Here is a 111,776-nt window from a genome sequence, read left to right on the forward strand (position 1 = left end):
GGGCGTGGAAGACGGCGGAGCGGTCCCAAGCTCATCCGCGGCCGGCCAGGGCCAAGGGGTTCGCGGGTGCCCCACCCCCCAGGGCTTCTCTTCTAGCAAAACTCAAAGACACAAGGGGGCGGCTGGCCAGAGGCCTGGGAAATTCAGTTTGCTCCCCTCACCCCAACCCCTCTCCCGCGAGGGGAGAGGGGCTTTGCTCAACGCCAGACTGCATGCATTGCTGCAAGCGCGAGATCTGTGCATCCCGTAGCGCCGTCGCGGGGATGACGCAGAGTTCCTTTTATTCCAGAGGCTTGATATCGCTCTGAGTTGCGTACATCCCCTAGCACCGGGCGGGGGAGGGCACAATTCCGGCCTTTACGCCATGCGTCCGTGGCAGTGCTTGAACTTCTTGCCGGAGCCGCAGGGGCAGAGCGCGTTGCGTGGGGTGTTTTCCATCACGTCTGCCGGCAGCGGCTGGTCTTCCGGCGTGCCGGCGAGCGACGAGGTGCGGACCATGCCGTCGGGCAGGGCTTCGCCGCCGTCTGTCTCCATGCCGGCACCCATAGCCGCCATCGCCAGCGCCGGGTCCATGCGGCCCTCGTGCATCTCCTGCATCTGGCGGGCGAACAGCTCCTCCTGCGACGGGGCCATGCGGATTTCGACATGCATCAGGATGGTGGTGACCTGTTCGCGCAGCGCCATCAGCATGGTGTCGAACAGCTCGAAGGCCTCACGCTTGTACTCGTTCAGCGGATCCTTCTGGGCATAGGCGCGCAGGTTGATGCCTTGGCGCAGATGGTCGAGCTGGAGGAGGTGGTCCTTCCATTCCTGGTCCAGGATCTGGAGCAGGATGCTCTTCTCGACATGCCGCATCGTCTCGGCGCCGTAGGCCTCCTCCTTGTCCGCATATTTGCGGTCGGCGGCCTCGCGCACGCGCTCCTCGATCTCCGGCTCGGCGATGCCCTCTTCCTTGGCCCACTCCTGCACCGGCAGGTCCATGCCCAGCACGCGGTTGACCGCCTCGTGCAGGCCGTCGATGTCCCACTGCTCGGAGTAGCTGTTGGCGGGGATTGCGGCCGACACCATGTTGGCGATGATCTGGTGGCGCATCTCGCGGATTTCCTCCGCGATGTCCTCGCTCTCCATCACCTCGTGGCGCTGCTCGTAGACGACCTTGCGCTGGTCGTTCATGACGTTGTCGAACTTCAGCAGGTTCTTGCGGACCTCGAAGTGATGCGCCTCGACCTTCTGCTGCGCCTTTTCCAGCGCCTTGTTGATCCAGGGATGGATGATCGCCTCGCCCTCCTTCAGGCCGAGGCGCTGGAGCATGCTGTCCATCCGCTCCGACCCGAAGATGCGCATCAGGTCGTCTTCCAGCGACAGGAAGAACTTCGACGTGCCGGGGTCGCCCTGGCGGCCGGAACGGCCGCGCAGCTGGTTGTCGATGCGGCGGCTCTCGTGACGCTCGGTGCCGATGACGTAGAGGCCGCCGGCCTGCTTGACCTTCTCGCGCGCCTCGGCGATCTCGGCCTCGATCTGCGCGATGCGGGCCTCGCGCTCCGGACCTTCCGGAACGTCGGCCAACTCGACCTCGATCCGCATCTGGAGATTGCCGCCCAGCTGGATGTCGGTGCCGCGGCCGGCCATGTTGGTGGCGACCGTCACCGCACCGGCGCGGCCGGCCTGGGCCACGATATAGGCTTCCTGCTCGTGGTGGCGGGCGTTCAGGACGTTGTGCGGGACGCCGCGCTTGGTCAGCAGCTCCGACAGCAGTTCCGACTTCTCGATCGAGGTGGTGCCGACCAGGACCGGCTGGCCGCGCTTGCGCGCGTCCTCGATCAGGTCGGTCATCGCATGGTATTTCTCGGTCGCGGTGCGATAGACCTCGTCGTCATGGTCGATGCGCTTGACCGGCACGTTGGTCGGCATGTCGACGACCTCGAGGCCGTAGATCTCGCCGAACTCCGCCGCCTCGGTCAGCGCCGTGCCGGTCATGCCGGCCAGCTTGGGATAGATGCGGAAGTAATTCTGGAAGGTGATGGAGGCCAGCGTCTGGTTCTCGCGCTGGATCGTCACCTTCTCCTTGGCTTCCAGCGCCTGGTGCAGGCCTTCGGAGAAGCGGCGGCCTTCCATCATGCGGCCGGTGAACTCGTCGATGATGACGACCTTGTCGTCCTTGACGATGTAGTCCTTGTCGCGCTGGAACAGCATGTGGGCGCGCAGCGCCTGCTGCGAATGGTGGACCAGCGCCACGTTCTGGATGTCGTAGAGCCCGCCCGACTTCAGCAGCCCGGCCTCGGCCAGCAGCTGCTCCATGTGCTCCTGGCCGGCTTCGGTGAAGCTGACCGAGCGGTGCTTCTCGTCCTTCTCGTAATCCTCAGGAACCAGCATCGGGATCAGCCGGTCGACCTGGACATACATCTCCGAGGAATCGGTCGAGGGGCCGGAGATGATCAGCGGCGTGCGCGCCTCGTCGATCAGGATCGAGTCGACCTCGTCGACGATGGCGTAGTTGAAGGGCCGCTGGACCAGTTCCTCCAGCCGGAACTTCATGTTGTCGCGCAGATAGTCGAAGCCGAACTCGTTGTTCGTGCCGTAGGTGATGTCGGCGGCGTAGGCGGCGCGGCGCTCGTCGTCGTCCAGCCCGTGGACGATGCAGCCCGTGGTCAGGCCGAGGAAGCCGTAGACCCGCGCCATCCAGCCGCTGTCACGCGAGGCGAGATAGTCGTTCACGGTGACGACGTGGACGCCCTTGCCTTCCAGCGCGTTCAGGTAGACGGCGAGCGTGGCGACCAGCGTCTTGCCTTCGCCGGTGCGCATCTCGGCGATCTTGCCGCTGTGCAGCACCATGCCGCCCATCAGCTGTACGTCGAAATGGCGCTGGCCCAGCACCCGCTTGGCCGCCTCGCGCACGGTGGCGAAGGCGTCGGGCAGGATGTCGTCCAGAGTCTCGCCCTTGGCCAGCCGCTCGCGAAGCCAGTCGGTGCGACCCTTCAGCTGGTCGTCCGACAGCGCCGAGACCGACGGCTCCAGCGCGTTGATCTGAGCGACGGTCTTGTGCAGCGCCTTGACCACGCGCGTGTTGGCGGTGCCGAAAATCTTGCGGGCGAGAGCGCCGAACATGAAAACCTCGGGAGTAAAGCGGAATGTGGGCCAGCCTATCGACGGGTCTCACATAGGACTATGGCAAGGTCCTGTCAACGAGACCGGTCCGGCGGGCACCCCGTTGCGGCATTTGCGCAAGGGACCCCAGGTGAGGGCCGCCATGACCGTTTGATGAATTCGCGTCCAGAATGCGCCGTGGCGATTGGCTGGCGCCGGTCGGGGCTGGTATCCCCTGCGCAGGTGCACAGCTATGGGACGGTTGCCACGGGAGCCCTTGCCCCGCGCGGCTCAGCCATGCTTAATCCCCTGCGGAATCGGGCGCGGAGCGGCGGATGGCTCCGATGCCGCAGACCATGCGAAACGGGCGCCGGCCCATCGGCCGCCCATGTGTTGCGAAGCATCCGCCGGAAGGAAACAGACACACCATGGTTCAACGAGTGTTCCGCACCGCGCTCCTGTCGGTTGCCGCCTGCGGCATCGCGCTGGCCGCCCATGCCCAGACGCCGGCCCCCGCCACCCCGGCGCCGGCCGCTCCGGCCCCGGCCGCCGCCGCTCCGGCCACTCCCCCGGCCGCTCCGGCCGATCCGGTGGTCGCCCGCGTCAACGGCGAGGAACTGCACAAGTCGGACGTCACCCGCATGGTCTCGCAGCTGCCGCCGCAGGTGCAGCAGATGCCGATCGAGATGATCTATCCGGCGGTGATCGACCAGCTGGTCAGCGGCAAGCTGGTCTCCTCGGCCGGCTACAAGGCCGGTCTTGCCGACTCGCCCGAGGTGAAGGACGAGATCAAGCGCGCCGAGGAGCGCGCGGTGCAGCGCGCCTACATCCAGAAGGAAATCAAGGCCCGCGTGACGCCCGAGGCGCTGAACAAGGCCTATCAGGATTACCTGAAGGAGAACCCGGCGCAGGAGGAGGTCAAGGCCGCCCACATCCTGGTCGAGAAGGAAGACGAGGCCAAGGCCATCATCGCCCAGCTGAAGAAGGGCGGCGATTTCGCCAAGCTGGCCAAGGAGAAGTCCAAGGATGCCGCCGCCGCGGCCCAGGGCGGCGACCTCGGCTACTTCACCAAGGACGCGATGGTCGAGCCCTTCGCCAACGCCGCCTTCGCCATGAAGCCGGGCGAGATCAGCAAGGAGCCGGTCAAGACCCAGTTCGGCTATCACATCATCAAGGTCGAGGACAAGCGCACCCAGCCGCAGCCGACGCTTGAGGAAGTGAAGCCGCAGCTGGAGCAGACCCTGTCGAAGGACATGGTCACCGCCCTGGTCGAAGAGCTGCGCGGCAAGGCGAAGATCGAGACCTTCCAGCTCGACGGCTCGCCGATGCCGAAGGAAGAGCCGGCCGCCGCTCCGGCCCCGGCTGCCCCGGCCACTCCGGCGGAGCCGGCGAAGAAGTAAGGAACGGGGGGCGTATTGCCCCCACCCTAACCCTCCCCCGCACTCGGCCGGCCGAAGGCCGGTCCGATCGCGGGGGAGGGGACTGCCGCCGAACGCTGACAAAGCTCCTCACTCCCTCCCCCGCCCAGCGGGGGAGGGTCGGGGTCGGGGCAAGTGCTCACGGTCCGGCAACGCCTCACCACGCCACCACCACTCCCCACCACGGGAATTTCCTTCATGGCCACGACCCTCTCCCCCTTGGCTCCCGCCAGCTTCCCGACGTTGCCGCCCATCGCGGGCGTGCGCATCGCCACGGCGAACAGCGGCATCCGATACAAGGGCCGCGACGATCTGCTGCTGGCCGTGCTGGATCCCGGCACCGCGGTGGCGGGCGTGCTGACCCGGTCGCTGACCTGCTCGGCCCCGGTGATCTGGTGCCGCGACAGCCTGCCCAAGGGCTCTGCCCGCGCCGTGGTGGTGAATGCCGGCAACGCCAACGCCTTCACCGGCAAGGCGGGCGACGCCACCGTGCAGGCGACCGTCAGCGCCGCTGCCGAACTGGCCGGCTGTGCGCCGGACGAGGTCTATATCGCGTCGACCGGCGTGATCGGCATCCCGCTCGCCGCCGACGCCATCGGCAAGTGCCTGGCGCCGATGGCGCCGAACCTCAAGGCCGATTCCGCGGCTTGGGAGAAGGCCGCCCGCGCCATCATGACCACCGACACCTTCCCGAAGGGATCGGTGCGCACCGCCAGTATCGGCGGAACGACGGTGACCATCGCCGGCTTCGCCAAGGGCTCGGGCATGATCGCGCCGGACATGGCGACGATGCTGGGCTTCGTCTTCACCGACGCCGCCATCGCCGCCACCGCGCTGCAGGACATGCTGTCGGAATTCACCGAGCGCACCTTCAACGCCGTCACGGTGGACGGCGACACCTCGACCAGCGACACGCTGCTGCTGTTCGCGACGGGCAAGGCCGGCAACGCCCCGGTGTCGAGCGCCGATGCCGCCGAGCTGGCGGAGTTCCGCGCGGCGCTGGAGGATCTGCTGCTCGATCTGGCGCTGCAGGTGGTGCGCGACGGCGAAGGGGCGACCAAGTTCATCGCCATCACCGTGCGCGGTGCCGACAGCGACGCCGCCGCCAAGCGGATCGGCATGACAGTGGCGAACTCGCCGCTGGTCAAGACCGCCATCGCCGGCGAGGACGCCAACTGGGGCCGCATCGTCGCCGCCATCGGCCGCGCCGGCGAACGCGCCGACCGCGACCTGATCAAGATCACCGTCGGCGGCACCCTGATCTGCGCCGAGGGGATGGAGGTTCCGGGTTACGACGAGACGCCGGTCACTGCCCACATGAAGGGCAAGGAGGTCGACATCGACATCGATCTCGGCCTGGGCAAGGGGACGGCGAAGGTGTGGACCTGCGACCTGACGCACGGCTACATCGACATCAACGGCAGCTACCGGAGCTGACGACTTGGCGGAGCTGACGGTTTGACAGGCGGCGGAGCGGAGCCCTGGCCCGGCAGCGTGGCGACGTCGCGGCTGCTGCTCCGCGCCTTCCGGCATGAGGATGTGCCGAGATTCCTGCCGCTGATCGGCGACTGGGAGGTCGCGCGCTGGCTCGCCCGGGTCCCGCATCCCTACGGGGCGGATGATGGCCATGGGTGGGTGGAACTGGCGGCGCGGAACTTTGCCGAGCGGGCCGCCCTCAACCTGCTGGCGGTGCGGACCGATGATGGTGCTCCCATCGGCGGCGTCGGCTTGCAGCTGGACTGCGACCGGGACCGGGAAGCGCCGGGCAGCGCCGAGATCGGCTATTGGGTCGGCACGCCGTACCATCGCGCCGGCTACGGGCTGGAGATGGTGACCGCCATGCTGGGCGCCGGCTTCGGTCCGCTCGGCCTGCCGCGGATCTGGGCGGCGGCCGATCCCGACAACCTGCCGTCCCAGGCCTTGCTGCTCAAGGCCGGATTCTGGCAGCGGGGCGAGCGCCGGCAAGAGTTCCCCGCCCGTGGGCGAAGCGTGCCGGCGCCGTATTTCGAAATCACCGCCACCGAGTGGCCGGCCCGCCAAGAGGGTTCCGCATGACCGCCTGTTTCGATCCCAGTTCAACCCCCGCACCCGGCTCGCTGCCGGTGCTGCTGGTCGTCGCGGTGGCGCTCGTCGATGCCGACGGGCGCGTGCTGCTGGCCCAGCGTCCGCCCGGCAAGTCGCTGGCCGGCCTGTGGGAATTTCCCGGCGGCAAGGTCGATGCCGGGGAGACGCCGGAAGCAGCGCTGGTGCGCGAGCTGAAGGAGGAACTGGGCATCGACACGGCGGCCAGCTGCCTCGCGCCCTTCACCTTTGCGTCCCACAGCTACGAGCGTTTCCATCTGCTGATGCCGCTCTATGTCTGCCGGGTGTGGGAGGGCGACGTGATGCCGCGGGAAGGGCAGAAACTCGCCTGGGTCTATCCGAACCGGATGGGCGATTACCCGATGCCGCCGGCCGACGTGCCGCTGGTGGCGATGCTGCGGGATCTGCTATGAGTCGTGATACCGCGCGTTGAAAATCGAGCTGCGCGGCTGTATATTTTTCGGAGGTGGCCGGCGGGTGTTCCTGCACCCGCCGGCACGCTCCCGGTGTCAGCGACGGATCAGGCGGATTTCGATCCGCCATCTTCGCCACTGGAGCACCAGGAAGAACGGCATTTTGCTCATGCCACCTTCCTCCTTCTGAAACGGCGGATGGACCACCCATCCGCCGTTTTCACTTTACACGCAGGCGATGAGAAGGCGCTATGGTTTCACACCAATGCGTGGTGTCGCCGGTGGCGGTCCGACCTTTGTTCCCGGCCGCGTCCCTTTGCGGCTTTGCCCTGGGGACGATCTGTGCCACATGATGGGTGGTTGAGACGACAAGCCGGATGTCCGGCCCCACTTTCCTGAACCGCATCGGCGTGGATTCGTTGTTTTCCTACAGCAACCGGGGGGCGCCAGACGACGTCCCCGGTCAACAGCCGGCCACGGCGCTCGACGCGCTGCGGACGGTGTTCGGCTACGACTCCTTCCGTGGCCAGCAGGCCGACATCATCGACCATGTGGTGCAAGGCGGCGACGCGCTGGTGCTGATGCCGACCGGCGGCGGCAAGTCGCTGTGCTACCAGATCCCGGCGCTGGTGCGCGACGGGGTGACGGTGGTGGTCTCGCCGCTGATCGCCCTGATGCGCGACCAGGTGACGGCGTTGCGCGAACTGGGTGTACGCGCCGCCTTCCTCAACTCCTCCCTCGGGCCGGCCGAGGCGCGGGAGGTCGAGCGGGCGATGGTGCAGGGCGAGATCGACCTTGTCTATATCGCGCCGGAACGGCTGGTGACGCCGCGCTTCCTCGATCTGCTCGACCGCACGAAGTTGGCGTTGTTCGCGCTGGACGAGGCGCATTGCGTGTCGCAATGGGGGCACGACTTCCGGCCCGAATATCTGCAGCTGTCGATCCTGCACGAACGCCACCCGATGGTGCCGCGCATCGCGCTGACCGCGACCGCCGACGTGCAGACCCGGGCCGAGATCAAGGACAAGCTGGGGCTGACCGACGCCCGCGTCTTCCTGTCCAGCTTCGACCGGCCCAACATCACCTACCGCGTGGTGCCGAAGAAGAGCGAGCGTCAGCAGATGCTGGCCTTCCTGCGCGACAACCATCCGGAAGACGCCGGCATCGTCTATTGCATGTCGCGCAACAAGGTGGAGGAGGTCGCGGCCTGGCTGAACCAACAGGGCCGCGAGGCTCTGCCCTATCATGCCGGGCTGCCCGCCGAAACGCGCGAGGCCAACCAGGACCGCTTCATCAAGAGCGAAGGTCTGGTGATGGTCGCCACCGTCGCCTTCGGCATGGGCATCGACAAACCGAACGTCCGCTTCGTCTGCCATCTCGATCCGCCCAAGAGCCTGGAAGCCTATTACCAGGAGACCGGCCGTGCCGGCCGCGACGGCCTGCCCGCCAACGCCTGGATGGCCTACGGCATGGCCGACGTGGTGATGCTGCGCCAGATGCTGGAGCAGTCGGAGGCCGGCGACAGCCACCGCCGGGTGGAGCGCGGCAAGCTGGAGGCCTTGCTGGGCTTCTGCGAAACGTCGGACTGCCGCCGGCAGGTGCTGCTGAACTATTTCAACGAGACGCTGCCGGAGCCCTGCGGCAACTGCGACACCTGCCTGGACCCGGTCGAGACCTGGGACGGCACCGTTGCGGCGCAGAAGGCGCTGTCGGCGGTCTACCGCACCGGCCAGCGCTATGGCGCCGGGCATCTGATCGACGTGCTGGTCGGCAACGCCACCGAGAAGGTGGTGCAGCAGCAGCATGACCGGCTGAAGACCTTCGCCGTCGGCAAGGATCTGACCAAAGCCGAATGGCAGTCGGTCTACCGCCAGCTGGTGGCGACCGGCCTGCTGACCGTCGACCTGGAGGGCTATGGCGGCTTCCGCCTGACCGATGCCGGCGTCGCCGTCATCAAGGGCCAGCGGGTGGTCAAGCTGCGCAAGGATCCGGTGCTGGAGCGCCGCCGCGGCGTCCACGACGCCTTGCGCCGCCACACCGCGCGGGGCGGCGGAACCTCGAGCGGGGAGGGGGTGTCGCGCTCCGGCGCCCGCGGTGCGCTGTCGGCGGCCGACGACGCGCTGTGGCATGCGCTGAAGGACTGCCGCACGGCGCTGGCGAAGGCGCAGAGCGTGCCGCCCTATGTGATCTTCCACGACAGCACGCTGCTGGAGATGGTGGCCCAGCGCCCCCGCGACCACGCCAGCTTCGCCCATCTGCCGGGGGTGGGCGGCCGCAAGCTGGAACGCTACGCCGACGCCTTCCTGGAGGTGATCCGCCAGCATGGATGAGGCTTTAGGGTGCATGGCAGGTTTGACGGCGGGCGGCCGTTTTTCCTGAAATTCACCGCTTGCATCCCGCCAAGCACATCGCTATGTTCCGCGCCACGACGACGCCGCAGTAGCTCAGGGGTAGAGCAACTGATTCGTAATCAGTAGGTCCGGGGTTCAAATCCCTGTTGCGGCACCACTCTAAGGCCCTGAAAGCTAATAGCTTTCGGGGCCTTTCCATGTTCGGCTCCAGCCGCGTTCTCCACCTGCAGAAGTCGCAATTTTCCACTTGGCCTTTTTCGACGTTCCGGTGGCGTTCCGGAATGTTCGTCTCAAGGTTGTGCCTTTCGCTTTTTCTGGCGTTTCTCCTGCGCGGCTGTCGCTATGCGATCGTCGGGCCGAACACAGACGGCGCTCACGACACGGGATGAATGGCCAGTGACGACGGTGCGGCGTAGCCCAGCCAGTACGGAGGCCGGCAGCGCTTTTCTGGAAGGATGACCAAGGTCGATCCCCCGATGAACTCCACCTCGGCTCTTTGGGAGTGGCCGGAGCTGGTCCGGGAGCAAGTCCCTCCGCGGCGACGTTTCATGCACCACCACGTCGCAACGAGGCCGCCATGCTCCAGTTGAACCCGCCGCTTCCTCTCGATACGCCGAAGGGGTCGGCGCTCGCGCATTTCCTGATCGACTATGGCGCCGAGCATGACCTGTGCTGGGTTTGCTTCCAGGACGAGACCGGCGAATGCTGGACTTGGCGGAACCGCGAGGTGCGGGCGCCCAAGAACATCACCATGGGCCGCCGGACCGAGGAACGCCGCGGCAAGGTCGACCTCCGGGTCGCGGAATAGCGGATCCTGCGGCCGTCCGGTCCACAAGCTTACCGGACCAGCACCCGTGCCGCCTCCTTCGTGCGTTCCACCGCCCCGGCGACCTGCTGGACCGCGGTGGAGATGGCCGAGATGTTCGAGGTCACCGTCGCCACCGCCGCCGAGGCGCTCTGCATGTTGGCGGACATGTTGCGAGTGACGGCGCTCTGTTCCTCCACCGCCGACGCGGTGCCGGTGACATGCTCCCGCACCACGGCCACGGCTTCGCGGATCGCGGTCAGCGCACCGGCGACTTCGGTCGAGGTGGACTGGATGCCCTCGATCTCGGCCGAAATCTGCTCGGTCGCCTTGCCCGCCTGATTGGCGAGGTTCTTCACCTCCGAGGCGACGACGGCAAAGCCCTTCCCCGCTTCGCCAGCGCGGGCGGCTTCGATGGTGGCGTTCAAGGCCAGCAGGTTGATCTGGCCGGCGATGCTGTTGATCAGCCCGACGATGCCATTCATCGCCTGGGCGGCGGCGGCCAGCCGGTCGGTGCTTTCCGCCACCGCGACCGTGCGGTCGAAGGCGCCGTCGGTGGCACTGCGGGCACGCGTCATGCTTTGCGAGATCTCGCCGATCGAGGCGACCAACTCCTCTGCGCTCGCCGCCACCGCCTGGACGCTGGCGGAGGTGGAGCCGGCGGCAGTGTTCGCCGAGCCGGCCTCGTCCATCGACAGATGGACCGCCTGGTCGACCTCGCCGAAATTCTTGTCGATCATCTCTTTGAGGTTGCTCAGCAGCGCGACCTGGGCAGTGACATCCATCGCGAATTTGACGACCTTCGTCACGCGCCCCTTCTGATCGAGAATCGGGTTGTAGGAGCCCTCGATCCAGACTGGCTTTCCGGAATTGCCGATCCGCTTGTATTGTGCCGCCTGGAACTCGCCGCGGCGCAAGGTGTCCCAGAAGCGGGCGTATTCTACGCTGTCGCGATATGCGGGTTCGACGAACATGTCGTGGCGCTTGCCGACCACCTCGTCCAGCCGATATCCCATCACCTTGAGGAAGTTGTCGTTCGCCTTGGTGATGACGCCGTCCGTGGTGAACTCGATCACCGCCTGCGAGCGGTTGATCGCGGCGATCTGCGAAGAATAGTCGAGGTTTTCGAGTCGCTCCTTGGCATCGGCCCATTCAACGACGAAGCCGATGCGTTGGCCGTTCTCCTCCAGCGGCGTAACCAGCAGGTCGAACTGGTGGCCGCCGACCTTGATGGTGGCGCCATGGGGCTTGGTCAGGGCGGACAGCAATCCACGCTGGTGGGCCGGGTTCTTGTGGAAGACGTCGATGTTGCTGCCGACCAGATGATCGACGTTCAGCCGGGGCAGTTCCTTGCGCAGGTCGCCTTCGACCTCCCGCAGCAGCGTGACCACGGATGGATTGACATGGACGATCGTCAGGTTTTCGTCCGTCACCATCACCTTGGACCGCAAGGCATCCAATGCCGCCATCTTGCGTCCAAGCGCTCGATTGATCTTTTTCCGCCAGAACACTGCGGTCCCCCCTCTCCCAAGACGCGATCGCAAGATAAACGCGCATCCATCGAGAGACGGCAATCAGGGGGAAATCCTTATATAAGGATTGTTGAAAATAGAAAGTTGCTCTGTATTATTCATTTAGATTAAGTCACTTAACGGTCTGTCATATGATTTCACTATATCTTACTGCGTATAACGTGAATTATGAAGCATTTTCAAGAGACTTATATTCTTTGATGAGTGTTGGTTCATTGCGGTTCTGATGAGCCGATGTTTCTCGTCTCGCGAGATTCCTCGCCTGCGGACGAAACGATCATCGTTGGCTGCGACAGGGAATTGCCGGTCCTTTCGAGCGACCTGTTCCCGCCATCAGATCGGGCCGCGTAAAAATCGGAGCCGATTTGACGGGGGAATTCGATTGCAAGACGACGATCCATGGCGTCGCGCATATCATAGTAAACGCCCGACGCCTTATCGGCGGCGGGTGGGCGCCGCCAGCCAGGATACTTGTGATTTTGGTCAGACAGGTGCCGGAAGCAGATCGGGCGCCGCATCCCGTGACACGGCGCCCGCCATTCACTCCGCAATATTCGATGGTCACTCCACTGCGTAAGGCGGCTTCGTGAAGCCTGCCGGCGACAGGGTGAAGATCTCGGCCCCGTCGGCGGTGACGCCGATCGAATGCTCGAACTGGGCGGACAGCGACTTGTCCTTGGTCACGGCGGTCCAGCCGTCGCCCAGGATCTTCACGTCCGGGCGGCCGGTGTTGATCATCGGCTCGATGGTGAAGATCATGCCTTCCTTCAGCACCAGGCCTTCGCCCGGCTTGCCGTAATGCAGCACCGACGGCGGCTCGTGGAAGACGCGGCCGACGCCGTGGCCGCAGAAGTCGCGCACCACCGAGAAACGGTGGGATTCGGCGAAGGTCTGGATGGCGTGGCCGATGTCGCCCAGCGTGGCGCCCGGCTTCACCGCGGCGATGCCGATCATCAGCGCGTCATAGGTGACGTCGACCAGCTTGCGCGCCTTCACGCCCACGTCGCCGCACAGATACATGCGGCTGCTGTCGCCGTACCAGCCGTCGACGATCGGGGTGACGTCGATGTTCAGGATGTCGCCGTCCACCAGCCGCTTGTCGCCGGGGATGCCGTGGCAGACGACATGGTTGACCGAGATGCAGTTGGCGCGCGGGAAGCCGCGATAGCCCAGCGGGGCGGGGATGCCGCCATGATCGCGGATGAACTGTTCCAGCAGGCGGTCCAGCTCGCCGGTGGTGACGCCCGGCTGCACATAGGGGACGATGTAGTCCAGCGCCAGCGCGGCCAGCCGGCCGGCCTTGCGCATGCCTTCGAATCCCTCCGGACCATGAAGACGGACGCGGTTGGAGTCGACGTGATCCTGTTCCAAGACGAGAGCCCCTATGCCAGGTAACCAAAAGCCGGATGCCGAAAAGCCCGAAGCCGGGATCCGCCGCGGCGTTACAGCCGGATCGGCAGCGGCCGGTCCAATTCAATCGATTCGGGCGTGATCGCGCAAGACCAACACAGCGCCTCGACCCCCAAATCCAGCGCGCGGCGCAGGCCGGCATGATAGACCGGATCGAGATCGGCCGCCGTGCGGAAATGGGAACAATCGCCGCGCTGGACAAGGTAGAGCATGACCGCGCGGCAGCCCTGCGCCACCATCGCCGCCATCTCCTCCAGATGCTTGGCGCCGCGGGCGGTGACGCAGTCCGGGAATTCGGCAGCCCCATCTCCGTGGTCGCCTTGCGGGCCGCCGGGGCGGCGCAGATGGACATTTTTCACTTCGACATAGGCCGGCGGGCGAGCCGCGGGCTTTGCCGGGTCGTCCTCCAGCAGCACGTCGATGCGGCTGTTGCGGCCGTATTTCACCTCGCGCCGCAGCCGGTCATAGCCGGCCAGCTCCGGGATGGTGCCGGCGGCGATGGCGGCGGCGACCAGTGCGTTCGGGTGGCCGGTGTTGACGCCGACCAGCCCCTCGCCCCAGGGGGCGGCGGCCTCCACCAGCTCCAGCGTGTAGGCCAGCTTGCGCTTGGGATTGCCGGAGCGCGACAGCCAGACGGCGGAGCCGGGGATGTCCAGCCCGAGCATGCTGCCGGAATTGGGCACATGCACCGTCACCTCCACGCCATCCAGCAGGACGTCGGCGAGGAACCGCTTGTAGCGGCGGATCAGGCGGCCTTGAAGAAGGGGGGTAGGAAAGCGCATCTTGGCGGCGACGCTACCCTTGGCTTTCCCGCTCGACAAGAGCGTTCCACGGAGACCCGCATCGCCATGACGTCCGAGACCGCTGCGAATCCGGCTGCCGCCGATCCGATTGCCGCGAATCCCACTGCCGCCGTCCTGGTGATCGGCAACGAGATCCTGTCGGGCCGCACCAAGGACGCCAATCTGGGCCACATCGCCGAGAAACTGACGGAGATCGGCGTGCGGCTGCGCGAGGCCCGCGTGGTGCCGGACCTGGAGGAGGAGATCGTCGCCGCGGTCAACGCCCTGCGCGCCCGCTACAGCTATGTCTTCACCACCGGCGGCATCGGCCCGACCCACGACGACATCACCGCCGCCTGCATCGCCAAGGCCTTCGGCGTGGCGTTGGAGCGCAATCCGGAGGCGGTCGCCCGGCTGGAGCGCCATTACGCCGCCGGCCAGTTGAACGAGGCGCGGTTGCGCATGGCCAACGTCCCGGCCGGCGGCATCCTGATCGACAACCCGATCAGCCAGGCGCCCGGATTCCAGATCGGCAACGTCTTCGTCATGGCCGGCGTGCCGAACATCATGCGGGCGATGCTGGACGGCATCCTGCCGCGGCTGGCCGGCGGGCCGGCGCTGCATGCCCGCACGGTGGCCTGCGAACTGGCGGAGGGGGTGATCGCCGCCGACCTGTCGGCGCTGCAGGACCGCCATCCCGCCCTGGAGATCGGCAGCTATCCCTATTTCCGCAGCGGCTTCTTCGGCGTCAGCTTGGTCCTGCGCGGCACCGACGAGACGGAACTGACGGCCGCGACCGACGAACTGGCGGACATCGTCCGGCGTCTGGGCGGCACGCCCACCGTCACGGTCGGTACAAAAGGGTAGTGGTGGATATGTCGGGGGATCGATTGTCCCGCTCCGAGTCGGTCCTACATGAACTCGCTGTCATCCGCATCAGGACTGCCGCGGGAGCCCCGCCATGAAGAGCTTCGAGAAATCAGCGTTGCTGTTCCTTCTCCGCCATCTGTTCGCCGGCATCGTCGGCGCCGTGGTGCTGGCGAGCGGTCTCCTGTGGTTCGACGTCGCCAAGCTGGCGACGCTGATCGGCAACAGCGAATACGGCATCACCGCCACGGTGATGCTCTATGCCGGCCTGATGCTGACCTTCGGCAGCGTGTCGATGGGAATCGGCATCATGACGATGAACGAGGACACCCGCCCGTAAGCCGCCGTCAGATGCCGAACGGTCCAAAGCGGTCGTAGATCCAGACGAGGGCTACGATCAGCGCCAGCCACAGCGCCGCGTTGCGCAGTGCCACGCCGCGGTTCCGGCGCAGGGCCGCCGGCACCACCAGGACCGCGACCATCAGCAGCGCCACCAGCGACAACCAATCCGTCTCGCTCACGTCGCATCCTCCATTTCCCGGTCTCTCTCCAGGGGCTGCCTGCCCGCAGTCTGTCCGTCAGTTGCGCATTCCTTCGATATGGGAATGCCTGCGGTCATGCGAAGGCCCCTTGACCCGCAGCCCCGCGATTGTCTAAGTCATGACCACGGAACGGTGCGCTGCATATCATAGTATGCAATCTCCACGGGCAGCGTGGAGCCGCTCCGTCGACATGAGCTTTGCCGCTGCAATCCGGTCGCCGAGACCGGACGGTGGTGGCGGAGTCCGGGGCGCGGGCGTGGCGAAACCGGTAGACGCAAGGGACTTAAAATCCCTCACCTCTTGGTATGCGGGTTCGAGTCCCGCCGCCCGCACCACTTTGGAAAGAAACAATTTTTCCCGCTTGTAGCGGGGCGGCTTGGGAAGGATGGACGGTGCTAGGGTCCACCCAGGACCCACGGCAATCATCATGAGCCTTGGGCTGATGGTGTCCTCCCTAGTTGGGGTGGCGCTGCCGCATTTTCCGATGGCTTTGCTCAGGTATAGCAAGCAGAAATATCGATCCTCATTTCCCTAATCTGTTCAGATAATTGTCGGCTTTCGTTAAAAAACTCATAATTAAAGCATAAAGTGATACCTCTTTCCCGTTGAAATCTATAAACAACGATTTCTCGCCCTCCCTCCCGCCTATGTCCCACCAGTCATCGTCTTCCCATTCGTGTTCCCTCTTGATTGATTGCTTTATGTTTGATTTTTTGGGATGTTTTGCTCCGTTCGCAATTTTCCTAAGTTCATCCCACTCAGGGCACGCAGCTTTCATCTTTGTTTTTTCGGCTTCAAAATCACTCTGGCTTAACCCAAGATCTCTTGTGTGAAGCCAATCAAATGTGTGGTTTCCAAAAAGAACAGCTGCAATCAAATCATCGTTATCTCTCGTTTCTTTATACTTCTGGGCAAAACGGTGACATGCGTCTAGCATGTCACGGGCTTTTTCGAAGCCGAGATGGCCAGGAACTGAATTCATCCGAAAGCCTTCGTTCTTTAAACGCATGCTCTAAGATTATCAGTCAGTAGAAAATCTTACACGTACAACATCACATCCCGCCGATTGTCGCCATCATGGTTGGCCCGGTACCAGACCACTTCATCGTGCCAATCCGCATCGGTCGCCGTCTCGAACAGCACCGGCAGGGTGTCGGGGTCGTCGATCTCGCCGCGGGCGACTTGGCTGTCATAGTCTACGATGTTATGGGCGACGTCCTGCTGGCCGCGCCCGGCCGTGCTGATGACGACGCGCAGGGAGCCCGGCACACCTTCACCAAGACGGTGCTGATCAGGTCCCACAGGTCGCGCTTGGAGCAAGCATGCAACTCGTCGACCAAGGCGAAGGTCGGGGTGGTACCGTGGGATCGGGCCGCTTCGCAGGAGATGGAGCGAAGCTGGTACTCGCATCTTGGGATGCTTGATCCGGTGCCGGTAGTCTTCAGAAGGCGAGTCTTACCGTATCTCGACGGTGCCGCAGCTCCGGCGGTGGGCCAGCAGGCAGTCCTCGTTCTTCGACTGCTGCATCAATGCGCCCACCAGCCAATAGCCCAGCGCGAGGACGAGGATGATGGCGACGGCCGCCCCGAGATTGGCGGCCATGCGATTGCGGTCGTCGTCCTGAGGGGGCTGCTCAGGCATGGGGCAACCTCACTTCCGGTCGGACCGGAAGTCCCGGCTCGACGGTCCTCATCCTTTGCCCGGCTTCCGCTTCGTCCGTCCGCCGGCGGCCTCGCCCTCCTTGCGCTGAACGAACAGGCGCCCCGCCTGCATCGCCGCGGCTCGGCTGATGTAGCTGCCGCAGTCGAAACGCCGGCCGTCGAACATCACGGTGAGGGTGAAGGTCTGCGGGCCGGTTTCGTCGACAATGATCGAGGGGGCGGCGGGCTTCATTCGACGGTCTCTGCATCTGCCTGCGATGGATGGACTCATACGTCCAGGACGGGCCTCGAGCCAGCGTCTTCGAAGCCCCGCCCGGTCCGCGATCCTGTCAGCGCTCCACCGTGCCGCCGGCATTCACCCAGGCGGCGAAGCCGCCGCGCAGGCGGTTGACGGTGCCGGTATAGCCGGCAGCCATCATGCGCTCGGCGGCGGGACCGCAACGCGTGCCGCCCTGGCAATGGAAGACCAGATGCTTGCCCGGTTCGGCCGGCACGCGCGACGGGTCGAACCGCGACAGCGGGTTCAGAATGGCGCCGGGGACATGGCCGGCGGCGTGTTCATGCGGTTCGCGGACATCGACGATCACCGCCTCGCCCTTGGCCTGCCACTGGATCGCGGTCGCCGCGTCGATCTGGCGGATGCGGTCGGCACCGTTCTGGCCTTCCGCATTTCGGCTTTCCCCTTTCCGGGGATCGGGGGGAGCGGCGGGGATCAGGCGGCGGAAAAGCTGGCACAGGAACATGGTGCGTGGTCCTTGGATCCTGGATAGGGGAAGCGCGGGTGGAGATCGCCCGGCAACGGCTCTTGACCATAAAATTAGTATATCCTAATTTATTGTCAATGAGCGGCGCACCGGCCGCGGCTCCGCCAATGGCCTGATGTTGCGGCCGGCATGCTTCGAGACGGGGAGACGACCATGCACAAGGACTGGCCGCAGATGACCGGCGAGCTGTCCGGCGCCATTCGCGAGCTGCGCGGCGGCGCGCCGGAGGTGATGAAGGCCTTTTCCGGGATGGCCCAGGCGGCGCTGAAGGCGGATGCGCTCGACACCAGGACCAAGGAATTGATCGCGCTCGCCATCGCGGTGGCGATCCGCTGCGACGGCTGCGTCGCCTTCCATGCCGAGGCGGCGCTGAAGCAGGGGGCGACCCGCGACGAGGTGATGGAGACGATGGGGATGGCGGTCTATATGGGCGCCGGGCCGTCGGTGATGTATGCGGCACAGGCGGTCGAGGCGTTCGATCAGTTTGCCGGAAAGGCGGCCGTCTGAGCGGGGAACGCGATCGTAACGACAAGGATCAAGGTGGTGCGGGCGGTCGGACTCGAACCGACACTCCTTGCGGAACCGGATTTTGAGTCCGGCGCGTCTACCAATTTCACCACGCCCGCAGCGACGCCTCTTCTAGCGCAACCGTCCGCAAACGGAAAGTGCAAAAGAACGAAGCCTACAGGCAATCCCGCCCACTCTTCCCACCTGCCCCGGCGACGACGCAGGGCCGCCGCTTATTCCCCGTCACTGCCGCGGTTCCTGTCATGCCGTCGCAGGCGCGCCGCGGACGTCGCGGACGACTGGCCGAACGGCCCAGTACGCGCTACCTTGTCGGCCATGACGACCAAGCCCTTCCTGTCCCGCGTCTTCGAAGACCCCCGAATCGCCGCCCTGCTCCTGGCACTGGCCAGCGCCGGGGTGCTGTTGTCGGCGCTGTTCTTCCAGTTCGTGCTGAATTATCAGCCCTGCGTCTTGTGCATCATGCAGCGCTGGCCCTATGTGGCGGTGATGGTGCTGGGGCTGGTGACCTGGCTGTTCCGTCGCTGGAAGGGGCTGGGCGACGCGCTGCTGGTGGTGAGCGGGCTGGCCCTGCTGGCCGGCGCCGGCATCGCCGCCTATCATGTCGGGGTCGAGCAGCATTGGTGGGCCGGCACCTCGTCCTGCGGCGGGTCGGCGGCGGCCAATTCGCTGGAGGCGTTGCGCGCCCAGGTTCTGGCGGCCCCGGTCACCCGCTGTGACGAAGTGGCGTGGTCGCTGTTCGGGATCTCCATGGCGGGTTACAACGTGGCGATCTCGCTGGCGCTGGCAGCCTATGCCTTCATCGCCGCGCGCATCGCCTACACCCGCACCCCGGTGTCGAGGACCGCATTGTGAGTGAAACGACGTCTCCCACCGCCGTTCCGCGTCCCGCTTCGCGCCGTGGCGCGCTGCCCGGCGACCTGCCGCGGCGCGACCGGCTGGCCCGCATCGTCCGCGTCGACCATGCCGGCGAATACGGCGCCAAGCGGATCTATGAGGGCCAGATCGCCGTCATGGGCAAGGGCCGCCACGGCAAGACCCTGCGCCACATGGCGGAGCAGGAACTGGTCCATCTGCAGTATTTCGAGGGTCAGCTGACCCGGCGCCGCGTGCGGCCGACCCTGCTGCAGCCCTTGTGGCACCTCACCGGCTTCCTGCTGGGCGCCGGCACCGCGCTCCTGGGCGAACGGGCCGCGATGGCCTGCACCGTCGCGGTGGAAGAGGTGATCGAGGAGCATTACGAGGCGCAGCTGAAGCATCTCGGCCCCGAGGAGCAGGAACTGTCCGACAGCATCCGCAAGTTCCAGGCGGAAGAGGTCGAGCACCGCGACATCGGCCTGAAGAACGAGGCGGAGCTTGCCGCCGGCTATCCGCTGCTGACGGCGGCGATCAAGGCCGGCACGCGGGCGGTGGTCTGGGTGGCGGAGCGGGTGTAGGGGCCCAGGCACCGGCCCCCCACATCCGTCACCGTTATTTCGGTCCTGCATCGGGGACCCTGCGCCTGGGGCGCTACATTGGGTCCAGTTCCGAATCCCAATAAAGAAAATCCCGCCAACTCTCGTGAAGGAAGTTTGGCGGGAAGGCGCGTCCGTTCTCTTGCAGCTCATAGGCACTGGGCTGGAAGGGCGGACTGAGGGGGATCATGCCGCAGACATGGGGAAGGCGGTCGCCCTTCGCCAGGTTGCAGGCGGAGCAGGATGTGATGACGTTTTCCCACGTCGTCCGACCGCCGCGGGACCGCGGGATAACATGGTCGAAGGTGAGGTCGTGGGTTGGGAAGGGGCGGCCGCAATACTGGCAGGTGAAGCGGTCGCGGAGGAAGACGTTGAAGCGGGTGAAGGCCGGGCGGCGGGTGGCTGGGATGAACTCTTTCAGCGAGATGACGCTGGGCAGCTGGACTTCGAAGCTGGGGGATCGGACGACCCGGTCATAGTGCGAGACGATGTTGACCCGTTCGAGAAAGACCGCCTTGACCGCTTCCTGCCAGGACCATAGCGACAAGGGGAAGTAACTGAGCGGGCGGAAATCCGCGTTCAGCACCAGAGCCGGACAGTGATCGGGTGGTGGAGCCAATGGCCACTCCCTTGTCTGTAACCGTGTGTCTGAAACCGTGTCTGGATCCGGCCGGCGGCTGGATCGCCTTCCGGGACAACCAGATACATAGTGGATCGGTGGCCCGGACTCAACATCTTGACCCGGGGAGGCCCAATTTCTTCACCGTTGTGTAACCTTTTTCGCAAAGTGGACATCTGCGGCCGAGGCTCGGGCCGGGGGAAGGCGGCCTTCCGCCGGCACGCGCGGCGGCTGTGACATCGGGAAAAAAGACTCGCGCCTGCCTTGCGCGCTTACCCCTCGTTAACCATGACGGCGCCATGGTGGGGCTCGTTGATCCAAGCCGATCCCGCCGCCTCCAGCCGGCCGGAAGCGACCTCGAGGAAAGCCCGCCATGACCGCCGTCATCATCGACCTCGCCCAGAAGCGCCGTGAACGCGAGGAGCGTGAGCGCCAGATCCGCATCGACGCTTTCGACCGCGAGCTGCGCCGCCGTCTGGCGCTGTATCTGGAGGGTGAGGAGATCCCGGTCGAGCCGATCCGCGACAATCCCTATATTTGATCCGCTCCTGTAGTCGAGCCGCCCGCATATCCGACCTGTCCCAACCGCCGATCGCCGCCTTCTCCGCACATCCGGCACCCGGTCCGGCGCACGATCCGCTATAAAGCGGGAATGAGCGATCTCGTCACCCGCTTCGCCCCCAGCCCCACCGGGCATCTGCATCTGGGCCATGCCCATTCCGCTCTGTTCGGATGGACCGCCGCCCGCAGCGCCGCCGGCCGCTTCCTGTTGCGGATCGAGGACATCGATCCCAACCGCTGCCGTCCGGACCATGAACGCGACCTGATCGAGGATCTGGCTTGGCTCGGCCTCGACTGGGACGGCCCGGTCCGGCGCCAGTCCGACCATTTCGACGATTTCCGCGCCGCTCTCGCCCGGCTCGACGGGTTGGGCGTGCTCTATCCCTGTTTCTGCACCCGCAAGGACATCGCCGCCGAGATCGCGCGCGCCGGTGCCGCCCCGCATGGGCCCGACGGACCTCTCTATCCAGGCACCTGCCGCCACCGGCCGGCCGGCGATCGTGCCGACCGGATCGCCCGTGGCGACGCCTGGGCGTTGCGGCTCGACGTGGAGGCCGCCCGCCGGATGACCGGGCCGTTGCGCTGGCATGACCATGCCCGGAGCTGGCAGGAGGCGACGCCGGACCTGCTGGGCGACGTGGTGCTGGCGCGCAAGGACACGCCGACCAGCTATCATCTCAGCGTCACCGTCGACGACCATCTGCAGGGGGTGACGCTGGTCACCCGTGGCGAGGATCTGTTCTTCGCCACCCATCTGCACCGGCTGCTGCAGGCGCTGCTGGGCTACGAGCCGCCCGATTACCACCATCACGGTCTGCTGCGGAACGCGGCGGGCGAGCGGCTGGCCAAGCGCGACCGCGCCCAGTCGTTGCGCTCGCTCCGCGAGGACGGGCGCAGCCCGGGCGAGGTGCGGGCGCTGGCCGGATTTCCGGAGTAGGGCAGGCGGCGATCCGGGTTGCCGGTCCCTGATCATGACGGTCCGGTTGATGCAACCCGCCCTTCATGGCCGCATTGCATCAACTGGACCGCGGTGGCCTTTTACAGGGGCCGACGCGCCTTCAGCGCCGCGGTCAGCGTGCCGTCGTCGAGATAGTCCAGTTCGCCGCCGACCGGGACGCCATGGGCGAGGCGCGACACCGACACGTCGGAGCCGGTCAGGCGATCGGTCACCACATGGGCGGTGGTCTGGCCGTCGACGGTGGCGTTCAGCGCCAGGATGATCTCGCGCACCGCCGGGTCCTTGGCGCGTTCGGCGAGGCCGGCGAGGTTGAGGTCGTCGGGGCCGACGCCCTGCAGCGCCGATAGGAGGCCGCCCAGCACATGGTAGGTGCCGCGGAAGGCGCGGGTGCGCTCCAGCGCCCAGAGATCGCCGGCATCCTCCACCACGCAGATGACCGAGCGGTCGCGGCTGGGGTCGGAGCAGACGGTGCAGGGATCGCGGCTGTCCAGGTTGCCGCAGACGGAACAGGCGCGGATCGACTCGCCGGCCGCCGCCATCGCTTCCGACAGGGGCACCAGCAGGCTGTCCCGCCGCTTCATCAGATGCAGAGCCGCCCGCCGCGCCGACCGGGGACCGAGTCCCGGCAGCTTGGACAGCAACTGGATCAGGCGTTCGATTTCAGGTCCGATCATGGAGGTGCAAATCCGCCTCTCCCCCCCGGGGAGAGGTCGGACGGCGGGAGCCGTCCGGGTGAGGGGGCGGACCCTCTCCCCCCTGGGGAGAGGGTGGCTGCTTCAGCAGCCGGGTGAGGGACTGCGCGTCGCTTGGAGAATCAGCGGAGCGCATCCCCCTCACCCTGACCCTCTCCCCGGGGGGGAGAGGGGATTCTCACAGGTGCAAAGGTCAGAACGGCAGCTTGATGCCGGGCGGGAGCTTCAGGCCGCCCATCATCTTCGAGGTCTCCTCGGCGACGTGCTGCTCGACCTTCTTCTTGGCATCGTTGAAGGCGGCGACGATCAGGTCCTCCAGCACCTCGACGTCCTCGGGATCGACGACGGACTTGTCGAGCTTGACCTTCTTCATCTCGCTCTTGCCGTTGACGGTCACGACGACCATGCCGGCGGCGCTCTGGCCGGTCACTTCGACCTGCTCCAGGCTCGCCTGCATTTCCTGCATCTTGGCCTGCATCTGCTGGGCCTGCTTCATCATGTTGCCGATATTCTTCATCGGTCAGTACTCTCCTTCGTCGTCGAGGGGGTAGTAGACCCCATCGTCCTGCTGCTGAACTATGAAATCGGGTGTCTCACCGTCATCCGCAACCGCCGCGCTCTCCGCCGCGGCAACTTCGGCGAGGTCGCGGACGTCGATGATCTTCGCCCCGCTGAAGGTGTCGAGCACGGCGCGCACCACCGGGTTGGCCTCCGCCTCCGACCAGGCGCGCCGCTTCTCGGCCTTGTCCTGGTCGGCCAGCGTCGGCTGGGACGGGCCGTCGGACAGAGCGACGATCCAGCGCTGGCCGGTCCATTCGGTCAGGAACTGCCCGACCTTGGCCGGCAGGGTCGGCGGGGCGGCGGGGCGGAGCTTCAGCTCCAGACGGCCCGGTTCCATGCGGACCAGCTGCACCGTCTCCATCAGATAGCCGTAGAGTGCGCCTTCCCGCCGGTCGGAGAACAGCTGCACCAGCGCACGGAAGTCCGGCGGCATCGGCGACAGCTCCTCGCCCGCCGGGATGGCCACGGGAGCAGGGGCCGGAGCGGGAACGGCCTGCGCCATGGGGGCGCCCTGCGGCTGGGCCGAGCCGGCGGCGCGGGCGACGGCGTGGGTTGCCATGGCGGAGGATTGGCTGGCGACCGCGACCGGCCCGCCGCCTCCGCCGGGACCGCGGCCCATCGGCATGCCGGCTCCAGCGCCGCCATTGGCCTGCTGGGCCTGGAACTGGCGGATCAGCTCTCCCGGAGTCGGCAGGTCGGCGGCATAGGACAGGCGGACGATCACCATCTCCAGCGCCTGCTGCGGCACCGGGGCGGCCTGGACCTCGTTCAGCCCCTTCAGCAGCAATTGCCAGGCGCGAGTCAGCGCCGGCATGCCGAGCCTGGAGGACAGGGAGGCGCCGCGCGTGCGCTCGGCCTCCGGCAGGGAGGGGTCGTTGGCGCTGTCGGGCACCACCTTCAGGCGGGTCAGGTTGTGGACGAGGTCCAGCAGGTCCTGGAGAATCACCACCGGGTCGGCGCCGACCCGGTGCAGGTCGGCCAGGATGTCCATCGCCTCGGCGGGCTTGGCGGAGACCGCCGCCTCGAACAGGTCGATGACGCGCGTGCGGTCGGCCAGACCCAGCATGTCGCGCACCTGCTGCGCGGTGACCGTGCCGGCGGCGAGCGCGATGGCCTGATCGAGCAGCGACAGCCCGTCGCGCACCGACCCGTCGGCGGCGCGCGCGACCAGCGCCGCGGCGTCGCCCTCGATCTCGGCGCCTTCCAGGGCGGTGATGCGGGTGAAATGCTCCTTCAGCACCTGGGCGTCGACGCGGCGCAGGTCGAAGCGCTGGCAGCGCGACAGCACCGTGACCGGCACCTTGCGGATTTCGGTGGTGGCGAAGACGAACTTCACATGGCTCGGCGGTTCCTCCAGCGTCTTCAGGAGCGCGTTGAACGCGCTCTTCGACAGCATGTGGACCTCGTCGATGATGTAGAGCTTGTAGCGGGCCGAGACCGGCGCATAGCGCACGCCGTCGATGATCTCGCGGATGTCGTCGACGCCGGTGTGGCTGGCGGCGTCCATCTCCATCACGTCGACATGCCGGTCCTCGGCGATGGCGCGGCAATTGTCGCAGACGCCGCAGGGGCTGACCGTCGGCCCGCCGGTGCCGTCCGGGCCGGTGCAGTTCAGCGCGCGGGCGATGATGCGGGCGGTGGTGGTCTTGCCGACGCCGCGCACGCCGGTCAGCATGAAGGCCTGGGCGATGCGGCCGGACTGGATGGCGTTGGTCAGGGTGCGGACCAGCGCGTCCTGGCCGATCAGCTCGTCGAAGGTCTTCGGCCGGTATTTGCGCGCGAGCACCCGGTAGGCCTGCCCGGTGGCGGGAGGGGCGGTGATTTCGGCTGCGGAAACGGCAGTGGTATCGGTCACGCGGCTGGCCTGTCGAAACGACGTGAGGGAGGGGGCTCGTTCGGGCCGCAGGATAGCGTCCCGGCACCGCGCTGTCGCCGTCTGTTTCGTGCTGGCAATTTTTGAAGAGGGTGGGAGACTGGACGAACGACCCGAGCCGTAACTCGTTGCGGCTGCTTCCTTCCGGACCTGACCGGGTTGGCGAGGGACTCGTCCGACGCCAGTCTCCCGCCGCTGTTATGGACATTGGCGCAGGCGGATGCAAGGGGAAAACGGTTCGGATGCGCGGGTCGCTTCGCTGTCCATAACGGAGTATTGATGATTATTTTCGGGACTATAAATTATAGGTCGGTCCATAATTGGTCCTAAAGAGGCTGCTCATGCCATCCCAACCCGCCTTCACATCCGCACAGAAGTTCCTGTTCCATCGGCCGAAGCTGGCGGCGTCCCTGACCGACATCGTGACCGGGGATGCGCCGATCGGGGCCGAGCCGACGCTGTGTCTGGCGGCGCCGCGACGGACCGGGAAGAGCACCTTCCTGCGCCACGATCTGGGGCCGGAGTTGGAGAACCGCGGCGTCCTGTCGGTCTATGTCGATCTGTGGTCGGACATGGCGGCCGATCCCGCCCATCTGATCGCGGAGGCGTTGAAAGCCGAACTGCGCCGGGCCGACAGCCTGCCGGTGAAGGCGGCGCGGGCGGTCGGGCTGGCCAAGCTCGGAGTCGGCGGCGTGTCGGTCGACATCGACCGGATCGGGCAGGCACAGGGGACCACGCTGGCCGACGCGCTGGAGGCCCTGCTGGAGCGGAGCCACAAACGCATCGCCCTGCTGGTGGACGAGGCGCAGCATGCGCTGACGACCGAGGCCGGGCTGAACGCCATGTTCGCGCTGAAGGCGGCGCGTGACCGACTGAACACCCGGGGTGACGCCCGCGACGGCCCGAACCTGATGATCGTGCTGACGGGATCCCACCGAGACAAGCTGAGCCGGCTGGTGCTGAACCGCGACCAGCCCTTCTTCGGGACCAGCGTCCGCAGCTTCCCGCTGCTCGACCGCGCCTATACCGATGCCTATACGGCCTGGATCAACGACCGGCTGGCCGAGGGCAACCGGTTCGATGCGGACGACGTCTTCGCAGCTTTCGACGCGGTCGGTCGGCAGCCGGAAACCCTGATGCGGATCCTGTCGGATGCGGCGCTGCTGGTCGGCGATGCCGGTGAATTGAAGCGGGCGCTGGCGGATGGGGCGACCGGGCTTCGCCAGCGGGTGTGGGACGATTACGAGAACCTATGGTCGGGGCTGCCGCCCTTGCAGCAGGCGGTGGTCGAACGGCTGGCGGTGGAGGGGCCGCAATCGGCGCCCTTCTCCGCCCCGGCGTTGAAGGCCTATGCCGACGCGGTCGGGGAGGCGGTCGAGCCACCGGCGGTGCAGGCGGCCATCGAAGCTTTGCGGCAGAAGAACATCCTGTGGCGGTCGGCACGCGGACAATATGCGCTGGACGACCAGGGGATGCTGGAATGGTTGAAGGAGAGGGCTGCGCGGAGCGGTGAAACAAAGGGTCTCCCGCCACGGTCATGGCAATAAAACTTTCAGATGTAAAGGGTCTGCTTGGGGGCGTCCCCGATACCGAATATTCGATCGGTGACGTAACCTTGAGGTGGCCGGTTTGTGGGTGCAGCACGCATGCTCACTGCTCATGGTGGAAATGACCGATTGGTCCCGCAGCCGGTCTGTCCAGCCTGTTCCGAACGGAGAGCACCCATGTCCTTCACCAACTTGCCGATCTCGACAAAAATCCTGGCGGCGCTCGGCCTGCTCGCCGCCTTGACGATCGGCGTGGCGGTGTTGTCGGTCAACGCATTGGCGACCCTGAATGGCCAGACCAACAAACTGGCGACGGACGACAGCCAGACGCTCTACATGGCGGTTTCGGCGAACGAGAAGATGACGCGGATCCAGGAACTCGTCTTCGAGCATATCCTGGGCAGCGAGGCCGCGGAACTGGCGAGGCTCGAGGGCGGCATCGACCGCGAGCGCCGGGAGTTGCAACAGTTGCTGGCGGCGCTGAAACCTTTCATGGATGGGGAAACCGAACGGCGCCTGTTCACGGCGACCGAAAGCGATATTGAAACCTATCTCGGCGCCGTGGCCGCGGTCCTGGACCTGTCGCGGAAAGGTGAAGATTCCGAGGCTGTCCGGACGATGAAGGAACGCTGCCTGTCCGTCTACAACGAGGTCGATGAACTGCTGGCCAAGATCGCCGAAGGCCAATCGGGCGATCTGAAGGAATCGGCGGAGGTGGCGAACGCTATCTACGCTTCGGTCCGCCTGACATTGCTGGTTGTCGTCGGCATCGGGTTCGTCATCGCCTTCTCGCTGTCAATGCTGCTGGTCCGCGGGCAGATCACCGGACCGCTCAACAGGATGACCGAGGCGATGCGCCGCTTGGCCGATGGCGACCTGTCGGTCGAAGTGACGGTGGGGGGACGGAGCGACGAGATCGGTCAGATGGCGGGCGCGGTTCTCGTGTTCAAGGAAAACGCCTTGTCGGTGCGTCGTCTGGAAGCCGAGCAGGCCGAAGACAAGCGGCGTGCGGAGGACGAGCGTCGGGGGGCGATGCAGGCATTGGCCGACGCCTTCGAGGGACGGGTGAAGGGGGTGGTCGAGGCCGTCGCAGGATCGGCCGCCAGCATGCAGGACACCGCACGTCGCTTGAACGAGGCGGCGGAGCAGACCAACCGCGAGGTCGAGGCCGCGGGTGCGGCGTCGACCCAGGCCTCGGCCAATGTGCAGACCGTCGCCGTGGCGACCGAGCAGCTGGGTGGATCGATCGGCGAAATCTCGCAGCGGACCGGGCAGTCGCGGGAAATGGCCGTGGAGGCCGGGACACAGGCTGGACGGGGCAAGGATCTGGTGGAAAGCCTCGATCTGGCCAGCCGCCGCATCGGCGAGGTGGTCACCCTGATCAACAGCATCGCCGGCCAGACCAACCTGCTTGCCCTGAACGCGACCATCGAAGCGGCGCGGGCCGGCGAGCACGGCAAGGGTTTCGCCGTGGTGGCGAGCGAGGTGAAGGCGCTGGCCACCCAGACCGCCCGCGCGACCGACGAGATCATCGCCCAGGTCAGTGCGGTGCAGCAGGTGGCCACGCAGACGGCGCAGGCGATCACCCAGATCTCCGGAACGGTGGGGCGCATCGAGGAGATCGCCACCGGCATCGCCGGTGCGGTCGAGGAGCAGTCGGCGGCAACCCAGGGGATCGGCCAAAGCGCCAACGAGGCGGCGCGCGGCACCGAAGCATTGACGCGGAGCATCCGGACGATTGCCGATGCAGCCGGATCGACGACGCAGGGTGCGGCCGTGGTGCTGCAATCGGCCGGCGACCTGGCCAACGAGGCCCAGGTCCTGCGGAACGAGGTCGCGAGTCTGATGGCGGAAATCCGCGCCGCCTGAAACCCGGTTCCTGATGAAGAACGAGAAGGGGGGCGGAAATCCGCCCCCCTTGGGCAGATCCTTACTTCTTCAGAGCCGCGACACCCGGCAGTTCCTTGCCTTCCAGCCATTCCAGGAAGGCACCGCCGGCGGCCGAGACGTAGGTGAACTTGTCCTCGACCCCGGCATGGGCCATCGCCGCCACGGTGTCGCCGCCGCCGGCCACCGACAGCAGGCCGCCGGCCTCGGTGCGGGCGGCGACCAGGCCGGCCACCGCGTTGGTGCCGGCGTCGAAGGGCTGGATCTCGAAGGCGCCGAGCGGGCCGTTCCACACGACGGTCTTGGCGCCCTGCAGCTTCACGCCCAGGAACTCCACCGTCGCCGGGCCGATGTCGAGCGCCATCTCGTCGGCGCCGATGGCGTCGAAGGCGACGACGCGGTTAGCGGCGCCGGCCTTGAACTCCTTGGCGACGACGAAGTCCTTCGGCAGCAGGATCTCGCAGTTGGCGTCCTTGGCGGTCGCCATGATGGCGCGGGCCTGGTCGGCCATGTCCTTCTCGCACAGCGAGGCGCCGACGTCGGTGCCCTGGGCGAACAGGAAGGTGTTGGCCATGCCGCCGCCGAGCACCAGCAGGTCGACCTTGCGGACCATGTTGCCGAGCAGTTCCAGCTTGGTCGAGATCTTGGCGCCGCCGACGACGGCGGCGACCGGGCGCTCCGGCTTCTCCAGCGCGAGCGTCAGGGCCTTCAACTCGGCCTCCATCAGGCGGCCGGCGGCGCTGGGCAGCAGGCGGGCGACGCCCTCGGTCGAGGCATGGGCGCGGTGCGCGGCAGAGAAGGCGTCGTTGACGTAGAGGTCACCCAGCGCCGCCATCTCCTTGGCGAAGGATGGGTCGTTCTTCTCCTCTTCGGCGTGGAAACGGGTGTTCTCCAGCAGCACGATGGCGCCGTCATGCACCTTGGCGATGGCCTCCTTGGCCTTGTCGCCGACGCAATCCTCGGCGAAGGCGACCTTCTGGCCGACGGCGGCGCTGAGAGCATCCAGCACGTTGCGCAGCGAGTTCTTGGCGTCCGGGCCGTTCTTCGGACGACCGAAATGCGACAGGACCACGACCTTGGCGCCCTTGGAGGACAGCTCCTTCAGGGTGGGGGCGAGGCGGTCGATCCGGGTGGTGTCGGATACCTTGCCGTCCTGCATCGGAACGTTCAGGTCGGCGCGCACCAGCACCGTCTTGCCGCTCACCTCGAGGTCGTCGATCGTGTTGAAATCGGTCATCGTCGCACTTCCCATGGTATGGCCGTTGCCCATGCGGGACCGGCCGTGTCGATTTCGGGGAACCCAACCACAGCCCTGCACGCTTTGCAACGCTCCAGGGGTGGGGTGAAATGGGGCATAATGACCCTACGGCTTCGCTGTCCGAGCCTTCAAAAGCCAGAAGCCCAGGCGCGATGCGGCAGCGGCGGGTGATGCAACCACAGGTTTCTGCAACATTTCCGTAACTTGACCCTGTCCATGGCCTGTGCAAACACCCAACTCTAGGCGATTGGGCCGCAAAACGGGGGTTGAAGCGCAGGCGATGGCTGAGGCCGACATCAACCGCGAGACGGAACTGAAGCTGGCTGCGCAGCCGGAAGACTTCGACAGGCTGCGCGCCGCCCCTGCCATCGCAGACCGGGCGGCCGGCCCGGCGGCGACGCGGACCCTGAAAAGCACCTATTACGACACCGAGGACCGCCGGCTCGCCGCGCGCAAGGTGACGCTGCGGGTGCGCAAGACCGGCGACGGTTTCGTCCAGACGGTCAAGTCGGCCCCGGACGAGGACGGGCTCGGGCGCGGCGAGTGGGAATGCGCGGTGACCTCCGCCGCCCCCGACCTGACGCTGATCACCGAGGATGCCGCCATCGCGCTGCTGGGATCGCTCAGCGACAGGGAGCTGCAGCCGATCTTCACATCCATCGTCGAACGGACCACGCAGGACGTGACGCTGGGCGAGGGCGACGAGGCCGCATTGATCGAGGTCGCCTTCGACCGCGGCCGGATCGAACTGCCCGACGGCCGGTCCCGCGACCTGTGCGAGGTGGAACTGGAGCTGAAGAGCGGCACGCCCGCCGCCCTCTACGACCTGGCGCAGGAGCTGACCAAGGCCGCCCCGCTGCGGCTGGAGATGCGGACCAAGGCTGAACGCGGCCACGCGCTGGCGAACGGGGCCTCCGACAAGGCGCTGAAGGCGGAAAAGCTGGTGCTCGACCCCGAGACGACGGTGGAAGGCGCCGTCGCCCGCATCGTGCGCGCCTGCCTTGCCCATATGGTCGCCAACGAGGCGGTGACGCTGGCCGGCGAGGATCCGGAGGGCGTTCACCAGATGCGCGTGGCGCTGCGTCGGCTGCGCTCGGCCACCGCGCTGTTCCGTCCCTTCATTCCGGCCGCGCAATATCTCTGGCTGGTCGGCGAGATCAAATGGCTGGCCGGCAGCCTGGGGCCGGCGCGCGACTGGGACGTGTTCGGCGAGGAACTGCTGGCGCCGGTGCGCGACGCCTTCCACAAGGCGGACGGGCATGGCCGCTCGGCGGTCGAGGATCTCGACGCGCTGGCGGCGGCGGCCGAGGCCAAGCGGCTGCGCGCCTATGAGGGCGTGCGCGACGCGATCCGCTCCGACCGCTACACCGCCTTCCTGCTGGGCGTCGGCAGCTGGGTGGAGAAGCGCGGCTGGCGCGACCAGCCGGTCAGCGAGGAATCGGTGCGGCTGTTCCAGCCGGTGATCGGGCTGGCCGACCATCTGCTGAACAAGCGCCACAAGAAGGCCAAGCGGGCCGGGCACGGCTTCGCCCATCTGCCGGTCGCCCAGCGCCACCAGCTGCGCATCGCCTTGAAGAAGCTGCGCTATGCCGTGGAGTTCTTCCGCAGCCTGTATGACGACAAGCCGGTGCGCCGCTATATCCAGCAGATGGCCGCCTTCCAGGACGCGCTGGGGCATCTGAACGACGTGGCGACGGCGACCCGGCTGCTGCATGAGCTGCATGACGACGGCAGCCGCTCCGCCCCCGGCGAGCCGCGCGCCGCCGGCATCGTCATCGGCTGGCATGCCCGCGGGGTGGCCGACACCGAGGCGGCGCTGGTCGCCCTGTGGCATGATTTCATCGACACCAAGCATTTCTGGTCCAAACCGGATACTGCGGTGTAGAGTCCGCGGCCATGCTCACGATCCTCGTCGCCAACATCAAGGGCGGCTGCGGCAAGACGACCGTCGCCACCCATCTCGCCGCCGCCTCCGCCGCGGCCGGCCTGCCCACCGTGCTGGCCGACGTCGACCGCCAGCACTCCTCGCTCGGCTGGCTGGAACGCCGGCCGGAGAAGGCGCCGGTCCTGGTCGGGCTCGACTGGGCCAAGGACTTCACCGACACGCCGCGCGGCACCAAGCGGCTGGTGATCGACGCGCCGGCGGCGCTGAAGACCAAGCAGATCGAGGATCTGGTGAAGATGGCCGACATCGTCGTGCTGCCGGTCCTGCCCGGCGCCTTCGACGAGCAGGCCACCCAGCGCTTCCTCGTCAAGCTGGACGAGTTGAAGCGCATCGCCAAGAAGAAGGCGACGGTGGCGGTGGTCGGCAACCGCATGCGCGCCCGCACCAAGGCCGCCGACCGGCTGGACCGCTTCCTGGGCGGCATCGGCCATCAGGTGGTGACCCGCCTGCGCGACAGCCAGATCTATGCCGACGCGGCGGAGAGCGGGCTCAGCCTGTTCGACATGCCGGGCAAGCGGGCGGCCGAGCACCGCGGCGACTGGCAGCCGCTGCTGAGCTACATCGACGGCGTTTGAGGCGGGAGAGGGCGATCATCGCCGGATAGGCCGGATAGGATCGCCCTCTTCTCCTCTTTTGCTCTTCTTTTTTCGCATCAGCTCATGCGGCCGCCCGGCCGGACGCGGTGTGTCGGCTGCTGCCTGCCGGAACGGTCAGTGGGCGGAGCCCATGCGGTCGAAATAGCGGCCGATCGAGACGAAGATGAAGATCACGCAGGCGACGAAGACGACCAGCCCGCCGGCCGCGAAGCCTTCGTCCGCCGCGCGCGAGGAGGCGAGCAGGCCGACGAAGGCCATGATGCCGGCGAGGATGGGGTTGATCCAGAAGGAGAAGGCGTTCACGTCGCGTAAGTCCTTTCAGAACAAGGCGTTGTCAGGGGAAAGCGCCCGCCTTCCGCCCCGCCGGGCTGAGCGCGAACGCTTCATGATCAAGGAATTCCGCGGGAGGATGCCCGCGGACTCAATGCGGCACAAACGACTTGTGGCCCGCGACAGCTACCGGATCGGCGCCTGGGGTGCATTGCGGTATGTCAAGGGCGAAGGCGGTTCCGGCGGCATCGCTCTCCACCAGCCGCAGGTCCCCGCCATGGGCGCGTAGCACCTCGCGTGCGATGGCGAGGCCGAGTCCAATCCCGCCGGCCCGTGCCGACCCGGCGAAGGGCTGGAACAGGTTCTCCCGCGCCCGCGGCGCCAGGCCGGGACCGGTGTCGGCGACCGTCACGGTCAGCATGCCGGCCGGTCCGGCCTGCGCCGTGATCCGCACCTGGTCGGCGCCGGCCTGAACCGCGTTGCGGCCGAGATTGACCAGGGCGCGGCCGAGCTGGGCCGCATCGACCACGGCCAGCGTGCCGGCGGGGATTTCGTTGATCCACTCGGCCTCGACCCGGCCGCCGTCGGGGCGGGCGGTGGCGAGCACCTCGGCCCCGGCCTCTTCCACGAGGCGGTTGAGGTCGGTGCGGGCGGGGGCGAGAGGCAGCACGCCGTCGCGGGTGAAGGACAGGGTCTGGCCGCACAGCTCCACCGCGCGGTCGAGCGAGGCCACCAGCCGCGGCGTGACCCGGCGCACCTCCGGGTCGGCGCTTTCGGTCAGCCGTTCCGACAGGAGGGAGGCGGTGGAGAGGATGCCGCGCAGGTCGTGGTTGATCTTCGCCACCGCGGTGCCGAGCGTGGCCAGCCGTTCGCGCTGGCGCAGGGCGGCGCGCACCGTGCCCTGCATGGCGGCGAGCTCGCGTTCCGCCACGCCGATCTCGTCGGCGCGGGTGCCGGGCACCAGCGGCGGGGCGCCGTCGGGATCGCGGCGGAAGGCGACGACCTCGGCGGTCAGCCGGCGCATCGGCCGCACCAGCAGGGCATGCAGCGTGACATAGACCAGGATCGCTGCGATCAGCGAGATGGCGACCGACACCGCCAGGATGCGGCGGGAGAAGTCCAACATGGCATCGATCAGCGGCCGCTCGTCCATCGTCACCTCGACCCTCTGGGCCGGGTCGTTGGGCGAGCGGTCGATCACCCGGATCACCCGGTTGCGCTGCTGTCCGATGGCGCCTTCCAGGGCGAGCCACAGGGCGTTGCCGGCATCGACGAACTGCATGCCCATGCCGGTGCCGCGCAGGTCGTACACGGCATCGGCGTGCGGCGGCATCGGGCGGGACAGCATGTAGACGCGCGCGCCCGGCTGGATCAGGTCGATGACGTGGGCCCCGGTATAGGCCAGCAGCTTCGCCTGCAACTCCTTGGTCACCATCAGGTCGGGGGCGGCTTCCACCGACAGGGCCGCGATGTGGGCGGCGGCCAGCCGTTCCTCCAGATAACCCATGCGGAAGCGGGCGATGGAGGGGGCGTAGATCAGCACTTCCGCCAGCAGCACGAACAGGATGGTGAGCAGCAGCAGCTTGGCCGACAGGCTGGTCGCGACGGTGGAGCGGAGCATGGGGCCTATCGTCGGTCGGGCGGAGGGCGGACAGGGGGTGTTGCCGGAACGCCATCCTACGACGGTGACAAACGAGCGTCACCAGTCCGAAGGCGCCGGCGCGCTGGCGTTACCGCTTTGGCGTTGGTAAGAGAAACGCCATGAGCGACCTTGCCCGTCACATCGACACCCTGTCGCGCGCCAACGTGCTGTGCCTTGGCGACGTGATGCTCGACCGTTTCGTCTATGGTTCGGTGGACCGGGTGTCGCCGGAGGCGCCGATCCCCGTCCTGCGCGTCGACCGCGAGGTGCCCAAGCTGGGCGGCGCCGGCAACGTCGCCGCCAACCTCGTGGCGCTGGAGGCGGCCTGCCGCTTCGTCTCGGTGGTCGGGCGCGACGGCGTCGGCGGCGACCTGCTCGCCCTGCTGCGGCGCGAGGGCGTCAACGACGGCGCCATCGTGGTGGAGGATGGGCGCCAGACCACGGTGAAGACCCGCTTCATCGCCGGCCAGCAGCAGCTTCTGCGCACCGACATCGAGACGGTGGTGCCGATCACCGTCGCCGACCGCGTGCTGGAGCGCGTGCGCGACCTGTTGCCCGAGGTCGGCGGCGTCATCCTGTCCGACTACGGCAAGGGCGTGCTCACCGACGAGCTGGTGGTGGCGGTGATCGCCGCCGCGCGGCAGGCCGGTCGCACCGTGGTGGTGGACCCGAAGGGGCGCGACTACCGCCGCTATCGCGGCGCCGACATCGTCACGCCCAACCGCAAGGAGCTGATGGAGGCCACCGGCCTGCCGGCGCGGACGGACGAGGAGGTGATCGCCGCTGCCCGCCACCTGATCGCCAGCTGCGGCATCGGCGCCGTCGTCGCCACCCGCAGCGAACAGGGCATGTCGGTGGTCACCGCCGGGGAGGCGGTGCATCTGCCGGCCGAGGCGCGCGAGGTGTTCGACGTATCGGGCGCCGGCGACACGGTGGTGGCGACGCTGACCGCCGCCCTGTCGGTGGGGATCGATCTGGTCGATTCGGCGCGGCTGGCCAATCTGGCGGCCGGCATCGTCGTCGGCAAGGTCGGCACCGCGGTGGTGCGTTCCGCCGAGATGCTGGCCGGCCTGCACGAGCAGGAATGGCGCCATGGCGAGGAGAAGGTGGCGACCCGCGACGCCGCGGCGGAGCGGGCGGAGCGCTGGCGGCTGCGCGGCAAGCGGGTGGGCTTCACCAACGGCTGCTTCGACCTGCTGCATCCCGGCCACATCGCTCTGCTGAAGCAGGCGCGGGCTGCCTGCGACGTACTGGTGGTCGGGCTGAACAGCGATCAATCGGTGAAGCGGCTGAAGGGCGAAAGCCGGCCGGTGCAGAACGAGACGGCACGCGCCACGGTGCTGGCGTCACTGGGCTGCGTCGATCTGGTGGTGGTCTTCGGCGAGGACACGCCGGAAATGCTGATCCACGCCCTGCGCCCCGACGTGCTGGTCAAGGGGGCCGACTACACCATCGCGACGGTGGTGGGGGCGGATTTCGTCCAGAGCTATGGCGGAAAAGTGGTGCTGGCCGAACTGGTCCAGGGCCAGAGCACGACCAACACCATCAAGCGCATGAAGGGCTGACGGGGGAGCCGCGGCTGGCGGACGCTCCCCCCTCGGCACCTTGATACCAACGGCTTCTGACCCTGACCTGTCAGGATCAGAAGCTTCGGCGGCATGTGCCGCCGCCGCGCCGGTCGGCGCGGATACCAGCGGTCATCAGCAATGACCGCCGGTATCAGTCCGGCTTACATCTTCTTCTGGACGTTGTCGGCGCCGCGCTCGATCGCGCGGCCGCCGGCCTGCACGTCCTGGCCGGCGCCCTCGACGGTGTTGCAGGCGGCCAGCGTGGTGCCCAGCAGCGAACCCAGGATGGCGAGCAGGGCGAACTTCTTGATGGTGGTCATGGTGATCTCCGTTGCGGCGGCTGTGTGATGCCGATGGGAACGCAAGCGGGGCCGTAAAGGTTTCCGGAATCGAAGGGGGAGGGGGCTTGCGCAAAGGTGGTGCCCTTCGCGTCGGCATGGGAATGGATTACATTGGGGCTGTTGCCGAACGTCCTGTCCGGAACGGAGACCGCCATGCCGCTCGCCCGCCGCTTCACTCCGCTGACGACTGTCGAGGAATTCCTGGCAATGGAGTTCCGGGACGATGCCCGGTACGAGCTGGTCGATGGCGAGATCGTCGGACAGGCGCATCCAAGCCCGGCACACAGCACCTTGCAGATCGCCCTGGGCGCCGCCCTGCGCGATGCGCTGCGGGAAAAGGGCAAGCGAGACGGAAGCCGGTGCCGCGCCCTGTCGGAGGCAGGTATCCGTCCACATTTCGACCCGACACACAATTACCGCGTTGCCGATCTCGCCGTGACCTGCGAACCCTTCGACCCGGAAATCCCCTACACCACCGCCCCGGTGCTGCTGGTGGAGATCCTGTCGCCGACCGAGGAAAAGGCACAGCGGGCCAAGCTGCATGCCTATGCCGCCATGCCGTCGGTGCGGGAGATCCTGTTCCTCGACTCGCGGATCGTTCGGGCGGAACTGCACCGCCGCGATTCGGACAATCTCTGGCCCGCCGCACCCGAGGTGCTGGAGGAGGAGGAGCGGCTGGTGCTGGAGACGGCCGGCCTCGACATGCCGCTGGCGGAGCTTTACCGCGACCTCGGGTTCTGACCTCCGTCCGTCGGGCAACCCTGCCTCCAGGGACGAAGTGTCCCGTTGCCACGGGGCGTGAGCGCGGGCATAAATCGCCCCGCGGATCCTCCCGCTTGCCCTCCCCGCTGGATGGGACGGCTTTTGGCAACGAGCAAGAATGGCGAAAGGAAAGCCTCTCATGGCTGAAAGCACTTTTGACGTCGTCGTGATCGGCGGCGGCCCCGGCGGGTATGTCTGCGCGATCCGCGCAGCGCAGCTCGGCTTCAAGGTCGCCTGCGTCGAAAAGCGGGGGACGCTGGGCGGCACCTGCCTGAACGTCGGCTGCATCCCGTCCAAGGCTCTGCTGGCGGCGTCGGAGAAGTTCGAGGAAGCGGCCCACGGCCTCGCCAAGTTCGGCATCAAGGTCGGCGGCGTCGAACTCGACCTGCCGGGCATGCAGGCCCACAAGGACAAGGTCGTCAAGGACAACGTCACCGGCATCGAGTTCCTGTTCAAGAAGAACAAGATCGCCTGGCTGAAGGGTGCCGGCAAGATCACCGCCGCCAACACGGTCGAGGTCGAGGGCGTCGGCACCATCACCGCGTCGAAGGCGATCGTCATCGCCACCGGCTCCGACGTGACCCCGCTGCCGGGCATCGCCATCGACGAGAAGCGCGTGGTGTCCTCCACCGGCGCCCTGTCGCTGCCGGAGGTGCCCAAGCATCTGGTCGTCATCGGCGGCGGCGTGATCGGGCTGGAGCTGGGTTCCGTCTGGGGCCGTCTGGGCGCCAAGGTGACGGTGGTCGAGTATCTCGACCGCGTGCTGCCGAGCATGGACACCGAGCTGTCCAAGCAGGCCCAGCGCATCTTCGCCAAGCAGGGCATGGACTTCAAGCTGGGCACCAAGGTGACCGGCGCGTCGGTGACCGAGACCGGCGTGACCCTGACGGTCGAGCCTGCCGCCGGCGGTGCCGCGCAGACCATCGAGGCCGACGCCGTGCTGGTCGCCATCGGCCGCCGCCCCTACACCGAGGGCCTGGGGCTGGAGGCGGTGGGCGTCGAGCTGGAGCGCGGCCGCGTCAAGATCGACGGCCATTTCCAGACCAACGTGCCGGGCATCTACGCCATCGGCGACGTGGTCGAAGGCCCGATGCTGGCCCACAAGGCCGAAGAAGAGGGCGTCGCCCTGGCCGAGCAGCTGGCCGGCCAGAAGAGCCACGTCAACCACGACCTGGTTCCCGGCGTCGTCTACACCTGGCCGGAAGTCGCCGCCGTCGGCAAGACCGAGGAGCAGCTGAAGGCCGCGGGCGTCGCCTACAAGGCCGGCAAGTTCCCGTTCACCGCCAACGGCCGCGCCCGTGCCGGCGGCAACACCGACGGCTTCGTGAAGATCCTGTCTGACGCCGCCACCGACCAGGTGCTGGGCGTCCACATGATCGGCCCGAACGTGTCGGAGATGATCGGCGAGCTGGTGCTGGCCATGGAGTTCAGCGCGTCGGCCGAAGACGTCGCCCGCACCTGTCACGCCCACCCGACTTTGTCGGAAGCGGTCAAGGAAGCGGCACTGGCGGTGGACGGCCGTCCGCTGCACATCTGATCGGACAGTTCGCCTCGAATACGCGTACCAAGCGCCTCTTCCCGCATCCGTGGGAGGAGGCGTTTCATTTCAGGAGTGTGCCGGGCGGCTGGATTTGAGGAAGGAAAGCGCCCGTTCCGCAGCATCGCGTGTCATGTAGCGCTGCCCGCCGACTGTCGGATTGATGTCGGATGCCGCGGTCTCGGCATAGTCCGGAACCAACCGTTCGACCCGGTCGATGACCTTGTCCAGGCGATCCTCGACCTCCGGCAGGGAGGCTGCCAAGTCGGCAGGATCGCGTTCGAGCACCGCCGCCAGATCGAAGAGATCGCGGATCTTGAAGGAAGATGGCCGATAGAAGATCTTCTTGATCGCGATCTCCCATGGGGTCTCGATCAGGATTTCTTCGCCATCGAAAATCCAGGGACGTGTCGGAGTCTCCGTGCGGCGCCCGGCGACAATGAAGTCGATTTCGCCGCCTTCCAGATTGAGTTTGAGGTAGTTGCCCGGGTATTCGAACCCACGCCCCGCCAGCAGTGCGCGGGTGGTTGCGTTGCGCGCTGGGGTCAGGTCTCGCAGCACGTCGGAGTCACGGACGAAGATGTCGATGTCGTAGCTGACGCGGTGATCATACTGGACGGCGAGCGCCGTGCCGCCGCCGAAGCTCCAGCGCGGTCTGTCCGGGAGCGACCGTAGCAGACGGAGGGCGTCCGCGAGCAAGGCAGGCCAGCGTGAGGGCGGCCATTTCCTCGATCCAGGGATGGTTTCTTCCATCGGTCACGCCCCATATGTCAGCCGCCCGATCCAACTGATCGAAATCCACCACCCCGGCCAGCACCAGATCGTGCAGCGCCTCGATCGACACCTCGTCGAACAGGGCTTCGATGTGCGGGCGCCAGCTTGGATCGGGCCGGTCGGCGTCGAGGCAGTCGAGCAGCGTCGCCTCGTCCATCACGGCCGGACGGGGAGCGTTGATCGTGCCCAGCACGAGGGCGATGGCCCGCCGAGCCCGCTGCGACAGCGTCACATCCGACATTTCCGCCTCCGGTATCCGGCCTCCAGTGTGGGGAGATAGGGGAGGGGCGTCAACATCCGGGGAGATGAGAGACGCCAAAGGGCTCCCCTCCGGCCGGCAGGGAAGCCCTTCGCCATGTGCCCTGGTCAGGCCGCGCGGATGGTCGACAGGAAGCCGTTCACCACGGTGCGCAGGCGGCCGGCGTCGCCGGCGAGCTGGCCGGAGACCGACAGGACGGTCTCGGCGGAGCGGCCGGCCTCGACCGCGGCGCCGCGGACGTCGGCGATGGTCCTCGTCACCTCCTGGGTGCCGCCGGCGGCCTGCTGGACGTTGCGGGCGATCTCGGCGGTGGCGGACCCCTGTTCCTCCACCGCGGCGGCGATGGCGGTGGAGATCTCGTCGATCTGGGCGATGATGCCGCCGATGCCCTTGATGGCACCGGCCGTCTCGCCGGTGACCCGCTGCATGCCGGTGACGTGGCCGGCAATCTCCTCGGTCGCGCGGGCGGTCTGGCTGGCGAGGCTCTTCACCTCCTGCGCCACGACGGCGAAGCCCTTGCCGGCCTCTCCGGCGCGGGCGGCCTCGATGGTGGCATTCAGCGCCAGGAGGTTGGTCTGGCTGGCGATGTCCTGGATCAACTGCACCACCGTGCCGATCCTTTCCGCCGCCTCGGTCAGGCTGAGGACCTGTCCGTTGGCCCGCTGGGCCGCCTCCACCGCCTCGCGGGCGATCCGGGCGGAGTGGTTGACGCGCTCGCCGATCTCCTGGATCGAGGCCGACAGCTCTTCCGTGGCGCTTGCCACCGTCTGGACATTGTTGCTGGCATCCTGCGAGGCGTCGGCGACGACGCCGGCCTGCTGGCTGGTCTGGGTCGCGGTGGCGGTCATCGCCCGGGCGGTGCCGGTCATCGACTGGGCGGCGCGGTCGACACCGTCGACGACGTTCATCACCTGGGCTTCCAGAGTGTCGGCCAGTTGCAGCATGGCGGTGCGGCGCTCGGCATCGGCCTTGGCCTGATCCTCGGCCCGCTGGTCGATCATCCGCTTCAGGTCGGTCAGCATCTTGCGCAGGGCGTCGGCCAGGGCGCCGATTTCGTCGGTCTGCCGGATGTCCAGCGTCTGGTCGAAGCGGCCGGCGGCGATGCCCTCGGCGAAGGTGACGCTGGCGCGGATCGGCCGGGCGACGCCGCCGGCGACCACCCACATCACCGCGACGGCACCAAGGGCAACCAGGGCGCCGACGGCGACCTGCCACAGGATGCTGGAGTTGGCGCGCTCGCCGAGCGCCGAGGCCAGCGCCATGCCGTCGGCCAGGACGATGTCCTTCGGCACCTGGACCAGCACGGCCCACGGCTTCCCGGTGTCGCCGAGCGTGATGGGAGCGAAGCTGCGCAGCATGTTCGTGGAGGCTTCGATGTCGACATGGGGCTTGCCCGCCTGGACGCTCGCAAGATCGTCCTGCCAGGAGGCATCGAAGGTGGAGATCGACTGGCCGATCAGATCGGGCCGCGCGCTGTGGGCGACGATCAGGCCCATGTTGCTGATGATGACCACTTGGCTGCGACCGTCGAACACGGCGGCGCTGACCTTGGTCGACAGCTGCTGCACGAAGTCGAGGTTGAAGTCGGCGCCGGCCACGCCACGGAACTTGCCGCCGATGACCACCGGCACCGACAGGGTCGCCAGGAACACCTGTTTGCCCTGCACGATGTAGGGCAGGGGGTCGAGCACACTTTCTCGCCCGTTCTCCTGCGGGCCGATGTACCAGCCGCCCTTCATCACACCGTTGGGATGGCGGTCGCGGCTGTCATATTCGACCAGCGGCTGCATGGCGATGCGGCCGTTCTGGTCGCGGTTCCAATAGGGGATGAAGCGGCCGGTGGCGTCGGTGCCGGTTTCGCGGCGGTTGCGGAACTCCTCGTCCCGGCCGTCGAGCGCATTGGGCTCCCATGCCGAATAGGTGCCGTTGAACAGCGGATTGCGCTTCAGTACCGACAGCAGCACGCCGTTGAAGGCCTCACGCCGCTTTTCCGCGGGCACATTGCCGGGCAGCCCGTCGTCGGCGAGGCTGGCGAAGCTGCTTGCCATTGTCCGCGCGGCGTTCAGCGCGGTGTCGAATTCCGACTGCAACAGGCCGGCCTGGGTCGCCGCGAGATTCTGCAGGGATTCGGTCGTCTTGCTTTCGAGGATGCGTTCGACATTCTCCGTAACGAACTCGTTGCTGGAGCGCGTCGACAGCACGGCGAAGCCGACGAGCACGGCGACGGTACCGGCCAGACAGAACCCCGACAGCATCGCAATTTTTGACTGGATGGATTTTATTTGCATGGTGATTTCCCCCGCGTAAGTCTTGCGACGGGAAAGATTTGAATTTTGCTTATTAATGAAGAGTAAACATCCAATAAGGGTTGAGAGTTGGTCTTTGATGCGAAAGTAGGACGTTCGTACGTTATTGCGGATTCATCTGCGGCAGAATGTAGCAACCACTTTCAAATCTGAAAAATAACTTTGATTGGCTGTCCGTGAACCGATTGTTGCGAACCCGCATCCGGCGCGCGAAGGCTTCGCGAACATTTCACGATTAAGGCCGGGGTGAATACCCCAATATGCATTTCTTGGTTGAACAGCGGGGCTCTGTCAGCCCTTGCGTGCCCGAGGGTGGGCGTTTCGGTACACGTTCATCAGCTGTTCGTTTTCGACGTCCGTATAACGCTGAGTTGTCGACAGTGACGCGTGGCCGAGCAGATCCTGGATGGCGCGCAGGTCGCCGCCGTCCGCCAAAAGATGGGTCGCGAAACTATGTCGCAGGGCGTGCGGGGTGGCGCTTTCCGGCATCCCCATCAGGGCGCGCAGCTTCTGCATCTGGTGCTGGGCGACGCTGGCGTTCAGCCGTCCGCCGCGGGTGCCGACGAACAACGGGCCGTCGGGGGCCAGCGTGAAGGGGCAGGAGTCGATGTAGGCGCGCACCGCCTCGGTCACCGCCGGCAGGACGGGGATCATGCGGTCCTTGCGGCCCTTGCCGGTGACGCGCAGCGTGTCGCCCAGCGGCGCGTCCTTGCGCGCCAGTCCCAGCGCCTCGGAGATGCGCAGGCCGCAGCCGTAGAGCAGGGTGAACAGGGCGCGGTCGCGCTTGCCGACCCAGGGATCCTCGCGGTCGCGCTCGGCCTCCTCCAGCAGGCGGTCGGCGTCGATCTCGGTCAGCGGGCGCGGGGCCGGGCGCTTGACCTTCGGCGTGGCCAGCGTGGCGACGGCGGGGTTGTGAAGCCGGCCGCTGCGGTCCAGCCAGCGGAACAGGTTGCGCACCGCCGCCAGCTTGCGCGCCCGGCTGGCCCCGACCAGCCCGTCCATCGCCTGCCTGGACATCCAGGCGCGGAAATCCGCCGCCTTCAGCTCGCCCAGGTCGTTCAGCGACGGCGGGGAGCCGCCGCGGAATTCGGTGAGGAAGCGCAGGAACTCAGCAACGTCGGCGGTGTAGGCCGACAGGGTGTGGCGGGAGACCGCCTTCTCGCTCTCCATCCAGCGCCGCCAATGGGCCAGCGCGTCCTGGACGTCGGGCTTGGCGGAGAAACTCAAAACAGGCTCGGTCACGCCGGCAGCTCCAGCCAGCCGCGGATGACCCGCTCGACGACGCGGGCGAGGAAGCCGACCAGCTCGGTGCCCTGGCCGCCGTGGAAGGTGTCGGGTTCGCGGCTGCCGAAGGCCAACAGGCCGTCGGGCGTCTCGCTGGAGACCTGGATGCGGATCAGCGCCTCCGAACGGACGAGGCCGGCGCCGGGGCCGTAGATCTCGGGATCGCCCTGGATGTCGGTGTTCAGCACCACGTCGGCCCGGCCCAGCCGGTCGGCGATGGCGCCCGGCTCCACCACCCGCACGCCGGAGCGGTGGACATGGGGGATGTCGCTGCCATTGGATTCGATGACCAGACAGGCGACGTCGAGGTCGAGCAGGACCGCGAGGTCGGTGGTGATGGTCTGGATCAGCTGCTCGAAGCTCTGGGCATCGAGCAGGAACAGGACCGCGGCATGGATGCGGTTCTGGCTGTTCATGTTGGCCCGGCTGGTGCCGATCAGTTCGCGCTGCTGGTCCTTGAGGGTGCGGACCTCGGCGCGCAGCCGGTCGACCATGAAGGCCTGGAGGTCCACCACCCCGCGCCCGCGGTCGACCGACGGCGGGGTCAGGTGGTGGACCAGATCGGCGTTCTGGGCCAGGAAGTCCGGGTGGCTCCGCAGATAGGCGCGCACATCCTCCGAAGAGAGCGTCGACGCCTGGCGCGGGGTGTGACCCGGTTCGCGGCCCCTGTCGGCCATGATCGCTCCGGCCCGCCTTACAGGATCGACTGGCCGGTCTTCTTCCAGTCCTCGACGAACTGGGAGAGACCCTTGTCGGTCAGCGGGTGGGTGAACAGCTGCTTCAGGACCGACGCCGGCGCGGTCACGACATGGGCGCCCAGGCGGGCGGCCTTGACGATGTGCATCGGGTTGCGGATCGAGGCGACCAGCACTTCGGTCTTGAAGGCGTCGTAATTGTCATAGATCTCGCAGATGTCCTTGATGATACCCATGCCGTCCTGGCCGATGTCGTCCAGCCGGCCGACGAAGGGCGACACGAAGCTGGCGCCGGCCTTGGCCGCCAGGATCGCCTGGGCGGGGGAGAAGCACAGCGTGACGTTGACCATCGTCCCTTCGGACGAGATGATCTTGCAGACCTTCAGGCCGGCCGGAGTCAGCGGCACCTTCACCGCGACGCGGTGGGAGATCTTGGCGATCTTATGGGCCTCGGCGAGCATGGTCTCGAAGTCGGTGGAGGCCACCTCTGCACTGACCGGACCGTTGACGACGTCGCAAATCTCGGCCACGAGGTCGAGGAATTGACGGCCGGACTTGGCGATCAGGGAGGGGTTGGTGGTAACACCGTCCAGCAGACCGCTATCGGCCAGATCGCGGATCTCGGCGATGTCGGCGGTGTCGACGAAGAACTTCATGACGAAGGGTCCATGCTTGCTGATGTTGACCGGAACCGGCCGCGCCGGAAAGCTGACCGACGCACCGTCCCGCCCGGTGCCCGGGACATGAGGCCACTCTAGCCGATGCGTTCGACTTCCGCCAGTTCCGCCCCGGGCTTCCAAGGGGATCTTCTTGGGGCCACACCCGAAACGGGGCAGCCCGAAGGCGATTCCACGCCCGAAACCGCCGGTTTTCCGGCAAAGCCGCCGGCTGGCCAGCCCGACCGCCGCGTCGCCGTCCTGCTGCCGCTGCCGCTGCGCGAGGCCTACGACTACCGCGTGCCGGAGGGGATGGCGCTGGTCGCCGGCGATTTCGTCGAGGTGCCGCTCGGACCGCGCCGGGTGATCGGCGTCGTCTGGGGACCCGGTGCCGGCACGGTGGAGCCGGGGCGGCTGAAGGCGGTGGTGCGCCGGTTCGACGTGCCGCCGATGACCGACGTCGGCCGCCGCTTCGTCGAATGGGTCGCGGCCTACACCATGACGCCGCCGGGATTCGTCCTGCGCATGGCGGTCAGCGTGCCGTCGGCGCTGGAGCCGCCCAAGCCGATGCTGGCCTATCTGCGCAAGCAAGGCGCGGAGCCGCCGCCGGGCTTCAAGATGACCGAAGCCCGCAAGCGCATCCTGGCGCTGCTGGAGGAGGGGCCGCCCCGCACCCCGGCGGAACTGGCCGAGGAGGCCGGCTGCGGCGTCACCGTGGTGCGCGGGCTGGCGGAGGCCGGGCTGCTGGACCCCGTCATGCTGCAGCCGACCCGCCTCGGCCGGCCGGACTGGCACCGTCCCGGCCCCGCCCTGTCGCCCGACCAGCAGGCGGCGGCCGACGACCTGCGGGAGCGGGTGGCGTCGGGCAGCTATTCCACCGTGCTGCTCGACGGCGTCACCGGGTCGGGCAAGACCGAGGTCTATTACGAGGCGATCTCCGCCGCGCTGGAACAAGGCAAGCAAGCCTTGGTCTTGCTGCCGGAAATCGCGCTGTCGGCGCAATGGCTGGACCGCTTCGCCCGGCGCTTCGGGGCGCCGCCGGCGGAATGGCATTCGGAACTGACCGGGGCGCAGCGCCGCGACACCTGGCGCGCGGTGGCGAAGGGCGAGGTGCCGGTGGTGGTGGGCGCGCGCTCCGCGCTGTTCCTGCCCTATCCCGACCTGGGCGTCATCATCGTCGACGAGGAGCACGACTCCGCCTACAAGCAGGAGGAGGGGGCGATCTACCATGCCCGCGACATGGCAGTGGCGCGGGCGCATCTGGGCGGGCTGCCCGTCGCGCTGGTTTCCGCCACGCCGTCGCTGGAGACCAAGGTCAATGCCGACAGCCACCGCTATGCCCGGATCGAGCTGCCGGCCCGCCATGGCGGCGCCGTGCTGCCCGACGTCGAGCTGGTCGATCTGCGGCGCGACCGCCCGCCCGCCCGTCACTGGCTGGCACCCAGCCTGCGCAAGGCGCTGACCGACACGCTGGCGGCGGGCGAACAGGCGATGCTGTTCCTGAACCGCCGCGGCTACGCCCCGCTGACCCTATGCCGTGCCTGCGGCCACCGCATGCAATGCCCGAACTGCACCGCCTGGCTGGTTGAGCACCGGCTCGCCCGCAAGCTGCAATGCCACCATTGCGGCCTGCAGCAGCCCTTGCCCCATGCCTGCCCGGAATGCGGGGAGGAGGGCACGATGGCCGCCTGCGGTCCAGGCGTGGAGCGCATCGCCGAGGAGGTGGCGGAGCTGTTCCCCGAGGCGCGCGCTGCGATCATGGCGTCCGACACCCTGCATGGCCCGCGCGCCATCCAGGAGATGGTGGAGAGCATCGGCCGGCACGAGCTGGACATCATCATCGGCACCCAGGTGATGGCGAAGGGCCACCATTTCCCGATGCTGACGCTGGTCGGGGTGGTCGATGCCGATCTGGGGCTGAACGGCGGCGACCTGCGGGCGGCGGAGCGCACCTACCAGCTTCTCCATCAGGTGGCCGGCCGCGCCGGGCGCGGCGAGCGGCCGGGGCGGGTGATGCTGCAGACCTTCATGCCCGAGCATCCGGTGATGCAGGCGCTGGCCGCCGGCGACCGCGACGGCTTCTACCAGCTGGAGGCGGAGATGCGGCTGGAGGCCGGCATGCCGCCCTTCGGCCGGCTGGCGGCGCTGATCGTGTCGGGCGAGGACCCGACGCTGGTGGAGCGGGTGGCGATGGCGCTCGGCCGCGCCGCCCCGCGCAGCGAGACCGTCCATGTGCTGGGGCCGGCCCCGGCGCCGCTGGCCCTGCTGCGCGGACGGCACCGCCGTCGCCTGCTGCTGAAGGCGCCGCGCAGCACCCAGGTGCAGCCGCTGATCGCGGAATGGCTGGACAAGGTGGAGATCCCGCCGGCCATCCGGGTCCAGATCGACGTCGACCCTTACAGCTTCCTATAGGCAGCTTCCGGCAGGTGGCGTCCGTCGGACGCCGTCGGGACGGGAGACCGATTGCTGCGGCGAATTGACCCGGCCGCGGCGCCGGGGCGGTCGGACATGGCACCTGTGACGTTTGGTCCATTGCGTGGCACGCGGCATGGTATTACCACGGACAGAATGGTTCCGAATCCAAACATCCTTCCCGGACCCGAACATTCCAGGCACAGGTTCAGGCTGATGGTCGGCATGATCTCCAAGCTTCGTCTGCGCGTCCAGCGGCAAACCCTGCTGACGGTGTTGCCGGTCCTTCTGCTGCTGGTGGTCATCGCCTTCGCCGCCGGCGCTCCGGCCCGCACCCGCGGCACCGACGTCGAGGCGCTGACGATGATCGACCGTACCCAGAAGCTGCTGGAGCGGATCGGTCCGGACGCGGCGGCCGAAGCCTTTGCCGGCCATGATAGCGCTTTCACCGACCGCGACCTCTACCCGATGCTGCTGGACGACAAGGGCGTGATGGTCGCCCATGGCTGGACAGCGACGCTGAACGGCTCCAACCTGAAGGACCTGCACGACATCGACGGCAAGCCCTTCATCCGCGAGGCGCTGGACGGCGTGGCGCGCGACGGCCGCACCGACGTCACCTATCAGTGGATCGATCCGCTGACGGGCCAGGTCGCGCGCAAGACGATGCACGCTCGCCGCCTGGTGCTGAACGGCAAGCCCTACATGCTGGCGGTCGGGGTCTATCGCTGAGACGTCGGGGGCGGCGCATTTATGAAACCGGTGCGGCGGGGTGCCGCGCGGCACTTTTTTACATGGTGGAATTCAGGGAAGAGTGCCGGGGAGTGCCGGCGGGCGATCAGAGGAGCCGCGGGCGGCGCGGACGCCAGATCGACAGGCAGTCTGCGGCGCTGTCGCCGGCCCCGATGCCGTACCAGCCGGAGCGGTCGTGGAAGGACAGGCTGTAGCGGCCTTTGGCGTCGCGTTCGAACCGGAAGACCGGGCGGTCCACCTCGGGCAGCAGGACCAGAAGCCGGTCGTGGGTGCGCCCCGACTCGCGCAGCACACCGACCCAATGCCCGTCCCGAATCTTCGGTTCGGCCACCGCGGCGAAGACGTCCAGGTCGTCCGGCGTGAAGCGGGCGCGGCAGAATTGGATGACGTTCGGCGCGCTGTCCTCCGGCCTGAAGCCGGCGTCCGCTTCGGCATTCGCGGCGGTGCTCGCAACGGTGTCGGTCGTCGGCAGGATGGTCATTGCGCAAGGGTTCCTGGTCGCTCGGAGCGGCTGCGGCGGGACAAAACGACGGGAATACAAAGGATCGGATCGGCCGCCCGCGCGGTTCCGGCCGACCCTGGATCAGATTGGTTAACCTTGAATTAAACCGGGAATAGGGCCACATCGAAGTCACAGCCGGTATGACCAGTCGAACGCATCCCGAGTCATTGGCGAACGCAGTTGCGACCAATGATTCCGCAGTTGCTCAAAACGCCGCAGCCAAATTGTCCAGACCCCGTTGCGTGGTGGCGATTCCTGTGATATTGGACCGCTCGCTTTCGCGGCCGGGGTGTTTGTGCCTCGGGTTGACACCCTATAAGGCCGCCGAATTCACCGTCTACCGAACTCAATTCGAGGGATCAGGTGGCATCCGAAGGAACAGGCGTATCCGAACTCGCCGCGCGTTACTCCAACGCGCTGTTCGAGCTTGCGGACGAAAACCAGGCGTTGGACACGGTCGCGAGCGATCTGGCCACGCTGAAGCAGATCCTGGCCGAGAGCGCTGACCTCCGTCGCCTCGTCCGCAGCCCCGTCATCAGCCGTGCCGATCAGGGCAGGGCCATGGCCGCCGTCCTGGACGGCGCCGGCCTGTCGGAGCTGACCAAGCGCTTCATCGGGCTGGTGGCGGCCAACCGCCGCCTGTTCGCGATCGACGGCATGATCGAAGGCTTCCTGGCCGAGCTGGCCCGGCGCCGCGGCGAGGTCACCGCCCAGGTCACCTCGGCCCAGCCGCTGAGCGACGCCCAGCGCAACGCCGTGATCGACGCGCTCAAGGCGTCCATCGGTTCCAAGGTGCTGGTGAACACCTCCGTCGATCCCGAGCTGATCGGCGGCATGATCGTTAAGTTCGGCTCGCGCATGGTCGATACCTCGGTGCGGACGAAGCTGAACAAATTGCAACTCGCCATGAAGGCCTCAGGGGGATCAGTCTGATGGATATCCGCGCCGCAGAAATCTCTGCGATCCTCAAGCAGCAGATCGCGAATTTCGGGACCGAGGCGGATGTCGCCGAGGTTGGTCAGGTTCTGTCGGTGGGTGACGGCGTCGCCCGCGTGCACGGCCTGGACAACGTCCGCGCCGGCGAGATGGTCGAGTTCCCGGGTGGCCTGCAGGGCATGGCGCTGAACCTCGAGACCGACAATGTCGGTATCGTGATCTTCGGCGACGACCGCGGCATCAAGGAAGGCGACACCGTCAAGCGCACCGGCACCATCGTCGACGTTCCGGTCGGCCGCGGCCTGCTCGGCCGCGTCGTGGACGGCCTTGGCAACCCGATCGACGGCAAGGGCCCGCTGGTCGACGTGACCCGCACCCGCGTGGAAGTGAAGGCCCCCGGCATCATCCCGCGCAAGTCGGTGCACGAGCCGATGCAGACCGGCCTGAAGGCCGTCGACAGCCTGGTTCCGATCGGGCGCGGCCAGCGCGAGCTGATCATCGGTGACCGCCAGACCGGCAAGACCGCCGTCGTCATCGACACCTTCCTGAACCAGAAGCCGATCAACCAGGGCGACGACGAGAGCAAGAAGCTCTACTGCATCTACGTCGCCGTCGGCCAGAAGCGCTCCACCGTCGCCCAGATCGTCAAGACCCTGGAAGACGCCGGCGCCATGGAATACTCCATCGTCGTCGCCGCCACCGCGTCGGAGCCGGCTCCGCTGCAGTTCCTGGCGCCGTACACCGGCTGCACGATGGGCGAGTATTTCCGCGACAACGGCATGCACGCCCTGATCGTGTACGACGATCTGTCCAAGCAGGCCGTCGCCTACCGCCAGATGTCGCTGCTGCTCCGCCGTCCGCCGGGCCGCGAAGCCTATCCGGGCGACGTGTTCTACCTCCACAGCCGCCTGCTGGAGCGCGCCGCCAAGATGGGCGACGCCCACGGCAACGGCTCGCTGACCGCCCTGCCGGTCATCGAGACCCAGGCCGGCGACGTGTCCGCCTACATCCCGACCAACGTGATCTCGATCACCGACGGTCAGATCTTCCTGGAAACCGGCCTGTTCTACAAGGGCATCCGTCCCGCCATCAACGTCGGCCTGTCGGTGAGCCGCGTCGGCTCCGCCGCCCAGATCAAGGCGATGAAGCAGGTCGCCGGCACCATCAAGATGGAACTCGCGCAGTACCGCGAGATGGCCGCCTTCGCCCAGTTCGCCTCGGACCTCGACGCCTCGACCCAGCGCCTGCTGGCCCGCGGCGCCCGTCTGACCGAGCTGCTGAAGCAGGGCCAGTTCCAGCCGCTGCCCGTCGAAGAGCAGGTCGTGTCGATCTTCGCCGGCGTGAAGGGCTACCTGGACGCCATCAAGGTCGAGGACGTCAACCGCTTCGAGGCCAAGTTCCTGTCGGAAATCCGCGCCAAGGGCGCCGATATCCTGGCGGCGATCCGCACCGACAAGCAGATCACCTCGGCGACCGAAGAGAAGCTGAAGGCTTTCCTCGACGGCTTCGCCAAGGTCTTCGCCTGACCGACCGCGCGCGGGGGCGGGAAACCGCCCCCCACCGTCTTGAAGACGGTCACGGAACGACCTCGAGCGGAATTGAAGGGCCGGCATGCCTAACCTCAAGGACCTAAAGAACCGGATCGCGAGCGTCCAGTCGACGCGCAAGATCACCTCGGCCATGAAGATGGTTGCGGCTTCCAAGCTGCGCCGCGCCCAGGAGCAGGCGGAAGCCAGCGGTCCCTACGCGGAGCGTATGGGCCGGATGCTGTCGTCCCTGGCCGCCAACGTGCAGGACAGCGGCAACGGGCCGAAGCTGATGACCGGGACGGGCGCCGACAAGGTGCATCTGCTGGTCGTCATCAGCTCCGACCGCGGTCTGTGCGGTGCCTTCAACGGCTCCATCGTCCGCGAGGCCAAGCGCCAGATCACGCGCCTGCAGGGCGAGGGCAAGACCGTCAAGGTGCTGACCGTCGGCCGCAAGGGCCGCGACCAGCTCCGTCGCGAATTCGCCTCGCTGATCGTCGAGAGCTACGAGGATGTCGGCCGCCGCCGGCTCGGCTTCAGCGACGCCGACATGGTGGCGACGAAGGTGCTGGCGATGTTCGACGCCGGCGAGTTCGACGTCTGCTCGGTCGTCTTCAACAAGTTCAAGTCGGCGATCTCGCAGATCGTCACGGTTCAGCAGCTCATTCCCTTCGCCGTCCCCGGCGAGGCGGTCGCGGCCACCGACGAGGTGAAGCCGCTCTATGAGTTCGAGCCGGACGAGGAGCAGATCCTCGCCGAACTGCTGCCGCGCAACCTGTCCATCCAGATCTACCGCGCCCTCCTGGAGAGCGCGGCGTCCGAACAGGGCGCCCGGATGACCGCGATGGACAACGCGACGCGCAACGCCGGCGACATGATCAACAAGCTGACGATCACCTACAACCGGACGCGCCAGGCCTACATCACCAAGGAGCTGATCGAGATCATCTCCGGTGCCGAGGCCCTGTAACGGCGGCATCCGACCCGTAGGGTCAAGCCCATTTGCGCCGGCGACGGCATACCGACACTTATCGAGTTCCTAGGGAGCTTTACTCCATGGCCACCACCAATTCTGTCGGCAAGATCACGCAGGTCACGGGCGCCGTCGTGGACGTGCAGTTCGACGGCGACCTGCCGGCGATCCTGAACGCGCTGCACACCCAGAACGACGGCAAGACCCTCGTTCTGGAAGTGGCGCAGCACCTGGGCGAGAGCACGGTCCGCACCATCGCCATGGACAGCACCGACGGTCTGGTGCGTGGCTCGGAAGTGACGGACACCGGCAACCCGATCGCCGTGCCGGTCGGCCCGGAGACGCTGGGCCGCATCATCAACGTCATCGGCGAGCCGATCGACGAGCGCGGCGCCGTCAACGCCGCCCGCACCCTGCCGATCCACCGTCAGGCCCCGGACTTCGTCGACCAGTCGACGGACGCCGAAGTGCTGATCACCGGCATCAAGGTCATCGACCTGCTGGCCCCCTACGCCAAGGGCGGTAAGATCGGCCTGTTCGGCGGCGCCGGCGTCGGCAAGACCGTGACGATCATGGAGCTGATCAACAACGTCGCCAAGGCGCATGGCGGCGTGTCGGTGTTCGCCGGCGTGGGCGAGCGTACCCGCGAGGGCAACGATCTCTACCACGAGATGATCGAGTCGGGCGTCATCAAGCTCGACGGCCCGGGCTCGAAGGTGGCCCTGGTGTACGGCCAGATGAACGAGCCGCCGGGCGCCCGCGCCCGCGTCGCGCTGAGCGGCCTGACGCTGGCGGAATACTTCCGCGACGAGGAAGGCCAGGACGTGCTGTTCTTCGTCGACAACATCTTCCGCTTCACCCAGGCCGGTTCGGAAGTGTCGGCGCTGCTGGGCCGCATCCCGTCGGCGGTGGGCTACCAGCCGACGCTGGGCACCGACATGGGCGCCCTGCAGGAGCGCATCACCTCGACCAAGAAGGGTTCGATCACCTCGGTGCAGGCCATTTACGTGCCCGCCGACGATCTGACCGACCCGGCCCCGGCCGCTTCCTTCGCCCACCTCGACGCCACCACGGTGCTGTCGCGCTCGATCGCCGAAATGGCCATCTTCCCGGCCGTGGACCCGCTCGACTCGACCAGCCGCATCCTCGACCCACGCGTCGTCGGTGAGGACCATTACGCCGTCGCCCGTTCGGTCCAGAAGGTTCTGCAGACCTACAAGTCGCTGCAGGACATCATCGCCATCCTGGGCATGGACGAGCTGTCGGAAGAGGACAAGCTGGTCGTCGCCCGCGCCCGCAAGATCCAGCGCTTCCTGTCGCAGCCCTTCCACGTCGCCGAGGTGTTCACCGGCACGCCGGGCGTGCTGGTCCCGCTGGACGAGACCATCAAGGGCTTCAAGGGCATCGTGAACGGCGACTACGATCACCTGCCGGAGGCCGCCTTCTACATGGTCGGCACCATCGACGAGGCGATCGCCAAGGCCAAGAAGCTGGCCGCCGCCTGATCCATCCGGGATCGCGGCATCCCGGTCCGGCCAAGCTCGAGAGGGCGCCCGCCGGACGGGAATCGACATCAGCACACCCCCTCCCCCGTCAGCGAGGGAGGGGGTTCCTATGAAGAGGCACCAGGAAATCCATGGCCGATAAAGTCGAATTCGAGCTGGTCTCGCCGGAAAAGCTGCTGAAGTCGCTGCCGGTGGACATGGTCGTGGTGCCGGGTACGGAAGGCGATTTCGGCGTGCTCGCCGGTCATTCGCCGCTGATCTCGACGTTGCGTCCGGGCGTCATCGACGTCTATGAGGGCGACCGCATCGTCGACCGCGTCTTCGTCGCCGGCGGCTTCGCCGAGGTCACCGAGGCCCGCTGCACCGTGCTGGCCGAGGAAGCAGTGGCGCTGGCCGACCTCGACCGCGCCGCGGTCGACAAGCAGATCAAGGACCTGTCCGAGGATCTGGACGACAGCAAGTCGGACGCCGAGCGTGCCGCCGCCGAAGCCAAGCTGGCGGTCGCGCGCGCCAAGCTGGACGCGCTGACCCAGTCCTCCGCTCACTGAGCGGAGGCGCCCGTCGGCCCGGCTGGGCGAACGGCATACATCTCTTCGGCGGAACGGGCGGCTTGGGCTTCCAGGCCGCCCGTTTTGCGTTGCGACTTGGTTGCATCGCGACGGAGACCGATTACATTCGAAGGCCTGAACCGTGAACCCCGCCGCACCCGATGGCAAAGGGCGGGGACATGGGGACGGACCCTTTCCCGGAACGAATCTTTCCCGATATGAACCGGCCGCCACGGCAGAGCGGCCCCTAGACGAGGCGGTAGAGCGGACATGGCGCGTGCGCATTGGCGGATCGACGAGCTTCCCTGGGACCGTTTCGACGCCGGCAGGATCGATCCCGATCTGGTCCCGCTGATCAAGGCGGCGGCACTGGTGGAGTTCAACGCCGACGACTACACCGCCTATCTGTGCAACGTCTTCAAGGATGATCCGGAGTTCCAGGAAGCCGCCCATGGCTGGTCGGTCGAGGAGGTCCAGCATGGCGAGGCGCTGGGGCGCTGGGCCGAACTGGTCGACCCGACCTTCGACTTCCGGGCGGCGGTCGCGCGTTTCCGCGCCGGCTACCGCGTGCCGATCGATCTCGACGCCTCGGTCCGCGGCTCGCGCACCGGCGAGATGATCGCCCGCTGCATGGTGGAGACCGGCACCAGTTCCTACTACGCCGCCATCGGCGATTCGACCGACGAGCCGGTGCTGAAGGAGATCTGCCGCAACATCGCCGCCGACGAGCTGCGGCACTACAAGATCTTCTACACCTACGCCAAGAAGTATCTGGAGCGCGAAGGGCTGAACAAGGTCCAGCGGCTGAAGGTGGCGCTGTCGCGCATCGGCGAGTCCGAGGACGACGAGCTGGCCTACGCCTATTACGCCGCCAACGCCCCGGCCGACGCCGTCTACGAGCACAAGCTCTACAACGCCGCCTACAAGCGCCGCGCCTTTGGCCGCTACCGCCGCAAGCATGTCGACCGCGCCATCGCCATGGTGTTCAAGGCCTGTGGGCTGAAGCCACACACCCGGCTGTGCCAGCTGGCTTCGCGCGGCGCCTGGTGGTTCCTCGACCGTCAAGCCAGGAAGCTGGCGGCACAGGCGGTCTGACGCCCTCGGGAAAGCTGGCGGCGCCGGTCCCTTTGGGGTAGCCATTGCAGCGCCAACCAGCCAAAGAGGGTCTCGGAGACATGAAGCTCTATTACAAGCCGGGCGCCTGCTCGCTGTCGCCGCACATCGTCCTGCGCGAAGCCGGGTTGCCCTTCGATCTGGTCAAGGTCGATCTCGCCGCCAAGACGCTGGCCGACGGCAGCGACTTCCGCGCGGTGAACCCGAAGGGGCAGGTACCGGCCCTGGCGCTCGATGAGGGCGGCATCCTGACCGAGGGTGCGGCGATCGTCCAGTACATCGCCGACAAGGCGCCGGAGAGCGGCCTGATTCCGGCGGCCGGCACGATCGAGCGCTACCGCGTGCAGGAGTTGCTGAACTTCATCGGGTCGGAACTGCACAAGGGCGTCGTCCCCCTGTTCCCGATGCTGAAGGACAAGGTGTCCGACACCTATCGCGAATTCGCCGCCCAGGTGTTGGGCGCCAAGCTGGCGATCCTCAACCAGCAGCTCGAGGGCAAGAGCTACCTGACCGGCGAGGTCTTCTCCGTTGCCGACGCCTATGCCTACACCGTGCTGAGCTGGTTGCCGCGCATCAGCTTCGACCTGTCGCCCTTCCCCAACCTGAAGGCATTCGCCGAGCGGGTCGCCGCCCGTCCGGCGGTGCAGGCGGCGCATGCTGCCGAAGCCCAGGGCTGACGGGCCTGCGGCTGACGGCCGGCTGCAATGGAAAAGGCCCCGTCTCGCGGAGAGACGGGGCCTTTTCGTTCTGGACGCTCCCGGGATCAGGCGGCGCTGGGCTTCCGGCGCATCGGGGTGTTGCCGCCGGGGGTGCCGGCAGCGCGCGGCGCCTGCTTGCCGCCGCCGTTGTTGCCGGCACCATGCCCGTTGCCGTGCGATACGGCGTGCGGAGCCGGGCGGCGGTCGTGGCGGCTCTGATCGTTGCGGGCGGCGTCCGGACGCGGCGCGCCGGCCGGCTTGCCCACCTTCTGCGGAGGCCTGGCCGCCTGCGGAGCCTTGGCCGGCTGCGGCGCCGCCTTGGGAGCCGCCTTCGGTGCCGCGCCGGCGGAGCGGGCCTGCTGCTGGTTGNCGCCTTCGGTGCCGCGCCGGCGGAGCGGGCCTGCTGCTGGTTGCGGTTGTTCTGGTTGCGGTTGCTGCCCGGCGCCTTGGGGCGGGGCGGCGGCTTGGAGGAGGCGTGGATCTGCGCCACCTCCACCGCATGGTAGGGGTGGGTGGTGTCGGCCGGGATCGGCTGGCGGATCGTCTTCTCGATGTCCTTCAGATAGCCGACCTCTTCATGGTCGCAAAAGGACACCGCGCTGCCGTCGGTGCCGGCCCGCGCGGTCCGGCCGATGCGGTGGACGTAGCTTTCCGGCTCGTTCGGCAGGTCGAAGTTGATGACGTGGCTGATGCCGTCGATGTCGATGCCGCGGGCGGCGATGTCGGTCGCCACCAGCGCCCGCAGCTCGCCGTTGCGGAAGCTCTCCAGCGCGCGGACGCGGGCCGACTGCGACTTGTCGCCATGGATGGCGTCGGCGGTGATGCCGGACTTCTTCAGGTGGTCGGCGATGCGGTCGGCGCCGTGCTTGGTGCGGGCGAAGACGATGGTGCGGGCCATCGCCGAATCTTCCAGCAGATCGGCCAGCAGGCGGCGCTTGTCGGCGCGGTCGACGAACAGGACGCGCTGGTTGATGCGCTCCACCGTGGTCGACTGCGGCGTCACCTCGATGCGCTCGGCATCGGTCAGGATGCTGTTGGCGAGCTCCACCACGGCGTCGGGCATGGTGGCGGAGAACAGCAGGGTCTGCCGGTCCTTCGGCAGCACCGCGACCACCTTCCGCACGTCGCGGATGAAGCCCATGTCGAGCATGCGGTCGGCCTCGTCGAGGACGAAGAACTCGATGGTGCCGAGGTTGACGTGGTTCTGCGCCATCAGGTCGAGCAGGCGGCCGGGGGTGGCGATCAGCACCTCGACGCCGCGGGCGATGGCGGAGACCTGCGGGCTCTGGCCGACGCCGCCGTGGATCACGGTGCGGCGGATCGGCAGATGGCGGCCGTAGGTGGTGAAGCTGTCGCCGATCTGCAGCGCCAGTTCGCGCGTCGGGGTCAGGATCAGCACGCGCGGCGACTTGGCAGCCACGCGCTTCTTGTTCTGGAACAGCCGTTGCAGGATCGGCAGCGTGAAGGCGGCGGTCTTGCCGGTGCCGGTCTGGGCGAGGCCGAGCACGTCGCGGCCGGCCAGCAGAAGCGGGATGGCGCCGGCCTGGATCGGCGTGGCCGTGGAGTAGCCCTCCTCCGCGACGGCGCGCAGAAGAGGCTCGATCAGGCCGAGGCCGGAAAATTCGGTCATGGAAGTGATGGTCCTGGTCACCAGAATGGGGGCCGCGCCAGGAGGGAGCGGCCGGGCTTGCGCGCTCCGCGGCGGGTTGGCGCGGAGCCGTCGGGCGGCGGGCGATCAGGCGCGCGCAAGTCCTGCGCGGCGCCGGGCGCCGTCCGACCCCGGACAGATAGGGCCGATGGCTTGATTTGGCAAGCAAACTCGGCGCGCGGCAGGCGTGCGCGGGTCGGTTCGCGGCTCCCAGCCTGAGCTTGGCGGGGCGGGAAGGGGCACGAACCGGCGCCGCGACTCCGCGGCAGATGGTCGCGCCCCTGGGGGCAGTGCGGCGGGGCTCAGGGCTTCTTGATGACGCCGCAGGCGAGGCGGTCGCCGGAATTGCCGGCCGGCTGGCTGAGATAATCGTCGGGCTGGGCATGGACGACGATCGAGGTGCCGCCCTGCTTGAACAGGCCGTCGGCGCCGTCGGTCAGGGTGACCATGTGGGTGATCGCCTCGAACCCCGCCTTGCCGGCCTCGTTCGCCCAGATGTTGGGAAGCTCGCCGTAATGCATGTGCTCGGCCTCCAGCCCGTGCTTGGCGCCCTGGGCGGCGAAATGGCCGCCGGCCGCCTTGAAATCGGGGGTGCAGGCGCCGTTCTCGTGGATGTGGATGCCGTGCCAGCCCGGCGACAGCCCTTCCAGCTGGCCGTGGACCAGGATGCCGTGCGGGAATTTGGTGAAGGTGACGGTACCCAGCGGCTTGCCCTGCGCATCGGCGATGGCGGCCTGGGCAGCGGGAGCCGGCGCGGGGGCGGACTGCTGCGCCAGGGCCGGTGTGCCTGCCAGGCAGAAGCCGGCGACCAGCAGGGCCGGGGTAAGGGACAGGATACGGGGCATTCCGGTGGGTCCTCCGTTTGGGCCGGCACGGTATGGCGCCGGCGGGTTCGCGACTTTGCATCGCTGCGAAACCGCTTTGGGGCTGCGAAACCGCTCTGGGATTGCGAACGGTTTTCAGTATGATGGGGGCATCGGCAAGCAAAGACCAGGGTTGGGGTTATGACGTCGCGTCTGGAAGCATTGTGCATGGAGAAGGGGCTGAAGATGACCGGCCAGCGTCGTGTCATCTCCCAGGTTTTGTCGGAGGCGGACGACCATCCCGACGTCGAGGAAGTGCATCGCCGCGCCGCGCAGATCGACCCGCGCATCTCCATCGCCACCGTCTACCGCACCATGCGGCTGCTGGAGGACGCGCAGGTGATCGAGCGCGTCGATCTGGGGGACGGCCGTGCGCGCTATGAAGAGGCGACCGCCGACCATCACCACCATCTGATCGACACCCGCACCGGCCGGATCATCGAATTCGCCAGCCCGGAGCTGGAAGCGATGAAGGAGCGGATCGCCCGCGAACTCGGCTACAAGATCGTCGGGCACCGGCTTGAAATCTACGGCGTGCCGCTGGACGAGGCGGACGACGATGCCCGGGATGAGGAGAAGCGTCCATGACCGATCCCCGTTTCACCGAGGCCGACCAGCCGATCGCCGACGCCATCGCCTGCCGCGACGCGGTGCAGCGCTGCTACTCCGGCCTGTGCCGCTGCGGCCAGCCGGAACGTTATGCGCTGGAGGCGGCGGTCACCGTCTATCGCTATCACCACCCGGAAATCCCGCCGGCCCAGGCCGAGACCATCGTCAGCCATTGGGTGGCGGGACCGGTCCGTCATTGAGGCGGCGCGCAGTTTTATGAAAATAATCCTTGCCTTGTTCTGCATAAAATCCTAGAACTAATCTTGTCAAGGCGATGGGTCCCCCCCGGATCCGAATGCCTCGACAGCACCAGAGCTCCCCCCTCGCTTCGGTCCGAAAAGGGCCGGCCGGACACTCGAAAGTCCGGCCGGCCCTTTTCGTTTTCGCGTTCCGCCCGCGGCCGGCGATGCGTCCCGCACGCAATCCCGACAACCGGGTGGTGGAACGAATCCTCCCGCCGTGCCCCGAGCGGGAGCCGCAGGAACGCGAAAGGAAATCACCCCCATGTCGACCACCATCGCCCAGGCTTTCGTCAAGCAGTTCGAGCGCGAGGTCCACGAGGCCTACCAGCGCATGGGCTCCAAGCTGCGCAACACGGTGCGCAGCAAGAACAACGTTCAGGGCGCCTCCACCATCTTCCAGAAGGTGGGCAAGGGTGCCGCCTCGACCAAGTCGCGCCACGGCGCGGTCCCGGTGATGAACCTGGACCACACGCCGGTCGACTGCGCGCTGTACGACTTCTATGCCGGCGACTGGGTCGACCGGCTGGACGAGCTGAAGACCAACATCGACGAGCGGCAGATCATCGCCAATGCCGGCGCCTATGCGCTGGGCCGCAAGACCGACGATCTGCTGATCGCCGAGCTGAACAAATCGGTGAATTACGCCGGCGGTGCCGGCGACGGGCTGACCAAGGCCAAGATCCTGGCCGCCTTCGAGATGCTGGGCGGGGCCGACGTGCCCGACGACGGCCAGCGTTATGCCATCGTCGGCTGGAAGCAGTGGAGCCAGTTGCTGGACATCGAGGAGTTCGTCAGTGCCGATTATGTCGGCTCCGACGATCTGCCCTGGCGCGGCACCCAGGCCAAACGCTGGCTCGGCACGCTGTGGCTGCCGCATTCCGGCCTGACGCTGAGCGGCAATGTCCGGCTCTGCCACTGGTACCACAAGACGGCGGTCGGCCATGCGGCGGGCGCCGACGTGAAGACCGACATCACCTGGCACGGCGACCGCGCGGCGCATTTCGTCAACAACATGATGAGCCAGGGCGCGGCGCTGATCGATGCCGCCGGCGTGGCGACCCTGCGTTGCCTGGAGAGCTGAGCGAGGGTGATGCTCCCTCTCCCGCACCGGGAGAGGGTCGTTTTTTGCGAATTCCCCAACAAATTCCGGAGACTTCGAGCCATGGCCTACGCGTCCAGGGATTTGAGCGTGCTCGCCTATGCGAACGGTTTCACGCTCTGGCACTACACCACTCTCGATCCGGCGACCGACGTCGACACCGCCGGCTATTTCAACGGGGCGGCCGACCTGCTGCGGGCGGGGGACATGCTGCTGGCGAACTGCGCGGTCGGCGCCGCGACCCCGGAGACCGGCATGCTGGTGGTGGCGGCCAGCGCCAACGGGGCGGTCGACGTCGCCAATTTGACGCCGTTCGGCACCGCCAACGGCGACTGATCCCGCATTCCTCCATCGGAGACCGTCCATGGCCCTGACCGCCATCGGCCTGTGCGGCCGCGCGCTGATCAAGCTCGGCGCCACCGCCATCGCTTCCTTCGACGACGGCTCCGCCGAGGCGGAAGTGGCCGCCGCCCTCTATGGGCCGACGCGCGATGCCCTGCTGTCGGCCAATGCCTGGAGCTTCGCCAGCGTCCAGGCGACGCTGCCGCGGCTGACGGAGCCGCCGGTCGCCGATTACGCCTGCGCCTTCCAGCTGCCCGCCGACTTCCTGCGGGCGCTGGGGGCGGGGGGCGACCGGCGGGGGCGGGGCCTGTCCTACCGCATCAACGGCCGCACCCTGCTGTGCGATGCCGGCGCCGTCACCCTGTCCTACATCGGCCGCCCGGCGGAGGAGGAATTTCCCCCCTTCTTCGATCAGGCGCTGATCGCCCGGCTCGCCGCCGAATTCTGCATTCCGCTGACCGAAAGCTCGACGCGGGCGGAGCTGCTGGCCCAACTGGCGGAAAGCGAGTTCCGCCGCGCCCGCCAGATCGATGCCCAGCAGGACAGCCAGCCCGGCTTCGAGGACTTCACCCTGATCGACGCCAGGGCATGACGGGGAGGGCGTGATGGGGCGGCTGCACCAGGTCAAGACCAACTTCACCGCCGGCGAGGTGTCGCGCCGCCTGCTGGGGCGGGGCGATCTCAAGGCCTACGACAACGGGGCGCTGGCCCTGCGCAACCTGTTCATCGACCCGACCGGCGGGGTGACACGGCGGTCGGGCCTCGCCTTCGCCGCCCTGGCCCGGGGCGACGGCCGGCTGGTGGCGTTCGAACGGAATGCCGAACAGACCTATCTGCTGGTCTTCACCGACCGCTGGATCGACGTCTTCCAGGGCGGGACCAAGCTGGCGTCGGTCGCCGCGCCCTGGACGTTGACGCAACTGGCCCAGATCACCTGGACGCAGAGCGCCGACACGCTGCTGGTCTGCCATCCCGACCTGCCGCCGCGCCGGCTGATGCGTGGCGAGGATGGAACCTGGAGCCTTGCGGAATGGAGCTTCGCGGTCGAAGGGGAGCTGGTGCGGACGCCCTTTCATCGGTTCGGCGATCCGGCGGTGACGGCGACGCCATCGGGCAGCAGCGGGGCGATCACGGTCACGGCGTCCGCCCCGGTCTTCGACCCGCGCCTCGATGGCACCCGCATCCGCATCAAGGGCAGGCAGCTGCAGGTGACCGGCGTCGTGTCGCCGACGCAGCTCAATGCCACGGTGAAGGAGACGCTGGCCGACACCCAGCCGACCGATCAATGGGAGGAGCAGGCCTTCTCCGCCTTCCGCGGCTGGCCGGTCTCGGCGGCCTTCCATCAGGACCGGCTGGTGATCGGCGGGTCGCGCGACCTGCCCAACCGGCTGTGGCTGTCGCGGTCCGCCCAGATCTGGAATTTCGACCTGGGCGAGGGGCTGGACGACCAGGCCATCGAGTTCGGCATCCTGTCCGACCAGGTGAACGCGGTGCGCGCCGTCTTCTCCGGCCGGCATCTGCAGGTCTTCACCTCCGGCGCCGAATACATGGTGACCGGCGACCCGCTGACGCCGCAGAGCATGCAGGTCAACCGCCAGACGCGCATCGGCTCGCCGATGGAGCGCGCCATCCCGCCGCGCGACGTGGAGGGGGCGACGCTGTTCGTGCCGCGCAACCGCCGCGAAATCCGCGAGTTCCTCTATACCGACACCGAGGCGGCCTATCAGTCCAACGACCTCGCCCTGCTGGCCCGCCATCTGGTGGCGAGCCCGCGCGACCAGGATTACGACCAGAACCGCCGGCTGCTGTTCGTGGCGATGGAGGACGGCACGCTGGGGGCGCTCACCGCCTACCGGGCGGAGGACGTCACCGCCTGGACCCTGCTGGAGACCGACGGCGCGGTGCGGTCCGTCGCCGCGGTGGGGGACGAGGTCTACACGCTGGTGGAGAGGCGGGGCGTGTGGACGGTCGAGCGGTTCGACGATGGGCTGAACCTCGACGCCGCCATCGCCGCCGAACGGGTAGACGCAACGGCGGTGTGGGGCGGGCTGGCGCATCTGGAGGGGAGGACGGTCGCGGTCGTCGCCGACGGGGTGCTGCGCCCACTCGCCGCCATCCAGGCCGGCAGCCTCACCCTCGACCCGCCGGCGCGCAAGGTCGAGATCGGACTGCCCTATACCCACCGGATCGAGCCGCTGCCGCCCAACCTGCTGGGGCAGGCGACCGGGGCCGACATCGTCCGTCTGGTCGCCGTCACCTTCCGGCTGGAGGAGACGGCGGCACTGCGCGTCGATCTCGGACGCGGGTTGCAGGAACTTCCGCTTCATCGGCTGGGGCCGCAACCCCCCGGCGGGGTGCCGCCCCGCGTGTCGGGCGACCGCCGGCTGCGGGCGCTCGGCTGGCGCCACGACACCGACTTGCCCCTGTGGCGCATCGAACAGGACGCGCCGCTGCCTTTCACGCTGCTGTCCGTAACCATGGAACTGAAGGTGAACGACTGATGGGTGGAATCACTCCCCTGGTGACCACGGCGCTGCCGCTGGCGAACTCCGTCATCGGCACGGTGCGCAACGCCGGCACCGGCCAATCCGCTTCCTCGCAACAGGCCGCCGCGCAACAGGCGGCATCTCAGCAGGCCGCCCAGCAGGCCGCTGCCCAGCAGGCGGCGGCCGAACTCGAGTACAAGCGCCAGCAGGACGCGGCGCAAGCTGCCGCGGCCCAGGCGGCGCTGGAACAGAAATATCGCGAGGAAGCGGCGGCGGCCGAGCGCAACGCCCAGGCCGCCGCCTCCGCCCGCCAGCAGCAGTCCCAGCTGGAGGCCGAGACGCAGGCCCGCCAATGGGCGCACGACGCCGAACTGCGCCAGCAGGAGCAGGAGCTTCAGCGCCAGAAGGACGAGGCTGCCGCTGCGGCGACGGCAGCGGCACGGGCCAAGGAGATGGACGATTTCCGCTCCGCCCAGGAACAGACGCTGGCCCAGCTGCGCGCCGGCCAGGAGCAGGCCGTCCGCACCAAGGAGTCCGACGCGCAGACCCAGCTCGCCCAGTTGACCGCGGCGGCGGATGCGGCCGAGCAGCGCCGGCTGACCGCGTTGCGCCAGGCGGTCAGCAAGACCCGGGCCGGGCTGGGGGCGCGCGGGGTCAGCGCGCAGGACGGCTCGGGCGAGGCGATCCTGCTGGGGCTGACCAATTCCAGCGAGACCGAGCGCAAGGATACCCAGGCCACGGACCAGCTGAAACGCGCCGCCATCCAGCAGAGCCTGGACGAGGCCAAGCGCCGCAACCTGCTGGAATTGTCGCAACTCGCCGACCGTCAGCGGTTGGAATACATGAGCAAGTTCTTTTGAGGCGTGTCCTTCGCTCGACCGGTTGTGACGCTCTCTCGGCAGTCATCCCCGCGAAGGCAGGGATCCAGGCTTATCCGTTGGTTCTGCTTGGGAAACACCGGATCCCCGCCTTCGCGCTACGGCATTCACACAACTCAGAGCACCATTGAACCTCTGGAATCAAAGAGACTCTGCGTCATCCCCGCGAAGGCGGGGATCCAGAAACTCCGCAATAAAGCAGCTGAAACGGCTGGATTCCCGCCTTCGCGGGAATGACGCGAGGTCTCTGTAAATCCAGAGGCACACCAATGTCAGCAGGTCTGTGAATGCCGCAGCCCGACACGGGCGGGGCGCCTCACGTCCTCCGCGGAGACCCCCGATGTCCACGTCGCTTCTCATTCCGCGCGGGAACCCGCGCGTGCAGTATCTTGCCGACGGCACGCAGCGGGTCTTCACCTACCCGTTTCCGATTTTCGCCGACGGGGATCTCCAGGTCTTCCTGGGGGCGGCGCTGCAGAGCACCGGCTATGCGGTCAGCGGGGCCGGCGCCACCGCGGGCGGGGCGGTGACCTTCGCCGCGGCGCCGGCGGAGGGGACCGCCGTCCTGCTGCGCCGCCGCCTGCCGATCGAGCGGCGCAGCGATTTCGGCGAGAGTGGGCCGCTGCCGGCCGCCGCCCTCAACGGCGAGTTGGACCGGCTGACCGCGGCGTTGCAGCAGGTGGCGGGCGACCAGGACCTGATGCTGCGCTATGCCGACAGCGATTTGCCTGCTTCTCCGCTGCTGCCGGAGCGGAGTCTGCGCCAAGGCAAGCTGCTGGCCTTCGATAGCGTCGGCAATCCCACCATCCGTCCGCCGGTGGACGAGGAAGCGCTGGCGACCTATGTGCCGCCGGGCGCCGGGGCCACCGCCCGGCCGGTGCGCGACAAGCTGGCCGACCTCGTTTCCGTCAAGGATTTCGGCGCGGTGGGCGACGGGCTGGTCGACGACACGCTGGCCCTGCAGGCGGCGCTGACCTCGGCCCGCGCGGTGTTCGTGCCGCCGGGGACCTACCGCATCGCCAACACGCTGACGCTCGGCCATGGGCGAACGCTGTATGGGGCGGGGCAGGCCTCGGTGATCCGGGGAGCGTCCAACGGCTTCGACCTGATCCATCTGCCGGACGGCTATGCCACCCTGTCCGGCCTGCGGCTGGAGCAGGGCAAGGCGGGGGTGCGGCTGTTCGGGCGCGACGGCCCCTGCGTGCAGAACAGCCTGACCGACCTGACCCTGTGGGAGCCGGAAATCGGGCTGGTCTTCGACGGTTATACCGATCCCAACCTCCCCTGCTACTGGAACAACATCGCCCGCGTGCTGGTGGCGCGGCCGTCGCGGCATGGGGTGTGGCTGACGCGGACGGGGGCGGGGGATACGCCGAACGCCAACCGCTTCCACGCCGTGCGGGTCTATTCGCTGTCGGCGCCGATGACCGGCAGCGGCTTCTTCGTCGAGCAGGGGCGCTTCAACAACGCCTTCTTCGACTGCGAGGCCAATCTGTGGCCGGGGGCGGAGGCCTGCTTCCGCGTCGGCGCCGTCACCGACAAGACGCTGATCGTGAATTTCTACGCCGAATCGCTGGGCGCCCTGCCGAACCTGCAGCTCGATGCCGGATCGGTGGAGACGGCGATCGTCAACCTGTTCTCCGCCGCCGCCGGTCCGGCGATCCTCGACCGGTCGGGTGGACGGTACACGGCGGTCAACGCCGGATATCCGGAGAAGAACCGGCTTCAGCGCAGCCGCGTCACCGAGCTGGTGGTGGAGGCGCTGCGCTACGACACCGACTATGTCGAGCCGGCCAAGGGCGGGATGGTGGCGCTGGACCTGACCAGCTCCGTCTATCTGGTCAGCGCCTATGGCGGGGCGACGGAGTTGCGTCTACCCAAGGCCGACGGCGCCAACGGCCATGCGGTGACGATCAAACGGACCGATGCCTCGGCCAACCCGCTGACGGTGAGCGAGACCGGCGGGCCGGGGCCGGACGGGCGGGTGCTGTCGCTCGGCAACCGATACGACTTCGTCACGCTGGTATCGAACGGGGCCGGCTGGTGGGTCGTCGCCGGCAACAGCCAGCCCGGGAACGCGCAGTATCACGAGGGGGGCGCCCTGTTCGAGCCGGACCTCAACCAGCAGCTCTATCTGGTCAGCGCCTGGAGCGGGGCGGTGGAGGTGCGGCTGCCGGCGCCGTCGGCGGCGCATGCGGTCGGCCGCACGGTCACCATCAAGAAGTCCGACACCGGCGGCAACCGCGTCACCGTCACCCAGGCCGGCGGCGGCGGGCCGGACAACGAGGCCATCGCGCTCACCGGGCAGGGCCATGCCGTGACGGCGATGTCCAATGGCGCCGGCTGGCACATCCTGGGGCGGAATCCATGAAAGGGGCCATGACGATGCGGGCCATGACCGAGCCTGGAGACGACAGTTTTTCCGGCTTCGTCCAGGGTTGGAACGCCATGGTGGAGCTGAAGACCCCGGACCATCATGCCGGGATGGCGCGGTGGCTGGAAAGCTGTCTGGCCGGGCAGAACCGGCGCATGCTGCTGATGGCCTTCCGCGGATCGGGGAAATCGACGCTGGTCGGGCTGTTCGCGGCCTGGCTGCTGCTGCGCGATCCCAACCGCCGGCTGCTGGTGCTGGCCGCCGACCTGAAGCTGGCGATGAAGATGGTGCGCAACGTCAAGCGCATCCTGGAACGCCATCCCGACTGCCGCCACCTGAAGCCGCCGGCATCGGCGCGCGACCAGTGGGCGGCCGACCGTTTCACCGTGTTGCGGCCGATGGAACTGCGCGACCCATCGATGGCGGCGGCCGGCATCGGCGGCAACATCACCGGCAGCCGGGCCGACGTGGTGATCTGCGACGACGTGGAGGTGCCGCGCAATGCCGACACCGCGGTCAAGCGCGCCGCCCTGCGCGAGCGTCTGTCGGAGTTGGAGTATGTGCTGGTGCCGGGCGGGGCGCAGCTCTATGTCGGCACGCCGCATGCGCTGGACAGCCTCTATGCCGAGGAAACCGAGGACGGCGGCCCGCCCTTCCTGGACGGGTTCGAACGGCTGGTCCTGCCGGTCTACAGCGAGGATGCCGCGGGCAACCGCAGCTATGCCTGGAAGGAGCGCTTCGGCGAGGCGCATGTCGCCCGCATCCGCAAATCCACCGGCCCCAACAAGTTCGCCAGCCAGATGCTGCTGCGCCCGGTCAACGCCGCCGACGGGGTGCTGCATGTCGGCAAGCTCGGCCGCTACGACGCGGAGCTGGAGTACCGGGAGGCGCTGGGCCGCGCGGTGCTGACGCTGGACGGGGTGAAGCTGGTCTCCGCCACCTGCTGGTGGGACCCGGCCTTCGCCCGCCCGGCGGAGGGGGAGGGCGGCAGAGGCAGGAGCGGCGACGGCAGCGTGGTCGCCGCGGTGTTCGGCGGGGAGGACCGGCGCCTCTACCTGCACCGGGTGCTGTACCTGTCCGTCGATCCCAAGGCGGAGGAGACGGAGGCCGACCAGCAATGCCGGCAGGTCGCCCGCCTGCTCGCCGACAATCATCTGCCGGCGATCCATGTGGAGGTCAACGGCCTCGGCCGCTTCCTGCCCGGGTTGCTGCGCGAGCGTCTGCGCCATGACCGGCTGGCCGCCGGGGTGGTCGATCAGTTCAGCCATACGCCCAAGGCCCGGCGCATCCTGGAAGCCTTCGACGCCCTGCTGGCCGACCGGCGCCTGCTGGCCCATGGCTCGGTCTGGGAAACGCCGCTGATCCGGGAGATGCGCGACTGGCGCCCGGACGGCCGTTACCGCGGACCGGACGACGGGCTCGACGCGGTGGCCGGCTGCCTGGGTGCCGAACCCCACCGCTTCGACCGCAGCCCCGCCCCGCCCGACCGCCGCGCCGAATGGCGCGGTGCCGGCACGCTGGTGGCACCGGCGGATTGGGACCTTTGACGCGTCTTCTCAAACCTTATGACGGGAGATCCCGATGCATGATGCCCTGACTGGAAGCCTGGATCTCGCCTGGTGGATCACCGCCGTCGAGCTGCCGGCGATGGGCGGGCTGTTCTGGCTGATCACGAAGGTGCGCAAGGATTCCGACAGCGCGCTGGACGATCTGCGCGCCCGTGCGGAGGAGGCCCAGACGCAGGGGCGCGAGAGCCTTGCCGCCTACAAGCTGGAGGTCGCGAAGACCTATGTCTCCTTCGCGACCCTCAAGGACGTGGAGCAGCGCCTGACCGACCATCTGCTGCGGATCGAGACCAAGCTCGATTCGGGCTTCCTGCCGTTCGATGGCGGAAGGCGCTGACGGCGAAGGACGGTGGCGGGCCGGCTCAGTCGACGTGGTGGATCATGGTCTGGTAGATCTTCCAGGCCACCTCGACCGATACGCCGCCGGCCCGCGCGCCGGCGGCCAGCATCGTGGCGCTCGGCTTCAGCGGAACCACGGTCTGACCCGGCTCGCACAACGCGCCCATGGCGGTGACCGAGCTGCCCAGGTCGGTGTCGCAGGTCTGAGTCTTCTTCATCAGGCTCATGGAAATCGCATTCATGGCGGGTCCTCCGTTGACTTTGATCTGTCACAGCAAAAGGGATGCCAAGTCGCGAAAGCGGCGCTGGAGCTTGGAATCGTGGGAGTTGCCGGGCGTGGGTCGCCCGATCGCCGTCGCCAGGGCCCGGCGAATATCAAAAATACCCGCAAAATGCCGAATAGTTTCGAGTGTGCTTTGCAAAATGCAACGCGCAGCGCGTGCGGAATTGCATTCGGGGAGTCGATCTTGCGTTGTGCGCCGCGGGAGCGGAGCCCTGCGGCTTCGATGCGTCTGGCCGCTGGCCGCGCCTTGGGATAGTGTCCGGCCATCATGACCGACCGCATCATCCACCATATGTGCCGCGCGGACGAGTGGGACGCCGCCCGCCCGGCCGGCCGCTATCCCGGTTCGTCCCAGGATGCCCGGGACGGCTTTATCCATTTCTCGACCGCCGCCCAGGTGGTGGAGAGTGCCGCCAAGCACCGCGCCGGTCAGGACGGCCTGCTGCTGCTGACGGTGGATGCCGACCGGCTGGGCGACTCCCTGCGCTGGGAGCCGTCGCGCGGCGGCCAGCTGTTCCCGCACCTCTACGGGCCGCTGCCGGTGGACGCCGTGCTGCGCGCCGATCCGCTGTCGCTGGGGCCGGACGGGCGCCATGTCTTCCCAGCCGGCTTTCCCTTCCCCCTTCAGGACCTCGTTCCGTGATCGACCTCTATCCGCTTGCCGGGCCGCTGCTGTTCCGCTTCGAGCCTGAGACCGCGCATGGCCTGACCATCAAGGCGCTGAAGACCGGGCTGGTCCCGCCGGCCCGCGGCAAGGACGAGCCGGCGCTGCACACCCGCGTCTGGGGGCTGGACTTCGCCAACCCGGTCGGATTGGCAGCCGGCTTCGACAAGAATGCCGAGGTGGTCGACGCCATGCTCAACCTCGGCTTCGGCTTCGTCGAGCCGGGCAGCGTCACCCCGCGGCCCCAGCCCGGCAACCCGCGCCCCCGCCTGTTCCGGCTGGTGGAGCAGCGGGCGGTCATCAACCGCATGGGCTTCAACAACGAGGGGCTGGAGGCCTTCGCCCAGCGGCTGGAGCGCCGCCGCGATGCCGCCAAGCGCGCGCCCGGCATCGTCGGCGCCAATCTGGGCAAGAACAAGGACACGGCGGAGGCCGCCGACGATTACGTGATCGGCGTGCGCCGGCTGGCGCCGCTGGCCGATTATCTGGTCGTCAACGTCTCCTCCCCCAACACGCCGGGCCTGCGCGCGCTCCAGGGCCGCGACCCGCTGCGCGCCCTGCTGGAGCGGGTGCTGGAGGCGCGGGCCGCCTGCGGCCTGAGCCGCAATCCGCCGCTGCTGCTGAAGATCGCCCCCGACCTGACGGTGGAGGACAAGGGCGACATCGCCGCGGTGGCGCTGGAATCCGGCATCGACGGCCTGATCGTCTCCAACACCACCATCGCCCGGCCGGACATCATCCCGGCGGCGATGCGCGGCGAGGCCGGCGGCCTGTCCGGCCGTCCGCTGTTCGAGGCCTCCACCTCCGTCCTGCGCGAGATCTACGCGCTGACCGGCGGCAAGCTGCCGATCGTCGGGGTGGGCGGCGTCGCGACGGGCGAGGACGCCTATGCCAAGATCCGGGCCGGCGCCTCGCTGGTCCAGCTCTATTCGGCGATGGTCTATGCCGGGCCGGCGGTGGTCCACCGCATCCGCCGCGAACTGGCGGAACTGCTGCGCCGCGACGGCTTCCGCTCGGTCGCCGAGGCGGTCGGGGTGGATCACCGCTGACGCCGGCACCGCCGATGCCGCGCAGGATGCGGCGGGCAGGGGCGTAGCATTAACGGATCGTCAAGCCGGCGTCCCGACAGTAGGAACGCTGGCGGCGGTTCCGTGTCATGCTCATGCCGGAGGCTCGCGCACCCGTGAAGGCCCTGACCGCCGATCTCCGTCCCGGCATTGCCATATCCGCCACCGTGGTTCCCGCGATGACCCTGCTGACGCACCTCGTCTATGCGCTGGCCTATCTGATCGCCGGGGGTTCGGCCGGTGCGGCGCTGTGGGCGTTGCGTCCGGAGGCCGATCCGCTGGTGGCGTGGCTGACGGGCGCGCTGGTGGTGCTGGCAGGCGCCCTGGTCCACGACGTGGTGACGAGGCTGGAGCGCGAGCGCAGGGCCGCCCGGCGAATCGCCCGCCTGAACGACCGGGTGGAGGAATTGGCCCGGCTGCTGGACCAGCGGCTGGCGGCCGAACGTGAAGGCCAGTCCGACGGCGGCCGTTACGACGCGGTGATGCAGGAGGTGAGGCTTCTGCAGTCGCTGGTCGCCCGCCTGACCGAACGCCGCGCCCCGCGCCCGCCGGCTGCCGGAGCCGAGCGCCGTCCCGCTCCGGCCGCACCGCCGGCGCCGGTGCCCACGCCGGTGCCGATGGACGATGCCGCGGTGCTGGAGGCGGTGCGCGACGCGCTGAAGGCCGACCGCATCGACGTCTATCTCCAGCCCATCGTCAGCCTGCCGCAGCGCAAGCACCGCTTCTACGAGGTGTTCTCGCGCGTGCGCGCCGCCGACGGGCAGCAGATCATGCCCGACCGCTATCTCGAGATCGCCGAGCGCGAGGGGCTGATCGCCACCATCGACAACCTGCAACTCGTCCGCTGCGTCCAGCTGATCCGCGAGACGGAGCGGCGCCAGCACGCCATCGGCTTCTTCGCCAACATCTCCGCCGCGACGCTGGCCGACGCGGAGTTCATGCGCCAGTTCCTGAACATGATGGCGCAGAACCACGCCCTGGTGCCGAAGCTGGTGTTCGAGCTGAGCCAACATGCCGTGAGTGCCGGCGGGGCCGTGACGATGGGCATCCTGTCGCAGCTGTCGCGGCTGGGCTTCCGCTTTTCGATGGATCAGGTGACCGACCTCGCCATCGACCTGGACCGGCTGCTGCGCCACGAGTTCCGCTGCATCAAGCTGGACCGCGCCCTGGTGCTGGATCCCGCCAACGCCGAGCGGGTCCGCGAGCTGCGCCGCCGCTGCGCCGCCGAGGGCGTCGACCTGATCGTCGAGAAGATCGAGACGGAGAACCAGTTGGTCGAGGTGCTAGACACCGGCTTCGACTTCGGCCAGGGCTACCTGTTCGGCGAACCGCGGCTGAGCCGGAAGCCGGAGTGAGGGAGAGGCTCTAAAGCCCGATCAGTGCCGCAAGCTTCCCACGGACCTCCGCCAGGATGGTCGATGGGGCGGATGCGCCGGAGAACAGCAGCGGCCTGGACAAGGTATCGATGCTGCGCACATGACTGGTCAGGATTTCACCGGCGATCAGCAGACCCGGCGGGAGGACGGCACTGCTGGGAAATGGGCGAACGCGCGTGGTGATCGGACACACGATTGCGAAGCGGGTCGCTTGCCAAAAGGCGCGGGGTGACACGATCAGCGCCGGTCTGCGTCCGCCCTGCTCACGCCCGGTCCGAGGATCGAAGTCGGTCCAGACGAGATCGCCGGCTTCCGGCTCCCATTCGCCTTCGGTCATTCTTCGACGATCTCGCGGCCGATATCGGGTCCCCAGTCGAATGCTTCCCGCATCGCCTCCGGCGTGACGCCTTTCATGAGTTCGTCGAGGCTGTAGCGGGGACGGTCCGCAGTGATGACGATCCGGTCGCCTTCGGCGTGAATATCCACCCTTGCGCCGTCGCGCAGCCCCACCTGATTGGCGATGTCCTTGGGGATGCGGATGCCCAGGCTGTTGCCCCATCGGGCCAGTTGGACTTGCATGCGCGTGGCCTCCTTGCGGCTGCGATGGTCGCGGATCGGATATCCGCAGGATATACGGCGGACGTGGCAAAAATAAAGCCATGAGTTGCCTGAAGTCCTTGATTTCCGCAGCCGCGCTTGACATTCCCCCATGCGGCGATGGAAATTTCGCGTTCCCGGCCAGGTCCGGGCACCCGATGCGGGTGAGACCAACACTAGTGAAATGGTGACTTCGGTGACGTCCAACATCGCCATCACGCTGCCCGACGGCAGCGTGCGGGAGTTCGACCGGCCGGTGACGGGGCTTGAGATTGCCCAGTCGATCGGTTCGCGCCTGGCCAAAGATGCGCTTGCCGTCAAGATCGACGGCACGGTGAAGGACCTCACCACCACCGTCACCACCAACGCCAAGATCGAGATCGTCACGCGCAACCACGGCGACGCTCTCGAGGTCATCCGCCACGACGCCGCCCATGTGCTGGCCGATGCGGTGCAGAAGCTCTATCCCGGCACGCAGGTCACGATCGGCCCGTCGATCGCCACCGGCTTCTACTATGACTTCGCGCGCGACGAGCCGTTCACGCCCGAGGATCTGGAGAAGATCGAGGCGAAGATGCGCGAGATCGTCGGGGCCGACATCCCGATCGTCCGCGAGGTCTGGGACCGCGACGAGGCGGTCGCCTACTTCAAGAATCTCGGCGAGCATTACAAGGCCGAGCTGATCGAGGCGATCCCGCAGGGCGAGCCGGTGTCGATCTACCGCCAGGGCGACTGGCTGGATCTGTGCCGCGGGCCCCACGCCATGACGACGGCCAAGGTCGGGCAGGGCTTCAAGCTGATGAAGGTGGCCGGCGCCTACTGGCGCGGCGACAGCCGCAACCCGATGCTCCAGCGCATCTACGGCACCGCTTGGCGCGACGAGAAGGAACTGAAGGCCTACCTGCACCAGATCGAGGAGGCGGAGAAGCGCGACCACCGCAAGCTGGGCAAGGAACTCGACCTGTTCCATGTCCAGGAGGAGGCGGTCGGCTCGGTCTTCTGGCATCCGAAGGGCTGGACGCTCTACCAGACGCTGGAAAACTACATCCGCACCAAGCTGAAGGGCGCCGGCTACGTCGAGGTCAAGACGCCGCAGCTGATCGACAGCTCGCTGTTCAAGGCGTCGGGCCACTGGGACATGTATGGCGACAACATGTTCAAGGTCGAGGCGGACGGCGGCGAGAAGCTGCTGGGCATCAAGCCGATGAACTGCCCCGGCCATGTCCAGATCTTCCGCCACGGCCTGCGCTCCTACCGCGACCTGCCGATCCGCATGGCGGAGTTCGGCGCCTGCCACCGCAACGAGCCGTCGGGCGCGCTGCACGGCATCATGCGCGTGCGCGCCTTCACCCAGGATGACGCCCACATCTTCTGCACCGAGGACCAGGTGCAGAGCGAGGCGGCCGAGTATTTCAAGCTGCAGCTCGGCGTCTACAAGGATCTGGGCTTCGACAAGATCTCGGTGAAGCTGGCGCTGCGTCCGGACGTCCGCACCGGCGCCGACGAGCTGTGGGACCGCGCCGAAGGGGCGCTGGCCCAGGCGCTGCGCGACGCCGGGCTGGAGTATGAGGAACTGCCCGGCGAGGGTGCCTTCTACGGCCCGAAGGTGGAGTTCCACCTGACCGACGCCATCGGCCGGACCTGGCAGTGCGGCACGCTGCAGTACGACCCGAACCTGCCGGAGCGGCTCGATGCCAGCTACATCGGCGAGGATGGCGCCCGCCACCGGCCGATCATGCTGCACCGGGCGATCCTGGGGTCGATGGAGCGCTTCATCGGCATGCTGATCGAGCATTACGCCGGCAAGTTCCCGCTGTGGCTGTCGCCGGTCCAGGTGACCGTCGCCACCATCACCAGCGAAGCCGACGGCTATGCCGAGGAAGTGGCGAAGCTGCTGAAGCGCAAGGGCCTGCGCGTCGAACTCGACACCCGCAATGAGAAGATCAACCTGAAGGTCCGCGAGCACAGCCTGCAGAAGGTGCCGCTGATGCTGGTGGTCGGAAAGCGCGAGGCGGACGAGCGGACGGTCGCGCTCCGCGTGCTGGGCGGCAAGGATCAGGAAATTCTTGCCCTCGATGCGGCGGTTGCTAAACTGCTTGAGGATGCGAAATCGCCGGCCGGCGATGTCGTGACCGACTCGCCGTTCTAACCGACCTTGCGGATACCGGCCGCTCCTCCGGACGGCCGGCTTCTGCATGGTTTCAGACCATGGAGAAGCATCCATAGCCAGGATTCCGTCCGAAGCCGCCCCGACCCGCGATGGACCGCGGGTGAACCGGGAGATCTCGGCTCGTTCCGTTCGTCTCGTCGGTGCCGACGGCGAGATGATCGGGGTGGTGTCGTTGCGCGATGCCCTGCTGGCCGCCGAGGATGCCGGTCTCGATCTGGTCGAGATCGCTCCCCAGGCCGAACCGCCCGTCTGCAAGATCCTCGACTATGGCAAGTTCAAGTACGAGGCGCAGAAGAAGGCGAACGAGGCCCGCAAGAAGCAGAAGATCATCGAGGTCAAGGAGATCAAGCTCCGGCCGAACATCGATGACAACGACTACGACGTGAAGATGCGCTCGGCGCGCCGTTTCCTCGATGAAGGCGACAAGGTCAAGGTGACCCTGCGCTTCCGCGGCCGTGAAATGGCGCACCAGGATCTGGGTATGAATGTGCTGGTCCGCGTCCGCGACGAGCTGGAGGCGCTGGCGAAGGTCGAGCAGATGCCGAAGCTCGAAGGCCGCCAGATGGTCATGGTGCTGGCCCCGCGCTGACCCTGCCTCGACCGGGGTGGAGGCGGGATCGCCGATATGGAAAAGGCCCGTCCGGGATCGCTGGATGGGCCTTTTCCTTGCGCGCGCTTTCTCACCGCAGAGGCTGGTCGTCGACGATCACGACATAGCAGGTGTGGCGGGTGAATTTGGCGCAATTGTCCAGGGCGGCGCGGCGGGCGGCGTCCTCGCTGGGCATCCCTGATTTCCAGCCGAAGGCGCCGTCCTGCGACACGGCGAAGGCCTTGCGTCCGGCCGCCGCGACATAGGCGCCGAACTTGTCGCGATTGGCGGCGGACAGTTCCGGCGGAGGCTCCAGCCTGACGGGCGTTCCGCGGCGCTCCTCGGCCAACGCGCCGCTGGCGGGAGCACCGGCCGGGCGGTCGTTGAGGTAGGCGATGCGGCAGCCCTTCTGGCTGTGCGCGGCGCAGCTCTCCAGCGCTCCCTTCTGCGCCTCGTCCAGGCTGCGCAGGCCGGACTTCCAGCCATAGGCGCCGTCGGGCGCCACGGCGAAGGCCTTGTTGCCGCCGGCCTCGACATAGGCGGGGAACTTGGCCCGGTTGGCGGCCGACAGTTCCGGCGGCGGGGCGAGTGACGGCAGCGACAGCGCGACCGGCGTGCCGCGCGGGACCAGCCCGTTCTTCGCCAGGAAGCTGTCGACCATCGGCGTCCATTGCGGGATGGCGGCACTGAAGAAGGAATGCCCATCCTTGCCGTTGGCCGGGGCGGCGATGAATTCCGCCCGTCCGCCTTCCTGGGTGAAGGCCGTCCACAGGCGCCGGGCGAGGTCGGGGCCGAAGAACAGGTCGTTCTCGGCATAGATCCACAGGGTGGGAACATGCGAACTGCGGCCCAGCGTGCCGAAGGCGGAGACCAGCCGGTTCTCCTGGCAGACCTCGTTGTCGGCGATGGAACCGCGGCCGCCGGCAAAGCTGATGGCCGCCTTCAGCCCCGGCGGCGGATCGGCGCTGAGCGCGATGCTGGCGAGCCCACCGGCCGACACACCCACCGCCAGGATACGGCCGGCGTCGGCATAGGGCTGGCCCGCCACATAGCGGATGGCCTGACGCAGATCCTCGGCACTCTGGCGGGCGGAGCGCAGGTAGTCGGGGTTGTTGCAGGCACCGGTCGACTCGCTGTAGGGACCATCCGACCCGCCATAGCCGCGGCGCATCACCGCCACCACCGCCCAGCCGCGCCGGGCGAACTCGCGGGCCTCCGGCAGGTAGCGCAGCGGCGTCATCTGCGCCCGGTCGGCGGGGTCGCGCGGCGTGCCGTGGCTGAGGATGGCGACCGGGTAGGGGCCGGTACCGTCGGGCCGCAGCAGCATCGCCTCCAGCGCGGCGGAACTGCCGTCCGCGTAGCGCGCGGGGATTGACAGCGCCGTCTGCATCAACCCTTCGGCCAGGGCGGGGCCGCAACACGGCAGCAAGACCAGCAGGGCGAACAGGCGGCGCAGGAGCATGGTGGGCACAGTCTCCGCAAGGGAAGGGCTCTTGTGCCTTTGTACGCCATCTTGAGCTGGGCGTCAGCGGGGGAGGCGGCGGCTGGCGGAAACCCCTATTCCACTCCCTGCCGCGCCACCTGCAGCGCTTCCGCCAGCACCTCCGGGTCGCCGATGTGGTTGGCGAGCAGCAGGATGAGCTTGGCGTTCAGGCGGGTGCTCTGGTCGGGGGTCAGGTCGCGGTGGCTGTCGATCAACAGTTGGTAGACGTCGTCCGGGCTGGCGAAGCGCGGCCCGGTCATCAGCTTGGTCATGGGTGGTCTCCGGAGTTCAAGGATCAGCGGCCGACCGCTCGGTCCAACGCTGCGGACAGGGCCGCGGCGTCGAAGCGGCGCCAGCGGGCGGCGATGTGCTGGTCGGGGCGGATCAGGTAGACGCTTCCGGGCGTCAGGTCGTAGCGCTCGCGCAGGCGGCCGGCGCTGTCCACCAGCTCTCCGGCGATGCCGCGGCGCCGTTCGGTCACCGCGTGCCAGACCAGAGGCAGCGGCCCGGCGGCAAGCGTGTCCAGCGTCGCCGCCACTTCCGCCGGGACCGGCCCGCCCATTTCGTCGCTGGCCGCCGCGTAGAGCACGGTGAAGCGTCCGTCCAGCGCCTCCATCAGCCAGCCGGGATGGCCGTCGCGCTCCACCGGCGCGTCGGTCGCCGGTGCCCCCGGTACCATCCGGCCGGCGAAGCCGTCGGTGTCCGGCGTGTTCAGCGCGCTGCCGGTGTAGGTGGTGGGGGTGGACAGGCGGCCGGAATTGACCAGGGAGCGGGCGAAGGGCTGGTTGGCCGCCAGTTCCAGCACGGCGTCGCGGAAGACGCGGCTCATCTCGCTCTTGGGCGTGATGAAGTCGGTGGAGCGGGTCGAGTTGAGGATGTTCTCCTTGGCCGCCGCCACCCGTTCGTCGCTGTAGCTGTCCAGCAGTGCCTCCGGTGCCTTGCCGTCGAGCACCAGCGCCAGCTTCCACACCAGGTTGTCGGCGTCCGGCACGCCGCTGTTGGCGCCGCGCGCGCCGAAAGGCGAGACCTGATGGGCGCTGTCGCCGGCGAACAGGATGCGGCCATGGCGGAAGCGCTCCAGCCGGCGGCACTGGAAGGTGTAGACCGACACCCATTCCAGTTCGAACGGCGTGTCGGCGCCGAGCATGGCCTGGACGCGGGGGATGACGCGCTCCGGCCTCTTCTCCTCCTCCGGGTCGGCGTCCCAGCCCAGCTGGAAGTCCAGGCGCCAGACATTGTCGGGCTGCATGTGCAGCAGGGCCGACTGTTTGCGGTGGAAGGGCGGGTCGAACCAGAACCAGCGCTCCGCTGGGAAGTCGGCCGTCATCACCACGTCGGCGATCAGGAAGCGGTCCTTGAACACCTCCCCCTGGAACTCCAGCCCCAGTATCCTGCGCACCGACGACTTGGCGCCGTCGCAGGCGATCACCCAATCGGCTTCCACCGTGTGGACGCCGTCGGGCGTCTCCACCTGCAGCGCGACATGGTCGGCCTCCTGCCTGGCGGAGACGACGCGCGACAGCCAGCGCAGGTCGATCAACTCGCACTTCAGGGCTTCGGTGACCAGGAAATCCTCCAGGTGATATTGCTGGAGGTTGATGAAGGCGGGGATCTTGTGGTCGGGCTCCGGCAGCAGGTCGAACTGGTAGACCATGCGGTCGCCGTTGAAGACCTTGCCGATCTTCCACACCACGCCCTTGTCGACCATGCGCCGGCCGACGCCCAGCCGGTCCCAGATCTCCAGCGCACGCTTGGCGTAGCAGACGGCGCGGCTGCCGACGCTGACGGTATCCTCGGCATCGAGCACCACCACCGGCACGCCCTTGCGCGCGAAATCCAGCGCCGCGGTCAGCCCGACCGGGCCGGCACCGATGACCACGACCGGGTGGCGCCGGACCGTGCCGGTGCGCTGTTCGTCGGAGGGTATGAAGCTGTATTTCGGATAGCTGAAGGTCGCGTGCATTGGGCGTTTCCTCCCCGGAAACCATGATTGGACGCGCTGGCGGATTGTTGTTGTTGCCAACGATACGGTTTCATTTGATACCAATCAAGCCCTCGCTTCGGCATCGGCGAACCCGTCGGCGAAGCGATACAGCCATGTTCACTATGGCGGAAAATCAGTATCGCGTACAGCCTGCGGCGGTGTAGCCTTACAGCAAAAGACCGGACCAGAGACACCGAGGACCGCCCGACCATGACCGCTCCCACCCTGCCGCGTCCGACCGTCTACGCCATCGACGGCGTGATTCCGGTCATCGACCCGACCGCCTTCGTCCATCCCTCCGCCGTGCTGATCGGCGACGTGGTGGTCGGACCCGGATGCTATGTCGGCCCTTGCGCCAGCCTGCGCGGCGATTTCGGCCGGATCGTGCTGCAGCGGGGCAGCAACGTGCAGGACAACTGCACCCTCCACGCCTTCCCCGGCCATGACGCCATCGTCGAGGAGGATGGGCATGTCGGCCATGGCGCCGTGCTGCACGGCTGCATCGTCCGTCGCAACGCCTTGGTCGGCATGAATGTGGTGGTGATGGACGGGGCGGAGATCGGCGAGGAGTCGATCGTCGCCGCCATGGCCTTCGTCAAGGCCGGATTCGTTGTTCCCCCGCGCACGCTGGTGGCCGGCCTGCCGGCCAAGGTGATGCGCGAGTTGCGGCCCGACGAGGTCGCCTGGAAGTCGGAAGGGACGGAGGAATACCGGCGCCTCGCCCGCCGCTCGCTCGCCACCATGGTCGCCTGCGCACCGCTGGAGGCGGAGGAGCCCGGCCGCGGCCGCGTCGATGCCGGCAGCAGCCAGCCGCTGCACAAGGTGAAGGGCGGGTGATCTACTCTTCCACAGGCTCCGCCTGCGCGCCGACCGGTGTCGGGCGGCCGGCCAACTGGTCGGCGCGGGCCTGCAGCTTGGACAGCAGGATATCGAGCTGCGCCCGTTCGTCGATCGACAGGGCGTCGGTCACCTCCTCCTCATAGGTCAGCGCCATCGGCACGATCTCCGCATAGATCGCCAGCGCCTTGGGCGTCAGGGTCAGCAGCGCCTTGCGGCGGTCGGTGTCGCCGGATTCGCGCAGGATCAGGGCGGAGTCGAGCATGCGGCTGATGGCGCGGCTGACCTGGACCTTGTCCATCGCGGTGCGCTGGGCGATCTCGCCGGCACTCATCGTCTCGCCGCCGCCCAGCACGGCGATGATCCGCCATTCCGGGATCGTGATGCCGAACCGCTTCTCGTACAGTTTCGCCAGCGTGTGGCTGACCGTGTTGGCCAGCACCGACAGCCGATAGGGCAGGAAGCGCGTCAAATGCAGCGCCGGCAACTCCGCCGGTCCGGATGCGGGTACGGATTTGGAGGAGGCGGAGCGGAAACGGCGGGCGGGCGGCATCGGCGGGGCGTCGTCTGTGGGAAGAGTCTCGGATACCCCATCCTGCGCCGGAATTTGGTCCTTGCAACAGTTTCAAGCGAAACTAAAATGGCGGCAACGGACCAAGCCTGCCGGCGCCCGGAGTGGACATGGCCGGCGGCATACCAACCGTATCGAGGGGGGAAGCGCCATGAAGAACTGGATTTCGTTTCCGAAGGTCGAGGGCACCGCGTCGCGTCAGGCCCATGTCCGGCTTCCCGCCGGCACCTATGAGCGCGAATTGGGACGCGAGGGTTTCTTCGGCCCGGCGACCCAGATGCACCATGCCCACCCGCCGACCGGCTGGACCAGCTTCGACGGACCGCTGCGCCCGCGCGCCTTCGATCTGAACCATGTGGAGCACATGCCCGGCCAAATCCCGGGCTGCCCGCTGGAGGCGCCGGCCCTGATGGGCAACGCGGCGACCCAGCTGCGGTTGTGGCGCTTCAAGGGGAAGATGGACCATCTCGTCCGCAACGCCGACGGCGACGATCTTCTGTTCTTCCACCAGGGCGGCGGGCATCTGTTCTGCGATTACGGCCATCTGGAGGTGCGCGAGGGCGATTATGTCGTGCTGCCGCGCAACACCTGCTGGCGGCTGGAGGCGGACGAGGCGGTGATGGTGCTGATGGTGGAGGCCACCGGCGACGCCTACAAGCTGCCGGACAAGGGGCTGGTCGGCGCCCACGCCATCTTCGACCCGGCGGTGCTCGACGTCCCGGCGCTGGACGACGCCTTCCAGGCGCAGAAGCACGAGCGCGAGACGCTGGTCCGGGTGAAGAAGCGCGGGCAGCTCTGCGCCATGACCTATCCGTTCAACCCGCTGGACGCGGTGGGCTGGCACGGCGACCTCGCCCCGGTGCGGCTGAACTGGCGCGACATCCGGCCGCTGATGAGCCACCGCTACCATCTGCCGCCCTCGGCGCACAGCACCTGGATATCCTCCCGCTTCATCGTCTGCACCTTCGTGCCGCGTCCCATCGAGTCGGACCCGGAGGCGCTGAAGCTGCCCTATTATCACTCCAACGAGGATTTCGACGAGGTGTTGTTCTATCACCGCGGCCAGTTCTTCTCGCGCGACAACATCCATCCCGGCATGGTCACCTACCATCCCTCGGGCTTCCCGCATGGGCCGCACCCGAAGGCCTACGAGGTGGCGCAGAAGTTCGAGCGCAAGGAGACCGACGAGGTCGCGGTGATGATCGACACCCGCGATCCGCTGGACGTCCATCCGGCGATGGAGGGCGTCGAGTGGGGCGGCTACGCCGACAGCTGGAAGGCGAAATGAGCGGCCATAAGGTCGCCGGACGCCGAATTCTGAGGAAGGGAAGAGACCAATGAAGTTGGCAAGTTTGAAGGCGGGCGGGCGCGACGGCACCCTCGTGGTGGTCTCGCGCGACCTGACCCGCGCCACCCCGGTGCCGGAGATCGCCCGCAGCCTGCAGGCGGCGCTCGACGACTGGACGGCGCTGGCGCCGAAGCTGGAGGAAGCCTATCGCGCGCTGAACGCCGATCCGGCAGCCGGCCGGCCCTTCGACCCGGCCGAGGCCGCCTCGCCGCTGCCGCGCGCCTACCAATGGGCGGACGGGTCGGCCTACGTCAACCATGTGGAGCTGGTGCGCAAGGCGCGCGGGGCGGAGATGCCGCCCAGCTTCTGGACCGATCCGCTGATGTATCAGGGCTGTTCCGACGGCTTCCTGGCGCCGACCGACCCGATCCCGGCGGCGACCGAGGCCTGGGGCATCGATTTCGAGGCGGAGATCGCCGTCGTCACCGGCGACGTGCCGATGGGTGTTTCGGCCGAGGCGGCACGCGGGCACATCCGGCTGCTGATGCTGGTCAACGACATCAGCTTGCGCAACCTGATCCCGGCGGAGCTGGGCAAGGGATTCGGCTTCTTCCAGTCCAAGCCGGCCTCCAGCTTCTCCCCCGTCGCGGTGACGCCGGACGAGCTGGGCGATTCCTGGGACGGCGGCAAGCTGCACCGGCCGCTGGTGACGACGCTGAACGGCCAGCCCTTCGGCAAGCCGGATGCCGGGGTCGACATGACCTTCGACTTCCCGACGCTGATCGCCCATGCCGCCAAGACCCGCCATCTGGCGGCCGGCAGCATCGTCGGGTCGGGCACGGTGTCGAACAAGCTGGATGGCGGCCCCGGCAAGCCGGTCGCGGCCGGCGGTGTCGGCTACAGCTGCCTGGCCGAGCTGCGGATGATCGAGACCATCGAGCATGGCGCGCCGAAGACCCCCTTCCTGGGCTTCGGCGACCGCGTACGGATCGAGCTGTTCGACGCGGCCGGCGCCAGCGTGTTCGGCGCCATCGACCAGCAGGTGGTGCGGTACGACGGGCCTTAGGCACGGCGTGCGGACTGGAGAGTCAGCGCATTTTCGGTTGTGAGGCGGGCGCCGGTGGAGGTGTTTCTGCATCCCAGGCGCCTTTTTCGCGGTTGCAGCAAGATCAATCCGACGGCCGGCGTGACATGGCCGGCCGGTCCGGAAGCGGATTCCGGGTTGAAACATCTGCCGTGCAGTCCCGGAAATGACGTGCCTTCCGATCGTTATCGATTATATGGTGCCGCCTCTTCCCCCTATTTGGTACCGCCTTCGCGTTCGGTTCCGGACATTTGGCGGACTGGACGAAGGTGCGCGGCATGAAGGCTCGGTTCAGGACGAAGATCATCATCGGCGTGGCGGCGGTGCTGGCGGCGGGAGCCGCCGCGGTGACGGCGGTGTCGCTCACCCTGTCGCGCGACGCCGGGCACAAGGCCGCCCTGACCTTGGCCGCCGAGATGGCGGACCGCCATGGCGCGCGGGTTGCCGCCGATCTGTCCGCCGCCCTGGACGCCGCCCGCGCCGCGGCTGCGCTGGTCGAGGTGGAGCGGTCCACCGGGACCCCGCGTCGCGAAACGGTGAACCGCTACCTGCGCCGCGTGGCGGAGGCCAATCCGCTCTATGCCGGGGTGTGGGTCGACATGGCCGACGACGGCTTCGACGGCCGGGACGCGGCGCTTGCCGGCCAGGACCGCTCCGCCGAGATCCTCGGCCTGCCCGGGACCGGACGGATGAGCCTGCTGTGGCTGCCGGGCGAGAAGGGCGTGCATGCCGACGACAGCGACGGCTATCCGTTCTCGGACGTGCAGGAGAAGGAGTATTACAAGGCGGCTGCCGCGGCACGGAAGCCGGTGTTGACCGAACCCTATCTCGACGACTTCACCAAGCGCCTCATGACCAGCGCCGCCGCGCCGGTGCTGGATGGGGCGTCGGGCGGCGGTCGGGTGATCGGCGTCGCCGGGGTCGACATGGCGCTGACCGGCCTGACCGATCTGGTCCGCTCGGTGAGGCCCTACGGCGACGGCTTCGCCGCGGTGCTGACCGGGTCCGGCCTCTATGTCGCCCATCCCGACAACGGCAAGCTGTCGAAGACCGCCGACGACCTGCCGGAGGCGGCCCGCCGCGCCGTCGCCGAGGGCCGCGCGTTCGACGGCATCGTCACGCTTGCCGGCGCGCCGCATTACCTGCGGCTGGCGCCGGTGCGCTTCTCCGGTGCGGCCGGCGCCTGGTCCTTCATGGTGGCGGCGCCGCAATCCAGCGTGATGGCCGACGCCAACCGGCTGACCCTGCTGACCGTGCTGGTCAGCCTGGGTTGCGTCGCGCTGGGGTGCCTGGTGGCCTGGAGGGTCGGCGACGGCATCGCCCGGCCGGTCGCCGCCGTCACCGCCGCCATGGACCGGCTGGCGGCCGGCGATCTCGACGTGGCGGTGCCGGGCGCCAGGCGCGACGACGAGGCCGGCGGCATGGCCCGCGCCGTCGAGGTGTTCAAGCAAGGGTTGGTCCGCGCGGCCGAACTCGACCGCCAGCAGAAGGCCGACTGGCAGGCCAAGGAAGCCCGCGCCGCGGCGTTGTCGGACTTGCAGAAGGGGTTCGAGGTCCGCGTCGGCGGCCTGACCGGAGCGCTGGCTTCGTCCGCCCAGCAGCTCGAAGCGACCGCCCGCGCCCTGACCGGCATCGCCGACCAGAGCCTCGGCCGGTCGGAGCAGGTGGCTGCCTCCGCCAGCGCCGCCGCCGACAATGTGCAGACCGCTGCCGTGGCGACGGAGGAACTGTCGGCCTCGGTCCAGGACATCGGCCGTCAGGTCGGCGAGTCCGCCCGCATCGCCGACGCGGCGGTGTCCGACGTCAAGCGGGCCGACGATGCCGTCTCGGCGCTGGCGGAGAGCGCCGAGCGGATCGGCGCGGTGGTCGGGCTGATCAACGACATCGCCGGCCAGACCAACCTGCTGGCGCTGAACGCCACCATCGAGGCGGCCCGTGCGGGAGAGGCCGGCAAGGGCTTCGCCGTGGTGGCAGGCGAGGTGAAGAGCCTCGCCAACCAGACCGCCAAGGCGACCGAGGACATCGTCGGCCAGATCAAGGGCATCCGCGACGCGACGCAGGAGGCGGTGACCGCCGTCCATGGCATCAGCGAAACCATCGCCCAGGTCAGCCGCATCGCCTCGGGGATCGCCGCGGCGGTCGACCAGCAGGCGGCGGCGACCCAGGAGATCGCCCGCAGCGTGATCCAGGCCGCCGACGGGGCGCAGGAGGTCAGCGGCGGCATGGGCAACATCCGGGCGGGCGCCGGCGAGACCGGGGCGGCGGCCGACCAACTGCTCGCCGCCGCCGCCGCGCTTGCCGGCCAGTCGAAGGATTTGACCCGCGAGATCGACGGCTTCATCGCCGGAGTCCGCAAGGCATGAGGATCGTCTTCCGCCTTACCCCACGCTCATGAGCCGGTCGGCCGGCAGCGCTTCAGGGATGTGTTGGGAGACGTAGCCTTCGCTGTGGATTTGGTCGTCCCTGGCGCCCAGCGCGCGGGCGGCGACGACGCAGGCCTCGACGAAGGCGGGACTGCCGGCGGTGAAGACGGCATGGCCGGACAAATCGGGGAACAGGCCGGGCAGGATGGCCGGGATGCGGCCCTTCAAGTGGTTGGGGGCTTCTTCCCGCGTCAGGGTCACCTTGACCTTGAAGTTGCGGTATTTGGCCTGCCAGTAGCCCAGCAGTCCTTGCTCATAGACATCGGCCGTCGCGCAGGCGGAGACCAGCAGCGTCACCGGCGGTCGGTAGCCGCGGCGCAGCGCCGCGTCGGTCAGCGCCAAAATGGGAGCGAGGCCGGAGCCGGCCGCCATGCACAGCACCGGGCTGTCGACCGACGGGTCGCCGATGAAGGTGCCATAGGGGCCGGACAGCTTCACCATGTCGCCGACCGCGAGCCGGTCGTGGATCCAGCTGCTGGTCTGGCCGCCGTCGACCCGGGTGACCTGCAGCACGATCTCGCCGTCCGGACGGGGCGCGTTGGCGATGGAATAGCAGCGCGGCGGGGCACCGGCCGCGGCGTCGCCCAGCATCACATACTGGCCAGGCCAGTAGCGCAGCGGCTGGCCCAGCGGGCGCAGCCGCAGCTCGACGATGCGCGGCGTGCGCGGGATGCGGTCGGTGACGATGAACAGCACGTTCTCGCGCGGCGGGAACAGCTTGGGCTGGGCGTCGGCGGTGCCGTATTCGATCACCAGCTCGTCGGAGATCGGCTTGGCCATGCACATCAGGCCATAGCCGTCCTTCCGCTCGTCCCGCGACAGCGCCATGTCCAGCACCATGCCCTGGTCGAACTGGCCGCTCAGCACCTTGACCTTGCATTCGCCGCAGGCGCCGGCACGGCAGTTGTTGGGCAGGGCGTAGCCGGCCTGTTCCAGCGCCGACAGGACGGTCTCGCCGTCGCGGCACTCGACCGTGCGGCCGGAGGGGTGGAGGCGGATGCGGCTCACCGGGAGAATCCTTGGGCTATTCTCAGAGAGACTCCTGCCCCCACCCCGACCCTCCCCCGCAGGGCGGGGGAGGGAGCAAGTGCTTGTGCCGGGAAGCGGCGGCAGTTCCCTCCCCTGCAAAGCTCTCGCACAAAGCTTCGCTTTGTGCTGACGCGGCAGGCGGACCGTAGGTCCGCTGAGAGCGGGGGAGGGTTAGGGTGGGGGCAGTGGGACCAGCGCCTCAGAACACCGGAATGATCTCGTCCATGTCGACGTCGCGGACTTCCTCGCCGGTGATGCCGACTTCGGGGATCGCCGGGAACGGGATGGCATAGCGGTCCAGCACGCCCTTGAGGTTCAGCATGGCGTTGCGCCAGTTCTCCTTCTTCGCCTCGTAATCCGGGATGTGGAAGCCGGCGTTGCGGGCGACGGCCTCGGCCTCGCGCTGGGTGGCGATGAAGTCGTCGGGCAGGTCCCAGAACTGGGGCGGCGGCTCGAACAGGACGGCGGACAGGAACAGGTAGCCGGCACGGATCTGCTTGGTGATGACCGAGCGGTCCTCCACCGCCAGATGGGGATAGTCGCGCTCCATCACCGACAGGCAGATCGCCATGTGGCGGCCCTCGTCGCGTCCGATGTTGCGGAAGGCCTCCTTGAACACCGGCTCGCTGCAGCCGGCCGCCATCTGGTGGAAGATGGTCGCCGCCGCGATCTCGCCCATCAGGAAGGAACTGAACAGAACGGCCAGCGAGTATTTCGGAACGGCCTTCTTGTAGCCGTCCCAATAGCGCCCGCCATTGTAGTAGAGCCAATGGGCGTTCTTCTGCAGCCGGCGGCCGAGATCGGTCCGCGGCTCGTAGGTCAGCGGGCTTGTCGCCTCCAGCAGTTTGGTGATGGCCAGCCCGCACATCTGCTCGTGGTTCTGCTCGTCGCGGGTGACGGAGAAGAAGCAGCGGCGGACCGGGTCCTCCTCATGCACCTCGTAGGTCTTGATCAGCGCATGGGCGAAGACCGGCGGGGCGGAGGCGTCGAACACCGACAGGATGGTCCACCAATAGGCGATGGCCTCCCTCTCCTCCCACGAATAGCGGGATACGTCGAAGCTGTCCCAGGGCAGCTTGGCCGGGTCCCAGGTCTCGCGCTGGGCGGCGGCGTAGACCTCTTCCAGCTTCCTGGTCTGCGACACCCAGGACAGCGGGTAGACGTTCGGCTGCGGCGTGGCCGGGGGCAGGTCCATCGTGTTGGCGATGGGGGTGTAGTCCTTGGACATGGGGGCGTTTCCTCCGGGGCATTTCGGCGGGCGCTCACATTCCCATCGGCGCCCTGTGGGCTTTATATGACACAGAAAGATCGCAAAAACAATTATGAGTGTATCACATCATCCTGCGATGTTTTCATCGGCAACCGATTGTTTCAAAATGGAAAGCACGCGAATTCAGCGAATTGATCCAGATCAATTCGTTCCCATGACAGGTAAAATCCGTAGAAACGGTATCGAAATTCCCGGGTTCCCGGGCGCCGTTCAGATCGGCGCGAGGGCGGGAATGTTGCCGCGGACCATGTCGTGGGCGGCGGGGTCGACATCGGCGACGATGCAGGCGTGCATGTAGGCGCGGCCCAGCACATCGCGCGCGAAGCCGACCCCCTGCGACCGTTGCCGGAATTCTTCGCTCCGCATCGGCGTGCCGAAGATCGCCTGCCAGAAAGTGGGCGTGTCGAGCGGGCCGAAATTCATCGCCCAGAAGCCGAATTCGGGCGGCCCGTCCGAGGTTTCGCGCCGCAGCAGCGTCACGTTGCGATGGCGTGGATCGTCGACGATGCGGGCGAACAGCCGATCAACCCTGTCCGGATCGCCTTCCAGAACCTGAAGGAAGATGCCGTCGAGCTCCACCAGAAAGCCGGTGATGCCCCGTTCACAGTTGCTGCGGGCGCTGAACAGGCAGATATCCGCAAGCGCACTGTAAGGAAGCCGGTCGATGGCCTCGCTGCGGTAGACGATGGTCAGCATCGACGGCATTCCAGCTTTCGGTCGATCAAAAAGGGTCGACTCTATCCTATCGTGATTCCCATCCCGGTCGTCGGACAAAGTTTCGGCTTACGCCCCGATCCCCGCCGATATTCAGCCGGCGGTGACGCTCTCTAGACCGCCGAACCGGCCGAGGAAGGAGGGCTGGGCATCGGGCAAGGGGCCGTTGGCGGTGGTCGCCGCCTGCATCAGGAAGGATTCCGACGGGCCGGCCAAGCGGCGGTAGAGGTTGCGCGTCAGCATCCGTGATTCCTGGCCCGGCCAGTCCGCTGGCAGCAGGTCGGGCGGCAGCATCGGGTCGCGCAGCAGGATGCGGCGGAAATCGTGGATCATCAGGGTCCGCAGGACGAAAGAGGCGGCCGGGTCCGGCGCCTCGGCGCCGTCGACCGCCGCCCAGACCGGACGGAAGTGATCCAGGAACGCCGCATAGTCGTGCTCGAGCTGATCGATGTCCCAACAGCCGCGCACCAGGTCGCGCAGGGCGCCGAACCCTTCCGCCCGGTCCAGGCTGGCCTTCATGTGGACGATCTTGTCCGCTACGCCCAGTTCCGCCAGCGAGCGGTGCATCGCCGCCTCGTCACAGTTGGGGTGGGCGTAGACGGTGGCGGATGCGGCGCCGAAGCCCTGCCAGGTCAATTCCCGTCGCAGGGCGTCGCGCGTCTCCGCGTCCAGCGCGTTGGGCGGCACCATCAGCAGGTCCCAGCCGCGGTCCCATTCGCGGGCCAGCGGCGCGTAGATCCGCCGCTCCGCCGCGGCGAAACGTTCCTTCCCGCTTTCGGTGATCCGATAGAAGCTGCGCCGGCCGATCTGGGTGTTGGTCAGCCAGTCGTCCTTGCACAGACGGAAGACCGAGGTCCGAATGATCCGCTCGCTCATTCCGAACCGGTCCATCAGCTCGATCAGGCTGCCCAGCCACAGCGAGCCGCCATGCGGCAGCACCGCGTCGCCATAGACGGTGATGATGAGCGACTTCGCCCGTGGCGCGATCGTCTCGATCAGCTGGGCGGCCAGGTCTTCGGGGCGGCGCGGGCGAGCCATGCGGTGGGGGCGTCCTTATCGATGCGGCGTGCGATACGGGTTGGGCGGATCAGGGCGGGGTGACGGAGTTGTATACGAAACACGGCACCGGTTGGGCCAGCGCCACGACAGCGCGGGCGAACCGATCGGCGGCCGATAGGAGGCGATCCGGACTTTCCGTTTGACAATCAATAATGTGATACACTAGCCTTTCATGGAATGGCAAATTTGTGTCATGAAAAGAAATGGCGTGGTCCGACGCGAAGGCGGAGGGAGCGTAAAAGCAAAAGATGGTTCCCGGTAACATCCGCAATCCGATTGTGGTTTCGGTGCCCGAGTTTTTGCTTCTGAAATCATTTCGTTTGAAACATTATGTGAAGCAAATCGTCCCGCCGCGCCGGGATCGGGTTGCCGCCCGGTCCGGTGACAAGGGGGGGAGCACTTGGGAGGGCATGATGCGCAAACGCCTGCTAGCCACCATCGCAGTCACCGCCGTAACCGCCGTAACCGCCCTGACCGCGGTGTCCGGCCTGATGTCCGGAGCCGCGCAGGCCGCGGACCCGATCAAGGTCGGCGCCATCGTCTCGGCCACCGGCCCGGCCTCCTTCCTCGGCGATCCGGAGAAGAAGGTGCTGGAGCTGTATGCCGACCGCATCAACAAGGCGGGCGGCGTCGACGGACGTCCGCTGCAGCTGACCATCTATGACGACGGCGGGGCGGCCGACAAGGCGGCCTCCTTCACCAAGCGCCTGATCGAAAGCGACGGCGTCGACGTGATCGTCGGCGGCACCACCACCGCGGCGACCATGGCGGCGGTGCCGCTGGTGGAGCGGGCGGGCGTCCCCTTCATCTCGCTGGCCGGCGCGGTGGTGATCGTCGAGCCGGTGAAAAAGTGGGTGTTCAAGACGCCCCACACCGACCGCATGGCCGCGGAAAAGGTGATGGAGGACATGAAGAAGCGGGGCTTCACCAAGCTGGCGCTGCTGTCGGAGGATTCCGGCTTCGGCAAGTCGGGCCGCGACCAGACGCTGGCCGTCGCCAAGGAGCGCGGGATCGAGCTGGTCGCCGACGAGACCTATGGCGCCAAGGACACCGACGTCACCGCCCAGCTGACCAAGGTCAAGAACAACGCCGCGGCGCAGGCGGTGCTGGTGTTTGGTCTCGGCCAGGGGCCGGCGGTGGTGACCAAGAACTACCGCCAGCTCGGCATTTCGCTGCCGCTCTACCAGTCGCACGGCGTCGCGTCGAAGGAGTATATCCGGCTGGCCGGGGGTGCCGCCGAGGGGGTCCGCCTGCCGGCCGCCGGGCTGGTGGTCGCCGCCCAGCTGGCCGACAGCGACCCGCAGAAGAAGGTGGTGACCGAGTTCACCAAGGTCTACGAGGACAGCTTCAACTCGGAGGTCTCGACCTTCGCCGGCCATGCCTATGACGGGCTGATGATCGCGCTCGACGCGGTCAAGCGGGCCGGCGGCACCGACAAGGCCAAGCTGCGCGACGCCATCGAGCAGACCAAGGGCTATGTCGGCACCGGCGGCACCGTGACCATGAGCGCCAAGGACCACATGGGCCTGACGCTGGACGCCTTCCACATGGTGGAAGTGAAGCAGGGTGACTGGGCGCTGGTGAAGTGACGGGCGTGGCTCGGATCCCCTCTCCCCCGCTCACGCGCAAACTTCGTTTGCGCTGACGCGACAGGCGGACCTTCGGTCCGCCGAAAGCGGGGAGAGGGTTAGGGTGAGGGGGATGCACTGCGTGGAGTCACAAGGATTGTGACCCGCGATCATCTCCCCCAATCCACCCCATGCGTCCCCCTCACCCCGACCCTCTCCCCGGGGGGAGAGGGGGAGATGTGCGCGGGAGAGGAACATCAGGAACCCAACGATGTTCGCGGAACTGCTGCAATACCTGCTGTCGGGGCTGACCATCGGCGCGATCTATGCGCTGGCGGGGCTCGGCTTCTCGATCATCTACAACGCCAGCCACGTCATCAACTTCGCCCAGGGCGAGTTCATCATGATCGGCGGCATGGCGTCGGCGACCCTGACGGCGTCGGGCGTGCCGCTGCCGCTGGCGATCATGATCGGTTGCGGCGGCGCCATGCTGGTCGGCGTGCTAGTGGCGAAATTCGCGGTCGAACGCGCCCGCAACGCCTCCACCGTCACCCTGATTATCATCACCATCGGCGCCTCGATCTTCCTGCGCGGCATCGCGGAGCTGGTCTGGGGCAAGGATTTCAAGCGGCTGGACGCCTTCTCCGGCGAGACGCCGATCCAAATCCTGGGCGCCTCGATGCAGCCGCAGTCGCTGTGGGTGGTCGGTACCGCCGGCGTGCTGATCGTCGCCATCGGCCTGTTCTTCGCCAGGACGCTGACCGGCAAGGCGATCCTCGCCACCTCGCACAACCGGCTGGCCGCCCAGCTGGTCGGCATCGACGTGAAGCGGGTGGTGCTCGCCTCCTTCGCACTGTCGGCGGCGCTGGGCGCCATCGGCGGGGCGGTGGTGGCGCCGATCACCTTCTCCTACACCGAGATGGGCATCATGCTGGGGCTGAAGGGCTTCACCGCCGCGGTGCTGGGAGGCCTCGGCCACGGGCCGGGCGCGGTGGCCGGCGGGCTGATCGTCGGCATCGCCGAGGCGCTGGGCGCCGGCTACATCTCCTCGGCCTACAAGGATGCGGTGGCCTTCGTCATCATCCTCGCCGTCCTCCTCTTCATGCCGAACGGGCTGTTCGGCAAGCGCGGCACCGAACGGGTGTAAGGACCTCCAAGACGATGAACGCACTCCTGCACGGGCGCCTGACCGGGCTCCTGGCATTGGCCGCGGTGATCGCGGTCCTGCCGGCCTTCCTGCCCAACAACTTCTATCTCGACATCGCCATCCTGGCCGGCTTCAACGCCGTGGTCTGCGTCGGGCTGAACCTGCTGATCGGCTATGCCGGACAGATCAGCCTGGGGCATGCCGGCTTCTTCGGCATCGGCGCCTATGCGTCCGGCGTGCTGGTCGGCGTCTACGGCTGGCCGCCGGCGCTGGCGCTGCTGGCCGGCGCCGTCTTCGTCGGGCTGCTGGCTTTCCTGGTCGCCAAGCCGATCCTGCGGCTGAAGGGCCATTACCTCGCCATGGCGACGCTCGGCATCGGCATCATCGTGTCGATCGTGCTGCGCACCGAAAGCGGCCTGACCGGCGGTCCCGACGGCATGATGGTCGAGCCGTTCAAAATCTTCGGCGTCGAGCTATATGGCGAGAAGGTCTGGTACTGGGTGGTCGGCGTGCTGCTGGTCGGCGTGGTCTGGCTGTCCCTGAACCTGATCGACAGCCCGATGGGCCGGGCGCTGCGCGCCGTCCACGGGTCGGAGGTGGCGTCCGAGGTGGTCGGCGTCGACACCGCGCGCTTCAAGGTTCTGGTCTTCGTGCTGTCGGCGGTGTTCGCCAGCGTGGCCGGCAGCCTGTTCGCCCATTATGCCGGCCTGATCACCCCGGCCAAGGCCGACTTCTTCAAGTCGATCGAGCTGGTGACCATGGTGGTGTTTGGCGGCATGGCCTCGACCTTCGGCGCCGTCGTCGGCGCGGTGGTGCTGACCTTGCTGCCGCAGGCGCTGACGGTCTTCCAGGATTACCAGCAGATCGTGCTGGGCGGCATCCTGATGGCGACGATGGTGTTCATGCCGAAGGGGCTGCTTCCCACCCTGGCGGCTCTGCTCCCGGCGCGGAGGCGGGCATGAAGATGCTGGCGACACCCGATCTTGTTCCCGATACCAGCGGGCAGGTCCGCCGTGTCGGCCCGCCGATCCTGAAGGTGGAGCATCTCAGCCGCGAATTCGGCGGCGTGCTCGCCATCGGCGATCTCAGCTTCACCATCGCCGCCGGCGACATCCATTCGATCATCGGGCCGAACGGGGCGGGCAAGACCACGCTGTTCAACCTGGTGACCGGCGTCTACAAGCCGTCGGGCGGCCGGGTGCTGTTCGACGGGGCCGACGTGTCGGGGATGGCGCCCTACCGGCTGGCGGCCCGCGGCATGTCGCGCACCTTCCAGAACCTGCAGATCTTCTTCAACATGACGGCGCTGGAGAACGTCATGGTGGGGCGGCACCTGCATCTGGACACCCGGCTGCTGCCGGCGCTGTTCCGCTTCCCCTCGCTGGTGCGCAAGGATCGCGAGGCGCGCGACCGGGCGGTACGGCTGATGACCGAGGTCGGGCTGGAGAAATACATCGATGCCGACGCCGCCTCCATGCCCTACGGCGCGCTGAAACGGCTGGAGATCGCCCGCGCGCTGGCGTCGGAGCCGAAGCTCTTGCTGCTGGACGAGCCGGCGGCCGGCCTGAACGCCACCGAGAGCCGCGAGATCGACGAGGTGATCAAGACCGTCGCGGCGACCGGCGTCACCATCGTCCTGGTGGAACACGACATGAAGATGGTGATGGGCATTTCGCACCGGATCACCGCGCTGAACCAGGGCCGCATGCTGGCCGAAGGCACGCCGCAGGAGGTGGCGGCCAACGCCGACGTCATCGCCGCCTATCTCGGTGCGGCGCCGTAAAGGAGGGAGCCCCCATGCTTCTGGAGATCGAGGGCCTCAACAGCCATTACGGCCGCATCCATGCGCTGAAATCGGCCAGCCTGACCGTGCGGGAGGGCGAGCTGGTGGCGCTGGTCGGCGCCAACGGCGCCGGCAAGACGACGCTGCTGCGCACCCTGTCCGGCGTCCACCCCGCCAGCAGCGGGCGCATCACCTTCGACGGCTGCGACATCACCCGGATGAAGGCGTCGCGCCGGGTGGCGGAAGGCGTGGTGCAGGTGCCGGAGGGCCGGCAGCTGTTCGGCCCGCAGAGCGTGGAGGACAACCTCCGCCTCGGCGCCTACCGTCGCGGCAGCGGCAAGCCGGACGACGACATCGACCGCCTCTACGAGATGTTCCCGGTGCTGAAGGTCAAGCGCGACCAGCCCGCCGGCACCCTGTCGGGCGGCCAGCAGCAGATCGTGGCGCTGGGCCGCGCGCTGATGGCGAAGCCGCGCCTGCTGCTGCTCGACGAGCCCAGCATGGGGCTGGCGCCGCTGCTGGTGGCGGAAATCTTCGATGCGGTGCAGCGGCTGAAGCGCGAGGGCACGACGATCCTGCTGGTGGAGCAGAATGCCCATGCGGCGCTCGCCATCGCCGACCGCGGCTATGTGATCGAAACCGGCGAGATCGTGTTGAGCGACAGCGGCGCCGCCCTGTTGAGCAACGAGCGGGTACGGCAGGCCTATCTCGGGCTGTGACGTGCCATCAACCTGACGGACGGGTGCCTCGTGAAACTCCACACCTACTTCCGCTCCTCCGCCGCCTACCGGGTGCGCATCGCGCTCAACCTCAAGGGGCTGGCGCCGGACCAGGCCTTCGTCCATCTGCGCAAGGGCGAGCAGTCCAAGCCGCCCTTCGCCGACCTCAACCCGGAACACCTGGTGCCGGCGCTGGAGGTCGACGGGCCGGAGGGGCACCATGTGCTGACCCAATCCGTCGCCATCATCGAGTATCTGGACGAAATCCATCCGACCCCGGCGCTGCTGCCGGCCGACGCGCTGGGCCGGGCGCGGGTGCGGGCGTTGGCGCTGGCGGTGGCCTGCGACATCCACCCGCTGGACAATCTGCGGGTGCTGAAGCACCTGAAGGGCATGGGACACGGCCAGGAGGAGGTCGACGGCTGGTACCGGCACTGGGTCGCCGTCGGACTGGCGGCGCTGGAGGCGCAGCTTGCCGGCGATCGGCGCACCGGGCGCTTCTGCCATGGCGACCAACCCGGTCTGGCCGACGTCCTGCTGGTGCCGCAGATGTTCAACGCCCGCCGGATGGGCTGCCCGCTGGAGGACTATCCCACCCTGCTGCGCATCGACGCCGCCTGCGCCGGCCTGCCGGCCTTCGCCGCCGCCGCTCCGGACCGACAGCCCGACGCGGAGGCGTGACTCCCACCGCAGGGCGGCGCGGCATGCCCCCCTTTTGTCCCGGTCAGGTCACACTCCTCCCGTTGGTGTTAGCGGTTTCGCGACACCCTTCCGTGGTATAGAGGTAAGCGGGAATCGGACGGGGACGACAGCCGGGCGATGTTGGGCAACTTTTCCTCGATGGCGTACGACCTTGCCGAGAACATCGCGGCGAGCGCCTTCGTCGTCCTCGCCTATACCTTCCTGATCCGCCGGTCCGACGGGTGGCGCCTCATCACCCGCGAGATCGTCTTCGGCGCGGTGATGGCGCTGACCGCCATCTTCTCGATGATCCATCCGATCCATATCGGGCCGGGCATGTTCATCGACGCGCGGATCCCTCTGATCGGGCTGAGCGCCCTGTTCGGCGGTCCGCTGTCCGCCGCGATCACCGCCGCGACGGTCGCCGGCTACCGCATCTTCCTGGGCGGGGTGGGGACGGAGGCGGGCGTCGCCAGCGCGCTGCTGTCCTTCCTGACCGGGCTCGGCTTCGCCGCCTGGGTGAAGCGGCGCAAGGTGGAACTCGGCATCGTGCCGCTGCTGGCCTTCGGGCTGCTGCTGACGCTGGTGTCGACCTCCACCCTGCTGCTGCTGCCGACCCTGGAGATGGCGCTGCGGATCGGCCTGCTCACCGCTCCGCCGCTGCTGACCATCGTCCCGTTCGGCACCCTGTTCCTGGGCGGCCTGCTGCTGCGCGAGCAGCGCCACCACGATGCCGAGCAACGGCTGGGCGAGAGCGAGGCGCGGTACCGCCTGCTGGCCGACAACGCCACCGACATGATCCTGGAGATGAACGCCGACGGGGCGGTACGCTACCTGTCGCCATCGGTGCGCGACATCCTGGGCCACGACCCGGCGGAGGTCGTCGGCCGCGCCCCGGCCGACCTGCTGCATCCCGACGATCTGGAGAAGGCATCGCAGGCCTTCGCGCAGATGCGGCCGGGATCCTACCCGGTCACCTTCACCCACCGGCTGCGTCACCGCGACGGGCATTACCTGTGGGTCGAGTCGAGCATGCGTCCGACGGTGGGGGCCGACGGCGGGTTCGTGGTGGTCGGCGTCGTCCGCGACGTGACCGAACGCAAGCGCGACGAGGAGGAATTGTCCGCCGCCCGGGCCGAGGCGGAAGCGGCCAACCGCGTGAAGTCGGAATTCCTCGCCTCGATGAGCCACGAGATCCGCACACCGCTGAACGGGGTCATCGGCTTCGCCGATCTGCTGCTGGGCACCGATCTGTCGGCGGAGCAGCGCCAGTATGTGGCGCTCCAGCGCGAGGCCGGGCGCGGGCTGCTGGCGATCATCGGCGACATCCTGGATTATTCGAAGATCGAGGCCGGCAAGCTGGAGTTGGAGGAACGCGCCTTCGACCTGCACCGGCTGCTGCGCGACTGCCGCGACCTGATGAGCAACGCCGCCTCGCAGAAGGGGTTGCTGCTGCAGCTGTCGCTGGGCAGCACCGTGCCGCGCTTCGTCCGCGGCGACGAGGCGCGCATCCGCCAGATCCTGCTGAACCTCGTCGGCAACGCGGTGAAGTTCACCGAACGCGGGTCGGTGCTGCTGTCGGTCGGGCTTCTGTCGGATGGGGAAGACGGCGGTGGGGAAGGGGCGTCCGCCCTGCTGCGCTTCTCCGTCAGCGACACCGGCCCCGGCATCCCGGCGGCCGATCAGGCCAACCTGTTCCAGCGCTTCAGCCAGGGCGACCGCTCCACCACCCGGCGCTATGGCGGCACCGGGCTCGGTCTCATCATTTCCAAGCAGCTGTCGGAGCTGATGAGCGGGCAGATCGGCGTCCAGAGCAGCCCCGGCATCGGCAGCACCTTCTGGTTCGAGCTGCCGCTGCCGGTCGCCGCGGATCCCGGATTGGCCGCCGAGCGCAGGCAGACCGCCGCGACGCGCAGCGCCCGCATCCTGCTGGCCGAGGACGTGCCGATGAACCAGATCGTCACCTCCTCCATCCTCTGCAAGGCCGGTCACACGGTCGAGGTGGCGGAGGACGGCGCGCTGGCGGTGGAGGCGATGCGCAAGGGCGAGTTCGACCTCGTCCTGATGGACATGCAGATGCCGCGGATGGACGGCCTGCAGGCGACTGCGGCGATCCGTCGGCTTGGCGGGCGGCGGGGAGACGTGCCGATCATCGCGCTGACCGCCAACGCACTGACCGATCAGCTGCAGCTTTGCCTGGACGTCGGCATGAACGACCATGTGACCAAACCGATCGAGCGCGACACGCTGCTGTCCGCGGTCGACCGCTGGCTCGACGTCAAGCCCGACGCCGGGGCGGAGACGAAGTCCGGTGCCGGGATCGGCGCCGGGCTGCCCGACGATGGCGTGGAAGAGGCGGCGGTCCTGGCCGGCCTGGCTCCGGTGTCGGACTGCGCGCCGGTGCTGAACCGCGCCACGCTGGACACGCTGGCCGAGACGCTGGGCGCCGATGTGTTGCCCCGCTTCGTCAACGACACGCTGAGCGAACTGATGCTGCGGGCCGACCGCATCGGCGAGGCGGATTCGTTGAAGACGGCCGCGGCCGACGCCCATGCCATGGTGTCGCTGGCCGGCAATGTCGGGTTGCTGGAACTGTCGCGCACCGCCCGCAAGCTGCAGCATGCCTGCGAGCAGCAGCATCCGGATGTCCCCACGCTGAAAGCCCAACTTCGCGATGCCGTCGCCCGCGCCTGTGCGGCGCTTCAGGCGGCGTTGCCCATCCTCGGCGTGGCGGTGGTGACGGCGGGGCGCTGATACCGGATTCGGAAAATTCTGACTTTTCGAACCCGGTATCGCCCGCGACTGCGGGCGCGCGCCGCTAGGCGCGAAGCCTGCGTGGCGTATGAACGCAGCGGTCAGAATTTTCTGACCGCGTATGAGTCATCGGTTGACGATCAGGGCGACGCCGGCCACGGCGACCGCGGCCCCCGCCCAGGCGCCCAGCGACGGGCGCTGGCCGGTCAACAGCCACATCATCGGCAGGATCAGGACCGGGCTCAGCGCCGACAGGGTGGCGACCACACCGGCATTGCCGTGGGCCAGACCGACCAGCAGCAGCGTCATCCCCAGCCCGACGCCCAGCAGCCCGTTGCCGGCGATCAGCATGAGCAGCTTCGGCGTGAGGCCGCGCGGCAGCAGCAGCCCGCTAAGGGATTGGCCGCCGAGGGATTGGCCGCCCGCCATCGCCGATTTGCCGCCGCGGACGGCCGACAGGATGCCGATCGCCGTGAACATCAGCGCCGCCGTGGTGACCCGCACGGCGGCCGAGGCGATCGGGTCGGCGCCCGCCGCCATCACCGGCTTGGCGACGATGGAGCCGGCGGCCTGTCCGACCGCCGCCAGCAGGCAGACCGATACGCCGGCCAGCAGGCTGCCCTGGATCGCCTCCCAGCTGTGGGTGGAGCCGGACCGCAGCGCCACCGCCAGCATCACCCCCAGCGTCACCAGCGCCACCCCCAGGACGGTCCAGGGCCCCAGCGCCTCGCCCAGCAGGGCGTAGGCGAGCAGGGCGGTCAGCGGCGCATTGGCGGCGTAGATCACCACGTTGCGGCGCGGTCCCAGCCGGCTGAGCGACCAGAACAGAGCCATATCCCCCACAACGATCCCCAGCAGGCCCGACAGGGCCAGCGTCAGCGCCGCACCCGCATCCAGCGTCTGCCAGCCGCCCATCAGGGTGGTGACGACCAGCAATGCCGCGGCGACGATGGTCAGGCGCACGCGGTTGAAGGCGATGGAGCCGAGCACCCGCACCGGCCCGATGGCGATCAGGCCGCCCGCGGCCCAGCACAGCGCCGCGCCCAGCGCGGCCATGTTGGCGATCATGATGGAACTGCCATGATGGAGCTGCGGACCGTCGGTTGAGGATGGGGAGCCGCACTCTACAGTCGCCGCCCGCTGCCTGCGAAATGAGCAAGATGCATGGCCGGGCCGATCTTCCGGTCGTCCGCCGGAACCGTGGCCCGCCCTTGCCGTTGATTCAATCGGAACACGCCTCCTGTGGCATAGCCGATTCGAGGAGCACGCGACCGATGCGGACAGATTTCACGAGGCTTGGCCCCGTCGCCGTCGCCATGGCGGCCGGGCTTTTCGCGACCCAGCCGGCGGCGGCCCAGACGGGAGGAGCGGCCCAGGCGGGTTGCGCCGCGATGGTGGAGCAGTTCGCCGCCGATCGCGGGCTGTCGACCGAACCGCCGCCCGTCGCGGTTCCCGGCACCGGCGCGCCCGGCCTGTCCGGATCCTCGCCGCGCGACGAGCTGGGGTCCGGCAGCGGCGCGGGCAGCGAGCGGCTGGCGCAGTCCGGCGGCATGGTGGCGCCGCCCGCCGTCGGCGACAGGTCGGTGGTCGAACCGCCCGCCATCGGCAGCAACATGCCGACCGCCCCCTCGGTCGGCCCGCAGGCCAATTCGCGCACCGCGCCGGATGTCGGGCCGGGGGGCTCCGGCGGGGGCGACGGGCTGATGGGGCAGGCGGCGCGCAATGCCCAGGTCGAATCGCTGGTCACCGCTGCCCGCAGCGCCGCGCGCGACGGCGACGAGACGCGCTGCATGACCAGCCTGGACGATGCCCGCCGCCTGTCGCGGACGGCACCCGGCGGCCATGGCGGCTGATGCCGACGGCGGATCGGGTTGCGGCTGACGCAGCCGGATACGGCCTGTCGAAATTCCCGGATTCCTGAACTCTCAAGGAGCGATGCATGAGCCTCAGCCTTGGACCCTTTCCGCCGGCACCGCCGCGGGAGCCGTTCGTGCCCGACGATTCGATGCCGGTGCCCGGAGATCCGGCACGCCCGCCGCTGGGGGAACCGCCGGGACCCATTCCCGTTCCCCCGCGCGAACCGCCGCCGACGCCCGACCGGCTGATGGACAGGCTGATGGGCTGACGGCATTTCGTACGATTTCACCGCCCGCCCGGCGTATTCGGAGCGGTCCCGACTTGCCAAGTGCGGCCGGACGGGCGATGTGTCAGGGGTTGGCGTCCACCGGTCCGCAGATGGACCGGTCTGGGCGCCGCTTCTGTTCGCCGGAGTTCGGGTTTCCCATGCACAATCAGCCGCCCCGCAGCCACGTCTATCGTCAGCCCAACGTCGTCGCCACCCAGGTGACGGCCACCGTGAAATGGTTCAGCCCCGAACGCGGCTATGGCTTCGTCAAGGTCGGGGACAGCGGCAAGGACGCCCTGTTGCCGGCCTCCCTGGTCGTTCCCGCCGGCCACACCACCCTGCCGGACGGCGCCACCGTCGTCGTCGACCTCGTCGAGGACCGAAAAGGCCAGCAGGTCAGTGTCCTGCATTCCGTCGACCTTTCCACCGCCGCCCCGGCCCGTCCCCAGGCGGGCGGGCGTGGCTTCGGTGACCGCGGCGGGGATCGGGGCGGCGACCGCGGTGGAGACCGTGGGTTCGGCGCGCGCCGCGATGCCGGCGGCCCGCGCGACCGCAGCTTCAGCGAACGCAATTTCGCGGATCGTGGCGGCGACCGCGGCGGTTTCCAGGGCCGCGGCTTCCAGGATCGGGGCCAGGATCGGGGCCGCGGCCCGGACCGTGGTTCCCAGGATCGTCAGGACCGCGGCTTCCAGGATCGGAGCCAGGATCGGGGTCCTCGCGGTCCGCAGGCGAGCGGCCCGACCAGCGAGATGGGCGCAACGGTGAAGTGGTTCAACGGCGGCAAGGGCTACGGCTTCGCCCAGCCCGACGATGGCGGACGGGACGTCTTCATTCCGGCCCGCGCGCTGGAAAGCGCCGGCCTGCGCGGCCTGGATGACGGGCAGCGCGTGCGCATGACCGTCCGCCAGACCGAGAAGGGTATGGAAGCGGTCAGCCTCAAGGTGGAATGACCGCGTCTCCCGCTGGACGGCTCCGGTTCGACCGCGGTCGTTCAGCCGTCCGACGGGACCGATGACTGGCCCAGATGTTCCGCCGCTTCCCGCTGGTTGCGGGCGGCGGCGTCATCCGGAACGGCCAGCCCGGCGTCCGGGCTGTTGACGCGGGGGCCCCCGGAATTGCGGCGGTCCTCGTCCTCGATCTCGCCGACGGCCTGCGCCCAATGGTCGAGATGGCGGTCGTCGGGCCGCCCCTCCTGTTCCCAAAGCCGATAGGCCCGTTCACGGACCCGCGGGTCGTCTGCATCCGGTGTGTGTTCCATGATGGTCGGTTCCCGATTCGTGGAGGGTGCCGGCGGTCAGGTCCGGTCCGGCTGGGATGGGGTAGAAATCCGTTCGAGCGCGTCCTGAACCGCGCGGTCGTTCTTGGCGTCGGTGGCAAGGTCGCCCAGCGAGACGATGCCGGTCAGCCGGTCGTTGCGGTCCACCACCGGCACCCGCCGGACCTGCTGGCCGGCCATCAGCTCGGTCACGCTGCCCACCGGGTCGTCCTCGTAGCAATAGCGCGGGTTGGCGGTCATCACCTCCGCCACCTTGCAGCGGTCGGGCAGCTTTCCGGCGGAGATCGCCCGGATGGTGATGTCGCGGTCGGTCACCACGCCGACCAGATCGCGCCCGTCGCAGACGGGCAGGATGCCGACGTTCAACTGGTCCATCAATTGCGCGGCCCGGCGGATGCTGTCGTCGGGCCGTACCGTCTGCACGTCGCGGGTCATGATCTCGCGGATTTTCATTCGGTGGCTTCCTGGCACGGTTGCAGGGGGCACAGTCGCGGAGGGCTCGCTGGCTGTGGGCATGCTTGCGATGGGGCGCGGTACTCCCGTCCCATGCTCAACAGATGCACCGGTCCTCCGTCCCGCTCAACCTACCCAGTAGAGAGGATCCACCCCGAAGAGCAGGGGATGCAGCATCAGCATGCCGCCATAGGCGGCGAGCCCGCCGGCCAGCCGCGCCGGTCCCATCTCCGCCAGCCCGCGCAGCGCGCCCCGCGGACCCTGCGGCCCGATCAGCGGAAGAAGCGAGGTTTCGTTCCGGAAGGCGCGTCCGGCGGGGCTGCGGCGCAGCACGATCTCGTTCTTCACCAGCGCGAACAGGGCGATCGCCGCCATGGTGCCGAACAGCAGCACGCGGCGCCCGTCGCCGGTGGCGTTCAGATGCGCGCAGGCCCACAGCAGCAGCGCCAGACTGCCCGGCGCGCGGGTCAGGCGGTAGACGCCGCGGGGCGGGTTGGGCTCGCCCTGGCTGCCGAACCGGGTGGTGATGCGGGCGACCAGCAGCAGGAAGACGATCGGCATCACCACGGCCACCAGCGGGGCCGCCCAGGCGAAGGGGGTGAACACGACGTCCCCGCCGTCGGCGGCGCGGTAAGCCAGCACGAACAGGGCCAGCGTCGCCAGAGAACCGACGGAATGGAGGGTCGCGAAGCCGCCGCGGCCGAGCCGGGCGATCAGGGCTGGCCGCAATCCCGGCCAGGACGGCAGGGCATGGCTGAGGAACAGCAGGGCGGCGGAGAGGGCGAGGGATGCTGTCATGGTGGGGGTATTCGACCGTAAACGAACGACCCGCGCCTTGACTCGCGTCAAGAGGGATCAAGGACAAGAAGAGCAGGACCGCGGGAACGCCCGCAAGCTCCCTGCGGTTCACGCTATGAGGCCCGTTCATTCCCGAAGCTTGTGGACGCAATGACCGAGTGGATCATCCAGATCGTGCAGCAGTTCGGCTATCTCGGCATCTTCCTGATGCTGATCCTGGCCCGCGTGCTGCCGCCGGTGCCGGCGGAGACGGTGATCCCGCTCGCCGGGATGGGAGCCGCGACGGGGGAATTCAACCTGTTGCTGGTGGCGCTGGCCGCCGGGCTCGGATCCGCGGTCGGGGAGCTGGTCTGGTACCTGCCGGCCCATTGGATGGGGCGCGAGCGGTTCGAGGCCTTCCTGCGCCGCCACGGCCATTGGTTGACCGTCAAGCCGGAGCAGGTCCACCGCGCCACCGAATGGTTCGCCCGGCGCGGCGGCGTCGCCGTGTTGCTGTGCCAGCCGCTGCCGGGACTGCGCACGCTGATCTCCGTTCCCGCCGGGGCCTGCGGGCTGCCGATGGGGGTGTTCCTGCTCTATGCCGCCGCCGGGGCGGCGTTGTGGTCGCTGGTGCTGGCCGGAACCGGCTATCTGGTGCGGGTGGGGTTTCCCTGGATCGCCGACTGGATGGTGCCGGGGGCGCTGGTTCTGTTCATCGTCCTGCTGGCCACCTATGTGCTGCGGCTGGTCCGCCACCGCCGCGACACCCGCCGCGCGGCCCGTAGTAAGATTTCAGGTGGCGGAATTTCGCGCGGCGGCGGCTGAGCGCGGGCGGAACCTTCGCCCCGGCTGGTGCGTTTGAGGCGCGAGACATCCCCGGAAGGACATCGCCGGAGGGCGATGTCCTTCCGGCCAGATCACGGTTTCCGGCATGACGCCCGATCCGAAAGGAACCGATCCGATGACCCGCAAATCCGCAACGACGATCCGGTGGCGAGCCGCCGCCGTGCTGTCGGCGGCGCTCGGCATGGCCGCCTGCGCCTCCGACGTCCCGCCGCCCACCGCCCAGCTCGGTGCCGCCTCGCAGGCGGTGCAGGAGGCCGAACGCGCCAACGCCCTGCAATACGCCCCGGTGGCGCTGCAGAACGCCCGCGACAAGCTGGCCTCCGCCGACAAGGCCATGCGCGCCGATGAGCGCACCCGCGCCCGCCGTCTCGCCGAGGAGGCCCGTGTCGACGCCGAACTGGCGACGGTGACCTCGCAGCGGGCGGTGACGCAGCAGGCCGCCACCGCGGTGGCCAAGTCCGCCATCCCCAGCAAGCCGCAGTCGGCCGCCGCGCCGAACGTGGCGCCGGTCTATAGCGGGTCGTCCCTGGGTGCGCCGTCGCCCAGCGGATCGAGCTATGGCGGGTCCAACTTGAGCGGGTCCAACGTGAGCGGCTCCAGCTACGGGGCGCCGGCCGCCGTTCCGCCCGCCCCCGCCGGCTCTCTCGGCATGATCGGCGGCACCAGCGGCGGCAACAGCTGGGGCTACAGCTATCCGGAGGTCCGTCAATGACCGCGTTCGCTTCCCGCACCATCCTGGTGCTGGCCGGGCTGGGCCTCGGGCTCGCCGGCTGCGCCACCCAGCCGACCGACAGCGCCGCCCTGACCCAGGCGCGCCAGGATTACAGCCTCGCCGCCGCGAACCCGCAGGTCGCCGGCAACGCCCCGCTGCAGCTGCGCGATGCCGAGACGGCGTTGCGCCGCGCCGAGGCGATGCGCGACCAGGGCGCCGATGCCGCCGAGGTCGACCACCAGGCCTACATCGTCAGCCGCCGGGTGCAGATCGCCCAGGAGACGGCCGGGGTGAAGGGCGCGCAGAACGTCGTCGCCAACGCCGACACCTACCGCCTCCAGGCCCGCAACAGCGAACTGGAGCAGCAGCTCCGCGACCTGCAGGCGCAGCGGACCGAGCGCGGGCTGGTCATGACGCTGGGCGACATCCTGTTCGCCACCGGCCGCGCGGAGCTGACCCCCGGCGCCTACGAGCGGATCGACCGGCTCGCCCAGTTCCTGCAGGCGCAGCCCGGCCGCACCATCCGGATCGAGGGCCACACCGACAACACCGGCAGCGACACCACCAACCTGCGCCTGTCGGAAGCCCGCGCCAACACCGTCCGCGACGCCCTGACCGCCCGCGGCGTTTCGCCGTCGCGCATCGTCACCCAAGGCATGGGCGAGGCGCAGCCCGTCGCCAGCAACAGCAACGACGCCGGCCGCCAGCAGAACCGGCGCGTCGAGATCGTCATCTCCGACGACGGCAGGGTGGCGGAGACGCGATAAGCAGTTTTCGTTCTCCGCGCCGCCCCCCGCAGGACCGTCAGTCCTGCGGGGGGCGTTCCTTTGCGTGCGTCGCCCGAACCAGGCTCCAGGCCCCCGTCGCCAGCCCGACCGTCAGCAGGGCGGCGGCCGCGGCACGGAGCGCGGAACGCGGCGGCGACGGCAGACGCTTCCACGGTGCCCAGGCCTCGCCCGGATCATTCGGGTCGGCGATGCGCAGGGCGGCGAAGGCCTGTTCGGTCAGGTTGGGATCGCCGACGGGCAGTTCCATCAGCCGGCGGCCGGACGGCCGGCACAGCCGGTCGATGGCGGCGACGACGCTGCCGGTCTCATGGATTTCCGCCTCCAGCCGGGTCTGGTCGATGCCCATATGTTCGGCCAGCAGGCGGTTGCGCACGCCGGTGATGGCGTCGGCCGCAAGGATGCGTTCCGTCCCGTCCTCCTGCGGCGCCTCGATGGTCAGGTCGCATTCGGTGTCGTAGCCCATCGACCGGTTGTTCAGGTTGGACGAACCGATGCGCAGCAGCCGGCCGTCGATCGCCACCACCTTGGAATGGACGATCACCGGTCCGCCCCGGTCCGTCACCGGGGTCATCGCGCGCAGCCGGCCGTGGCGGTCGGCATCGCGGAGGCGGCGCAATGCCACCGAGCGCGGCGTGTCCATCGCCATGCGGTCGAACCAGCTCGGGCTCTCCATCGATACCACCAGCACCACCTCCGGCCCGTCGGGCTCGGCCAACCGGCGGGCCAGCGCCTCGGCGACGCGGGCCGAGGCGAAATACTGGTTTTCCAGATAGATGATATGCTCCGCCGCGGCGATGGCGGCGAAGGTCAGCGCCTCGCTTTCGCGGATCGCCGGACGATTTCCGGTCGCCGGCACGGTGCGGGATATGCCGATCCGCGCCTCGGTCAGCACCGGACGGGTGCAGTCGGGCAGCGGGCAATCCGGCCAGGGATCCTGGCCGGGCTGGTCCTGATCCAGGGGCGGGCAGGGCTCCAGCACTTCGCCGGTGGCGCGGCGCCAGCGGTCCCGCGCCAATTCGGACAGGGCGCGGGCGGCCTCGCCGTCGACCATCATCATCACGTCGTGGCGCGGGGCGTAGGGCTCGCCGTTGGGGCAGCGGCGGCGCGGATCGTCGTCGCGATGCTCCGAGGTGTCCCAGCGGTCGAAGGAGAAATCGATCCCGCCGCAGAAGGCCAGCGCATCGTCGATCACCAGAAGCTTCTGGTGCTGGGCGGCGCCGATCGGCAACTCGCCGTCCAGCCGGGCCTCCAGCCGGCGGCCGGTGTTGCGGTTCCAGCGCTCCAGCGGTTCGTGCGGGTGGTCCAGCGCGATGGGAAAGGGCATGTCCCATTTCAGTGCCCGCACATGCAGACCGGGGCGTGAGCGCATCAGCCGGGCGAGGAAGCGGCCCAGCGTTTCCGGGCTGCCGGGGTCGAGGCGCATGCGCGGGTCGATGTCCCAGCCGACCAGCAGGATCGAATGCCGCGCCCTCTCCATCGCCGCCCGGGCGGCGACGAAATAGTCGGCGCCGTCGACCAGCACCGCAACCCGACCGGCCCGCTCCGTCCGCCAGCAGGTGAGGCCGGGGCGAAGCACAGGGCCGGAAGTCCCGATGGGGCTGGAGGAACCGGAGGGCATCGGAAGTATGCCGGGATGATCGGCGCCGGAATGATGGGCAGCATCCTGGGAGGCGTCGGGCACGGCTGGAACCCTCTTCGAAAACGCGTCGGGAGATTTTTCGCGGACCATCCGCCTCGCGGCTTGAACCCCATGCTGCGCGTGTTGTTCCCGCATCCCCGGTTGGGCGTCGGGGGCTCGCCGAAGGAACCCGGCGGACGCGTTTTTGCCCCTCTTTTACCGGCGTTTTCCAAAAAAAACACAGGCGGCGACCGAGATCATACCCGGATTGCCCTGTTCTAAACCCATGAAAGACAAAGACGCCCTGGCCGGACGCCGATTGCGGCTCCAAACACGGCGTCCGTCTCGTTCCAAAGACGCCCAAATGCGAGGCGTTGCCACCATGAAGGAGTTCGAGGATGCGTAACCTGATGATCGGTGCTGTTTCGGCAGTTCTCCTGATGGCCGCCCCGGCCATGGCCCAGACCGCTCAGCAAGCCAATCCCGGGGCCGTCAAGGGCAGCGGCGCATACACCACCGCCCCGAGCAGCAGCACCAATGTCGGACCGGATGGCATCGTACACACCCCGCCCGGCGCCACCACGTCGCCGTCGGCAGGCTCGACGGGCGGCGGTACCGGTACGTCCGGTTCGAGCGGCACCACCGGCACCATGTCGGGTTCCTCGACCTCGCCGGTGCCGGGTGTGACCACCGCGCCGTCGGGCATGGGCAACAACACCGGCAGCAACGTCCCGCGCGACAACCAGACCGCCACCGGTACCCACTGCCCGCCGGGCACCCCGAACTGCGGCCCGGACAACGGCGGCAGCCAGTAATCTTTCCGTCCTGGCTAAGCAGGTTTGTCCGGATCGGGCCACAGATGGCCCGGCCCGGACAAACCTGCGGACTCTATAATTTTGCAGGATTTCCGAGCCCGCCCATCTGTGGGCGGAGTTCGGAAATCCTGCGTAGCCGCCGCGGGCGCCCCGGAGCCATCCCTCCGGCGGCGCCCGCGTCGTTTCGGCATCCTTTTCGCGCCGTGACGGAGGCGGAGGAAAAAGCCGGGAGCGGAAAAAGGCTTGCAAAACGAAGGGGCGGGGCGATGGTTCGCCCACGCTCCTGCGGGTGACGTCGGAAAACGGACCTGCGCCGGCGGCGCGAATGGATGCGGTCAGCCGGATGCCCGGACCGACCCGCGGGCCGGGGGCGGGGCTTCCGCGTAATCGTCCATCGGGGCGGTGCCGGCGGCGGTGGCGACCAGATGGCGGAACAGGGCCTGCTGCCGGCTGTCGGCGACCAGATATTCCGGATGCCACTGCACGCCGATCAGGAAGGGTTCCTGGGGCGCCTCGATGCCCTGGACGATGCCGGCGCGCTCGCGGGCGACGACGCGCAACCCGTCGCCGACGCGATCCACCGACTGGTGGTGCAGGGCGTTCACCCGGCACTCGCCGATGCCGAGGATGCGGTAGAGCCGGCTGTCCGGTTCGATCCGGATGCGCTTGCGCGGCAGGACGGTGCGCATGTGCGGCGCTTCCTCGTACACCTCGTGGATGTCGACGTGGAGCGACCCGCCGCGATGGACGTTGATCATCTGCGAACCGCGGCAGATGCCGAGCACCGGCAGCCCGATCTTCGCCGCGCAATCGAGCGCCCGCATTTCCAGCCGGTCGCGTTCGGGATCGATGCGGATCTGCGGGCGGGCGGATTCGCCGTACAGCGAGGCGTCGATGTCGTCGCCGCCGCCGACGACCAGCGCGTCCAGCCGGTCGATGGGGAAGAGCGCATCGGCGGTGATGCGGACCGACGAGGCGCCGGCCCGCCACAGAGCCAGCCGGTTGGCCATGGCGGCGATGCGGCTGCCATGGATCGAGGCGGTGATGCCGACCAGCGGCCGGGACCTGCCGACGATGGCTGCCATGACGAATTCCTCAGACGGCCTGACGGGCGGAGCCGTCGGCGGCCCCGCCGTCCCCGGCATCGATTTGGCCGGCCTCTCCATGAATCCCCGGATTCGCCGCCAGCACGGCGTCGATGCGCTCGGCCCAGCCTTCCAGCCGCTGCGCCTCGGCCGCCCGGCGATACTCGGTGCCGAGCCCGTCCAGCAAGGCGCGGTCGGCGGCCAGCCGCTCCACCGCCACCCAGCGGTTCCAATCGGCGGCGAGCGACCAGCCGGGATCGCTCAGCCGCGCGTTGGGCAGCCGGTAATGGAAGGTCGGCCGCGGGCGGACATGCGGGTCCTTCATTGCCGCGGCCAGCCGGTCGCGGTCGAGATGGGCGAACAGCGGAAACAGGTCCAGTTCGCGGTTGCGGGTCGGGTTGTCGGCCAGATAATCGTCGATCAGCCCGCCGAGGTCGGGGCGGTAGCCGGGGTCGACCACCTTGGCGGCATAGGGTGTCGGAAAGGCGGCGATGAAGCCCGACAGGCGCCGGGTGAGGTCGACGCGGATTTCCCGCCGCAGCCAGGGGGCCAGAAGCAGGAAGGCCTTCAGCGTGTCCAGCACGTACTCGCCGTCGGTCCGCGCCACCTCGGGATTGAAGTGCAGGCCGAAGGCGAAGAGCGGGCTGGCCTCCGTTCCGGCGGCGCCCAGCGCGCGCAGGCAGGCGACCATTTCCTCCAGTTCCGGCATCTGCTCCACCGTCACCGGCGGTGCCGCGATCTCGAACGGCATCACCAGGCTGCCGATGTTGCCCCATAGCGGCCGCAAGGGGTCCAGCATCGCCGTTCCTCCCTTGCCGCTATGGGCGGACCGCATGTCCAGTTCCACCGTGAAGTCGCCGAGCCGGGTGCCCGTCACCAGGCAGCGGTGCGGGTTCTCGACGGTGACGCTGCCCCCGAACAGCCGCTGCACGCAGGCCGCGGCGGACGGCGCGTCCAGATCGGCGAATTCGAGTTCCACCCCCACGCGGCGCGGCGTGCCCTGGGAGGTGGTGCGGAGCGGGGGGGTGAGGAAGGATCTGGTCATTGTCGGCCTTCAGCAGCGCAAGCCTTCAACAGGCCATCCCGCACCCTGTTCCCTCGCCATCGCCAAGGGAAAGATTTCGGGTTCGGAAGACGTCGTGGACCATCGCAAGGCTTGGGAAGAAGCTTGTCGCGAAGGCTTACCCCTTTTGAAGCCACCGTCCGATCGAGGTATATTCCAGTTGTTGATGTAAATACGGTTCGAATGTCGGAGATTCAGGAGGCGTCGACCATCTTTCGTTCATGTCCTTCCACCTGTGCGGGGTCGCTGTTTTCTAAATTAACCGGCGCTTAACCATAAGTGCGTTAGCGATAGGCATGCGGAACGGTGGGACATCTGGTGCTCCATCCGGTCTGCTTCCCGGAGGAGCCTCGTCTACGCCATGACCCTTCTGGCACGCCTCTTCATCCTGGTTCTGCTCGCGGTCCTGCCGGCGATCGGCATCCAGATCTACAGCGTGCTCGAACAACGGGCGGAGCGCGAGGCGGAGGTGACGCTCCAGGCCGAACGGCTCCTGCGCCTGGTGGAGGGAGAGCATTTCCGTATCATCGACAGCGCCCGCCTGATGGTGACGGCGCTGAGCGAGTCCCGGTTCCTGCGCCGGGGCGAGATCGACAACTGCCAATCCTATCTGGAGCGGCTGGCGGCCCGCTCGGTCGACTACCGCACCCTGTCGATCAGCGACGCCGAGGGCCGCATCCTGTGCAGCGCCGACCCGGCGCGCATCGGTGCTTCGCTGGCCGTCCAGCCGCATTTCCGCCGGGCGATGAGCCAGGGGCGCTTTGCCGTCGGCGAATGGACGGTCAGCCATTCCGGTGACGTCGGCGGCGAATTGCCGGTCGCCGCTCCCTATGTCGACAGCGAAGGCCGGCGGGCCGGCGTGGTCGCCGTGTCGCTGGACGTGCCGCGTTTGACCGCCATGTTCGCCGCCCGCCCGATGCCGGAGAACACGACCCTGACCGTCGCCGACCGGTCCGGCACCATCCTGGTCAAGCTGGGCACCCCGGGCCGGGCCGGCGAACGGCTGCCGGACAGCTATCTGGCGCTGCTGTCGGAGCGGGAGACGGGTGTCGCCATGCTGCCCGGGCTGGATGGTGTGTCGCGCATCCTGGCCTATTCCCCGCCGTCCGCCGGCATCCGCGACCTGTTCATCAGCGTCGGCGTCGACCGCGGCGCCGCCATGGGGGTGGTGGACCGCGCCACCCGCGACGGGTTGCTGATGACCTTGTCCGGCTTCCTGGTCGCCGCCGCCGCCGCCTGGATCGGCGGCACCCTGTTCATCCGCCGCCCGGTCGATGCGCTGGTCCGCGCCGCCCGCGACTGGAGCGAGGGCAAGACCGCCACCCGGGTCAAGCTGTCCGACCGCTCGTCGGAGATCGGCCAGCTCGGCCACGCCTTCGACATGATGGCCGGGCGGCTGGAGGCGCGCGAAGCGGCGTTGCGCCAATCGGAGAGCCATATCCGCGCCGTCCTGGACGCCCTGCCGGCCTATGTCGGCGTGCTGACGCCGGACGGGGCGGTGGCCCAGGTCAACCGCGCCGCCGCCGATGCCGCCGGCTTGCCGCCCGCCCGCATCATCGGCCGTCCCTTCGACGAAATCTGCTGGCTGTCCTTCGACGATGCCGGGCGCGAGCGGCTGCGCCAGGCTCTGGCGCTGGGGGCCGGCGGCCGTTCCTCCCGCTTCGACGCCGGGCTGCGGCTGTCGGCGGGCAGGGATGCGGCGCCGCGGGAAATGACGGTGGACGTCAACCTGACGCCGATGGTCGATGCGGACGGCCATGTCACCCACCTGATCGCGACCGGTATCGACATCACCGAACGCAAGCGCACCGAGGAGGCGCTGCGCGTCGCCGAGGAACGCGTGCGCACCGGCCTGCGCAATTCCGGCGTGGTGGTCTTCAACCAGGATCGTGACCTGCGCTACACGTGGTCGCATTCGGAGTGGCTCGGCTTCTCCCCCGACGGGCTGATCGGCCGTACCGACGCCGACCTGTTCGACCAGCGTGAGGATGCCGACGGAATGATGGCGCTGAAGCGCCGCGTCCTGGACAGCGGCATCGGCGCGCGCGAAGAGGTGCGCATCCGCTGCAAGGGCGAGGAGCGCTTCTTCGACCTGACCGTCGACCCGTTGCGCGACCCGTCCGGCCGGGTGGAGGGCGTCACCTGCGCCGCCGTCGACGTCACCGACCGCAAAAAGGCCGAGGCCGAGCTGCACCGTGCGCGGGAGGAGGCCGACCAGGCCAACGACGGCAAGTCGAAGTTCCTCGCCGCCGCCAGCCACGACCTGCGCCAGCCGGTCCAGTCGCTCTATCTCTTCACCGCGGCGCTGAGCGACCGGTTGCAGGGCCATTCGGCGCTGCCGATCCTCGACAACATCCGCCAGGGGCTGGATACGCTGAAGAGCCTGCTGGACGGGCTGCTGGACATGTCGCGGCTGGAATCCGGCAAGATCGTCGCCGCTCCGGTCGAGGTGCGGCTGAACCAGCTGCTCGGCCGGCTGGTCGCCGAATACGGCCCGCGCGCCGCCCAGAAGGGGCTGGAACTGCGCGCCGTGCCGACCCGCGTCTGGGTCCGCACCGATCCTGCCCATCTGGAGCGCATCCTGCGCAATCTCGTCGAGAACGCGCTGCGCTATACCGCCAAGGGCAAGGTGCTGCTGGGCTGCCGCCGGACGCCGTCGGGCATGCGGGTGGAGGTGTGGGACACCGGCAGCGGCATCCCCGCCGACCGGCTGGAGGACATCTTCGAGGAGTTCACCCAGCTGGGCGAACGCAGCGAACGCGGCCTCGGCCTGGGGCTGGCCATCGTCAAGCGCCTGTCGCGGCTGCTCGGCCATCCGGTGACGGTGCGCTCGTGGGAGGGCAAGGGTTCGGTCTTCTCGGTCGAGTTGCCGCGGGTGATCCTGGGCACCCCGCGTGCCGCCAACGGCACCGCCGCCGCGGCGGCGACCCTGGCGCGCCGTTCCGCCGCCAACGATGCGGCCGACAGTGCCGCCAACGACCGCGGGCAGGCGATCAGCGCCATCGCCAACGCCTTCGGCGGCGGCCGGACCGGCGGCCGAAGCGGCGGCGGGGCGGCGAAGACGATACCCGCTCCGGTCGCCGCCCCTCCGGTCGCCGCCCCTCCGGTCGCTATGCCGGCAACGGTTGGGGCCGGGTCCGCAGCCGCATCCGGAGCGGCCGCGTCCGGAACAGCCAAGGGCATGGTGCTGGTGATCGACGACGAGGCGATCATCCTGCTTGGCCTCAAAGCGATCCTGGAGGGTTGGGGCTACGACGTGCTGACCGCCAAGTCGGGCGACCAGGCGCTGGAGCGGCTGCGCGCCGACGGCCGCTGCCCGCAGATCGTGCTGGCCGACTACCAGCTCCAGCAGGGCCGCACCGGTCCGGAAGCGGTGAGCGCCGTCC

General features: G+C 68.1%; 108 protein-coding genes, 3 tRNA genes and 1 other RNA gene (1 of these 112 running past the window's edge). 65 read left to right on the forward strand and 47 right to left on the reverse strand.

The window, feature by feature from the left end; all coding sequences use genetic code 11:
• Positions 1-357 precede the first annotated feature (357 nt).
• A complete protein-coding gene (secA, locus tag JHL17_RS02710) occupies positions 358-3,105 on the reverse strand; it encodes a preprotein translocase subunit SecA (protein ID WP_200190523.1) in 2,748 nt (915 codons plus the stop codon).
• A 407-nt stretch (positions 3,106-3,512) separates the two neighbouring features.
• Between secA and JHL17_RS02715 the strand changes: the two genes are divergently transcribed.
• The 7 genes from JHL17_RS02715 (at position 3,513) to JHL17_RS02745 (ending at position 10,156) form a co-directional block, all read left to right on the forward strand.
• Positions 3,513-4,484, forward strand: coding sequence for a peptidylprolyl isomerase (locus JHL17_RS02715; protein ID WP_200190524.1), 972 nt, complete (start codon positions 3,513-3,515; stop codon positions 4,482-4,484).
• A gap of 216 nt (positions 4,485-4,700) precedes the next feature.
• Complete coding sequence (argJ, locus tag JHL17_RS02720) at positions 4,701-5,939, forward strand: bifunctional glutamate N-acetyltransferase/amino-acid acetyltransferase ArgJ (protein WP_200190525.1); 1,239 nt, start codon at positions 4,701-4,703, stop codon at positions 5,937-5,939.
• A gap of 21 nt (positions 5,940-5,960) precedes the next feature.
• On the forward strand, positions 5,961-6,557 hold the full coding sequence (locus tag JHL17_RS02725) for a GNAT family N-acetyltransferase (RefSeq protein WP_200190526.1): 597 nt from the start codon (positions 5,961-5,963) through the stop codon (positions 6,555-6,557).
• The gene (locus tag JHL17_RS02730; RefSeq protein WP_199235252.1) at positions 6,554-6,997 is read left to right on the forward strand and encodes a (deoxy)nucleoside triphosphate pyrophosphohydrolase; all 444 of its coding nucleotides are present in this window, start codon (positions 6,554-6,556) and stop codon (positions 6,995-6,997) included. Before JHL17_RS02725 ends, JHL17_RS02730 begins: the two co-directional genes overlap by 4 nt.
• 410 nt (positions 6,998-7,407) lie before the next feature.
• Positions 7,408-9,327 carry a DNA helicase RecQ gene (gene recQ / locus JHL17_RS02735; protein WP_200190662.1) on the forward strand — a complete coding sequence of 640 codons (1,920 nt, stop codon included), beginning with the start codon at positions 7,408-7,410 and terminating at the stop codon, positions 9,325-9,327.
• 103 nt (positions 9,328-9,430) lie between these two features.
• A tRNA-Thr gene (locus JHL17_RS02740) sits at positions 9,431-9,505 on the forward strand.
• A 420-nt stretch (positions 9,506-9,925) separates the two neighbouring features.
• Positions 9,926-10,156, forward strand: coding sequence for a hypothetical protein (locus JHL17_RS02745; RefSeq protein ID WP_200190527.1), 231 nt, complete (start codon positions 9,926-9,928; stop codon positions 10,154-10,156).
• Between the two features lie 29 nt (positions 10,157-10,185).
• Here JHL17_RS02745 and JHL17_RS02750 read toward each other — a convergent pair whose 3' ends face one another.
• The 3 genes from JHL17_RS02750 to sfsA all read right to left on the reverse strand — a co-directional run bounded on the left by JHL17_RS02750 (position 10,186) and on the right by sfsA (position 13,877).
• The gene (locus tag JHL17_RS02750; RefSeq protein ID WP_211113292.1) at positions 10,186-11,622 is read right to left on the reverse strand and encodes a methyl-accepting chemotaxis protein; all 1,437 of its coding nucleotides are present in this window, start codon (positions 11,620-11,622) and stop codon (positions 10,186-10,188) included.
• Between the two features lie 624 nt (positions 11,623-12,246).
• Positions 12,247-13,056: a type I methionyl aminopeptidase gene (map, locus tag JHL17_RS02755; RefSeq protein WP_200190529.1), complete on the reverse strand. Its 810-nt coding sequence runs from the start codon at positions 13,054-13,056 to the stop codon at positions 12,247-12,249.
• A gap of 71 nt (positions 13,057-13,127) precedes the next feature.
• Complete coding sequence (sfsA, locus tag JHL17_RS02760) at positions 13,128-13,877, reverse strand: DNA/RNA nuclease SfsA (protein ID WP_200190663.1); 750 nt, start codon at positions 13,875-13,877, stop codon at positions 13,128-13,130.
• Between the two features lie 66 nt (positions 13,878-13,943).
• Between sfsA and JHL17_RS02765 the strand changes: the two genes are divergently transcribed.
• On the forward strand, positions 13,944-14,744 hold the full coding sequence (locus JHL17_RS02765; RefSeq protein WP_200190530.1) for a competence/damage-inducible protein A: 801 nt from the start codon (positions 13,944-13,946) through the stop codon (positions 14,742-14,744).
• Between the two features lie 94 nt (positions 14,745-14,838).
• Complete coding sequence (locus tag JHL17_RS02770; protein ID WP_200190531.1) at positions 14,839-15,084, forward strand: hypothetical protein; 246 nt, start codon at positions 14,839-14,841, stop codon at positions 15,082-15,084.
• Between the two features lie 7 nt (positions 15,085-15,091).
• Here the strand turns inward: JHL17_RS02770 and JHL17_RS02775 are convergent, their stop codons facing one another.
• A complete protein-coding gene (locus tag JHL17_RS02775) occupies positions 15,092-15,265 on the reverse strand; it encodes a hypothetical protein (RefSeq protein WP_200190532.1) in 174 nt (57 codons plus the stop codon).
• A 271-nt stretch (positions 15,266-15,536) separates the two neighbouring features.
• On the opposite strand from JHL17_RS02775, the gene JHL17_RS02780 reads away from it, so the two are divergent.
• A tRNA-Leu gene (locus tag JHL17_RS02780) sits at positions 15,537-15,621 on the forward strand.
• Between the two features lie 188 nt (positions 15,622-15,809).
• Here JHL17_RS02780 and JHL17_RS02785 read toward each other — a convergent pair.
• The 5 genes from JHL17_RS02785 to JHL17_RS02805 form a co-directional block, all read right to left on the reverse strand.
• A complete protein-coding gene (locus JHL17_RS02785) occupies positions 15,810-16,268 on the reverse strand; it encodes a hypothetical protein (protein WP_200190533.1) in 459 nt (152 codons plus the stop codon).
• A gap of 56 nt (positions 16,269-16,324) precedes the next feature.
• Complete coding sequence (locus tag JHL17_RS02790; protein WP_200190534.1) at positions 16,325-16,555, reverse strand: hypothetical protein; 231 nt, start codon at positions 16,553-16,555, stop codon at positions 16,325-16,327.
• Positions 16,556-16,741: 186 nt separating this feature from the next.
• On the reverse strand, positions 16,742-16,927 hold the full coding sequence (locus JHL17_RS02795) for a hypothetical protein (RefSeq protein WP_200190535.1): 186 nt from the start codon (positions 16,925-16,927) through the stop codon (positions 16,742-16,744).
• A gap of 48 nt (positions 16,928-16,975) precedes the next feature.
• A complete protein-coding gene (locus JHL17_RS02800) occupies positions 16,976-17,179 on the reverse strand; it encodes a hypothetical protein (protein ID WP_200190536.1) in 204 nt (67 codons plus the stop codon).
• A gap of 97 nt (positions 17,180-17,276) precedes the next feature.
• Positions 17,277-17,690: a rhodanese-like domain-containing protein gene (locus JHL17_RS02805; RefSeq protein WP_200190537.1), complete on the reverse strand. Its 414-nt coding sequence runs from the start codon at positions 17,688-17,690 to the stop codon at positions 17,277-17,279.
• A 174-nt stretch (positions 17,691-17,864) separates the two neighbouring features.
• On the opposite strand from JHL17_RS02805, the gene JHL17_RS02810 reads away from it, so the two are divergent.
• Complete coding sequence (locus JHL17_RS02810) at positions 17,865-18,218, forward strand: carboxymuconolactone decarboxylase family protein (RefSeq protein ID WP_200190538.1); 354 nt, start codon at positions 17,865-17,867, stop codon at positions 18,216-18,218.
• 34 nt (positions 18,219-18,252) lie between these two features.
• Here the strand turns inward: JHL17_RS02810 and JHL17_RS02815 are convergent.
• Positions 18,253-18,337, reverse strand: a tRNA-Leu gene (locus JHL17_RS02815).
• Positions 18,338-18,554: 217 nt separating this feature from the next.
• Between JHL17_RS02815 and JHL17_RS02820 the strand changes: the two genes are divergently transcribed.
• Complete coding sequence (locus JHL17_RS02820) at positions 18,555-19,091, forward strand: disulfide bond formation protein B (RefSeq protein WP_200190539.1); 537 nt, start codon at positions 18,555-18,557, stop codon at positions 19,089-19,091.
• Positions 19,088-19,672, forward strand: coding sequence for a demethoxyubiquinone hydroxylase family protein (locus JHL17_RS02825; protein WP_200190540.1), 585 nt, complete (start codon positions 19,088-19,090; stop codon positions 19,670-19,672). The genes JHL17_RS02820 and JHL17_RS02825 overlap by 4 nt, the downstream gene beginning before the upstream one ends.
• A 73-nt stretch (positions 19,673-19,745) precedes the next feature.
• Here JHL17_RS02825 and JHL17_RS02830 read toward each other — a convergent pair whose 3' ends face one another.
• The gene (locus JHL17_RS02830) at positions 19,746-20,309 is read right to left on the reverse strand and encodes an HNH endonuclease (RefSeq protein WP_109048088.1); all 564 of its coding nucleotides are present in this window, start codon (positions 20,307-20,309) and stop codon (positions 19,746-19,748) included.
• A 373-nt stretch (positions 20,310-20,682) separates the two neighbouring features.
• On the opposite strand from JHL17_RS02830, the gene JHL17_RS02835 reads away from it, so the two are divergent.
• On the forward strand, positions 20,683-20,850 hold the full coding sequence (locus JHL17_RS02835; RefSeq protein WP_014248815.1) for a hypothetical protein: 168 nt from the start codon (positions 20,683-20,685) through the stop codon (positions 20,848-20,850).
• Positions 20,851-20,961: 111 nt separating this feature from the next.
• Positions 20,962-21,807 (forward strand): tRNA glutamyl-Q(34) synthetase GluQRS, encoded by an 846-nt coding sequence (gene gluQRS, locus JHL17_RS02840; protein ID WP_200190541.1) that lies wholly within the window; start codon positions 20,962-20,964, stop codon positions 21,805-21,807.
• 101 nt (positions 21,808-21,908) lie between these two features.
• Here gluQRS and recR read toward each other — a convergent pair whose 3' ends face one another.
• From recR to ffs, 4 genes are all read right to left on the reverse strand, one after another.
• Positions 21,909-22,502 (reverse strand): recombination mediator RecR, encoded by a 594-nt coding sequence (recR, locus tag JHL17_RS02845; RefSeq protein WP_200190542.1) that lies wholly within the window; start codon positions 22,500-22,502, stop codon positions 21,909-21,911.
• A gap of 211 nt (positions 22,503-22,713) precedes the next feature.
• Entirely contained in the window at positions 22,714-23,037 is a 324-nt protein-coding gene (locus JHL17_RS02850; RefSeq protein ID WP_063635355.1) for a YbaB/EbfC family nucleoid-associated protein, read from the reverse strand.
• Positions 23,038-23,040: 3 nt separating this feature from the next.
• On the reverse strand, positions 23,041-24,936 hold the full coding sequence (locus JHL17_RS02855; RefSeq protein ID WP_200190543.1) for a DNA polymerase III subunit gamma/tau: 1,896 nt from the start codon (positions 24,934-24,936) through the stop codon (positions 23,041-23,043).
• Between the two features lie 110 nt (positions 24,937-25,046).
• An RNA gene (gene ffs, locus JHL17_RS02860) (signal recognition particle sRNA small type) lies at positions 25,047-25,144 on the reverse strand.
• 151 nt (positions 25,145-25,295) lie between these two features.
• Here ffs and JHL17_RS02865 point away from each other — a divergent pair.
• Both JHL17_RS02865 and JHL17_RS02870 read left to right on the forward strand, forming a co-directional pair.
• A complete protein-coding gene (locus JHL17_RS02865; protein ID WP_200190544.1) occupies positions 25,296-26,501 on the forward strand; it encodes an ATP-binding protein in 1,206 nt (401 codons plus the stop codon).
• A gap of 177 nt (positions 26,502-26,678) precedes the next feature.
• Entirely contained in the window at positions 26,679-28,370 is a 1,692-nt protein-coding gene (locus tag JHL17_RS02870; RefSeq protein ID WP_200190545.1) for a methyl-accepting chemotaxis protein, read from the forward strand.
• 61 nt (positions 28,371-28,431) lie between these two features.
• On the opposite strand, the gene JHL17_RS02875 is transcribed toward JHL17_RS02870, so the two are convergent.
• Complete coding sequence (locus JHL17_RS02875) at positions 28,432-29,625, reverse strand: phosphoglycerate kinase (RefSeq protein WP_200190546.1); 1,194 nt, start codon at positions 29,623-29,625, stop codon at positions 28,432-28,434.
• 301 nt (positions 29,626-29,926) lie between these two features.
• Here JHL17_RS02875 and JHL17_RS02880 point away from each other — a divergent pair, with 301 nt between their 5' ends.
• Both JHL17_RS02880 and JHL17_RS02885 read left to right on the forward strand, forming a co-directional pair.
• Positions 29,927-31,531 carry a CYTH and CHAD domain-containing protein gene (locus JHL17_RS02880; RefSeq protein ID WP_200190547.1) on the forward strand — a complete coding sequence of 535 codons (1,605 nt, stop codon included), beginning with the start codon at positions 29,927-29,929 and terminating at the stop codon, positions 31,529-31,531.
• 11 nt (positions 31,532-31,542) lie between these two features.
• The gene (locus JHL17_RS02885; RefSeq protein ID WP_200190548.1) at positions 31,543-32,166 is read left to right on the forward strand and encodes a ParA family protein; all 624 of its coding nucleotides are present in this window, start codon (positions 31,543-31,545) and stop codon (positions 32,164-32,166) included.
• 135 nt (positions 32,167-32,301) lie between these two features.
• Here JHL17_RS02885 and JHL17_RS02890 read toward each other — a convergent pair whose 3' ends face one another.
• Both JHL17_RS02890 and JHL17_RS02895 read right to left on the reverse strand, forming a co-directional pair.
• Positions 32,302-32,490 carry a hypothetical protein gene (locus JHL17_RS02890; protein WP_200190549.1) on the reverse strand — a complete coding sequence of 63 codons (189 nt, stop codon included), beginning with the start codon at positions 32,488-32,490 and terminating at the stop codon, positions 32,302-32,304.
• A gap of 118 nt (positions 32,491-32,608) precedes the next feature.
• A complete protein-coding gene (locus JHL17_RS02895) occupies positions 32,609-34,078 on the reverse strand; it encodes a sensor histidine kinase (protein WP_200190550.1) in 1,470 nt (489 codons plus the stop codon).
• Positions 34,079-34,218: 140 nt separating this feature from the next.
• Between JHL17_RS02895 and rfaE1 the strand changes: the two genes are divergently transcribed.
• Complete coding sequence (gene rfaE1, locus JHL17_RS02900; RefSeq protein WP_200190551.1) at positions 34,219-35,664, forward strand: D-glycero-beta-D-manno-heptose-7-phosphate kinase; 1,446 nt, start codon at positions 34,219-34,221, stop codon at positions 35,662-35,664.
• Between the two features lie 164 nt (positions 35,665-35,828).
• On the opposite strand, the gene JHL17_RS02905 is transcribed toward rfaE1, so the two are convergent.
• A complete protein-coding gene (locus JHL17_RS02905) occupies positions 35,829-35,987 on the reverse strand; it encodes an entericidin A/B family lipoprotein (protein WP_200190552.1) in 159 nt (52 codons plus the stop codon).
• Between the two features lie 174 nt (positions 35,988-36,161).
• On the opposite strand from JHL17_RS02905, the gene JHL17_RS02910 reads away from it, so the two are divergent.
• Both JHL17_RS02910 and lpdA read left to right on the forward strand, forming a co-directional pair.
• Entirely contained in the window at positions 36,162-36,749 is a 588-nt protein-coding gene (locus tag JHL17_RS02910) for a Uma2 family endonuclease (protein ID WP_200190553.1), read from the forward strand.
• 160 nt (positions 36,750-36,909) lie between these two features.
• A complete protein-coding gene (lpdA, locus tag JHL17_RS02915; RefSeq protein ID WP_200190554.1) occupies positions 36,910-38,307 on the forward strand; it encodes a dihydrolipoyl dehydrogenase in 1,398 nt (465 codons plus the stop codon).
• A 69-nt stretch (positions 38,308-38,376) separates the two neighbouring features.
• On the opposite strand, the gene JHL17_RS02920 is transcribed toward lpdA, so the two are convergent.
• From JHL17_RS02920 to fsa, 6 genes are all read right to left on the reverse strand, one after another.
• The gene (locus tag JHL17_RS02920; RefSeq protein WP_200190555.1) at positions 38,377-39,006 is read right to left on the reverse strand and encodes a nucleotidyl transferase AbiEii/AbiGii toxin family protein; all 630 of its coding nucleotides are present in this window, start codon (positions 39,004-39,006) and stop codon (positions 38,377-38,379) included.
• Complete coding sequence (locus JHL17_RS02925) at positions 38,915-39,322, reverse strand: hypothetical protein (protein ID WP_200190556.1); 408 nt, start codon at positions 39,320-39,322, stop codon at positions 38,915-38,917. The genes JHL17_RS02920 and JHL17_RS02925 overlap by 92 nt, the downstream gene beginning before the upstream one ends.
• A gap of 125 nt (positions 39,323-39,447) precedes the next feature.
• Positions 39,448-41,595 (reverse strand): methyl-accepting chemotaxis protein, encoded by a 2,148-nt coding sequence (locus tag JHL17_RS02930; RefSeq protein ID WP_247893279.1) that lies wholly within the window; start codon positions 41,593-41,595, stop codon positions 39,448-39,450.
• A 342-nt stretch (positions 41,596-41,937) separates the two neighbouring features.
• On the reverse strand, positions 41,938-42,888 hold the full coding sequence (locus JHL17_RS02935; RefSeq protein WP_200190558.1) for a tyrosine-type recombinase/integrase: 951 nt from the start codon (positions 42,886-42,888) through the stop codon (positions 41,938-41,940).
• The gene (locus tag JHL17_RS02940) at positions 42,885-43,607 is read right to left on the reverse strand and encodes a DUF484 family protein (protein WP_200190559.1); all 723 of its coding nucleotides are present in this window, start codon (positions 43,605-43,607) and stop codon (positions 42,885-42,887) included. Before JHL17_RS02940 ends, JHL17_RS02935 begins: the two co-directional genes overlap by 4 nt.
• A 17-nt stretch (positions 43,608-43,624) precedes the next feature.
• Positions 43,625-44,281: a fructose-6-phosphate aldolase gene (fsa, locus tag JHL17_RS02945; protein ID WP_200190560.1), complete on the reverse strand. Its 657-nt coding sequence runs from the start codon at positions 44,279-44,281 to the stop codon at positions 43,625-43,627.
• Positions 44,282-44,386: 105 nt separating this feature from the next.
• On the opposite strand from fsa, the gene JHL17_RS02950 reads away from it, so the two are divergent.
• Positions 44,387-46,693: a primosomal protein N' gene (locus JHL17_RS02950; protein ID WP_200190561.1), complete on the forward strand. Its 2,307-nt coding sequence runs from the start codon at positions 44,387-44,389 to the stop codon at positions 46,691-46,693.
• Between the two features lie 216 nt (positions 46,694-46,909).
• Positions 46,910-47,425, forward strand: a complete 516-nt coding sequence (locus JHL17_RS02955; RefSeq protein ID WP_200190562.1) for a cache domain-containing protein — start codon at positions 46,910-46,912, stop codon at positions 47,423-47,425.
• Positions 47,426-47,531: 106 nt separating this feature from the next.
• Here JHL17_RS02955 and JHL17_RS02960 read toward each other — a convergent pair whose 3' ends face one another.
• The gene (locus JHL17_RS02960; protein ID WP_200190563.1) at positions 47,532-47,927 is read right to left on the reverse strand and encodes a hypothetical protein; all 396 of its coding nucleotides are present in this window, start codon (positions 47,925-47,927) and stop codon (positions 47,532-47,534) included.
• Between the two features lie 384 nt (positions 47,928-48,311).
• On the opposite strand from JHL17_RS02960, the gene JHL17_RS02965 reads away from it, so the two are divergent.
• The 7 genes from JHL17_RS02965 (at position 48,312) to gstA (ending at position 55,226) form a co-directional block, all read left to right on the forward strand.
• Positions 48,312-48,881 (forward strand): F0F1 ATP synthase subunit delta, encoded by a 570-nt coding sequence (locus tag JHL17_RS02965; protein ID WP_200190564.1) that lies wholly within the window; start codon positions 48,312-48,314, stop codon positions 48,879-48,881.
• Entirely contained in the window at positions 48,881-50,410 is a 1,530-nt protein-coding gene (atpA, locus tag JHL17_RS02970; protein ID WP_098739059.1) for a F0F1 ATP synthase subunit alpha, read from the forward strand. The genes JHL17_RS02965 and atpA overlap by 1 nt, the downstream gene beginning before the upstream one ends.
• Before the next feature lie 85 nt (positions 50,411-50,495).
• The gene (locus tag JHL17_RS02975) at positions 50,496-51,380 is read left to right on the forward strand and encodes a F0F1 ATP synthase subunit gamma (RefSeq protein WP_109048035.1); all 885 of its coding nucleotides are present in this window, start codon (positions 50,496-50,498) and stop codon (positions 51,378-51,380) included.
• A gap of 86 nt (positions 51,381-51,466) precedes the next feature.
• Positions 51,467-52,888 carry a F0F1 ATP synthase subunit beta gene (gene atpD / locus JHL17_RS02980; RefSeq protein WP_200190565.1) on the forward strand — a complete coding sequence of 474 codons (1,422 nt, stop codon included), beginning with the start codon at positions 51,467-51,469 and terminating at the stop codon, positions 52,886-52,888.
• Between the two features lie 131 nt (positions 52,889-53,019).
• The gene (locus tag JHL17_RS02985; protein ID WP_200190566.1) at positions 53,020-53,436 is read left to right on the forward strand and encodes a F0F1 ATP synthase subunit epsilon; all 417 of its coding nucleotides are present in this window, start codon (positions 53,020-53,022) and stop codon (positions 53,434-53,436) included.
• Between the two features lie 270 nt (positions 53,437-53,706).
• Positions 53,707-54,531: an acyl-ACP desaturase gene (locus JHL17_RS02990; RefSeq protein ID WP_200190567.1), complete on the forward strand. Its 825-nt coding sequence runs from the start codon at positions 53,707-53,709 to the stop codon at positions 54,529-54,531.
• A gap of 80 nt (positions 54,532-54,611) precedes the next feature.
• Positions 54,612-55,226, forward strand: a complete 615-nt coding sequence (gene gstA, locus JHL17_RS02995) for a glutathione transferase GstA (RefSeq protein ID WP_200190568.1) — start codon at positions 54,612-54,614, stop codon at positions 55,224-55,226.
• Here the strand turns inward: gstA and JHL17_RS03000 are convergent.
• Entirely contained in the window at positions 55,123-56,877 is a 1,755-nt protein-coding gene (locus tag JHL17_RS03000; protein WP_345773740.1) for a DEAD/DEAH box helicase, read from the reverse strand. The two genes, gstA and JHL17_RS03000, sit on opposite strands and share 104 nt — an antisense overlap.
• Positions 56,878-57,197: 320 nt before the next feature.
• Positions 57,198-57,740, reverse strand: coding sequence for a superoxide dismutase family protein (locus JHL17_RS03005; protein WP_200190569.1), 543 nt, complete (start codon positions 57,738-57,740; stop codon positions 57,198-57,200).
• Positions 57,741-57,899: 159 nt separating this feature from the next.
• On the opposite strand from JHL17_RS03005, the gene JHL17_RS03010 reads away from it, so the two are divergent.
• The 10 genes from JHL17_RS03010 to JHL17_RS03055 all read left to right on the forward strand — a co-directional run bounded on the left by JHL17_RS03010 (position 57,900) and on the right by JHL17_RS03055 (position 67,690).
• Positions 57,900-58,346 (forward strand): Fur family transcriptional regulator, encoded by a 447-nt coding sequence (locus tag JHL17_RS03010; RefSeq protein WP_200190570.1) that lies wholly within the window; start codon positions 57,900-57,902, stop codon positions 58,344-58,346.
• On the forward strand, positions 58,343-58,567 hold the full coding sequence (locus JHL17_RS03015; protein WP_200190571.1) for a hypothetical protein: 225 nt from the start codon (positions 58,343-58,345) through the stop codon (positions 58,565-58,567). Before JHL17_RS03010 ends, JHL17_RS03015 begins: the two co-directional genes overlap by 4 nt.
• Positions 58,568-58,871: 304 nt before the next feature.
• The gene (locus tag JHL17_RS03020) at positions 58,872-59,690 is read left to right on the forward strand and encodes a phage capsid protein (RefSeq protein WP_200190572.1); all 819 of its coding nucleotides are present in this window, start codon (positions 58,872-58,874) and stop codon (positions 59,688-59,690) included.
• A gap of 81 nt (positions 59,691-59,771) precedes the next feature.
• The gene (locus tag JHL17_RS03025) at positions 59,772-60,044 is read left to right on the forward strand and encodes a hypothetical protein (protein ID WP_200190573.1); all 273 of its coding nucleotides are present in this window, start codon (positions 59,772-59,774) and stop codon (positions 60,042-60,044) included.
• Positions 60,045-60,072: 28 nt separating this feature from the next.
• Positions 60,073-60,642 carry a phage connector family protein gene (locus JHL17_RS03030; protein ID WP_200190574.1) on the forward strand — a complete coding sequence of 190 codons (570 nt, stop codon included), beginning with the start codon at positions 60,073-60,075 and terminating at the stop codon, positions 60,640-60,642.
• Positions 60,643-60,655: 13 nt separating this feature from the next.
• The gene (locus tag JHL17_RS03035; RefSeq protein WP_200190575.1) at positions 60,656-62,551 is read left to right on the forward strand and encodes a phage tail protein; all 1,896 of its coding nucleotides are present in this window, start codon (positions 60,656-60,658) and stop codon (positions 62,549-62,551) included.
• Positions 62,551-63,396, forward strand: coding sequence for a hypothetical protein (locus tag JHL17_RS03040; RefSeq protein ID WP_200190576.1), 846 nt, complete (start codon positions 62,551-62,553; stop codon positions 63,394-63,396). The genes JHL17_RS03035 and JHL17_RS03040 overlap by 1 nt, the downstream gene beginning before the upstream one ends.
• A 358-nt stretch (positions 63,397-63,754) precedes the next feature.
• Entirely contained in the window at positions 63,755-65,785 is a 2,031-nt protein-coding gene (locus JHL17_RS03045; RefSeq protein WP_200190577.1) for a glycosyl hydrolase family 28-related protein, read from the forward strand.
• A 23-nt stretch (positions 65,786-65,808) separates the two neighbouring features.
• Positions 65,809-67,335, forward strand: a complete 1,527-nt coding sequence (gene terL / locus JHL17_RS03050; protein ID WP_200190578.1) for a phage terminase large subunit — start codon at positions 65,809-65,811, stop codon at positions 67,333-67,335.
• A gap of 34 nt (positions 67,336-67,369) precedes the next feature.
• On the forward strand, positions 67,370-67,690 hold the full coding sequence (locus JHL17_RS03055; RefSeq protein ID WP_200190579.1) for a hypothetical protein: 321 nt from the start codon (positions 67,370-67,372) through the stop codon (positions 67,688-67,690).
• 25 nt (positions 67,691-67,715) lie between these two features.
• On the opposite strand, the gene JHL17_RS03060 is transcribed toward JHL17_RS03055, so the two are convergent.
• Entirely contained in the window at positions 67,716-67,934 is a 219-nt protein-coding gene (locus tag JHL17_RS03060; RefSeq protein WP_200190580.1) for a hypothetical protein, read from the reverse strand.
• A gap of 309 nt (positions 67,935-68,243) precedes the next feature.
• On the opposite strand from JHL17_RS03060, the gene JHL17_RS03065 reads away from it, so the two are divergent.
• The 3 genes from JHL17_RS03065 (at position 68,244) to JHL17_RS03075 (ending at position 71,061) form a co-directional block, all read left to right on the forward strand.
• A complete protein-coding gene (locus JHL17_RS03065) occupies positions 68,244-68,618 on the forward strand; it encodes a DUF952 domain-containing protein (RefSeq protein WP_200190581.1) in 375 nt (124 codons plus the stop codon).
• A complete protein-coding gene (locus tag JHL17_RS03070) occupies positions 68,615-69,688 on the forward strand; it encodes a quinone-dependent dihydroorotate dehydrogenase (RefSeq protein ID WP_200190582.1) in 1,074 nt (357 codons plus the stop codon). The genes JHL17_RS03065 and JHL17_RS03070 overlap by 4 nt, the downstream gene beginning before the upstream one ends.
• Positions 69,689-69,822: 134 nt before the next feature.
• Positions 69,823-71,061, forward strand: a complete 1,239-nt coding sequence (locus JHL17_RS03075; RefSeq protein WP_345773741.1) for an EAL domain-containing protein — start codon at positions 69,823-69,825, stop codon at positions 71,059-71,061.
• Between the two features lie 10 nt (positions 71,062-71,071).
• Here JHL17_RS03075 and JHL17_RS03080 read toward each other — a convergent pair whose 3' ends face one another.
• Both JHL17_RS03080 and JHL17_RS03085 read right to left on the reverse strand, forming a co-directional pair.
• Positions 71,072-71,419: a type II toxin-antitoxin system PemK/MazF family toxin gene (locus JHL17_RS03080; protein WP_200190584.1), complete on the reverse strand. Its 348-nt coding sequence runs from the start codon at positions 71,417-71,419 to the stop codon at positions 71,072-71,074.
• The gene (locus JHL17_RS03085; protein ID WP_200190585.1) at positions 71,416-71,661 is read right to left on the reverse strand and encodes an AbrB/MazE/SpoVT family DNA-binding domain-containing protein; all 246 of its coding nucleotides are present in this window, start codon (positions 71,659-71,661) and stop codon (positions 71,416-71,418) included. The genes JHL17_RS03080 and JHL17_RS03085 overlap by 4 nt, the downstream gene beginning before the upstream one ends.
• A gap of 202 nt (positions 71,662-71,863) precedes the next feature.
• On the opposite strand from JHL17_RS03085, the gene thrS reads away from it, so the two are divergent.
• Positions 71,864-73,828, forward strand: a complete 1,965-nt coding sequence (thrS, locus tag JHL17_RS03090; protein ID WP_200190586.1) for a threonine--tRNA ligase — start codon at positions 71,864-71,866, stop codon at positions 73,826-73,828.
• A gap of 46 nt (positions 73,829-73,874) precedes the next feature.
• Entirely contained in the window at positions 73,875-74,438 is a 564-nt protein-coding gene (infC, locus tag JHL17_RS03095) for a translation initiation factor IF-3 (RefSeq protein WP_200190587.1), read from the forward strand.
• A 91-nt stretch (positions 74,439-74,529) separates the two neighbouring features.
• Here infC and JHL17_RS03100 read toward each other — a convergent pair whose 3' ends face one another.
• From JHL17_RS03100 to JHL17_RS03110, 3 genes are all read right to left on the reverse strand, one after another.
• Positions 74,530-75,900, reverse strand: a complete 1,371-nt coding sequence (locus JHL17_RS03100) for a CocE/NonD family hydrolase (protein ID WP_200190588.1) — start codon at positions 75,898-75,900, stop codon at positions 74,530-74,532.
• Between the two features lie 95 nt (positions 75,901-75,995).
• On the reverse strand, positions 75,996-76,193 hold the full coding sequence (locus tag JHL17_RS03105) for a DUF2783 domain-containing protein (protein ID WP_200190589.1): 198 nt from the start codon (positions 76,191-76,193) through the stop codon (positions 75,996-75,998).
• 23 nt (positions 76,194-76,216) lie between these two features.
• A complete protein-coding gene (locus JHL17_RS03110; protein ID WP_200190590.1) occupies positions 76,217-77,884 on the reverse strand; it encodes an FAD-dependent oxidoreductase in 1,668 nt (555 codons plus the stop codon).
• A gap of 231 nt (positions 77,885-78,115) precedes the next feature.
• Here JHL17_RS03110 and JHL17_RS03115 point away from each other — a divergent pair, with 231 nt between their 5' ends.
• The gene (locus JHL17_RS03115) at positions 78,116-78,742 is read left to right on the forward strand and encodes an acyltransferase (protein ID WP_200190591.1); all 627 of its coding nucleotides are present in this window, start codon (positions 78,116-78,118) and stop codon (positions 78,740-78,742) included.
• Between the two features lies 1 nt (position 78,743).
• Here the strand turns inward: JHL17_RS03115 and JHL17_RS03120 are convergent, their stop codons facing one another.
• Positions 78,744-79,295, reverse strand: coding sequence for a MarR family winged helix-turn-helix transcriptional regulator (locus JHL17_RS03120; protein ID WP_200190592.1), 552 nt, complete (start codon positions 79,293-79,295; stop codon positions 78,744-78,746).
• A gap of 169 nt (positions 79,296-79,464) precedes the next feature.
• On the opposite strand from JHL17_RS03120, the gene JHL17_RS03125 reads away from it, so the two are divergent.
• The 3 genes from JHL17_RS03125 (at position 79,465) to JHL17_RS03135 (ending at position 84,048) form a co-directional block, all read left to right on the forward strand.
• Complete coding sequence (locus JHL17_RS03125) at positions 79,465-80,601, forward strand: homogentisate 1,2-dioxygenase (RefSeq protein WP_200190593.1); 1,137 nt, start codon at positions 79,465-79,467, stop codon at positions 80,599-80,601.
• 49 nt (positions 80,602-80,650) lie between these two features.
• Positions 80,651-81,667 (forward strand): fumarylacetoacetate hydrolase family protein, encoded by a 1,017-nt coding sequence (locus JHL17_RS03130; RefSeq protein ID WP_200190594.1) that lies wholly within the window; start codon positions 80,651-80,653, stop codon positions 81,665-81,667.
• Between the two features lie 296 nt (positions 81,668-81,963).
• Positions 81,964-84,048: a methyl-accepting chemotaxis protein gene (locus JHL17_RS03135; RefSeq protein ID WP_200190595.1), complete on the forward strand. Its 2,085-nt coding sequence runs from the start codon at positions 81,964-81,966 to the stop codon at positions 84,046-84,048.
• Positions 84,049-84,063: 15 nt separating this feature from the next.
• Here JHL17_RS03135 and JHL17_RS03140 read toward each other — a convergent pair whose 3' ends face one another.
• From JHL17_RS03140 to paaX, 4 genes are all read right to left on the reverse strand, one after another.
• Positions 84,064-85,116 carry a 2Fe-2S iron-sulfur cluster-binding protein gene (locus tag JHL17_RS03140; protein ID WP_200190596.1) on the reverse strand — a complete coding sequence of 351 codons (1,053 nt, stop codon included), beginning with the start codon at positions 85,114-85,116 and terminating at the stop codon, positions 84,064-84,066.
• Positions 85,117-85,336: 220 nt separating this feature from the next.
• Positions 85,337-86,365: a hypothetical protein gene (locus tag JHL17_RS03145; RefSeq protein WP_200190597.1), complete on the reverse strand. Its 1,029-nt coding sequence runs from the start codon at positions 86,363-86,365 to the stop codon at positions 85,337-85,339.
• 252 nt (positions 86,366-86,617) lie between these two features.
• Positions 86,618-87,103 carry a BLUF domain-containing protein gene (locus JHL17_RS03150; protein ID WP_200190598.1) on the reverse strand — a complete coding sequence of 162 codons (486 nt, stop codon included), beginning with the start codon at positions 87,101-87,103 and terminating at the stop codon, positions 86,618-86,620.
• A 111-nt stretch (positions 87,104-87,214) separates the two neighbouring features.
• Complete coding sequence (paaX, locus tag JHL17_RS03155) at positions 87,215-88,159, reverse strand: phenylacetic acid degradation operon negative regulatory protein PaaX (protein WP_200190599.1); 945 nt, start codon at positions 88,157-88,159, stop codon at positions 87,215-87,217.
• Positions 88,160-88,593: 434 nt separating this feature from the next.
• Here paaX and JHL17_RS03160 point away from each other — a divergent pair, with 434 nt between their 5' ends.
• The 7 genes from JHL17_RS03160 to JHL17_RS03190 all read left to right on the forward strand — a co-directional run bounded on the left by JHL17_RS03160 (position 88,594) and on the right by JHL17_RS03190 (position 96,832).
• A complete protein-coding gene (locus tag JHL17_RS03160) occupies positions 88,594-89,769 on the forward strand; it encodes an ABC transporter substrate-binding protein (RefSeq protein ID WP_200190664.1) in 1,176 nt (391 codons plus the stop codon).
• Between the two features lie 250 nt (positions 89,770-90,019).
• On the forward strand, positions 90,020-90,895 hold the full coding sequence (locus JHL17_RS03165) for a branched-chain amino acid ABC transporter permease (protein WP_200190600.1): 876 nt from the start codon (positions 90,020-90,022) through the stop codon (positions 90,893-90,895).
• A 14-nt stretch (positions 90,896-90,909) separates the two neighbouring features.
• On the forward strand, positions 90,910-91,857 hold the full coding sequence (locus tag JHL17_RS03170; RefSeq protein ID WP_200190601.1) for a branched-chain amino acid ABC transporter permease: 948 nt from the start codon (positions 90,910-90,912) through the stop codon (positions 91,855-91,857).
• Entirely contained in the window at positions 91,854-92,678 is an 825-nt protein-coding gene (locus tag JHL17_RS03175; protein WP_211113293.1) for an ABC transporter ATP-binding protein, read from the forward strand. The genes JHL17_RS03170 and JHL17_RS03175 overlap by 4 nt, the downstream gene beginning before the upstream one ends.
• A 14-nt stretch (positions 92,679-92,692) precedes the next feature.
• Complete coding sequence (locus JHL17_RS03180) at positions 92,693-93,397, forward strand: ABC transporter ATP-binding protein (protein ID WP_109048004.1); 705 nt, start codon at positions 92,693-92,695, stop codon at positions 93,395-93,397.
• A gap of 30 nt (positions 93,398-93,427) precedes the next feature.
• Entirely contained in the window at positions 93,428-94,078 is a 651-nt protein-coding gene (gene maiA, locus JHL17_RS03185) for a maleylacetoacetate isomerase (RefSeq protein WP_200190602.1), read from the forward strand.
• Between the two features lie 159 nt (positions 94,079-94,237).
• The gene (locus JHL17_RS03190) at positions 94,238-96,832 is read left to right on the forward strand and encodes a hybrid sensor histidine kinase/response regulator (protein ID WP_200190603.1); all 2,595 of its coding nucleotides are present in this window, start codon (positions 94,238-94,240) and stop codon (positions 96,830-96,832) included.
• 126 nt (positions 96,833-96,958) lie between these two features.
• Here JHL17_RS03190 and JHL17_RS03195 read toward each other — a convergent pair whose 3' ends face one another.
• Positions 96,959-97,900 (reverse strand): solute carrier family 35 transporter, encoded by a 942-nt coding sequence (locus JHL17_RS03195; protein WP_200190604.1) that lies wholly within the window; start codon positions 97,898-97,900, stop codon positions 96,959-96,961.
• 206 nt (positions 97,901-98,106) lie between these two features.
• Here JHL17_RS03195 and JHL17_RS03200 point away from each other — a divergent pair, with 206 nt between their 5' ends.
• The 3 genes from JHL17_RS03200 (at position 98,107) to JHL17_RS03210 (ending at position 99,907) form a co-directional block, all read left to right on the forward strand.
• Positions 98,107-98,685, forward strand: coding sequence for a hypothetical protein (locus tag JHL17_RS03200; protein WP_200190605.1), 579 nt, complete (start codon positions 98,107-98,109; stop codon positions 98,683-98,685).
• Positions 98,686-98,771: 86 nt separating this feature from the next.
• The gene (locus tag JHL17_RS03205) at positions 98,772-98,957 is read left to right on the forward strand and encodes a hypothetical protein (protein WP_200190606.1); all 186 of its coding nucleotides are present in this window, start codon (positions 98,772-98,774) and stop codon (positions 98,955-98,957) included.
• Positions 98,958-99,115: 158 nt separating this feature from the next.
• Positions 99,116-99,907 carry a cold-shock protein gene (locus tag JHL17_RS03210; protein ID WP_200190607.1) on the forward strand — a complete coding sequence of 264 codons (792 nt, stop codon included), beginning with the start codon at positions 99,116-99,118 and terminating at the stop codon, positions 99,905-99,907.
• Between the two features lie 41 nt (positions 99,908-99,948).
• On the opposite strand, the gene JHL17_RS03215 is transcribed toward JHL17_RS03210, so the two are convergent.
• From JHL17_RS03215 to JHL17_RS03225, 3 genes are all read right to left on the reverse strand, one after another.
• The gene (locus tag JHL17_RS03215) at positions 99,949-100,215 is read right to left on the reverse strand and encodes a DUF2934 domain-containing protein (protein ID WP_200190608.1); all 267 of its coding nucleotides are present in this window, start codon (positions 100,213-100,215) and stop codon (positions 99,949-99,951) included.
• A 36-nt stretch (positions 100,216-100,251) separates the two neighbouring features.
• Positions 100,252-100,686, reverse strand: coding sequence for a CBS domain-containing protein (locus JHL17_RS03220; protein ID WP_200190609.1), 435 nt, complete (start codon positions 100,684-100,686; stop codon positions 100,252-100,254).
• Between the two features lie 126 nt (positions 100,687-100,812).
• On the reverse strand, positions 100,813-101,484 hold the full coding sequence (locus JHL17_RS03225) for an NnrU family protein (RefSeq protein ID WP_200190610.1): 672 nt from the start codon (positions 101,482-101,484) through the stop codon (positions 100,813-100,815).
• Between the two features lie 150 nt (positions 101,485-101,634).
• On the opposite strand from JHL17_RS03225, the gene JHL17_RS03230 reads away from it, so the two are divergent.
• The 3 genes from JHL17_RS03230 to JHL17_RS03240 all read left to right on the forward strand — a co-directional run bounded on the left by JHL17_RS03230 (position 101,635) and on the right by JHL17_RS03240 (position 103,788).
• Entirely contained in the window at positions 101,635-102,288 is a 654-nt protein-coding gene (locus JHL17_RS03230; RefSeq protein WP_200190611.1) for a DedA family protein, read from the forward strand.
• Positions 102,289-102,424: 136 nt separating this feature from the next.
• Positions 102,425-103,021, forward strand: a complete 597-nt coding sequence (locus JHL17_RS03235; RefSeq protein ID WP_200190612.1) for a DUF4398 domain-containing protein — start codon at positions 102,425-102,427, stop codon at positions 103,019-103,021.
• A complete protein-coding gene (locus tag JHL17_RS03240; RefSeq protein WP_200190613.1) occupies positions 103,018-103,788 on the forward strand; it encodes an OmpA family protein in 771 nt (256 codons plus the stop codon). Before JHL17_RS03235 ends, JHL17_RS03240 begins: the two co-directional genes overlap by 4 nt.
• Positions 103,789-103,825: 37 nt before the next feature.
• Here JHL17_RS03240 and JHL17_RS03245 read toward each other — a convergent pair whose 3' ends face one another.
• The gene (locus JHL17_RS03245) at positions 103,826-105,385 is read right to left on the reverse strand and encodes a phospholipase D-like domain-containing protein (RefSeq protein WP_345773742.1); all 1,560 of its coding nucleotides are present in this window, start codon (positions 105,383-105,385) and stop codon (positions 103,826-103,828) included.
• A gap of 440 nt (positions 105,386-105,825) precedes the next feature.
• On the opposite strand from JHL17_RS03245, the gene JHL17_RS03250 reads away from it, so the two are divergent.
• On the forward strand, positions 105,826-106,242 hold the full coding sequence (locus tag JHL17_RS03250) for a hypothetical protein (protein ID WP_200190615.1): 417 nt from the start codon (positions 105,826-105,828) through the stop codon (positions 106,240-106,242).
• 335 nt (positions 106,243-106,577) lie between these two features.
• On the opposite strand, the gene JHL17_RS03255 is transcribed toward JHL17_RS03250, so the two are convergent.
• Together JHL17_RS03255 and JHL17_RS03260 are read right to left on the reverse strand one after the other, a co-directional pair.
• The gene (locus tag JHL17_RS03255) at positions 106,578-107,327 is read right to left on the reverse strand and encodes a gamma-glutamyl-gamma-aminobutyrate hydrolase family protein (protein WP_200190616.1); all 750 of its coding nucleotides are present in this window, start codon (positions 107,325-107,327) and stop codon (positions 106,578-106,580) included.
• Between the two features lie 10 nt (positions 107,328-107,337).
• On the reverse strand, positions 107,338-108,372 hold the full coding sequence (locus JHL17_RS03260) for an amidoligase family protein (RefSeq protein ID WP_200190617.1): 1,035 nt from the start codon (positions 108,370-108,372) through the stop codon (positions 107,338-107,340).
• A gap of 379 nt (positions 108,373-108,751) precedes the next feature.
• On the opposite strand from JHL17_RS03260, the gene JHL17_RS03265 reads away from it, so the two are divergent.
• On the forward strand, positions 108,752-111,776 hold the 5' portion of the coding sequence (locus JHL17_RS03265) for a PAS domain-containing protein (protein ID WP_200190618.1). Its footprint extends 158 nt past the window's final position; only the first 3,025 of its 3,183 coding nucleotides appear in the window; it begins with the start codon at positions 108,752-108,754; its stop codon lies beyond the right edge, outside the window.

Source organism: Azospirillum endophyticum (genome assembly GCF_016595245.1).
Taxonomy (GTDB): Bacteria; Pseudomonadota; Alphaproteobacteria; order Azospirillales; family Azospirillaceae; genus Azospirillum; species Azospirillum endophyticum.

Excerpts from the sequence above, each read along its gene's own strand:
- gstA (WP_200190568.1), top strand. The coding sequence starts at position 54,612 with ATGAAGCTCTATTACAAGCCGGGCGCCTGCTCGCTGTCGCCGCACATC.
- JHL17_RS03110 (WP_200190590.1), bottom strand. The coding sequence starts at position 77,884 with ATGCACGCGACCTTCAGCTATCCGAAATACAGCTTCATACCCTCCGAC.
- JHL17_RS03250 (WP_200190615.1), top strand. The coding sequence starts at position 105,826 with ATGCGTAACCTGATGATCGGTGCTGTTTCGGCAGTTCTCCTGATGGCC.
- JHL17_RS03045 (WP_200190577.1), top strand. The coding sequence starts at position 63,755 with ATGTCCACGTCGCTTCTCATTCCGCGCGGGAACCCGCGCGTGCAGTAT.
- JHL17_RS02865 (WP_200190544.1), top strand. The coding sequence starts at position 25,296 with ATGCCATCCCAACCCGCCTTCACATCCGCACAGAAGTTCCTGTTCCAT.
- JHL17_RS03210 (WP_200190607.1), top strand. The coding sequence starts at position 99,116 with ATGCACAATCAGCCGCCCCGCAGCCACGTCTATCGTCAGCCCAACGTC.
- JHL17_RS03125 (WP_200190593.1), top strand. The coding sequence starts at position 79,465 with ATGAAGAACTGGATTTCGTTTCCGAAGGTCGAGGGCACCGCGTCGCGT.
- rfaE1 (WP_200190551.1), top strand. The coding sequence starts at position 34,219 with ATGAGCGACCTTGCCCGTCACATCGACACCCTGTCGCGCGCCAACGTG.
- JHL17_RS03205 (WP_200190606.1), top strand. The coding sequence starts at position 98,772 with ATGAGCCTCAGCCTTGGACCCTTTCCGCCGGCACCGCCGCGGGAGCCG.
- JHL17_RS02950 (WP_200190561.1), top strand. The coding sequence starts at position 44,387 with ATGCGTTCGACTTCCGCCAGTTCCGCCCCGGGCTTCCAAGGGGATCTT.
- JHL17_RS03030 (WP_200190574.1), top strand. The coding sequence starts at position 60,073 with ATGGCCCTGACCGCCATCGGCCTGTGCGGCCGCGCGCTGATCAAGCTC.
- JHL17_RS03200 (WP_200190605.1), top strand. The coding sequence starts at position 98,107 with ATGCGGACAGATTTCACGAGGCTTGGCCCCGTCGCCGTCGCCATGGCG.
- JHL17_RS02955 (WP_200190562.1), top strand. The coding sequence starts at position 46,910 with ATGGTCGGCATGATCTCCAAGCTTCGTCTGCGCGTCCAGCGGCAAACC.
- JHL17_RS02975 (WP_109048035.1), top strand. The coding sequence starts at position 50,496 with ATGCCTAACCTCAAGGACCTAAAGAACCGGATCGCGAGCGTCCAGTCG.
- recR (WP_200190542.1), bottom strand. The coding sequence starts at position 22,502 with ATGATCGGACCTGAAATCGAACGCCTGATCCAGTTGCTGTCCAAGCTG.
- JHL17_RS03060 (WP_200190580.1), bottom strand. The coding sequence starts at position 67,934 with ATGAATGCGATTTCCATGAGCCTGATGAAGAAGACTCAGACCTGCGAC.
- JHL17_RS02885 (WP_200190548.1), top strand. The coding sequence starts at position 31,543 with ATGCTCACGATCCTCGTCGCCAACATCAAGGGCGGCTGCGGCAAGACG.
- JHL17_RS03015 (WP_200190571.1), top strand. The coding sequence starts at position 58,343 with ATGACCGATCCCCGTTTCACCGAGGCCGACCAGCCGATCGCCGACGCC.
- JHL17_RS02795 (WP_200190535.1), bottom strand. The coding sequence starts at position 16,927 with ATGCCTGAGCAGCCCCCTCAGGACGACGACCGCAATCGCATGGCCGCC.
- JHL17_RS03100 (WP_200190588.1), bottom strand. The coding sequence starts at position 75,900 with ATGCTCCTGCGCCGCCTGTTCGCCCTGCTGGTCTTGCTGCCGTGTTGC.
- JHL17_RS03255 (WP_200190616.1), bottom strand. The coding sequence starts at position 107,327 with ATGGCAGCCATCGTCGGCAGGTCCCGGCCGCTGGTCGGCATCACCGCC.
- JHL17_RS03135 (WP_200190595.1), top strand. The coding sequence starts at position 81,964 with ATGAAGGCTCGGTTCAGGACGAAGATCATCATCGGCGTGGCGGCGGTG.
- JHL17_RS03005 (WP_200190569.1), bottom strand. The coding sequence starts at position 57,740 with ATGCCCCGTATCCTGTCCCTTACCCCGGCCCTGCTGGTCGCCGGCTTC.
- argJ (WP_200190525.1), top strand. The coding sequence starts at position 4,701 with ATGGCCACGACCCTCTCCCCCTTGGCTCCCGCCAGCTTCCCGACGTTG.
- JHL17_RS03195 (WP_200190604.1), bottom strand. The coding sequence starts at position 97,900 with ATGATCGCCAACATGGCCGCGCTGGGCGCGGCGCTGTGCTGGGCCGCG.
- JHL17_RS02925 (WP_200190556.1), bottom strand. The coding sequence starts at position 39,322 with ATGTCGGATGTGACGCTGTCGCAGCGGGCTCGGCGGGCCATCGCCCTC.
- JHL17_RS03020 (WP_200190572.1), top strand. The coding sequence starts at position 58,872 with ATGTCGACCACCATCGCCCAGGCTTTCGTCAAGCAGTTCGAGCGCGAG.
- JHL17_RS03220 (WP_200190609.1), bottom strand. The coding sequence starts at position 100,686 with ATGAAAATCCGCGAGATCATGACCCGCGACGTGCAGACGGTACGGCCC.
- JHL17_RS02880 (WP_200190547.1), top strand. The coding sequence starts at position 29,927 with ATGGCTGAGGCCGACATCAACCGCGAGACGGAACTGAAGCTGGCTGCG.
- JHL17_RS03165 (WP_200190600.1), top strand. The coding sequence starts at position 90,020 with ATGTTCGCGGAACTGCTGCAATACCTGCTGTCGGGGCTGACCATCGGC.
- JHL17_RS02985 (WP_200190566.1), top strand. The coding sequence starts at position 53,020 with ATGGCCGATAAAGTCGAATTCGAGCTGGTCTCGCCGGAAAAGCTGCTG.
- gluQRS (WP_200190541.1), top strand. The coding sequence starts at position 20,962 with ATGAGCGATCTCGTCACCCGCTTCGCCCCCAGCCCCACCGGGCATCTG.
- thrS (WP_200190586.1), top strand. The coding sequence starts at position 71,864 with ATGGTGACTTCGGTGACGTCCAACATCGCCATCACGCTGCCCGACGGC.
- JHL17_RS02785 (WP_200190533.1), bottom strand. The coding sequence starts at position 16,268 with ATGAATTCAGTTCCTGGCCATCTCGGCTTCGAAAAAGCCCGTGACATG.
- JHL17_RS03175 (WP_211113293.1), top strand. The coding sequence starts at position 91,854 with ATGAAGATGCTGGCGACACCCGATCTTGTTCCCGATACCAGCGGGCAG.
- JHL17_RS03055 (WP_200190579.1), top strand. The coding sequence starts at position 67,370 with ATGCATGATGCCCTGACTGGAAGCCTGGATCTCGCCTGGTGGATCACC.
- JHL17_RS02960 (WP_200190563.1), bottom strand. The coding sequence starts at position 47,927 with ATGACCATCCTGCCGACGACCGACACCGTTGCGAGCACCGCCGCGAAT.
- JHL17_RS02800 (WP_200190536.1), bottom strand. The coding sequence starts at position 17,179 with ATGAAGCCCGCCGCCCCCTCGATCATTGTCGACGAAACCGGCCCGCAG.
- paaX (WP_200190599.1), bottom strand. The coding sequence starts at position 88,159 with ATGGCTCGCCCGCGCCGCCCCGAAGACCTGGCCGCCCAGCTGATCGAG.
- secA (WP_200190523.1), bottom strand. The coding sequence starts at position 3,105 with ATGTTCGGCGCTCTCGCCCGCAAGATTTTCGGCACCGCCAACACGCGC.
- JHL17_RS03260 (WP_200190617.1), bottom strand. The coding sequence starts at position 108,372 with ATGACCAGATCCTTCCTCACCCCCCCGCTCCGCACCACCTCCCAGGGC.
- JHL17_RS03025 (WP_200190573.1), top strand. The coding sequence starts at position 59,772 with ATGGCCTACGCGTCCAGGGATTTGAGCGTGCTCGCCTATGCGAACGGT.
- JHL17_RS02750 (WP_211113292.1), bottom strand. The coding sequence starts at position 11,622 with ATGGCGGCATTGGATGCCTTGCGGTCCAAGGTGATGGTGACGGACGAA.
- JHL17_RS02770 (WP_200190531.1), top strand. The coding sequence starts at position 14,839 with ATGAAGAGCTTCGAGAAATCAGCGTTGCTGTTCCTTCTCCGCCATCTG.
- JHL17_RS03085 (WP_200190585.1), bottom strand. The coding sequence starts at position 71,661 with ATGCAAGTCCAACTGGCCCGATGGGGCAACAGCCTGGGCATCCGCATC.
- JHL17_RS03010 (WP_200190570.1), top strand. The coding sequence starts at position 57,900 with ATGACGTCGCGTCTGGAAGCATTGTGCATGGAGAAGGGGCTGAAGATG.
- terL (WP_200190578.1), top strand. The coding sequence starts at position 65,809 with ATGACCGAGCCTGGAGACGACAGTTTTTCCGGCTTCGTCCAGGGTTGG.
- atpA (WP_098739059.1), top strand. The coding sequence starts at position 48,881 with ATGGATATCCGCGCCGCAGAAATCTCTGCGATCCTCAAGCAGCAGATC.
- infC (WP_200190587.1), top strand. The coding sequence starts at position 73,875 with ATGGTTTCAGACCATGGAGAAGCATCCATAGCCAGGATTCCGTCCGAA.
- JHL17_RS02905 (WP_200190552.1), bottom strand. The coding sequence starts at position 35,987 with ATGACCACCATCAAGAAGTTCGCCCTGCTCGCCATCCTGGGTTCGCTG.
- JHL17_RS03225 (WP_200190610.1), bottom strand. The coding sequence starts at position 101,484 with ATGACAGCATCCCTCGCCCTCTCCGCCGCCCTGCTGTTCCTCAGCCAT.
- atpD (WP_200190565.1), top strand. The coding sequence starts at position 51,467 with ATGGCCACCACCAATTCTGTCGGCAAGATCACGCAGGTCACGGGCGCC.
- JHL17_RS03235 (WP_200190612.1), top strand. The coding sequence starts at position 102,425 with ATGACCCGCAAATCCGCAACGACGATCCGGTGGCGAGCCGCCGCCGTG.
- JHL17_RS03115 (WP_200190591.1), top strand. The coding sequence starts at position 78,116 with ATGACCGCTCCCACCCTGCCGCGTCCGACCGTCTACGCCATCGACGGC.
- JHL17_RS02745 (WP_200190527.1), top strand. The coding sequence starts at position 9,926 with ATGCTCCAGTTGAACCCGCCGCTTCCTCTCGATACGCCGAAGGGGTCG.
- JHL17_RS03145 (WP_200190597.1), bottom strand. The coding sequence starts at position 86,365 with ATGTCCAAGGACTACACCCCCATCGCCAACACGATGGACCTGCCCCCG.
- lpdA (WP_200190554.1), top strand. The coding sequence starts at position 36,910 with ATGGCTGAAAGCACTTTTGACGTCGTCGTGATCGGCGGCGGCCCCGGC.
- JHL17_RS03190 (WP_200190603.1), top strand. The coding sequence starts at position 94,238 with ATGGCGTACGACCTTGCCGAGAACATCGCGGCGAGCGCCTTCGTCGTC.
- JHL17_RS02820 (WP_200190539.1), top strand. The coding sequence starts at position 18,555 with ATGACGACCAAGCCCTTCCTGTCCCGCGTCTTCGAAGACCCCCGAATC.
- JHL17_RS02990 (WP_200190567.1), top strand. The coding sequence starts at position 53,707 with ATGGCGCGTGCGCATTGGCGGATCGACGAGCTTCCCTGGGACCGTTTC.
- JHL17_RS02715 (WP_200190524.1), top strand. The coding sequence starts at position 3,513 with ATGGTTCAACGAGTGTTCCGCACCGCGCTCCTGTCGGTTGCCGCCTGC.
- JHL17_RS03180 (WP_109048004.1), top strand. The coding sequence starts at position 92,693 with ATGCTTCTGGAGATCGAGGGCCTCAACAGCCATTACGGCCGCATCCAT.
- JHL17_RS03230 (WP_200190611.1), top strand. The coding sequence starts at position 101,635 with ATGACCGAGTGGATCATCCAGATCGTGCAGCAGTTCGGCTATCTCGGC.
- JHL17_RS02835 (WP_014248815.1), top strand. The coding sequence starts at position 20,683 with ATGACCGCCGTCATCATCGACCTCGCCCAGAAGCGCCGTGAACGCGAG.
- JHL17_RS02940 (WP_200190559.1), bottom strand. The coding sequence starts at position 43,607 with ATGGCCGACAGGGGCCGCGAACCGGGTCACACCCCGCGCCAGGCGTCG.
- JHL17_RS03065 (WP_200190581.1), top strand. The coding sequence starts at position 68,244 with ATGACCGACCGCATCATCCACCATATGTGCCGCGCGGACGAGTGGGAC.
- JHL17_RS02870 (WP_200190545.1), top strand. The coding sequence starts at position 26,679 with ATGTCCTTCACCAACTTGCCGATCTCGACAAAAATCCTGGCGGCGCTC.
- fsa (WP_200190560.1), bottom strand. The coding sequence starts at position 44,281 with ATGAAGTTCTTCGTCGACACCGCCGACATCGCCGAGATCCGCGATCTG.
- JHL17_RS03105 (WP_200190589.1), bottom strand. The coding sequence starts at position 76,193 with ATGACCAAGCTGATGACCGGGCCGCGCTTCGCCAGCCCGGACGACGTC.
- JHL17_RS03040 (WP_200190576.1), top strand. The coding sequence starts at position 62,551 with ATGGGTGGAATCACTCCCCTGGTGACCACGGCGCTGCCGCTGGCGAAC.
- JHL17_RS02875 (WP_200190546.1), bottom strand. The coding sequence starts at position 29,625 with ATGACCGATTTCAACACGATCGACGACCTCGAGGTGAGCGGCAAGACG.
- JHL17_RS03240 (WP_200190613.1), top strand. The coding sequence starts at position 103,018 with ATGACCGCGTTCGCTTCCCGCACCATCCTGGTGCTGGCCGGGCTGGGC.
- JHL17_RS02850 (WP_063635355.1), bottom strand. The coding sequence starts at position 23,037 with ATGAAGAATATCGGCAACATGATGAAGCAGGCCCAGCAGATGCAGGCC.
- JHL17_RS02930 (WP_247893279.1), bottom strand. The coding sequence starts at position 41,595 with ATGCTGTCGGGGTTCTGTCTGGCCGGTACCGTCGCCGTGCTCGTCGGC.
- JHL17_RS02895 (WP_200190550.1), bottom strand. The coding sequence starts at position 34,078 with ATGCTCCGCTCCACCGTCGCGACCAGCCTGTCGGCCAAGCTGCTGCTG.
- JHL17_RS03160 (WP_200190664.1), top strand. The coding sequence starts at position 88,594 with ATGCGCAAACGCCTGCTAGCCACCATCGCAGTCACCGCCGTAACCGCC.
- JHL17_RS02910 (WP_200190553.1), top strand. The coding sequence starts at position 36,162 with ATGCCGCTCGCCCGCCGCTTCACTCCGCTGACGACTGTCGAGGAATTC.
- JHL17_RS03150 (WP_200190598.1), bottom strand. The coding sequence starts at position 87,103 with ATGCTGACCATCGTCTACCGCAGCGAGGCCATCGACCGGCTTCCTTAC.
- JHL17_RS02730 (WP_199235252.1), top strand. The coding sequence starts at position 6,554 with ATGACCGCCTGTTTCGATCCCAGTTCAACCCCCGCACCCGGCTCGCTG.
- JHL17_RS03080 (WP_200190584.1), bottom strand. The coding sequence starts at position 71,419 with ATGACCGAAGGCGAATGGGAGCCGGAAGCCGGCGATCTCGTCTGGACC.
- JHL17_RS02805 (WP_200190537.1), bottom strand. The coding sequence starts at position 17,690 with ATGTTCCTGTGCCAGCTTTTCCGCCGCCTGATCCCCGCCGCTCCCCCC.
- JHL17_RS03130 (WP_200190594.1), top strand. The coding sequence starts at position 80,651 with ATGAAGTTGGCAAGTTTGAAGGCGGGCGGGCGCGACGGCACCCTCGTG.
- JHL17_RS02765 (WP_200190530.1), top strand. The coding sequence starts at position 13,944 with ATGACGTCCGAGACCGCTGCGAATCCGGCTGCCGCCGATCCGATTGCC.
- JHL17_RS03035 (WP_200190575.1), top strand. The coding sequence starts at position 60,656 with ATGGGGCGGCTGCACCAGGTCAAGACCAACTTCACCGCCGGCGAGGTG.
- JHL17_RS03170 (WP_200190601.1), top strand. The coding sequence starts at position 90,910 with ATGAACGCACTCCTGCACGGGCGCCTGACCGGGCTCCTGGCATTGGCC.
- sfsA (WP_200190663.1), bottom strand. The coding sequence starts at position 13,877 with ATGCGCTTTCCTACCCCCCTTCTTCAAGGCCGCCTGATCCGCCGCTAC.
- JHL17_RS03120 (WP_200190592.1), bottom strand. The coding sequence starts at position 79,295 with ATGCCGCCCGCCCGCCGTTTCCGCTCCGCCTCCTCCAAATCCGTACCC.
- JHL17_RS03215 (WP_200190608.1), bottom strand. The coding sequence starts at position 100,215 with ATGGAACACACACCGGATGCAGACGACCCGCGGGTCCGTGAACGGGCC.
- JHL17_RS02810 (WP_200190538.1), top strand. The coding sequence starts at position 17,865 with ATGCACAAGGACTGGCCGCAGATGACCGGCGAGCTGTCCGGCGCCATT.